This is a genomic window from Shewanella submarina (assembly GCF_042646185.1).
GTDB lineage: Bacteria > Pseudomonadota > Gammaproteobacteria > Enterobacterales > Shewanellaceae > Shewanella > Shewanella corallii.
Genome location: NZ_JBHRTD010000012.1, coordinates 403,282 through 518,624 on the forward strand (window position 1 = coordinate 403,282; position 115,343 = coordinate 518,624).

Genomic DNA, 115,343 nt, shown 5'->3' on the forward strand with positions numbered 1-115,343 from the left:
TATTGTGGCCTGGATGACCAGGCTGCTGCCTGAGTTCATTTACAACACCCGCCGCTGGAAGAAAAAGCAGAAGAAACAGTCAGGCCAATAAGCCAAATTACAGACACAAAAAGGCCGGCTTTCGCCGGCTTAAATTGGCGCACGGGGAACTGTGCGCCAGCTAAAGGCTGGGAACGATTAATTGCCTTTAGAAAACGTAACCTACGCTAACCATGTATACCCATGGGTCGATATCAGTTTCAATGGATACAGGCCCAACGGCTGAATTAAATTTCACATCAGTACTGATATCTGCGTACCAAACTGACGCGTTTACCAGCCAGTTCTTGTTTACCTGATAGTCCAGACCCACCTGAGCAGCAACGCCCCAAGAGTTTTCAAGACTGAGATTTTCCAGACCAAGGCCTAAATCTTTGCCAGCCTGAGTAAATTCGTTATCAAAGAAGTTGGTAAAGTTCACACCCAGACCAACGTATGGACGCAGCTTGGAGTCAGCATTACCGAAATAATACTGGGCAACCAGAGTCGGTGGCAGGTGCTTGGTATCAGCAATATGAACTCCAGCCAAAGTCACTTCATGAGAAAAAGGTGTAGCTGCCAGCAATTCAACGCCGAAGTTATCTGTAATCATATAGCCAAAATTCAGGCCCAGCTGAGTATTGCTGTTTACTGAAAACTCACCGAAATTAGGCAGGTCAAATCCGGTCAAATCTACATCCTGGCTCGACTCATTAGGAGCTACAACCACAGCACCTGCACGCACAATGATATCACCGGCCTGGTGAGCGAAAACCGGAGCAGAAATCAGGGTGGCAGCAATCAAACCGGACAGTACAGACTTTTTCATCATCATTCTCCATAACCACAACGCGCAGCGCTGTCTTATTTACATCCTTAACAAGTTGTGAATACACTGCCAAAGTATGTGTCACAGAGGATTGATCTGAATCAATTTATTCCTGTTACAGCAGCTTACTCCGCCCATAAAGCGATCAAGATCACAAAAACGCCGCAGTTCTCTCTACTTTCTAATCACAAGTCAGCAACAGATCCGGATATTGCTGTAACCAGCCTTTGGATTGCACTCTTTGCAAAAACACACTCCTGTCTCTGGCGGGGTTGTGTTCGAGACGGCCATTGAATAAACAAGCCAGTCCAAAGGCACTGATAAACTCAAGTTCCCCCTCCCCGCCAAGCCGCACTGCCACTGCAGTTTGCTGCTCAGGCCAATAGGAGATGGCATCTTGTAATCCCTGGTATTCAGCGTCGCCATTGCGCAGGTGCATACGAGCCTGATTTTTTACCGACCAGGGAAATTGGGGAGAGAGCTTACTCAGTTGTGCTTCAATGAATTTGTCCTGTTCAGGCAGTGGATTGTGCTGATCATGGAAAATCACATCGATATCATTCAGCGGCGAGTCATAGGTAAGATACAAGCTGTCCCACACCAGATTACGCACAAAGCCTGCCGCCAGCCAAAGCGCCTGCCCGGTAGCCTCACTCACAGACTTTAAGTCCTCCAACGCTTGCATGCGGTCACTGTCATCATGTATCCAGGCGGAGATCTGACGCTCTGCCTGCGACTCATTCAACTCCTTTAACAACCCCTTTTCTCCTCAAAGGCATGAAAAAGGCCCCCGAAGGAGCCTGATTCACATAAGCTGGATTACTGACTTACCGGTTTCATCAGCACTTCAGTGGTGAACTTGCCGTTGTTAATAACCGGGTAGCGGGTGAAGGTTTGAAACAACACCTGATCTTTATAGGTGATCATTGCCACCACACCATAGTTGATACTCTTGTCTATGGTTTCGGCAGGCAAAATAAACTTGAATGGCACCGGCACCCGGGCCACTTCAAAGGTCTTTTGTGCAAATATCGATCCCCGGGTATTCAGATCCACAATGGAGATATTGATTACCGAGCCGGGAGGCAGTGCTATCCGTTCAAGGTAGCCAGCGGCACCGTTTACAATTACCGGCTTTGGCGGTTCGACGGTTACACAGGCTGACACACCAAGCAACAGAGCGCACACAGCCATCATCCGGACCAATTTTGCCAACATATTATTTTCCTCCAGCATATCGCATTAAGCCTTCCTGGGTGGTTGACGCCACCAGCTCTCCGGCCTGGTTGAAAAACTGTCCCCGGACAAAACCACGTCCGCCCACTGCATTGGGGCTATCGATACTATATAGCAACCATTCGTTGAAGTTTACCGGACGGTGGAACCACATCGCATGATCTATGGTGGCAAAGCGCATACCCGGTGTCAGGAAGGACACTCCGTGAGGCTGGGCTGCCGTGACCAGAAAGTTAAAGTCTGAGGCATAAGCCAACAGGTACTCATGTACACTGACATCACTATTCAGCTCACCGTTCAAACGCATCCACACATTACGGGTCGGAGCTGCAGGCTGAGGGGCAATTGGATCCAGAGGTTCCACCAATCGCATCTCAATAGGCGCATCAGCCATAAACGCCTGCAGTATGCGTGGCGGTACTTTATCCCGCATGGTCATCGCCACTTCCTGCTGATTCAGCAGACCGTCAGGACCCGCCACCTGTGGCATCACGGCATGATGGTCAAAGCCGGGTTCAGGCGTCTGGAATGAACAGGTCATATAGAATATCGGCTTGCCCTTCTGAATCGCTTTAACCCTGCGGGCGCTGAAGCTGCCACCATCACGCATGATCTCAACATCATAAACAATCGGCATTTTTTCATCACCGGCACGCAAAAAATAGGCGTGGAAGGAGTGCACCTTACGTCCGGCTTCAACTGTCTGGCGTGCGGCGCTGAGGGCTTGTCCCATCACCTGCCCACCGAATACATGGCCAATTCCAATATCCTGACTCTGGCCACGGAACAGCCCCATCTCTATGGGCTCCAGCGACAGCAGAGAGACTAAATCATTCAATACCTGACTCATGAGTTTCACTTTTTTCGGGCACGTACTGCGTGCCTTGAACTAACACGAGGCGTCAGTATAACCCGATGTGTTTGGGATAAAAGGTTAATTCCCCGATTAGTGTTCAGTATCCGAACTACTGCCAGGTGATCCGACCTGCGCGGAAATCTCAGGTGATTGTATCGTGCCAGAGATCATATCCGGGACTTAAGTGGTATAAATTGACAGGGAAAAACTGTAAAATATGCGCCCTTTGGCAACTCTGGACACTGGCCATTTAACCCAGTTCCCTATGCCCGCCGGACATAAACCGGCACTGTCTGATAACCCGTAACAGAAGCGGAAACACATGAATCCCTGGATTTTAGCCATTCGTCCCCGCACATTGCCAGCCGCTATAGGCCCGCTATTGGTGGGCAACATGTTGGCCCTGAAACTGGACTCTTTCAGTCTCACCATCGCCTTGCTGTCTACAGCCTGTGCGGTTCTGCTGCAGATTGCCGTGAACCTGGCCAACGACTACTTTGACTTTAAAAACGGTATCGACACAGAAGAACGGCTGGGCCCGACCCGCGTAACACAAAGCGGTTTGCTTAAACCTGAAGCCGTGCGCAATGCCATGATAATGTCGTTGGTTTCAGCTGTGGCCGTCGGCCTGTTTTTGATTGCCCACGGTGGCTGGATTATCGCCCTGCTGGCGGTATTTGCCGTACTGGGCGCCCTGGGTTACAGCGGCGGTCCCTACCCTATGGCTTCCCATGGGTTGGGTGAGGTTGCAGCCTTTGTCTTTTTCGGTTTGGTGGCTGTAGTTGGCGCCTACTTCCTGCAGGCTGGCACCACAAGCTCAAGCGCCTGGTTGCTGGGCAGTGCCATTGGTTTCTTCAACGCGGCCATTATGCTGGTAAACAACACCCGCGATATTCAAACCGACACCAAAGCCAACAAACGCACCCTGGCAGTTCGCATCGGAGAGGGTCGTGCCAAGGATCTGTATCAGGCACTGGTTTATCTGCCGTTTGGTTTGATTATCGGTGGCTATTTGATGGGGGCTTTGCCCGGCTGGCCCGTGCTGCTGGCAGGTCCGGCACTATTGATGGCCCGCAGCCTGTGTGCTGCTTTTCAGGAGACCAGTGGTGAAGCGCTGAACCCACTGTTGGGACGAACAGCCAAGCTAACTATGGTGTTCAGCTTCCTGTTCAGCGCGGGCCTGATAATCCCGCAATAACCCACCTTCTTTGAACATAAAAAAGGCTTACCACGGAAACTGGTAAGCCTTTTTTATTAAGGTTTATCTATTGGCTGTCAGCCTATCTTCACCAAATCCCTTGGTGACTGGCTCCAGTTCAGGTGGTACTTATCACCTGCTGGTTTATCGGTACGCTCAAAGGTATGGGCACCGAAATAATCCCTTTGTCCCTGCAGCAGGTTGGCAGGCAATACCGCAGCACGGTAGCTGTCGTAATAACTCAGCGCACTTGAGATACAGGGTACAGGAATCCCCTGCATCACTCCCTGAGCCACAACCTCACGCCAGCCCTGCTGATGCTCAGCCAACATCCCCGCAAAGGACTCAGCTTTCAGCATATGTTCCAGGTTTGGCTCAGCCTCATAGGCAGAGGTGATCTGCTGCAGGAACCCCGCACGGATAATACAACCGGCACGCCAAATACGGGCGATGTCGGCAAAGTTAAGCTGCCAGCCCTGATCCGCCGCATTCATTGCCATCAACTGGAATCCCTGAGCATAACAGGCCACCTTGGCACACAGGAGTGCCGACTCCAGCGCATTAATAAAGTTCTCTTTATCCAGCTGAGGCGGATTGGCCGGTGCTGCCAGTTGCTGGCTTAAGGCTTCACGCAGTGACTTTTGATTACTCACTGCGCGGGCATATACCGCTTCAGCAATAGTCGGAGCAGGACAGCCCAGTTGCAGACTGGAGACCGCAGTCCACAAACCGGTTCCCTTTTGACCAGCCTTATCCAGAATTACCTCAACCAGAGGCGCACCTGTGTCCGGATCATCCTGAGTCAGAATATCTGCGCTGATCTCCATCAGATAGGAGTTCAGCGGACCTTGATTCCAACGACCGAATACCTCACCAATGTCCGCTGCCGACATCCCCAGACCAGAGGACATCAGGTGGTAAGCCTCGCAGATTAGCTGCATGTCGGCGTACTCGATACCGTTATGCACCATCTTCACATAATGGCCAGAGCCCGCCGGGCCAATATAGGCAGTACAGGGCTCTCCCTGAATGTCAGTCTGTCCGGGCGCAGTACGCTCCAGCGGCAATCCGGTTTGCGAGTCCACCTTGGCGGCAATGGCTTCCCACACAGAAGCAAGATGCTGCCAGGCATCGGCGTTGCCACTTGGCATCAGACATGGGCCAAAACGGGCGCCCATTTCACCACCGGAAACTGCTGAGGAGAAAAAGTGGAAATGTTCGCGGTAGCGCTGCTCACGCTCAATGGTGTCTGTCCACAGGCTGTTACCCGTATCCACCACTATGTCTGAAGTTTCAATACCAGCTTCAATAAGGGATTGGCAGACAGCATCCACAGGCTTACCTGCGGGAATAGACAAAACAATAAGTCTTGGAGTGGCCAGGCTGGCCAACAAAGAGGGGAGAGAGTCAAAACCGGTCAGACGGTCCTGAGTACCGAACTCATGCAGAGCTTGCTGTTCGGCAGTGCGGATTTTGGAGACATCCAGGTCGAAGGCGGAGACACGATATCCATTATCGGCGATATTTAACGCCAGATTCTTGCCCATCACGCCCAAGCCAATGACGCCAATTGCCGCAACTGAAGTTGATTCATGTTGCATCAAAAATTGCTTCCAAAGACTGGGGAAAAATCACGGGCGCGATTATAGCGGTAACCTGTGCGCAAATTCCAGTACACAATCCTTTACAACAAAACAACAGGAGGCAAGATTTCTTGCCTCCTGTTGTTTTGTTGGTCACTTCATCGCCATTGGCTGTTAATTAACAGCCCTCTGCTCCAGTCAGTTATATCCCAACTTGGCCAACGCCTCCTTCACCAATTCAAGTGTCATGGGATCTTCAATGGTCGCCGGGATTTTCAGCGGTTGATGAGCCGCAATCTGACGCATGGTACCCCGCAATATTTTACCTGAGCGGGTTTTAGGCAGTTTGGGAATGGCGGTCACCAAACGGAACGCCGCAACCGGACCAATTTCGCTGCGCACCAGAGCGATCAGCTCCTGCTGCAATTCAGCCTCACTGATATTGGTTCCGTTTCTCAGCACCACCAGTCCCAAAGGCAACTGACCTTTGAGTTTATCCTCCACCCCAATCACAGCCGCTTCGGCCACAGCATCATGCTGGCACAACACCTCTTCAAACCGACCAGTCGACAATCTGTGCCCTGCCACATTAATGATGTCGTCGATACGACTCATAATGTACAGGTAGCCATCCTCATCCAGATACCCGGCATCTCCGGTAAGATAGTAGCCTTCATACATAGACAGGTAACTGTCACGATAACGCTGGTCATTACCCCACAAGGTCGTCAGGGTTCCCGGTGGCAATGGCAGCTTGATAACCACATTCCCCGAGGTATTGGCCGCCACCTGCTCACCGGATTCATCCAACACTTCCACCTGATAGCCGGGAACGGCCTGCGCAGGAGAACCTGGCTTGACCGGCACAGGATCTGTCCCCATTAAATTGGCCGCAACCGGCCATCCGGTCTCAGTCTGCCACCAGTGGTCTATCACAGGCTTGCCAAGTTTTTCATGAGCCCAGTTAAGGGTATCCGGGTCACAACGCTCCCCCGCCAGGAACAGGCTGCCAAGACAATCCAGATTGCTCTCTTTAATAAATTCACCGTCAGGATCTTCACGCTTTATCGCCCTGATGGCGGTTGGTGCAGTAAAGAAGCTCTTCACCCCGTATTGATTGATAACGCGCCAGAAAGTCCCGGCATCGGGGGTGCCAACAGGCTTACCTTCAAATAACAAAGAGGTGGCACCGACCAGCAAGGGGCCATAGACAATATAGGAGTGGCCGACCACCCAGCCCACATCTGAGGCAGCCCAGAATACATCACCGGGATTGATGTCATAAACATGCTTCATCGACCAGGCCAGTGCCACTGCATGACCGCCGTTATCGCGAACCACACCTTTTGGCTGACCTGTGGTCCCTGAGGTATAGAGAATATAAAGGGGATCTGTCGCCGCCACGGGGACACAGCCAATCTGTGGAGCCTGCGGGACAACACTGTCCCAATCATGGTCTCTTTCGGTTTGCATCTGCGCCTGACATTGGGGGCGATTGAGAACAAGGCAGTGTTCAACCTTGTGAGAGGCCTGTTCCAGCGCTGCATCCAGCAGAGGTTTGTACTCCACTACGCCTGAGGGCTCGATGCCACAGGAGGCACTGATCACGACTTTGGGTTTGGCGTCGTTAATACGTGTTGCCAGCTCATTGGCCGCGAAGCCACCAAACACCACTGAGTGAATAGCACCGATCCGTGCACAGGCCAGCATGGCGTAGGCGGTCTCAAGGATCATGGGCATATAAATCACGACACGATCGCCCTTTTCCACGCCAATGGAGTGCAGATAGCCCGCCAATTTACTCACATGCAGCTGAAGTTCACGGTAACTGATTGCCAGCTCCGAGTTAGTCACAGGGCTGACATACTGAATCGCGGTTTGCTCCCCCCGCCCGGCAGCTACATGCCTGTCCACCGCGTTGTAACAGGTATTCAGCTCAGCTCCTGCGTACCACTTGTAGAAAGGAGCCTGACTGTCATCCAGCACCCTGTCCCAGGGAGTATGCCAATCAATTGCCGCAGCGGCTCTTGCCCAATAATCGTCCCTGTCTGTCAGCGCCTGAATGCGCATGTCGTTGGCTATCGTGCCCATGACTTCCTCCATAACTCTTTGTAGTACCGCTTGAATGTCTGATTTACAGCTACAGTCATGGCAGGTCTTCAGGCATGCCCGACTTACCCGCTAAATAGGCCATGAAAGGCGATGTTTGAGTATTAGACTTTTGGACGAGAAATGAACAATCCGGCTTCAGGCCATTTTTGGCGACATTTCATTAACAATTTAACTTGCGCAAACTTTACCTTTACGTAAACTTCATATATGGTGCTAAAAAATGATAACCAGAGTCAGCCGATGAATACCAATCAAGCCCTGCAAACAACATATTCGATCAGTGACTTATCGAAAGAGTTCGATATCACCACCCGGAGTATCCGGTTTTACGAAGATCAGGGGCTGCTGAAACCCAAACGCCGTGGCCAAACCCGGATCTACAGCCTGAAAGACAGAGTTCGTCTCAAGCTGATCCTGCGGGGTAAGCGCCTGGGCTTCTCTCTGGCTGAAACCCGCCGCCTGTTTGAAATGTATGACGCAGACAAAACCAGTACCACTCAGCTCAATACCATGCTGGAGCTGATTGAAGAGAAGAAAACCTCACTGCAACAGCAGATGGATGACATCAAAGTGGTGCTGATGGAGCTGAACTCCGCTGAGCAACAGTGCCTTGCCGCGCTGGAGGAAAACAAAGTACAGGGATGATACCCAGTTACCAAATGTAAACGATAAAAAGCAATACCAGCTGTACCCGACCCAAACAATAATAATCATACTGGGTAAACAGCCAGATGGCCGGTTGCCTTGCAGGTCGGGACAGTGTCGAAGGAGCTTTCCTTCGAAAAAACACAAGACCCAACAAGACGCAAGGATACTTGACCATGAGCCAACTCTACACCAGCCTCAACTTCGGATTGGGTGAGGAAATTGACATGCTGCGGGATGCAGTCAGTCAATTTGCCGCCAACGAAATTGCCCCGCTCGCAGCCAAAGTCGATGAACAAAATGCCTTTCCCAATGAACTCTGGCCTGTGCTGGGTGATATGGGTCTGCTGGGCATTACCGTGGATGAAGAGTATGGCGGCGCCAATATGGGCTATCTGGCCCATGTGGTTGCCATGGAAGAGATCTCCCGGGCCTCAGCTTCCATCGGCCTCTCCTACGGCGCTCACTCTAACCTGTGTGTTAACCAGATTGCCCGCAACGGTAACAGTGAACAAAAAGCCAAATACCTGCCCAAGCTGATCACAGGTGAGCACATAGGTGCACTGGCCATGAGTGAGCCCAACGCCGGTTCTGATGTGGTCTCCATGAAGCTTAACGCCCGCAAAGAGGGCGACCGCTATATCCTCAATGGCAACAAGATGTGGATCACCAATGGTCCCGATGCCCACACCTATGTGATTTATGCCAAAACCGATGCCGACAAAGGCCCACACGGCATTACTGCGTTTATCGTTGAGCGTGGCTTTAAAGGTTTCAGCCAGGCCCAGAAGCTGGACAAGCTGGGGATGCGTGGCTCCAATACCTGTGAGCTGGTATTCCAGGATTGTGAAGTGCCGGAAGAGAACATTCTCGGTGGCCTGAACAACGGCGTTAAGGTGCTGATGAGCGGTCTGGATTATGAACGCGTGGTGCTCTCCGGTGGCCCGCTGGGCATTATGACCGCCTGTATGGATATCGTTGTGCCTTATATGCACGAGCGTCAGCAGTTTGGTAAATGCATCGGTGAGTTCCAGCTGGTACAGGGCAAGCTGGCGGATATGTATACCGGCATGAATGCTGCCAAGTCCTACATCTACAATGTGGCTCAGGCCTGTGACCGTGGCGAAACCACCCGCAAAGATGCCGCGGGCGCGATTCTTTACTCTGCCGAGCTGGCCACCAAAATGGCGCTGGATGCCATTCAGCTGCTGGGCGGTAACGGTTATATCAATGAGTACGCCACCGGCCGTCTGCTGCGTGATGCCAAGCTGTATGAAATTGGCGCCGGTACCTCAGAGATCCGCCGAATGCTGATTGGCCGCGAACTGTTTAACGAGTCTCGCTAAGTCCGGGATGCCCAGTCCGCCCCCTGTACTGTGCAGTGAAATGCTGAGTTGAGCGGGGCGGCGTCCAGGAACAAGCAAGAAACTGAGCAACGACCATAGAGGAGCGCCGGCAGCGCCGGCCTCCATTGCAGAAGGATGCTGTTGTGGTGCAATTCAACTCCCGTATTAATCCGGCAAGCAGTGAGTTCAAAGCCAAGGCTGCAGATATGCAGACTCTGGTAGATGACTTACAGCTGCAGGTTCATAAAATCATGCAGGGCGGCGGTCAGGCCGCATGCGAACGTCATCTGGCCAAGGGCAAATTGCTCCCCCGTGAGCGTGTCGAGCGCCTGTTGGACTCAGGTTCCCCCTTTTTGGAAGTGGGTCAGTTTGCCGCCTTTGAGGTGTATGGCGAGGAAGTGCCTGCAGCCGGTGTGATAGCCGGGATCGGCAAGGTCAGTGGCGTCGAGTGCATGATTATCGCCAACGATGCCACGGTTAAGGGCGGCACCTACTATCCGCTGACAGTGAAAAAGCACTTGCGGGCTCAGGAGATCGCCGAGCGTTGTCACCTGCCCTGCATCTATCTGGTGGACTCAGGCGGTGCCAACCTGCCCCGTCAGGATGAAGTGTTCCCCGACAGAGATCATTTCGGCCGTATCTTCTTCAATCAGGCGCGCATGTCCTCTAAAGGCATTCCGCAAATCGCTGTGGTTATGGGGCTGTGTACCGCAGGTGGCGCCTATGTGCCCGCTATGGCCGATGAATCCATTATCGTTAAAGAGCAAGGCACCATCTTCCTGGCCGGTCCACCATTGGTGAAAGCGGCCACAGGTGAAGAGGTCAGCGCCGAAGAGCTGGGCGGTGGCGACGTGCATACCCGCATTTCCGGTGTTGCTGACCATCTGGCCCTGAACGATGAACACGCACTGGAGCTGGCCCGTCAGGCGGTCACCCGGTTGAATCATCAAAAGCCACTCTCGGTTGAGCTGAAACCTGCCAAAGCGCCAAAATACGATATCAATGAACTGTACGGTATTGTCGGCACAGACCTGAAAAAGCCCTTTGACGTCAAAGAGGTGATTGCCCGTTTGGTAGATGATTCAGACTTTGATGAATTCAAAGCCAACTATGGCAACACCCTGGTGTGTGGCTTTGCCCGCATTCACGGTTATCCGGTTGGCATAGTGGCCAACAACGGCATTCTGTTCTCCGAATCCGCCCAGAAAGGCGCGCATTTTATCGAGCTGTGCTGCCAGCGCAAAATCCCTCTGCTGTTCCTGCAAAACATCACCGGCTTTATGGTGGGGAAGAAGTACGAACATGAAGGTATCGCCAAGCACGGCGCCAAGATGGTGACTGCAGTGTCCTGTGCCACTGTGCCCAAATTTACCGTGTTGATCGGTGGCTCCTATGGGGCGGGCAACTATGGCATGTGTGGCCGTGCCTTTGACCCTACCATGATGTGGATGTGGCCCAATGCCCGCATCTCAGTGATGGGTGGCGAGCAGGCGGCTGGGGTACTGGCCACGGTAAAACGTGATGGTCTGGCCCGCAAAGGCGTGGAGTGGAGCGAGCAGGAAGAAACCAACTTCAAACAGCCTATCGTCGAGCAGTACGACAAAGAAGGTCACCCTTACCATGCCAGCGCCCGTTTATGGGATGACGGCATTATCGACCCGGCTCAAACCCGCGAAGTGGTAGGTCTGGCGCTGGCCGCCTCCTTGAATGCACCGATTGAAGACACCAAGTTTGGTGTGTTCCGCATGTAAAGGCAGGAGGTAAAGATGAACTTAAATTTGAACTCCGCCCAGTGTTGGAAGACACCAAGTTTGGCCTATTACCCACGAGCCGCATGTAACAAAGGGAGGCAGTAATGGAATACCAATATATCAAGACCTCCCTGAACAGTGGCGTTGCCACGCTGACGCTGAGCCGCCTTGATAAGCACAACGCCTTCGATGAAGTCATGATAGGCGAGATGATTACGGCACTCGATGCACTCGCAGCCCAAGCCGTTAATACTGGCGATTGCCACCTGTTGGTACTGAAAGCCGAGGGTAAACACTTCAGTGCCGGTGCAGACCTCAACTGGATGCGCAAACAGGCCGCCATGGACTTTGAGCAGAACCTGAGTGACGCCAAAGAGCTTGCCGCATTAATGCATAAGCTGGACACCTTCCCCCGTCCGACCCTGGCAATGGTTAATGGTGCCGCGTTTGGCGGCGCACTGGGCCTTATCTGCGCCTGTGATATCGCTATCGCCGCCCCCAATGCCAGCTTTTGTCTGAGCGAAGTCAAACTGGGATTGATTCCTGCGGCCATCAGCCCCTATGTGCTGCGTGCCATGGGCGAGCGTCAATCCCGTCGCTATATGCTCACGGCTGAACGTTTTGATGCACACGCCGCACTGGAGTTGGGCGTGGTTCATCAACTGGCCGATGATTTGAATGCCGCTGAAGAGGCCATGACAGCGACACTTATCGCCAACAGTCCTCAGGCAATGCAGTGGTGCAAGACCCTGATTGCCGCGCAGCAATCCGGCGAGATAACGCCGGAAGTGATTAACTACACCAGCGAGCAGATAGCCCGCATCCGGGTATCCGAAGAGGGACAGGAAGGGCTTAACGCCTTTTTCGACAAACGCCACCCAGCCTGGACCCAGGTAAACCTTCAGTCATCAGGAGACGGCAAGCATGCTGACTAAAATCATTATCGCCAACCGCGGCGAAATTGCCTGCCGCGTTATTCGCACAGCCAGAGCCATGGGGCTGAAGACAGTTGCCCTATATTCTGACGCCGACGCCAAAGCCCGCCATGTAGAAATGGCAGATGAAGCCTTCTACCTTGGCGGCAGCGCCCCCAGCGAGTCTTATTTAAAAGGCGACCTTATTCTTGAGATTGCCAAAAAGTGCGGCGCCGATGCCGTACACCCGGGTTATGGCTTCCTGTCGGAAAATGCCGAATTTGCCCGCGCCTGTGAGCAGGCCGATATCCGTTTTGTGGGTCCGGGCAGTGATGCCATTGATGCCATGGGCAGCAAGAGTGCCGCCAAAGCCATAATGGAAAAAGCTGGCGTACCGCTGGTGCCGGGCTATCACGGTGATGACCAGAGCGATGAGCTGCTCATCAATGAGTCGAAGCGTGTCGGCTATCCGCAGCTGATCAAAGCCGCCTTCGGGGGCGGTGGTAAAGGCATGAAGGTGGTGGAGTCTGAAGCCGAAATTATGGAGGCCATCGGCTCCGCCCGTCGCGAAGCCCTCTCCTCTTTCGGCAATGACAAGCTGCTGATTGAACGCTATCTGAGAAAACCGCGCCATGTTGAGGTGCAGGTATTTGCCGATACTCATGGCAACTGTGTTTACCTGTCAGACAGAGACTGCTCAGTGCAGCGTCGTCACCAGAAGGTGATTGAAGAAGCTCCTGCGCCAGGACTGTCTGATAAGCTGCGCCGGCAAATGGGTGAAGCCGCTGTCGCCGCAGCCCGTGCCATAGATTATGTGGGTGCCGGTACAGTGGAGTTCCTGCTGGATACTGAAGCCAGTGACGACAGTTTCTTCTTTATGGAGATGAACACCCGTCTTCAGGTTGAGCATCCGGTGACCGAAATGGTGACAGGTCAGGATCTGGTGCGCTGGCAGCTTCTGGTGGCGGCAGGTCAGACACTTCCCCTGGAGCAAGATCAGATCCAGATAAGCGGCCACGCCTTTGAGTCACGCATCTATGCCGAAGATCCGGCCAACAACTTCCTGCCCGCCTCAGGCCTGCTTGAGTTCCTGAGCGAACCGGCTGAAAACCAGCATGTTCGTATCGACTCAGGTATTCGTCAGGGCGACGAGATCAGTAACTTCTATGACCCGATGATCACTAAGTTGATCACCTGGGACAGCGACAGGGAAAGCGCCCTCGTCCGAATGGCCAATGCGCTGGATGAATACCTGATCACCGGGCTCAAACACAATATTCCTTTCCTGGGACGTATTTGTCGTAACCAGGAGTTTAAAGACGCCATTCTGTGTACCGATTTCATCGACCGCCACCAGGATGAACTGCTTGCTGACCCCAGGGCAGATATCAAGTCAGCCCTGCCGGTTGCAGCGCTTTATCGTTTGCTGAAAAACCAGCAGGAGCAGCCAGGCTTTTCCCATGAGCCAGACTCGCCCTGGCAGGGATTCAGTGGCATGCGCCTCGGTGCAGCCAGTCGCTTTGATGTGATGCTGATGGACGATAGCCATGACATTCATGAGCTGAGACTGACCAAAGTGGGCAGCAACTACCTGCTTGAATTTAATGATCAGCAAATCACAATCCAGGGAGAGCTCGCCTGCCTGCACTCTGGAGCCGAGCGCCTCACCTATACCCTGAACGGCCAAAAGCAATCGGTGACTATTGCTCAAAAAGGCAGTGACTTTACCCTGTTCCTGCCCGCGACAGACATGACTAAAGAGTCAGTACAAAGCCTGCATTTCCGTGCGGTCAAAACCCACAATGACGATGCCGATGATGGCCATGATAACCCACTCAATGCCCCAATGAACGGCACTGTGGTGACCCATCTGGTGGACGTTGGCGCACAGGTTGAAAAAGGTCAGGGCCTGATGGTGATGGAAGCCATGAAGATGGAGTACACCATAGCCGCCCCTGCTGCAGGCAGCGTGAAGGAGTTCTTCTTCGCCCCGGGCGAACTGGTCAGCGATGGCGTATTGCTGCTGGATTTTGACTCAGCTTCTGACGCCAATGAAAAACCGGAGGTCGCAGATGCGTCCTGATAAAGTCAGTCTGTTTGAAGTGGGCCCAAGAGACGGCCTGCAAAACGAAAAGAGTGTACCTCTGGCCGACAAAATTCAGCTGGTGAATAACCTGGCTGATGCCGGTGTGAAACGCATCGAAACCGGCAGCTTTGTCTCTCCCAAATGGGTACCACAAATGGCCGACAGCAGCGATGTGTTTGCCAGGGTCGCGCGTCATGCGGATGTCAGCTACAGCGCCCTCACGCCAAATATGCGGGGACTGGAAGCGGCGCTTGACGCCAAAGCCGATGAAGTGGCGGTATTTGCAGCCGCGTCGGAAGGTTTCAGTCAGCGCAATATCAACTGCTCTATCGAAGAGTCGATAGAGCGATTTATCCCATTGATAGAAAAGGCAAAATCACTCAACCTGCCGGTGCGTGGATATGTCTCCTGCACCCTGGGATGCCCCTATGATGGTGATATCCCTGTCAGTGAAGTGGTACGCGTGTCTGAGATCCTTTACAAGCTGGGCGTTTATGAGATCTCTTTGGGTGACACCATAGGCGTTGGCACCCCGGACAAAGCCCGTAATATGGTGCAGGCGGTCTCAGCCAAAGTCCCTATGGAAAAGCTGGCACTGCACTTTCACGATACCTGGGGACAGGCGTTGGCCAATATCCATGCCTGCTTGGATCTGGGGGTGAGCACTATCGATACCTCAGTGGCAGGTTTGGGCGGCTGCCCCTACGCTAAAGGTGCCTCGGGCAATCTGGCTTCAGAAGACCTGGTTTACATGCTGCACGGTATGGGCATAGATACAGGAATAGATCTGCAAAAGCTGGCCGCAGCGGGTCACAAAATCAGCCAGGCTCTGGGGCGACCATCAGGCTCCAAGGTAGCTCAGGCCATGGGCAGCTGAACGGCAGAACCGTTAGCGCATTTGATACAAGAATAACGACAGTGGTAAAGCGCCACTGCAAACAAAGGAGTGAACTATGGCAGGACTCAATAAGGTCGTCGGCAGCTATGAAGAAGCGCTGGCAGGTCTGACTGATGATATGACCATTATGGTCGGAGGATTCGGCCTGTGTGGTATCCCGGAAGGGCTGATTGCCCGTATGGTTGAGCTGAAAGTCAAAGGCCTTACCGCCATCTCCAATAACGCGGGTGTGGATGACTTCGGTCTGGGCCTGCTGCTGCAAAACCGTCAGATCAGCACCATGATCGCCTCCTATGTGGGCGAAAACGCCACCTTTGAGCAGCAGATGCTCAGCGGTGAACTGAACGTTATCCTGACGCCACAGGGCACCCTGGCAGAGAAAATTCGTGCCGGTGGTGCAGGTATCCCCGCCTTCTTTACAGCTACAGGCTATGGCACACCTGTGGCCGAGGGCAAAGAAACCCGTGAAATCAAGGGCCGCCATTATGTACTGGAAGATTCCCTCACGGCTGATTTTGCTCTGGTTCGCGCCTGGAAAGCCGACACCATGGGTAATCTGGTATTCCGTAAAACTGCCGCCAACTTCAACCCCATGATGGCTACTGCAGGCAAAATCACTGTGGTCGAGGCTGAAGAGATAGTGGAGCCGGGTGAACTGGACCCCGACCATATCCATACCCCGGGCATTTATGTTGATCGGGTAATTAAAGGCACCTTTGAGAAGCGCATTGAGCAGCGCACCGTCAAGCAGACAGCTGAGGCATAAGGAGAGGCAATATGGCACTGACAAGAGAACAATTGGCCCAGCGTGTTGCCCAGGAACTGCAGGATGGCTTTTACGTCAATCTGGGGATAGGCATTCCCACCCTGGTAGCCAACTATATTCCCGATGGTATGGAAGTGATGCTGCAATCAGAAAATGGCCTGTTGGGGATGGGCGAGTTTCCCACCGAGGAGACTATAGATCCGGACCTGATTAACGCAGGTAAACAAACCGTTACCGCAGTCAAAGGCGCGTCTTTCTTCTCCTCAGCCGAGAGCTTCGCCATGATACGTGGCGGCCATGTCGACCTGACGGTACTGGGCGCGTTCGAAGTGGACGTCAACGGTTCAATTGCTTCCTGGATGATCCCGGGCAAGCTGGTGAAAGGCATGGGTGGCGCCATGGATCTGGTAGCTGGTGCCGACAATATTATCGTCACCATGATGCACGCCGACAAAAAGGGGAATTCCAAGCTGTTGCCCGAATGCCAACTGCCATTGACTGGCTACGGCTGCATTAAGCGGGTACTGACCGACCTGGCTTTCCTGGAAATCAAGGACGGTGCTTTCCATCTGATTGAACGGGCACCGGGTGTCTCAGTCGAAGAGATTATCGAGAAGACCGCAGGTAAACTTATCGTCCCTGAACATGTACCGGAAATGCAGTTTTAGAAGTATGAGCTGATAGGTTAATCGATACCAAAAACCACCCTTTCGGGTGGTTTTTTTGTTTGGGGTATTAGTAGATTCAGGCGAAATACCACACTTTTCAGTCATTCCAACTCGTAAAGAAGTATGTGATCTTGTAGCACGTTACTTACGTTTTCAGGGCTAAGGATGGATATATGCAAGATGTTGATACTGCAAGTTGGATCACCCGCGCCAGGACCCAGGCAGACATGGAGATTGCCAGTCGACAGGAGCAACTGAAAGACAAAGTCTTCAGTCACATCGTCGATGACGACGGCAATCAGTATGTGGATCTGGTGATGGAAGGGGGTGGCATGTTGGGTATTGCTCTGGTGGGCTTTACCTATGTACTTGAACAGCAGGGGCTAAGATTTCGAAAAGTCGCAGGAACCTCTGCCGGAGCCATCAATGCACTGATGACCGCTGCACTGGACGTGCCGGGAAAACCCAAAAGTCAGAAGGTACTGGAGATTTTGGACAGCACAGCTTTCGATGAGTTTATGGATGGACCTGACTATGTCAAAAAGGTGATCCGCAAAGCGCTGAACAAGGACTCGGGCTGGAGTTATGTTTGGAGTGCCCGCAGCGTCTACAAAACCTTTAAACAGGTTAAATCCACTCTGGGGCTGAATCCTGGAAATAGATTTCTCGAGTGGGCCACAGAGATCCTCAACGAGCATGCGGTTTATACCGTGGCCGATCTGGAGTCGAGAGTAAACAGCTTTCCCCCTCTGTACATCTGTACCTCTGAGGAGGCAGGTAAAATCCCGTCGGCGGATGCCGCCAGTGGCGCAGTCGCCCTGATAGCCACAGATATCACCACGGAAAGCCGGGCGGTATTCCCCAAAGATGCGCCACTCTACTGGCAGGACACAGAAGAGCTACACCCCGCCCACTTTGTCAGAGCATCCATGTCAGTGCCCCTGTTCTTTGAGCCCATGGTGGTTAATCAGATCCCACAAGGGAAAAAGGCGATGCATCTGTTTGAGGATCTTCGCAATATCAAAGCCCATCAGTTTAAATATCAACGACCACCTGAGCAGGTGCGGTTTGTTGACGGTGGCATGGTGTCCAATTTCCCTTTCGACATTTTTCACCTGGCCCGGGCTTCCAGACACGCCCCCAGAGCCCCCACCATAGGGGTCAAGCTTGAGGATGATGTCTATCAGCACAACACGGATACATTTCTGCAGTATCTGGGCGCAGTGGTGAACACTTCACGGCGTATGTTTGATAATCACCTGAGGGTGGTGCACTCTGCGGACTATGATGAACTGGTCAGCAATATTCCCATTAAGCCCGAAATCCAGTGGCTCAACTTTGAAATGCCGCCAGAGCATAAATATGACCTCTTTATGTCGGGGGTCGATACGGCCCTCAACTTCCTGCAACGATTTGAATTTAATGACTATCTACTCAATGTCAGATTGCCTTTGATGCAGCAGCATTGATACAGCCTCTCTGGTTCAGGCCTGTTTTCACAGGGCCTGAACCAAAGCGCAAAATAGCAGCAGACTCATTGCCGCAATCGCTTTTCTGCATTGGATGTACAAGGCCAACATGGGTAACGTGCACGCACCATTTACCAACCCCCATATGTTTTGCAATTTTCCCAGAAAGAAACCGGATTTACCCTGATTGAACTTGTCATCACAGTTACCCTGCTCGCCATCATTGCGGTAATCGCAGCGCCAAAGTTTATCTCCCTGTTCGGTGAAAGCCACAGCGCACAGCTCAAGGGCAACAGCGCCCGAATCGCTGAATTTAACCGCCAAATTCATAGCCTGAGTCAAATCGAAGGCATTGCTGATCTCAGTGAATGCCGTTACGACTGCAATGGTCACCCCAACTGGGATCGGGAAATGGGCTATTTCTACGTCACCATCCAGGGCACGCGTCTCTACGTGGCCAATGGCTATCCTATCGCATCGGCATCCAACCCTGTTATTCAGGACAACTTCCGTAAGCTAACCGGCTTAACAGAGGGTGACTGGCTGATACTCAGCCAGCCCGGGACAGGTGCCAGATTAATGCTCCCCACCTCCCTGGCCTTTGCAAAAGCTCAAATTCAGGCGGGTGAACTCAATTGTCATATTGTCTATCGCTCCCCCACGGCCAGCTTTAACTATCAGCTTTCGGCAGAAACCCGGGACTGCAGTAACCTGCACAGCTGACCTTCCCGTGTCTTTCTGGCAAGTTATGCTTATACCTGAACAGGAATTGAGCTGACCCGGGTCTGATTAATAACCCGAACCGACCGGAGAGATTTATGTTGCCCCAGCACAGCAGTCAGATTTTCAGATTGACCGCGATATTCAGCATGATATTTGCGCTTATCGGCTTCTCATACAATGTATGGCGTATGGAGGTCACTGAAGAGAATGCCACCGTTCGCAACGCCGCCTTTGAAGTCCTTAAAGAAATTGCGGAGCTGGAGCTGATTGTGTATACCGCCCACTATGACAAGGACATAGTCACAGGCAACCCCAGAAAGGGCTGGGTAAAAGTGGGACTAATCCAGGACCTGGCCCTGCTGATGCCTCAGGATGCTCAGCAGGCGGCCACCAATATCAAAATGGTTTGGCAGGACAACTGGGCCGATATGAGTGACGACAATCAGTCAGCCATGGCAATCGTCGACTCATTGGATGAAGCCAGAGTACAAATTCGTCTGGTGGTCGCCTCACTGGAATAAGCGAGGCAAGGTTTGCAACTGTAAAAACCTGTTAAAGCTTAAGCAAGGCAAAAACCGTCTTAAGCGAGATTCTCCTGAGGCTAAATAAATTTTGGTTTTTTATAGATTAAGAATTCTCAAATTCAGCATTTCAGTTGGCAAAACTTCTTAAACTTTTTTCACATCTTATGTCCCGGGAAAGTGTGATCCCCATCCATTGAGCAAACTCCAACATGGTCATAACCTGATAGCGTTGACTCACCAAAGGAATGACTATGAAACTGAAACACCTGTCCTTACCACTGATTGTGGGCCTGACTCTCACCAGTGCCAGCGCGTTGGCTTATGATGCCAATCTGGCTAAAAGCTATCAGCAACAGTTCGCCAATGTAGAGGGCGCTGTTGCCGGTAAAAATCTGGGGCTGATGAGTCCTGCCGCCTTTGTCGAAGCGACCAAGGCAGGTAAAGAGATGGTGGCTTTGGATATTCGTACCCCTGCGGAGATGTCAATCTTCGGCCTGGCTCTGCCTGATAGCCTGAATATCCCTGCCAATCAGGTATTTGAAGCGGAGAATCTGGCCAAACTTCCCACCGATAAACCTATTGTGGTGTTCTGCAAATCCGGCGCCCGGGCTACCGCTCTGGGAACCGCGCTGCGTCACGCAGGCTTTGACAATGTGAAGATTTTAAAAGGTGGCTTCAAGGGACTATCAGCCTACATGGGCCCTAAAGAAGCCAACTGATTGCGTAATTGCTCTTTCTCCAGGTGATCCATTTGGATTTTTCGGCAGCCCTTGTGGCTGCCATTTTTTTGTCCAACACAGCCAGGGCGGGAGAGAATAAAAACGCAGCAATTGCAGCACTGGCAACCAGCTTTGGTTGCAGATACCAAAAATGAAAGCACAAGTTATATCAAGGGGTAATGATCGCCAGATTAACATTCGTTAGTCTGCAGGAGAGGATCTCAGAACCCAAATTTAATCCTTTAATGTAAATTTAACAGGCGTATAGTCAGCCCTGCTCCATTTCTTAGGTTATCAAACCAATCTCTCACCTCGTCGGGTACATACATGATTGATTTAAGATATAAAATCAATGATCTCATCCTGCATACCAGTGAAGGCAAACTCTGCTTCATGGACAGGAAGCTTTGTATCGAGCCCCGACTGGTCAACCTGCTCAGCTTCTTTGCCCGTCACCCTGACACTGTATTTTCCCGTGAAGAGCTGATCCAGGCTGTGTGGGATGGTGCAATTGTCACAGAGCAGGTGGTCACCCAGTCTGTTTTTGAACTGAGAAAACTGCTGGCAGAGTGTAATCAGGCTGGCATCATCACCACTATCCCCAAAAGGGGCTATAAGCTGAGTGCGGATGTTGAAGAGATTCATGTCCACGACCTTTCCTGTGAGTGCGAACATCCAACTACAGAGGCCTGCGTCGCACCACTCCATGAAATGCGGTTTACCGCCGCCGAGCCAGCCCACTCCAATGTGCGCATGCATCAACCCGCTGCAGCACTAAACGCAGATCATCCAGAATCCGACATCGGCGAACAGCAAAATTCCCGGCACACAGGTCATATTGCCCCCTTCCCCGCCGGCCCAATGAGCCGTGCACTCAGCAGTCTGAGCGAAGATGAAGGCAAGCCGCTGCTGCCCAGTATTGCCTCCATGGCCAACACCCTGGTGAATCGTCTTTTCGACACCATTATGCTGCTGGTGTTGGTGGCGATTGTCAGCTATCTGACCATTTATCAATCCAGTCATCAAAATATGCCTGAACTGGATAACCAGCTTATTGCCATCGAAGCTCAATCAGATATCAGGGCACCGGACCAGATGGGTCTGCTAGCCTATGGCATCAGCAAACAGTTACAAACCAGTGTTGAACAGTTCAGTCAGTACCGCACCCGCTACCTCAGTGGCAGCCCACAAACCCCGGGCAAGCGTTTGATAGTGAGTATTAATCACAGAGACGACGGCACCTATCTCACCGTGCGCCTGTACAGCCATGCCACTGAGCGGGATATCTACCACAGCAATGAACTGCTGACCGGCGAGAACCTGGCTCAGGTGATTAAGCATACAGAGTTTGAATTGCTGGATGATTTGCATGTCACCCTGACCGAATCCCAGCGTCAGGCTTTACTTTCGTCGCTGCCGGCAGATGAGACTTCAGCTAAAACTCTGATGCTGGCACGCTATTTCCTGCAGCAACCTGAACCTGTGTTGATGGACAAAGGCATCGCCATGTTGGATGAGCTTATTGCCAAACAGCCTGCCAATGGTAAAGCGATCGCACTGAGATACATCAGCTACGCACAGATGCTGGCCTTGACCAATCAGGCCTCCGAAGACAAAGCAATCGATAACAATGTGCTGCGTAACTACGGCCAGGCGCTGACCGACTATATGCAGCATCATCCGGCGTTGGATACCCCTGAGTACTGGGACGCTATTGCCCTGCAGGCTCTGATACATGGTAAAGACACCACAGTACGTACAGCCCTGGCACACAGCCACCAGCTGCTGGGGGACTACACCTCTCTGGGCTATATCATCCTGGGCAAGTTGTCGGAAAAGACCCACCCTGTGATGGCCAGCGAAGCCTTCAGTCAGGCGTACTATCTGGATCGCAGTGAACGGACCTATTTACTCTGTCAGTCACTGGTTCATCACAGTGAGCTCAGTCAAAGTGCCCCTGTACTCGCGAAGCTGAATTGAGTGCTAGCGAAGCTGAATTGAGGCCAGCTAATCACCTCTTGTGAATGGGTTTGGCAGAGTGGTCAGGTTTAGCGGAATTCCCTGTCCACTGTGTAGAAGGTTTTAAAGCGAAGCTGACGCTATGGCGAGATGAGTTAAACAAGTTTCCCTGCAATAAAAACATTCCAAATGTTTTTTGCTCACCTTTTGGGGGGCAATTTGACCCCCGTTTTTTTGCCTGATTGCGTCAGGCGGTGACGCTTTGTTTTGCCAAGCTTCGCTTGGCTAACGTCGTGGACTTCCAGGCTCACTGTTGGCAAAACCATTTTGATGAATCGCCGTTCCGGCGATGTAAAGTCGTGGGCTTCGCCAACCACAGGCGCTTTCGGAGGGATAATTACCAAGCTGCGCTTGGTCGAAATCGAAGCCTTCCAGGCTTCACCCGGGTCAGGGGTATTGCTTGTCCAATACCCCTAACAACCCCAAGGACAGCCCAACCGAAGTTGTGTTTCCATCGTGAAATGACTTCAATTCACGCAATCGCCACCGATTCCACATCCCTGTCTCAACGGTGGCTGCCCCGTCATCCATGACGGGACTTGCTATTGAAGCCATTACCCTCCGGCAACTTCGGACGGGGACATAGTGTAATCTTCAACCACAGAGTATCTAACTTGGAGACATAAGTTACTTTGGCTCTAAGGGATATAACGCCTCAATAATCTGCGTAGCTTTACTGCGTCCGGCATCTGCATGGCGCGAAGTTTATTGACTTGTTAGCTGCCTAATCGACGTTTCCGTTAGAATTAAGCCTGCCTCAACATTTTTTTATATTCAGTATCCAAGTATTCATCTACGGCCTCAGTATCAATATGGCCCGCGTTATGCCAGGCATAAACCTCTTTTAAAGCAAGAGAGCCAAACCTTGCCCAACCGATGATGTTTGTTCTAAGTAAAAACTGGATTATATCTCCACCAGTTCTAAGGGCTGCATCCCCTGCATCTATCATGCAAAGCGTTCCGTGAGCAACCAAAAGCATTCGCCTCAACTCAGGATTACTAGCCGATGGGATGCACTCTTTCCAGGGGCTTTTGTGATAAAAGCGTTGCTTGCAGGCCCACATTAGTCTGGTTAAAAGCTCTGTAATCAAAACAGGAATTGCCATAGCAACACCGTGTCTCAGATCGTAGCCTTTCTCGAAAACTTGTGTAGCGACCGTTGCAAATGATTGCTTGTGTTGGCCAAACTCGCCAACATCGAGCAATAGCAAAAGATTGTAGAAAGGGATAGGTATCCCAGCTCCACGCCCCGAGGCTCCGGATGATCCCGCCATGTCAGAGAATAGATGGCCTAACCAATTTGCAAAACCTGAGAAAACCTTAGCAATGAAGTTTCCTCCTTTTAACTCATGGGTCTTAGTATCAATGGTGATGATTTGGCCGTTTGAGATAAAAGTAGATGTATCTGTAAACTGGTTTAAGATGGAAAAAAACAAACCTATCAGGTCTGGTGAATGTCCAAGACTCTTTAGGTGGTGATTTTTGGGGGAAAGATTCACCACAGCGCCATCTGTTCCATTCTTCCCAAATGTAGTTGCTTGGTCATAATTTACCTTGAAATTACGCTCTAAGAAGCCAATAGCACTTTTTGTAGAATGACCACCTTCTCTTGCACCTTCCCAGCCGCAAGCTCCAGCAAATTTCTCTACGGCTGAGTCAACTGCACTATCTGTTACTTTTGTTAATATACCTTCATCAGGCATTCCAATAAAAAACACATCTATCAATCCACCAATAACGCCGCATGTGCCAGCAATCAGGTAGTCATACTTATCACACTGGGCATTCTTGATTGTGAACTCTTCTTTAATGCGTTTTTCCAGCTCAATCCGCTGAATTGGAGACATCAACGCTTTAAACGGGTCTGCACTTAAATCGACGTTGTTTCTTGATGCATATTGCTCAACAGACCGTTGATAATCAGTCCAACTCATATCTTCACTGAACTCGAGCATATCAAGCGTGGACACTTGGGCCACCTTCGGTTGAGATTTAGTGAACTCGATAGATTGCGCTAACTCCTGCAATTCAAAAGAGACATCAATCACAGCAGTCCCTTCAGTATCAATTCCTTGAGCTACCAAAATTCCATCTAAGTCTGCCAAAGCTTGATCCAAAGCGTTTCTATTAGACTCCTGACTTTGTTGCAATACATTTAGCGCAGCATCAAGCTCGCTTATTTTGTTTTCGGATTGTTCTAGCTGGTGCCTTTGCACCAGCATGGCCGAAACCTGCTCGTCTCGTTTAGTCACTATGAGAAAAGCCCTGACAATTTACCTTTAATAACATCTGCTGCTTTATAATACCCAATAGCTTCAAAAATTTTTGCCAACTTCTCCAGTTCCAAAGTTGAGTTTCCCTCTTTCAGAGTCAAAATCCTCACAGTTACCGTGTCACCATCTTTTTCTCTTTCAACTATTTTCTCTTCATAGAAAGACATAACTACGGTGTAAATTTGCTGCTTGGTAGCTTCTCGAGTAAGCGACTGGAGTTTTTCGTGATTAAGCTCAGAAGGACACTTCAACTTAAAGCACTTGCTTTGAGTAGCTTCACCTTTCTGCGTCAGTACATTACCCGCAGAGGTTAAAAGCTTAACTTTTTGTAGAAGTAACTTAACTTTTTCATCCTGTGCGCCGTGAGCAACAATGGCATCGTTCAGCTTAATTGTGATGAAATTAATATCCTCCATCAGATAGGAGATGGTTGACTGAGTTTGTTTGATTACCTCATTCAACATCAACTCTCTGCGTTTGGTTTTATCAAGCTCATTAGCACCAGTAAGGTGTTTAATTCCTTTGTATGCACCTACACCTAGTAAGACAGCCACACCAATACCTGTCGCCATACTTGAAAAACCTAAGGCGCCGCCCAAACCAAGAGTCGCTAGACCAGAAGTAAGACCAGCAGCCGACATACCAACAACGGAGCCGGAAAGGTAAACTGCAGCTAGAGGAACACCAACAGCTCCTGCTTTAGCACCTAATTCTTTCATGCCTCGTGTTAAAGCATCATCAGTAAAATCATCATTCAGCATTTTAAAGTCGAGCTTCAATGCCTCAATAATGAGCTCAACTTCTTCATCACTGACATTAAACAAATGATTATTGTCGTTGAAGAAAGTAAAGTTCTCATGATTGCCGTTGTTAACACTCATGAAGACACTAAATAGATCTTTAACTAAGGAGATTTTTAAAGACTTGTTATGGCTTGGAGCGCAGGATTCATCGATCGTTTTAATCAGAGTATTCAGACAATCTAATTCGCCTAAAGATGTTATATACTCTCGAAGCGTGAAGCGTGATTCTGAGCTAAGCTCCAAACGAGTCATCAAAAGAAGTATTTGGGCAAACTCATCCTCGTCAACCTCTCCATCGTCGGCGTAAGTCATATTAACAATCACTTTTAAGTAAGCGACCTTAACCTCCTCTGCCATCTCAGACAGAGCAATAAGCTGTTCTTCTTCCTCGAAAGAGTCAAACTTAGCAGTGATCGTGTTTAAAAAGTCAGCTAGCTTCTCAAGATTACACTCACTAATATTATCAACTCTAAATGAGCTACCATTTTTAAGAGTTATTTCGGTGAACTCTTCAACTTTCTCTTTGCCTTTATCATTTACTGAAATATTACGAACATATTTTGCCAATTCCAACTCATCAAAATTAGCAACCTCAGGAGATAAAAACGCAGGTTTATAAATCATTCTTTTGCCAGTGAAAGCAAGGCCATCTTTTCCACTACCAAAAACCGTACTATCAAGCAAGGCGATGATCGACCCGACATTCTCCTGTAGTTTCATAGAGCTGGCGGCATTATTTAGCTTTTTTTCAGGAATATCTGGTGCTATATGGAGACTTTTGTGAGCAACTTGATTGACGTTATCTTTAATAAAAACATTAATATCTTGCATTATGCATTCCTTTTGCTTACAAGTTTAGTTCGATAATTACTCATGGCAGCTTACATTTTAGTAACGAGAACGCCTGTTTATCTGAATAATAGGTCAGCCTGTTTATCCATTTGTGCACGACCACGCTACCCATCAGTTTTAGTAAAAAACATCTGCTACTTAAAGTCTCTGTGGATAGATAACTTTACCGACAAATCGAGACGTCTCATGATTCCGTACCATCTGTCACGCTTATTGGATAGACGCTATCAGCAATAGACTGAAAAATCTACATTTTTTGGGTGTTCAGTAGATGAGCCTGCGTGTGCCCTGTGCGATAACAGGAGCCGCTTCCTGTTATCTCTGATTTAACGGGATAACCGGCTCGAAAGTAGCTTTGGGGCACTGTGTGATTGAGGGATACACCATTTCCCCATCGGTGCCGCCGAAGAATGTTGGTGAAAATCGCGTGGCTTCGACATGGATGTCGAAGCAGGCTCAGTCGAATCATGGACGAGCGTCTGAGCCGGTAGCTATTTTCATCATAAATTCGAGGAGTCGTCGGCACCGTCTGGGGCGGCAGGGGGTTTGCAAAGGGGGCGAAGCCGCCTAGTCCCCTTTGCCCGGGTGTGGGCTGGAAGCCCGCGACTTTCTGCCAAACGAAGTTTGGCTAAACAATGCCGTAGGCAAATGTCGAGTTGGAGAGCTGGCTTCAGCAGCGAACCAGGTTATGGTGGCGACAACGTAGATTATGTGACTTTGGGTACGTGGAGAGTTAACTGAACCAGGAGTCAGGTAAAAATGAAACCAATAATGAGGAGACGCTAAAGAACAAGAACACGGTAATGTGCAGCCAAAAGCTAATTGGTGTTTCTGTAGCCGAATAGTAACTTCCTTTGAAAGTGAACTCACCGCTGACGATCAAACTGACAGTCCATACAAAAGCGCATACTCCTGCCACGAAACAAAAAACGGCTAACCATTTAGGGAACCTCTTTAGTTCATTGTTTGCCATTTGGATAACTCGCCAGTATAAAATTCAACCGCACATTCATATGACCTTGCCATCAGACAACAACAATGATGGCGAAAGTCTGGATAACCAAGCTAGCAGCCAACCCGGTCGGTATTCAACCTCCAAGGTGGCAAGTTTAACATAGCGAGTCCCTGCCCAACCCCACCTCTGAACACAACAGAAATGCTCCGGTACCACAGTGGTCCCCGCCATTGACCTCAATGGCAGCCTAAAGGCCATAAACCTCCATATAAACCCGGTTTATATCCTTCATCTTTCGACCTTGATATCACCTTGATATTTTTCTCAATAAATATAAACCCATTGTATTTAATGGATTTATTTCAGTCTTTATCAGCTTTGGCTCATCTTTTTGTCATTGACCAAACCATGATTTCACCTCCGCGAAATCCGGGCGTAATCTTGCTCCCGAATCAGGCACTTCCCTCCTCTCACACAAGGCATACGGGGGGATTGCCTAGGCGATTGCCAAGGTGCGAACAGCGCCCTTACCCCGCCCACTATTCATAGATAAGCAGGCGGATGGGCTCACCCGAAACGGGAAAAGCAAGTTGGCAATTCAACCTCCAATTCACATGAATAGCAGAGCGCACCAGACCTCTTACTGCACTCCTGAATAAAGAGATGCAAACGGGCTCCCCCTCACTCTTCTATCCAGGCGGATTGGAATTAGCTGAAAATGGAGACAGTATGTCCGCAAAGAAGATTGGCTTAATTGCCTGTACCGGTGTGGTAGCCGGTAACATGATGGGGAGTGGTATTGCACTGCTGCCATCAACCCTCGCTCAAGTCGGTTCAATTTCAATTTACAGTTGGATTATCTGCCTGGTTGGCGCCCTGAGTTTGGCATTCGTATACGCCAGACTGGGTACCAACAACCCTCAGGAAGGTGGTCCTATTGCTTATGCAGGTGAAATCTCTCCTGCTTTCGGCTTCCAGACCGGTGTGCTTTATTACCACGCCAACTGGATTGGTAACCTGGCAATCGCCATTACCGGTGTATCTTACCTGTCAGTGTTCTTCCCTGTACTGAACGAAACCGTACCAGCCGCTATCGCGACAATTGCATCAGTCTGGGTATTCACCTTTATCAACCTGCTGGGTGGTAGCTGGGTGAGCCGTCTGTGTACTATTGGCCTGGTTCTTATCCTTATTCCTGTTGTTGGTACTGCACTGGGTGGCTGGACTCATTTTGACCCAAGCCTGTACACCCAAAACTGGAACACTTCACACACCTCTGATTCTCACGCCATTGTTAACGCAGTGCTGATCACTCTGTGGGCCTTCGTGGGTGTTGAGTCTGCTGCGGTATCTTCTGGTCTGGTGAAAAACCCACGTCGCACCGTACCTCTGGCAACCATGCTGGGTACTGCGCTGGCCGGTATCATCTACATTCTGTCTACTCAGGTTATCGCCGGTATGTTCCCAGCCTCTGAAGTGGCTGCATCAGGTGCCCCATTCGCCCTGGCAACCTCTGAAGTATTCGGTAAGTGGACTGCGCCATTCGTTGCAGCCTTCACTGCGCTGGCTTGTTTCACCTCTCTGGGTAGCTGGATGATGCTGGTTGGTGAAGCCGGTAAACGTGCTGCCGCTGACGGTAACTTCCCTAAAGTGTTCGGTGAAACCGACGAGAAAGGTGTGCCTAAGAAAGGTCTGCTGCTGGCTTCAACCATGATGACCGTACTGATGATCGCCATCACCTTGCTGAGCTCAGGCGACGGCCATGCTTCTGACCTGTTCAACGTACTGTCTTCTGACGCTGTACTGCTGACCATGCTGCCTTACTTCTACTCTGCCGTGAACATGATCCGCTACGAAGGTATGACTACCCGCAACGGCTTCGTGATGTTGTTCTCCGGTGTTGCCTGTGTGTTCTGCTTCATCGCCCTGATTGGTGCTGACCCACACGCCCTGAGCGCTACCTTCATCGTGTCTCTGGCAGTGTTTATCTTCTACGGCCGCAAACTGGGCCTGAGACAGCACATCGAACGTGCTACCAACAAAATCAAAGGCACTGACAGCAAAGAAGCTGCTGCTCACTAAGCCCTTACAGCATTGAAAGCGCGGGTGACCTTTCACCCGTCTCCCAAGCTAAACAACTGATTTAAAACTCTCAATTTTTATAGGCGCTCTCTTATCTTCCTGTCATTTGCATAGGAGGGCGCCCTCACTCACCCTGGAGAAATTCAGATGAATATTATCGCTATCATGAACCATGTGGAGGCACTGTTTAAGAAAGTGCCTGTTAAAGAACTGCAAGCCCAGCTGGAAAGCAAAGGCTTCCAGGTTGTCTACCCAGAGGATGAGCAGGACCTGATTAAACTGATTGAAAACAATGCCCGTATCTGCGGCGTGATTTTCGACTGGGATACCTACTCAATGGACCTGTGCAAAACAGTCAACAGCCTGAACGAAAAGCTGCCTCTGTTTACCTTCGCCAACGAGCAGTCCACTCTGGACATTTCCCTGACTGATCTGCGTCTGAACATCAGTTACTTTGAATACACTTTAAGCTCAGCGGCTGATATCAGCGTGAAGATCAAACAAGCGGTTGACGCATACAAAGACGCCATCCTGCCTCCACTGACCAAAGCCCTGTTCAAGTACGCTGAAGAAGGCAAATACACCTTCTGTACTCCTGGTCATATGAGTGGTACCGCATTCAACAAGAGCCCTGCAGGTAGTATTTTCTACGACTTCTACGGCGCCAACACTTTCAAGGCTGATATCTCTATCTCTATGCCTGAACTGGGTTCGCTGCTGGACCACTCAGGTCCACACAAAGAGGCCGAAGAGTATATTGCCCGCACTTTCAATGCCGACCGCTCTTACATCGTGACCAATGGTACTTCCACCGCCAACAAGATTGTGGGTATGTACTCAGCGCCAGCCGGCAGCACTGTGCTGGTTGACCGTAACTGTCACAAATCCCTGACTCACCTGATGATGATGTCAGACGTGACCCCAATCTACTTCCGCCCTACCCGTAACGCTTACGGTATTTTGGGTGGTATCCCACAAAGTGAATTCACCAAGTCAGTGATCGCTGAGAAAGTGGCTGCCACACCTGGTGCGACCATGCCTAACTATGCGGTAGTGACCAACTCCACATACGACGGTCTGTTCTACAACACCAAGTTCATCAAAGACACCCTGGAAACCAAGTACATCCACTTTGACTCAGCCTGGGTGCCATACACTAACTTCAACCCTATCTATGAAGGCAAGTGTGGTATGAGCGGTGAAGCCATGCCAGGTCGTGTGTTCTATGAAACTCAGTCCACACACAAACTGCTGGCGGCCTTCTCTCAGGCTTCCATGATCCATGTTAAAGGTGACATCGAAGAAGAATCTTTCAACGAAGCCTTTATGATGCACACCTCTACCTCTCCTCAGTACGGTATCGTGGCCTCCGCCGAGATCTCTGCCGCTATGATGCGTGGTAACAGTGGTAAGCGCCTGATCCAGGAATCAATCGACCGCGCGATTCGCTTCCGTAAAGAGATCAAACGTCTGCGCACTGAAGCTGACTCCTGGTTCTTCGATGTATGGCAGCCAGAAAACATCGACAAGACTGAATGCTGGAAACTGGATCCTAAAGACAACTGGCACGGCTTCAAGGACATCGATGACGAACATATGTACCTTGACCCAATCAAGGTCACCATCCTGACTCCTGGCATGACTGAAAACGGTGAACTGGCTGAAACCGGTATCCCAGCTTCTATCGTATCCAAGTTCCTGGATGAGCACGGCATCGTGGTTGAGAAGACAGGTCCATACAACATGCTGTTCCTGTTCTCTATCGGTATCGACAAGCCAAAAGCGATGCAGCTGCTGCGTGCCCTGACTGAGTTCAAACGTGGTTACGACCTGAACCTGACCATCAAGAACATGCTGCCTTCTTTGTACGCAGAAGATCCTTCCTTCTACAAAGATATGCGTATTCAGGAACTGGCTCTGGGCATCCACAAACTGACTGCCCAGTACAAGCTGCCTGAGCTGATGTTCAAAGCCTTCGACGTACTGCCAGAAATGAAGCTGACTCCTCACGCTGCATGGCAGGAAGAGCTGCGCGGTAACATCGAAGAAGTGCCTTTGAGCGATATGGTTGACCGTATCAGTGCCAACATGATCCTGCCTTACCCACCAGGAGTACCTCTGGTACTGCCAGGTGAAATGGTCACTGACGCGTCCCGTCCGGTTCTGGACTTCCTGGAAATGCTTTGCGAAATCGGCAAGCACTACCCAGGTTTCGAAACCGACATCCACGGCGTTTACCAGCACGAAGATGGCAGCGCCACTGTGAAGGTTATCAAAGCCTGATAGCTAAACCTGATCGTTAGGAATGGCCGGGAAGGCATCGCCACCTTCGCGACCAAACCTTTTCAGGTCAAACAATGTTAGTTCTCAAACCTTTCTAAAATTTCGCCTCGTGTGAAAACCAAAAGGCCCGGCAGCGTCTCCATTGCCGGGCCTTTTTTTATCTCATTTAACTATCGGTAATCCGGTATATTCTTCCCCAACCGAATATCGCGGCTAACATGCCAAACGCCCTGCTCATCCTGCTGCGGATAACTGATACCACAGCCACCCCGACAAGGCTCTTTATCTCTTTCCTCTGTCGTCAGCAAAGGGTCATCATCAAAGGTAATATCGTCAATATAGTAAGTCCCTTTATCCGGCTCTATAACATGCATGTGGATGTGCTGCGGAACATCACGCCCTGCGTAAGCAGCCGGGCGTATGGTCTCGAGCTGATAACGTCCATCTGCATCGGTTTTCGCCCAGCCCCGCAGGCTGCCGTGCTGAGTCGAGCCTTTGGGGTAAGCGCCGCTGGCATCAGTTTGATAGGCATACACTATGATGCCCCGGGCCGGGCTGCCATCGGCCCTGTGTACCCTGCCATTAACGACCAGTGCACTGCCTGGCTCCCCAGCCGATGCGATTATCCCCCGGTTTGTCAGCGAAGTAGGCATATCCACAAACACCAACTCACATCCCTGACACGGACCACCAATAACCGGAACTTGCTCCTGTGCTGAGATACTCCCCCATCCAAATAACAAAACACAAGCCAGCAATTTAATTTCAGCCATAATAATCTCCTGTTGGAATCTTCTATTATTTGTCAAACGTCATCTTATATAAGGTGTTATCTTTTTTGATAAAGTGGTGGTATAGCGCAGCCAATATGTGACCACTAATTAACACCCACAAAATCCACTCTCCCAAAACATAATGAATTAGCTCTGCAGGCTCCTCCAACTGCTCCACTGTTATACCAAGCAGGTTAATTTCCTCGATATTTTTAAAAGCCTCTATATCAAATAGAAAGAAATACTCAATGACACCTCTGCCACTGGACAAATAGCTGGCAATTGATAAGTATCCGGTAACAGGCATAACAATTATGGATATATACAAAATAAAATGCATTGCACGCGCACACACATGCTCAATCGGGCTGCCAGGCTCAGGGATTGGCAAGGGGTTTAACCGACGCCAGATAATACGAAAAGTGACTATCACTAATATGGTGATACCAACAGAAAAATGAATTTGATTAGCCGCCCACTTTTCAGGGTCACTTTCAGCAAACCAATTGCGGTAGTAAATAGATGAATAGGAAGCCAGCAACAATATCGCTGTGGTCCAATGCAGCCACTTGGCAATTGTGCCATAGGACTTATCGGTGTTTTTAATCTGCATGACGCTATGGGACTCAAGTTAGGTTTTGCCCCACAGTCCAGCCTAAGCCCTTGCTGGTCAAGGCTCAGTGGTTTAAGACGATGAGTTTACTGATTAACCTGATGAGATGACTCAAACCTGGTTTTAAATTCGCTGACATAGTTTCTGCTGAGTCGGGTTTCAGACCCATCTTTCAGAAACAGATCATAGTCACCATTTAGCCTCGACTTAACCATCAGCACTTTATCCATGTTTACAATGCTTGATCTATGCACTCTGACAAATCGATCATCCAATTTATTCATGATTGACTTTAAGGTCTCTGTATATAGGTAATCTTTGTCTTCCGTATAGACAGTGACATAGGGCGTTGCAGATTTAATCGAAACAATGTCAGCCAGATTAATCTTGACGTTCAGCTTACCTGATTGGATAACGAGGTATTCAGGAGATAAAGGTGACTCATTGACAACATATTGTTCTTGCCTGTGCAATTCAAAGTACCTCAATAACCATACAAACAAGCCATAGGTTAATATTGCAACAACAAGATCATTAGCGAGACTGTAAGTCAGCACTTTAAAGAATCCATAATTTTGTTCACGAAATATGGATGATAAAAGCCATATGGTCAGTGCCATTAAAAGCAGGTGTATAACTGTTGATACAATGACAGTAAGAGACATTTTCACTAAGGTATTTGCAGGTCTCTTTTGCAGCATAACCTTTAATGCCAGCAGCATTGGAGGAAACAACATCCAGAATACTTTGAACAGCAAAGACTCCAGAATAAAGAAAGAAGAGCCATTGCGGGTGGCATGCAGATAATCCTGGAATATCGCCAGAGCGACGATCAGGACACAGACGACAGCAGATAACCGCCACAATCTGTGTTCTAACAAAGATCTAAGATGCTGCCCAATACTCATCATTATCGTCTTGTCCCGCGACTGAGGCAGGCACGATTAAGTGCAATGATCCCCAGCCAACAGACACATTGCCCGTCCTGTGTTCATGATTATTCGCGGCAGCAAAGTGAGGTTTTCCATCTTATTGCCACAGCTTAATGACCACTATAGCAGACACCAATGTTCAGCAATGAGCCTCAATAAAACCGCTAATAGCCACTCACCTTTCTTCCAGTCCATTGATGAACCTCTGGCGGCCACCTGTCTCTGATGGGATTAAAACGAGTGGCAAACTGGGAAGGTGAAATAAAGGGCAAAAGGCAATAAAACAAAGGAGACAGGAGCCAACCTATTATCTTCGCTTTTGGGCTCCAGTCGGAATGGGGGATCTTTAACACCCAGGCTTTCTGTTCATTGGCGTGTTGCAGGCTATCCGGCCCCTCTTCCATAAAACGCCGGACAAATTCCCAGTAGTCATAGGCACTCTCAGGATCGCCCACACACATGCACAGGTTCAACGCCACCGGCTGAGAGCCACATTTGCCGTTAACGCAATAGTCCGGGTAAAGCCAAAGATTCAGGTTATAGGCATCGGTAAAGGATCCCTGGCCAATATGGTGAGGCGCGTACATCAAGGCGATATGACAATACTTCCAGGGAATACGATACAGCGCCTTCTTGTGGAAGACATAAACCTCCCGGTTGTTATGATGAAAGCGAACCGGGTTTCTGATAGGTCGGCACACATCAATCAAAACCAGCAACAAACAGGCGCCAAACAACCAGGCTTCTGCCGGCGACAAGTACAACCAGGGAGTATCGTCACGGCCCAATCTGATAACCAGATAAACAAATAGCATCATGGGAAACAGAAAGAACTGGGAAAAGCGGGTCAGGGTTTGCCTGCAATGGACACTGTTGACCCTCATATCGATAAAGTCACCGTAGGTCCCGGCAGAGTGCAAATAGTAAGACACCTCACAGGCACCTTCCTCTTGTTCAAGCTCGAGTTTCCTGGGGGGAGGACTGAGAATATCCTCCATCATATGGCTGGTTCCGAAACCTGTGCTGAATCCAACCCCTCTTATTGCTTTGGTATTTCTGAACTGCGGCGCGTAACCGTGTTGCTCAGCCCCAATCCAAAGATCGTCGGACACTTTATTAATCCTGAATGCCATACTTCCGCCACTGCTCCTGTCGGCTCTGCTTCTGCTCAGTTCTAACCTTAGCTGACAAACTGACGCTGAAATCCAGTGACACAGGATATTGAACCCGGCTGCAGCAGGACATAGTGCAAAGCTACTAACTTGATGGTTCAGGCCTCTTAACCGCAAAAGCCCGGCATGACTGCCGGGCCTGAGCCTAGGCAAGGAGATCAATCGCCATAGTAGAAGTTACCCCCCCAGATAAATGGGCTGGAACCCGCAGGCGCTGTGCCTATATAGCAGTTGGCACCATCGTAGCTTCCAGCGGGACAAGTTGGCGCGCCGGTAGGTGTGGTGTAAAAGTTACCATCGTACTCAAAGGCAGTGGTACCTGCCGGTGCTGACGCCAGGTAGCAATTGGCACCATCGTCAGTGCCAGATGTGCAGGCATCATAGGTGGTGTAAAAGTTATTGGCATAAATAAAACCACCGGCTGGCTTGGTCATCACATAGCAGTTGGCGCCATCATAGGTTCCCAGAGGACATACATTACCCGGCAATGCGGTAGTGTAGAAGTTGCCGCCCCACTCAAATGCACTGGTACCGCCAGGTGCCGATGCGATATAGCAGTTGGCTGAATCATCACTGCCCACGGAACAGTCATCGTACTGATGATAGAAGTTGTTGGCATAGATAAACCCTGTCTCCGGCTTGGTCATCACATAGCAGTTTGCACCGTCATAGCTGCCCAGCGGACAATCCATCAACTTGGCTTCGACATAGTAGTTACCCGACCAGATAAAGGGATCGGCACCTGACGGTACTGGCATCACATAACAGTTGGCACCATCAAACCAGGGCATCAGGCTGGAGCCATCGTGCATGGCCACAGGATCGGTACAAGGATTCTTCCAGAACGCCAGCAGATTGGGCGAACCACTGCCAATGCTGGACAGTACCCCAACCGTCGCGTCGGAAATCACTCTCAGCATAATATCAGCCGGTGTGGCAGCGGGATCTTCAGCCCGCATCAGCGCGGCAATGCCTGCTACATGTGGCGCAGCCATAGAGGTACCGCTGATGGAGTTGGTGGCATTGCTGCCTGTATGCCAGGCCGAGGTGATGTCAGAGCCCGGCGCAAACAGATCCACACAGGAGCCCTTGTTGGAGAAGTTGGAACGTTTGTCATTGATGGTGGTTGAACCTACGGTAATGGCATCGTTCACCCGCGCCGGAGAGTATGAGCACGCATTGGCATTGGAGTTACCGGCAGAAACCACATAGGTCACCCCTGAATTAATGGAGTTTTGTACCGCATTGTCCATGGCGGTATTGGCGCCGCCACCCAAACTCATATTGGCCACCCCCTGGCCACCGGCATTGGCCGTTACCCAGTTAACCCCGGCGACAATGGTTGAGGTCGCCGAACTGCCGGTACAGCCAAATACTCTTACGGGGTGCACAGTCGCGCCCTTGGCCAGACCATGTCGGGTGCCCAGTACAGTACCCGCCACATGGGTACCATGGCCGATACAGTCGGTATTGGCACTGCCCCCCACAAAGCTGGCACCGACGCCCACTCTGCCGGTAAAGTCCAGGTGAGCCGCATTAAGCCCTGAGTCAATCACGTACACATCCTGACCTGTTGCTGTTTGCTGGTAGGTAAAACGGTTATCCAGATTGAGGGGACGCTCATCAACTCTGTCCATTCCCCATGACGGCACAGGGTTTTGAATTGTATGGGTATAGGCCAGTCCATCGGCGTAGACATCACTCACCCAGCGTTCCTGCTTTAGCTCCGCCAGCTTGTCTTTGTCTATCTGCAGTGCAAAACCATGGAATACAGACTCGTACACAGCGTCCACACGGGCACCGTAGCGCTCAGCAGTGCCCCTTGCCATTTGCGCCAGCTCATCCGCTGATACCTCTTTGCTGACGGCAATCAGATAACGGTCGGGGACCAACGCCGAGCCCAGACAGACCTGAAGCTCACTGCGACCTGAATATCCGTTCAGGCAGGCGTTCCATTCATATCTGGCTTTGCTTAATTCGCGATTGATGCCACTGAGAGTAAAGTGCCGGCCATCAAAGCTTGCCTGCCCTTCGACCATAGTGCGGCTGTCACGGTCCAGAGTCAGCTCAAGCTGATTGCCATGTATTGGTCCAAACCTCTCCAGTTGGGCCATCAACTCATCTGCCGATATCGCCTTGCCATTGAGGTAAGCGGTATAGGCACGACTCTCACCTGCATAGCTTTCATCAAGGCTGAAACTGATGGGCGTGTCCTGCAGTGATACTGTTGGCTGTTTTTGCTCAGCGGCCTGAGCCTGGGAGGCCAGCAGAGTCAGCAGTGACGCTCCGGCAATTTGTGAATAGATAGATTTCATCATGGGTATCCTTACTGTGAGTGAATCTTTGCGTCTGATGACGCCAAGCGGATACTAAGCACTCACAGGGGCCGGAGTCTGGGACAATGACTGGCGAACAAGGGTAAAAGCGGGAAAGAAAAACAATTAATCAGATAACTATCAATATCTTAAAAATCAGGCAGAGATTCACCTCTGCCTGATTAATAAGCTTTACTGAGATAACATCAACCGGCTCTGGGCAACTCCACCTCAGTGCTACCGTCGAGATATTTGCCAATATCGACTGTGTCAATCTGAGCTTCAGGCAGGAAGGCCCGGGCATAATCCAGATACACACCGCTGGAGAGGAACAGGTTGAATACTTCGATATCCAGATGCTTATCCAGCGCCATTTTGTGCAGAATATCCACCGCCACACTCAGGGGCTTGGCCTTTTTGTAAGGTCGATCTGATGCTGTCAGGGCCTCGAAGATATCCGCCAGTACCAGAATGCGTTCAGGTACTGACAATTGCGCGCCGTTGAGCTTTCTGGGATATCCATCTCCCCTCAGGGTTTCATGGTGAGTGGAGGCGTATCTGGGTACCCTGGCCAGTTCTGGTGGGAAAGGGATCTCCTCCAACATCTTGATACCACTGATCATGTGCTCATTAATCTTAAATCTGTCTTCGGCGGTCAGGGTGCCGCGCTTAATGCACAGGTTATAGAGCTCACCATGGTTATACTGGTGCTCAGGAATATGCATATTGATGCCCAGCACAGGATCCAGCTCCATCGGCCGCTCCCGCTCAATAATATGCTCGGGTTTATCAGCCAGCAGTGGCTCCATCGCAGGCACCTGGGTTTGCGGATATCTTTCCTCCTCCAGCGGGCCGAGCCCCAGTCTGTTGTCAAAATGACGAACCCACTGCTGCGCGCCAATCGTCTTAACTCTGGCGATATCATCATCAGACATAAACTCGCTGCCCACATTGGCCCTGGCGATAAAGGCAAACTCCTGCTGCAACGCCTGCTGCTTCCGGGCCAATTCAGCCGTCACACTTTGCTCATCCTGCCCCTGCAGCTGTTGCTTCAATGCGGCAATCTCGGCATCCCGCCACAGGACTTCAAAACGGGTGCGGATTTCGTGGATACGGTTGTAGTTGGTCTCCAGTTTGCTGCCCTTATCGACAATATATTCCGGCGTGGTGATCTTGCCGCAATCGTGCAGCCAGGCAGCGATTCGAAACTCCCGTCGTTCATCCTCAGAGTTAAACGCAAACGCCCTGAATGCCCCCGTATTGTCGCGCTCAGCGGCTTTCGCCAACATCATGCCCAACTCTGGCACCCGGTTACAGTGCCCGGCGGTGTAGGGAGACTTTTCATCGATGGCGTTGGCGATGATACGGATAATAGTTTCAATAAACTCATCCTGGGCCTGCTGATGAGCAGCAATTGAGTCCGCCATACTGCGAATATCCCGGGACAGCTCAAACACCTCTTTGATATGACTGTCTATCACTTTGACATCAGCATATCTGCGCTCTTCAATCTTGTGGGTCTGGCGCCTGAGGGCATTGATGGGAGTGGAGATGGGGTTACCAAACAGCCAGGACAGCGGCAACAGCATGCCCAGAATCAGCAGGGAAAACACAATAAAGTAAATTATTCGCTGGTTAACCGTCGCCATGATGACAGAGCTGGGCACCAGCACCGCCAGAAACTCTCCCTGCCCCCGGGACAGGGCGGAAACATACAGATACTGAGTCAGGCCGTTAATCTCAACCTTATGCATCTGCGTACCTGCATTTTCTGCCGCGGCGTAATCCAGGATCAGCTCATAGGGAACATGGGTGTAATGGGTAAATCTCTCTGTCGGTCTCAGCCATTTGTCATGGAGCGCAGCGCGCTGCGCCGGGGTTATCGCCTGCAAAGCTCTGTTGATAATCTCTACCAACTCTTGATGCTGCTCTCCCATGGCATACAGGAAATTCCCTGGCAGCAGGTCTTCATCCAACTCGGTGACTTTAAGGCCGGTATAAAACTTCTGCTTGGCCTTGTGAGCCAACACAGGGGTCAGATCCAGCAAGCCATATATCTTGCCAGCCTGCACATCCGCCATGGCCTGATGAATAGAGTCATAAATAACGAGTTCAATATCCGGGTGGTGCGCTTTGAGGGTATCGATAATGCTCCAGCCTTTAAGAATACCGACTTTACGTCCCTCCAACCCGGCCAGGTCAGACGCCTGTTGACTGCCGGACATAGACAACACACCATAGGACACCTGATACAGGGGCTCACCATATATTCCGGGGAAGCGGCGTTCACTCTGCTGGGCGATGGCGTGCAGAATATCCAGTTTCCCGGCCTGGTAATCCTGTGTCAGCTCATTCCAACTGCGGCCATTGGCATAGTCAAACTTCAGCCCGGTCATGTCTGCCACAATTTTGAATACATCCATGGTGTAACCATATGGCGTGCCTGAAATGGAGAAGTCCATCGGCTCGTAATCATCCTGATTGGAGACTCTAAGCGGCGGCGTGCTGTTAACCAGGGCCCATTCGTCAGCCGACAGCGCCATGGGTTCCACCAGCGGCAGATCATCGCTGATATCCACCTCCTGATTGGTCGCAATTAACCTGCCATCGTCAAGAAACAGAAATGCCTCTGTATCCGCATCGACTGAGTCAGACACCACACTGCTCGCCAATCTCGATTCTATGGCAGCAAGGGTTACGTCAACACCCAGTACAAATTCGCTGTTCAGGCGCATGGCGTAGCTCTGCCCAGTGACCTTCAGGTTGTGAAACAGATAGGGGGCAGTTTTATGAATCCTGTCCACCCCGGCTTTAATAAACCAGTTACGCTGGGATGGATAGTAGGTGCTGGCTTCGGTTTGCCGGGTGCGAAGGGAAAAGTCCGCGTCGTAGTAAAAACTGTCTTTGGTGCGCTCGCCCTGCGCCCCCTGATGAACAATCAACAACCATCTGTCAGAGCCATGGGCATGCACCTTATCCCTGATAGCGGGAGAAGCAAGGCTGATAAGCTGAAAGAAGCTGTCATCATCTCCCGCCACATAGATGCTGTAGAGACCATCATTGGTTTGCAGCGCCTGAGCGAAGGATTCCAGCAGGGGTTTTCCCGGCTCAACATCGCCCAACACCTTAATGATTTGGGCAGCCTGGCGGGTAGTATGCATGGCGATAAAGTCGAGTTGAGCCAGCTGCTCTGTTACCGTACCAGCTATCTGGCGATACTTGTTCAGAGCATGGTCCAACTCACTTTCCCGGGCAAAGTAATATTGCAGGGATACCGCTATCAGCGCTGTCAGACTGGTCACTATGACAAACATGGCCCCGACTGCGACCCTGATGGTGACTCGTTTCTTCCCTTTTTGCTGCACGTCAAAGTCCCTTTTGAGCTGCTTTAATTCAGGGGAATCATACCTTTAGTTCCATTATGCCACCAGCCAATAAGAGTAAATTTCATACTAAGGTGTTTTCATTAAGGGGCAGCCTCATAAAGCTGCTGAATGCATTTTCTTCGTAGTCCGCGAAGGGCCCGCAGAATTGAAAGCCTTCGCTGAGGTACAGGGACTTAGCCGCATCGAACAAAGGCGCATTACCTGTCTCCAGATACAGATCTGTCATACCTCCGGCCCGGGCGTCCTGAATTAAAAATCTGAGTAGTTTGCGGCCATACCCTTTGCCGCGAAATCCATTGGCACTGCGCATTGATTTGAGCTCCCCTCTATCCCCATCCAGACGTTTCAGGGCACCACAGGCGGCGAGCTTTCCACCACACCATAAAGAGAAGAAACGCACATCGGCGGACTGCAAACGGCTGACATTCAATGCATGTACGGCATCAGGAGGCGAGTTGGAGTGCATATCCTGCAGATGTTCGTTCAGTAAGGCGATGACTTCAGGATGAGTGACGTTGTCCAATACAATTTTCACAGGGGGCTCCGATATCAAAATCAGAGCTGTCGCAATTATCATGCCCGCCCGACAAGCCACTGAAACGGCAGATTAGCGCCTGAAGTAAGGTGCCATTGCACCAAGATAATGAGCCCCTGCCCTGCTTTGGTTCTGTCTCTGTCTCTGCAATGAATCGACTTACTGAGGTGAGGTTTGCTCTCCAATCAACTGAGGTCTGCGATCAGCTGAACTCAACCCCCAGCAGTTCGCGATAGGATTGATACTCTCGGTATTGCTCTGTCAGGCCAAACCTGGCGGCCAGACATTCCAGCTCTGACGTCAGTGCAGGAGCCAGGGTCTCGTCATCCGTCATCACGGCGAACTCAGCAAACCAGCCGATGTTATCCAGTCGGTCCAGGGTAATATGGAACTTATCGACGAAATACACGCTTCTGTGCTTGGTTGAGCGAGCAACTTCACTGTACCCCATACTCAACAACATGGCTTTGGCGGCGCCTGCATCATTGATATTGGTTGATTCGCAACGTTCCGGTTCAGGCCCTTTGAGAAACCAGATCATCACACCTGAAGGTTGCAGTTCCCTGATACAAAGCAGTTTCCCTGCACGGGCCAATTGGCGATCGGCTGTATCATAGAAGGTGTCCAGCTCAAGGTTATCTTCAAACATCACCTCAAAGGCCTGTTGATTCAGGTACTCAAGAAATGTCTTTTTATCGTCTAATCTGTACTTTAGCTCGACTTCAAAGCTGCCTTTAAAATGTTCTGTGTTCAATGCGTTATCCAACCCGGAAAATCCCACTCTATTGGGTGATTCTGACATCAGGGAGTATACTGTGCCTCCTGAAAAATCTCGCGAGTGATTCACATGATTATCTTTTCCACTAACTTCGGCGATATTGAAATTGAGCTGGATATGGAAACCACCCCGGTAACGGCCAAAAACTTCCTTAAGTACTGTGAAGATGGCTTCTACGACAACACCATTTTCCACCGTGTTATCGATGGCTTTATGATCCAGGGCGGCGGCTTTACCCCGGAAATGCGCGAAAAGGACACCCGCGAGCCTATCGTCAACGAAGCCAACCGTGGTCTGAAAAATGTCACAGGCTCTATCGCCATGGCCCGCACCGATGCGCCACACTCAGCCACTGCTCAGTTCTTTATCAACCTGGAAGACAATGACTTTCTGGATCACTTTGCCACCACCAACCGTGGTTGGGGCTATTGTGTATTCGGTAAGGTCACTGCGGGGATGGATGTGGTAAACGCTATTGCCAGGGTAAAAACCGGCTCTAAGTTTGGCCATGACGATGTACCCAAAGACGCGGTTATCGTCGAGAAAGTGACTATCAAATAGTCCACACAGTAAAAGGCAGGTTACCCCGCCTTTTTCGTGATTATTCAGTCCTCTTTATCTTTCAGCGCATCCGTATAACCTTTGGGTGGTGGCGTCCAGCCGCGGTCAGAGAGTGAATGCCTGTCGACACGGTCGGTATTCATGGCGGTTTTAATCTGCTCTTCCAACTGCATAAACAGATCCCTGTAATGGGTATCGAACCTTTCGCCCTCTTCAGTGTCCGCCAGCCATGCCTGATACAAGGCATCTGATTGTTCGGCATCAATGCGCTTGAAACTGTTTTTCTGCTGCTCTGCCAGAAACGGATGGCAACCCAGTTTGCGCATGGCAGCAGTGCCAATTTCAAGGGCGCTGCAATAGGTCTCAGACTGGATAACATCAGCCCCTGCCTGCCTGAGCCGATAACCGTGGCCACGGTCGAATGCCCGCGCCAGAACAGCTACATTGGGGTAGGTGTGTTTCACATACTCTACCAGCTCCACGGCAGCATCCTGATTGTCGATGGCCACCACCAATAACTCACACTCAGCAATGCCAGCGGTGTGCAGCAGATCTGGCTTGGTTGCATCACCAAAATAGGCCCGGGTATTGATTTTGCGCAGGTTATCTACCTGCCCCGCCTGATAATCAAGTACCACAGTGTTTACCCCTATGCCCACCAGCATACGGTTAACTATCTGACCAAAGCGGCCCATACCGGCAATGATGACGGTTCCCATCTCCTCAATCTCATCCGGCTGTCCCTCATTCGACCTGTCTTCAAATCTGGGCAATATCACCTTGTCATACAGAATAAACAGAGCCGGTGTCAGCAACATGGACAACGCGACCACCAGTGACAGGGTTTGCGCCAGCTGTGTGGGCAGCACATGGTTTTGTACCGAGAAGCTCAGCAGCACAAAGCCAAATTCACCGGCCTGGGCCAGACTCAGGGTAAACAGCCAGCGGTCACTGCCACTGATTTTGAACAGTCGCGCCAAAAAGTAGAGCACCACTCCCTTGAGGGCCATCACTCCCAGCGTCAGTCCGAGGATGACCCACAGGTTATCGGACAGAATGCCAAAGTTAATGCCAGCGCCAACTGTGATAAAGAAGAGACCGAGTAACAAACCTTTGAAAGGCTCAATGTTGGATTCAAGCTCGTGTCTGAACTCACTATTGGCCAGTACCACACCAGCCAGGAAGGTTCCCAGTGCCGGTGAAAGCCCTACCAGACTCATTAAGGCTGCAATACCTACCACCAGCATCAGCGCCGTTGCCGTAAATATCTCCCTGAGACCCGAGCTGGCAACAAACGTCAGCAAAGGACGGGTAAGGAAGTGACCGCCCACCACCAATCCGGTAATGGCACCAATAATCACCAGGGCATACGCCCATCCCGGCAATCCAGCCACCAGACTCATACTTTCATGATGGTCGGCGGATTGAGCCAATGCCTGAGCCGCCTCAACCAGCTCCGGCAGTGCCAGCAAAGGAATAAAGGCGAGCATGGGGATCACTGCGATATCCTGAAACAGCAGTACCGAGAAGGCATTCTGGGCCCCTTCTGTTTTGGATACCCCTTTCTCACTGAAGGTTTGCAGCACAATGGCAGTGGATGACAAAGCAAAGATAAGACCGATAGCCAGGCTCACAGACCACACTTGTCCCAGAGCCAATGCAATAGCGCCAATAGCAACCGTAGTAATAGATACCTGTAACCCACCCAGGCCTATCAGTCGGTTGCGCATCTCCCATAACACCTTGGGCTCCAGCTCCAGCCCCACCAGAAACAGCATCATCACCACACCAAATTCGGCGAAGTGTTGAATAGTATTGGTTTCATCGCCCACCAAACCGGTGACCGGCCCAATAACAACACCGGCAATCAGATATCCCAATACAGAACCGAGGCCAAGACGTTTGGCAATGGGCACTGTGATAACGGCGGCAACCAGATAGATAAACGCCTGTAAAAAGTACTCAGTCATAGCACCTCCCCTCCGGTACTTTGGGTCCCTTCCAGATATTGATTCAAGGTACAAAACTCACCCAGATCCCCGGGGGCCAGCGAACCACTGGTCAATTGTTCCAGCAGGCTCTGCCACTGGCTGCGATGGACATCCAATCGGCCATCATCGGCTGCGGTTCGGGCACCGAACAGTACGAAGGGAGGCAACCATTCCATTCCGGTAAGATTGGCGGTCTGCTCAAGAGGTCTGAGTAACTCGTTGAGGGGAAAATGATTGTAACCGTCGGTGTGATAGGCTTCCTCGCCAGCGCCCGCGGTCAGGGCGCACAGAAAGCGTTTGCCATGAAGCGCCGTGCCTTCAGAGCCGTAGGCAAAATTGTATTCAAGCACCAGATCCTGCCACTCCTTCAAAATTGACGGAGTGGAGTACCAGTAAAGCGGAAACTGAAAGATCACCACATCATGGTCAACCAGCCTTTGCTGCTCCCGGTCAATGTCGATATTCAACCTGGGGTATTCCCCATACAGGTCTATTGCGGTGACACCATTAACACGGCACGCAGCCTCAAACATGGGCTGATTAATTTCACTCCTGTGGGGAGAAGGATGGGCGTATAGCAAGAGTACGGATTTTTCTGCCATGGAATTCCGGCTTCCTTATTGTTTTGTTCTGAATTTCAAAACCAAACTAATATGCTGCAGGATAATCTTCAAGCGGTTGATTTTTGGTTACCACTTTATAAAAACGCAATACCTTAGATGTGATGGCCTGAATACTGGCTCTTGCCGCGTCGGCAATACAGCCCAGGACTGACCATCACTTCAACCAGTGTGATGCTGACAAGATAAATGGGAGGCAATATGAGCAAAGTAATACTGTTAACCGGTGCGACAGATGGTATAGGTTTGGCGACAGCCAGGCTGCTGGCCGCTCAGGGGCACCAACTACTTATCCATGGTCGCAATCCGAATAAGTTGGCCAGTGTTACACAAGCGCTGGCGGAAGCTTATCCTGACACCAATGTTACCGCCCTGGAGGCTGACCTTTCCTCACTTGATGAGGTCAGCAAACTGGCAGACGCGGTAAAGGCTCAGGTTGCCCACCTGGATGTGATTATCAACAACGCAGGTGTCTTTAAAACGCCTGCAGCAATCAACCAGGCAGGTTTAGATGTGCGCTTTGTGGTGAACACGCTGGCACCCTGGTTGTTAACCCGGGCACTGCTGCCTTTAATGTCGGCTGACGGCCGGGTTGTTAACCTATCCTCCGCCGCTCAGGCACCGGTGCAGTTGGACGCGTTGCAGGGCAAGGTGCACCTTGCTGATGATTTTGCCACCTATGCCCAAAGTAAGCTGGCAATTACCGCCTGGAGTCGTGTTTTGGCCAGGCAACTGGGCGACCGAGGACCTGCCATTATCGCAGTCAACCCCGGCTCCCTGCTGGCCAGCAAAATGGTCAAAGATGGCTTTGGTGTGGCCGGTAACGACATCAGCATAGGTGCCAATATCCTGATTAAAGCCGGTCTGGATGCCAGCTTTGCCGATGCCAGTGGCAAATACTTTGACAATGATTCAGGCAAGTTTACCCCGCCTCACCCGGCAGCGCTGGATGAAGCTCAAACGGAAAGCCTGATCCAGACGATGGATAAGATGCTGGGATTACAGCCCTTTAGTAGCTGAACTGGAACAAACATAAAAAAGCTGAGGCAAACCTCAGCTTTTCTATGTTTTAAAGTAGCGATTTAGCCGCCATTATTGGCCTTGTAGTCAGCTTCCCAAACAGGAACCACCTCCTCCATAAATATAGCTTTGTCGGCATTCATCTTGTCCATATCCATTCCCAGTACCGCCTGAGCCTTGGCTTTGGTCGATATATCCGGCAAGGCGACCGTTTGTGTCACCCCATTTTCAGCGAGAATACGCACCAGTTTCACCCTGGCATCCGCCGCTTTATTGATCGCCGTACCAAGGATGCGCAAGGCTTCCTGAGGGGCATGTGCCGCCACACCGTGGGAGGCGATAGCGAAATCCCAGCGCCATTGGGCGTGTCTAATATCTTTGAGTGCAGGGGCCATTTGCGCCTCGGTGGCACCGGCTTCCCATGCCGCAGCAGCTTCAAAGTGCGCGTTAACCAGCTGAGCTTCAGCTTCTTTCTTCAGCTCGGCAACACGGGCTTTTTGCGTTTTCATCTGCTCCACAAAGTACTCTTTACTCTGGGTATGGCATCGTTCACAGGTATCAGAGAATTGGTCCAGAGGGTTACCGACTTTATGGCTGGTAAACCATTTGCCCTTTTCATTCTGCACTCTGGGCATGTGGCAGTAGGTGCAGGAAACACCATTGCGGCCATGGGCACCCAGCTTGGTGGTTTCATACCCCGGGTGCTGAGCCTTCAGCATAGGCGCACGAGACAGTTTGTGCGTCCAGTCGCTGAAGTTAATACTGTCAAAATAGACTTCAATCTCATCAACCGAGGTACCCATATCCCACGGGAACTTCACCCAATTGGGACGATCTGCGGTTTTCTCAAAATAGTACTCAACATGGCACTGGCCACAGACCATATTTTGCTGTTCCGTTCTGTCAGCTTCAGCAAAAGGCGTGCCTATGGTTTCAAAAGCTCGTTCGGCAAAAGGACGACTGACCCTCAGCTTAGCTGTGCCCGCCACGTGGCAGTCGGTACAACCGATACTGTTGGTGATCTCAGGTCCACCTTTGGCCCACTTACCCTGGAAATATTCAGCCTCGCCCTCACCTTTAATCAAACGGGCTACATCCGGGCTTTTACAGCTCCAGCAAGCCATGGGCATCGGGCCTTCATCTTCCTTCATGGGCGCACCGGTTCTTAATGTGGTGCGGACATCTGTTACTGCATAAAGGTGGCCACGGGGCGCATTGTAATCTTTGGCAAAACCATACCCCGCCCACAGGATCACCAAATTGGGATCGCCTCCCAGCGCATCGTCAAGAGCTTCACTCTCACCGGTTTGTTTCCAGGTCTTGTACTGATTGGGGAATTTACTTTCATATTGGACGTTATTTGCAGGGTTATCTTTGGCAAAGACAGGCAGGCTAACGCCAAGTGCCAGCACAGCTGTCAGCAATTGCGTTGCGGGTCGCATAGTGATTTCCTCATCAGAAATAAGCAGACTCTGCACCACAACTGCCCCCGGGATAGTTAGCTCCCAGGAGTCGGTGCAACTGATACCAATTTCATTTGGCAGTTGGTATTACATTTTGAACAACTAATATAGAAACTAACCAATCGCTGGCGGGATGCCAAGGGAAATACACACATTTTTAATGCGTTTTATAAAATCATTAAAAACAGTGAATTAGAGATAAAACCTGAGTAAATCAAAAGTCGCAGAAAATTCAGTTCAATCCAAGTTCACGGCGAAATGCCGAGCTCAGTGAAAGCTCTACCGCCTGCTGCGACCAGTCAGGATTGGACTCCAGCCAGCTGCGTAACAGCGGCATCACCTTACTGCCTTCCATCCCGGCGGATATCTCGGGCAGATACAACAAACGCAATAAGGTCACATCCAGAGGGGTCAACAGATTATTTTTGGAGGCATCGTTAAAGATGGAGGGAAACACCTGCTCAGAGTCATTGGGTAAGCCCATCGCCTGAGAGAACTCTTCCACTACGCAGGACAGGAGTTTACCGTGCATGCGAGCCTGATCCACCGGGATGACTATCAGAGCATGGCGGATCTCCGATTGCCTTGTCATCCACAGATGACCCATGCACACAGTGCCGTAAAAAGGCAGGCTGCCACCTGAGGGTCCAATAAGCTCACGGGTTTCCGCTTGCCAGGTGGCCTGTCTGGTGAAAAGCACCCTGACATTGGCACTCTGCTCACTGTCTGCCATTCCTATGTCATGGCCGGTAATATCTCCCAGATGCATCATCTGCATCTGCACCAGCTTGGTATGCAGCTCCTCATCCCCGACTCTGTGGTCCAGCCAGACACGAATGGGCCTGTGCCATTTGCGGACCGGATACTCGTGGTCATCATATTCATTATTCAGGGCAATAAGATTGAACGCCTTGGATACATAGGCATTATCGCTCCACTCGGCAGAAACCGGCATAGCCAGCATGATCAACAACAAGCCAGCGGCAAGATAACCAAGGAGGTGGTAGGCCCCAGAGGAATGACAGCTGACAGCCTGAGCCGCCCCGCTATCCGCTGGATAAGCGCGAGCTAGATTGTCCTTTAATCTGTCTGCTTCAGGCTTCATGTTTTGTTCCTTCGGTATCAGCCCTGTTGTCCAGGAACCAAGGCTCCATTTCGAATGATTCCGATTGCTTTAACTGTAGCATGCACAGACCTGGGGATTAACACTCTCCAAAAAGAAGTCTGGAAAGTGTCAACTGTATTCAGGACGGGTCACGAAAAACAAAAAGGAACCCAATTGGGTTCCTTTTCTGCTCAGAGCCGATTAGCCCTTTTTATTTTTGATGTGTGCCATCATACGCTTACGACGACGTTCCTGACTCAGGGTCAGTTTCTCCGTCTTACCTTCAAACGGGTTATCACCCTCCTGGAAGCGCAGCTGAATTGGCGTACCGACAACCTTCAGAGACTTACGGAAGTAGTTCATCATATAACGCTTGTAGGAGTCTGGCAGTTTGCTCACCTGGTTACCATGTACCACCACGATTGGTGGGTTATAACCACCGGCGTGAGCGTACTTCAGCTTCACTCGACGACCATTGATCAGCGGGGGCTGGTGATCATCCTGCGCCATCTGCATGATACGGGTCAGCATAGAGGTGCCCACACGACGGGTGGCACTTTCGTAAGCTTCTTCGATGGACTCGAACAGGTGACCAACACCTGTGCCATGCAGCGCAGAGATAAAGTGAATACGGGCAAAATCGATAAAGCCCAGACGACGGTCCAGTTCGCTCTTAACGCGATCTTTCACACCCTGATCAATACCATCCCACTTGTTGACGGCGATAACCAGTGCACGACCTGCGTTCAGCACAAACCCAAGCAGGCCCAGGTCCTGCTCAGCAATACCTTCACGGGCGTCGATAACCAGCAGTACCACGTTGGCATCTTCTACCGCTTTCAGGGTTTTAATCACGGAGAATTTCTCTACCGCTTCATACACCTTGGAGCGACGACGCACACCGGCAGTATCGATAATCACATAGTCCTGACCGTCACGCTCCATTGGGATATAGATGGAGTCACGAGTCGTCCCCGGCGCATCGTATACCACCACACGCTCTTCACCCAGAATACGGTTGGTCAATGTGGATTTACCCACGTTTGGCTTACCGATAATGGCCAGCTTAATAGGTTGCGCCTGCAGACGCGCCTGTTCAGCTTCGGCCTCTTCTTCAGTGTACTCACGCAGGTCGGTAGCTTCTTCTTCCTCGCCGTCGCGATTGACACCCAGCGCCTCGGCATAAGGTGCCAACGCGTATTCAATCATGTTGGTGACACCACGGCCCTGAGCCGCAGCCATCTGGTACACTTCGCCCAGGCCCAGAGACCAGAATTCAGCACAGGCAGAGTCAGCGTCGATACCATCAACCTTGTTGGCGACCACAAAAGTGGTCTTTTCACGGCTGCGCAGGTGCTGGGCAATCGCCATATCAGCGGCGGTCAGACCGGCGCGGGCGTCACACAGAAACAGCACTACGTCCGCTTCTTCAATCGCAGCCAAAGACTGCTCAGCCATTTTGGTTTCGATACCCTCTTCAGTACCGTCAATACCACCTGTGTCAACTACGATAAACTCGTAACCTGACAAAAATGCCCGGCCGTATTTACGGTCCCGGGTCAGACCAGGGTAGTCAGCCACCAGCGCATCACGGGTGCGGGTGAGTCGGTTAAACAGGGTAGATTTCCCCACGTTGGGGCGACCCACCAGGGCCACTACTGGGATCATGTTTTGCCTCTTTTCAATAAAAAGCCCCCGGAAGCACTTCCAGGGGCTCTATAAGGTTTTAGCCTTACTTAAGGAAGTGTCACTGCCACAACTTCACCGCTGCGGCCTTGCACATAAAGCTTGCCATCCGCCACTATCGGCGCGCTGAACAAGCCCTTGCTGTCAATCTGTAAACGACCGGCAATTTGACCATTGCTGCGGTCGATAAAGTGCAGGTAACCTTCATAGTCACCCACGACGATGTAATCGTTGAACACCACGGGTGCAGTCAGACTGCGATTGGTCAGTTCACTGTTGCTCCACTGCTCCAGGCCGTTGCGACGATCCACAGAGTAAATTCGGCTGTGGTCATCCACCAGAAACAGGCTGAAGCCTGAAGACGCCAAATCGTTAAAGCTGGAGTATTTGCGGGACCACATAATACGGCCAGTGCGGAGTTCCATCGCCACCAGATTGCCGTTATAGCTCACCGCGTACAGGGTATCACCGATAATCAGTGGGGTCATATCCACATCAGCCATACGGGCGAACTCATTACCGCCTTTTGGTGTGTAGATAGCCTGCTCCCATGCCGGTTGACCATTATCCTTGATGATAACCGCCACCTTGCCATCCGGAGTCCCCACAAAGAAACCACCGGCTTCAAACGCTGCACTGCCTGTACCACGCAGGGTCAGACTTGGCATCAGGGCTTCGTAAGTCCACAGGGACTCACCCGTCTCGACGTCAAAAGCTTCCAGCTGACCGGAACCTGTATTTACCACCACTATGTCATCAGCCACAGTGGGGGCAGACAGCAACTCACCTTTAGTCAGCGCATGCCACTCAAGTTCACCGGTTTCTACGTTCAGCGCCGCCAGCACACCACTTTCACTGCCAACAAACAGCTTGTTACGGGCTGCAGTCAGACCACCAGCGAGACGGGCACCTTTGTTTTTAGCCAGTACGCCGTCACGGAATGCTTCACTGAAGTCCCGCTCCCAAACCTTTTCACCGGTTTTCTCGTCGAATGCTTCAATCACACCGTCGCGATCAGCGGCAAAAATTTTGCCATAACGTACCGCGGGTTGCAGTTGGGAATAGTATTCACCTACCCCATCGCCAACCTGAGCCTGCCAACTGATTTCAGGGAATACAGTGGCGTTGATTTCCTGCAGCTCTGCGATAGGTTCTTCGATGCTGTCAGACGATGAGCAGGCCGACAACAGGGCCATGCTCAGGCTCGCCGCCAGCAGGGATTTACACCAGGACTTCATTGGCTGTTCCTTATGCCTTGTTCAGATTATCTATCTTCATCTGCAGTGCAGGGCTTTCCATCTGACCTTCTGCAGCCAACGCGTCTTTAGCCGCCAGGTATGCAGTACGAGCTTTGTCAGTTTCCCCCTGGCGCACCAGGAAATCACCTTTCAATTCATCACGCTGAGCAGCAAAGGCTGCATCAGTTACTGTGTCCAGAGTAGACAGAGCGGTACCAATCTGACCTTCCTGAGCCTGGATACGAGCCAGACGCAGTGTGGCAATTTCACCCAGGCCAGAGCCTGGCTTGGCTGCAATCACCTGGGTCAGGGCATCAGCGGCCTTGGTCAGGTCACCGGCTTCCACCGCCTGCTTGGCCAGCATCAGATCCAACAGCGCCTGATAACCTTTCTGGTCATGGGCTTTGTCGAAGTTGGCAATTTGACCCGCCAGTGTCGCCGCATCAGGGTTCTGATTACGGATCTGCTGGAAAGCAACGGAAGCTGATTCCGCATTTTCCACTTTTTGAGCTGAGAAGTAGTTCCAGCCATACAGGCCGCCCAAACCTACTACTGCACCTACCAGGATTGAGGTGCCATAATCCTTCCAGAACTGTTTGATAGCATCAACTTGTTGTTCTTCTGTGCTATAGATTTCCACTCGCACGTCCCCTTCTTACGATCACTCTTAGATCAGTTCTGCCAATACAGTTGCCAGCGCTTCACGGGCAACCAGTTGTTGTTCGTCATTGTTGCGCAGTGGCTTAACGGCGATCTGATTGGTAGCCAACTCGTTCTCACCGATAATCAAGGCAACTGCAGCACCGCTTTTGTCGGCGCGCTTCATCTGTTTTTTGAAATTACCACCACCACAGTGGCTCATCACCTTAAGGCCTGGCACTGCGTTGCGCAACTCCTCGGCGATTTTAATCGCTTCGATACGACAGTTGTCGCCCATGGCAGTCACATAGACATCGACAGCACCGGCAACATTTGCAGTCAGCTCAAGGGTTTCTACCAGCAGCACGATACGCTCGATACCCATGGCAAAACCGACTGCTGGGGTGTCTTTACCACCCAATTGTCCTACCAGACCATCGTAACGACCACCGGCCAGTACCGTACCCTGAGCACCCAGACTGTCGGTTACCCACTCAAATACGGTGCGGTTGTAATAGTCCAGACCGCGAACCAGGCGTGGGTTGATACGGTATTGGATGCCTGCGGCCTCCAATAGTTCACATAATTGATTAAAATGATTTTTTGACTCTTCACCCAGGAAGGACATCAGCTCTGGCGCATCGGCCAGAATCGCCTGAACCTGAGGGTCTTTGCTGTCCAGTACACGCAGTGGATTGGTGTACATGCGACGCTGAGAATCTTCATCCAGCTTGTCTTTGTGCTGCTCCAGAAATGCCACCAGGGCATCACGGTATTCGGCACGCTCGTGGTTATCACCCAGAGTGTTCAGCTCCAGCGTGACGTGTTCGGTCAGGCCCAGCTCTTTCCACAAACGGTTGGACAGCATCAGGACTTCAGCATCAGCGTCAGCAGTACCAATACCATAAACTTCCACACCAAACTGGTGGAACTGGCGATAGCGGCCTTTTTGCGGACGCTCGTGGCGGAACATAGGGCCCATGTACCACAGACGCTGTTCCTGGTTGTACAGCAAGCCGTGCTCATTACCGGCACGAACAGTAGACGCTGTACCTTCAGGACGCAGACTCAGGCTGTCACCATTGCGATCTTCAAAGGTGTACATCTCTTTTTCAACGATATCGGTGACATCACCAATAGAACGCTTGAAAAGGTCTGTACTTTCCACGATTGGCGTACGGATCTCGCTGTAACCGTAGGCGCTTACTGCACTGCGGACTACCGCTTCTACTTTTTGCCACACTGGACTTTGGGTCGGCAGAATGTCATTCATTCCGCGAATCGCTTGGATCTGTTTTGCCACTGTATCGACTCGATTGTTCGGTAAATAAGAAAAAACGCCCGGTATTATAGGCGTTTCCATACTAAACGTAAAACCCGCGCAATCCTTGAGCAACGGGTATGAAAAGCCGGGGAAAGACCCCGGCTCAATATACTGAATTAAGACTTGTCTTCCACCGGAATTCGCTGGGCAACAATGGCGGCCTGAGCCCGGATTTTCGCTTCCAGCTGCTCCACCAGATTGTCGTTGTCCATACGCTCTTTCTGACGTTCACCGTCTACATAGAAACCACTCTTGCGGTTACCACCGGTTAACCCCAGATCGGACACCAGAGCCTCACCCGGGCCATTCACCACACAACCGATAATGGATACATCCATCGGGGTGACGATATCTTCCAGTCTGCGCTCCAGCTCATTGACAGTACCAATCACATCAAACTCCTGACGGGAGCAGGATGGGCAGGCAATAAAGTTAATGCCGCGGGAACGAATGCGCAGGGACTTGAGGATATCAAAGCCCACTTTAATCTCTTCAACCGGATCGGCGGCCAGAGAGATACGCAGGGTATCGCCAATGCCTTCAGCCAACAGCATCCCCAGACCGACAGCGGACTTCACTGAACCGGAGCGGAAACCACCGGCTTCTGTAATGCCCAGGTGCAGAGGCTGCTGAATCTGTCTTGCCAGCTGACGGTAGGACTCCACAGCCAGAAAGACGTCAGAAGCCTTCACGCTCACTTTAAACTGGTCGAAGTTCAGACGGTCAAGAATGTCTACATGACGCATGGCGGACTCAACCAGAGCTTCAGGCGTCGGCTCTTTGTACTTATCCATCAGATCTTTTTCCAAAGACCCGCCGTTAACACCGATACGGATTGGGATATTCAGGTCGCGGGCACAATCCACCACGCTGCGAATACGCTCTTCGTTACCAATGTTGCCCGGGTTGATACGCAGACAGTCGGCACCGTACTCAGCCACCTTAAGGGCGATACGGTAGTCGAAATGAATGTCTGCCACCAAAGGCACCTTGCTCTGTTGCTTAATCAGCTTAAAAGCTTCTGCGGCATCCATGGTGGGTACAGAGACCCGAACGATATCGGCACCCACGTTTTCCAACGCACGGATCTGCGCCACTGTGGCATCAACATCGGTTGTACGAGTGTTGGTCATGGACTGAACGGCAATGGGTGCACCGTCACCAATAGGAACATTGCCCACATAGATGCGGGTAGAGGGACGACGTTTAATAGGGGATTCGTTGTACATCTTGGCTTAGCTCTGTTTAGGCTCAGTAAGGGCTCTGCCCGGTTATCTTACACAGGGTAAGAGCTTATTCGCGCGGCAAGCTGAAGCGGGCGACTTTACCGGCAGGATAATCTTCCAGGCTGATATTCTCGCCATTAAATTGCAGGGATACAACCTGCGGCGCACCAATTACCAGACTAAATGGCGCCACACCTGTTACATCCATAGAACGACCAGCCTCTTTCACACCACTGATCAATACTTTGCCAGTGGCATCTTCAACTTTCATCCAGCAGTCACCGGCAAGGGATACATTCAGACTTGCGGTTACGGCATCATCAGATTGAGGTTGGCTTTGTTCAGGCGAAGTAGTTGTGGCGCTGCTTTCGGTTTCTGTTTCAATGGGAGCCTGCTCTGGCGCTGGAGTGCTATCTGCTGCATCAGGGGTTTCAGTCTGGACAGGCTCAGATTGCTCTTCATCTGTCAGAGGAAGGCTCACCACAGAGGCGGTGCTGATAACCGGCTCACCAGCTTCAGTTGCGCCCAGCTCTACGGCAGCCGCGACCTCTTCAGCACTTGGCTGCGAGAGATCCATACCTGTATTCATATTGGATTTCTGGAACCACCAGAGTACCACCAGGGCGGCCAGCACAATCACGATAAGCCAGGTCACCATCATTAAACGGCTGTCACGGGCCTGATGGGTGGTTTTGCGGGAAAAGCTCTGCATGGCAGGCTCAGCCTCACTGGGTACCTGCTGTTCAAGACAGGCCATCACTTCGGCTTCATCCACCCCCAGAATTCGGGCGTAGTTACGTACATAGCCACGAGCATAGGTGGCAGAGGAGATTCCATCGAACTTGTCCGCTTCGATATCCCGAACCAAAGAGGGGCGCAAGTGCAGCCGTCCGGAAATATCTTCAATGGTCAGCCCACTGGCTTCTCTGGCATGTTTAAGAATCTCGCCAACAGTGGCGGTGATATCCTTTGATTCTTCAGCTACTGTTTCTTCCTTGAGTAACTCTTGTTGGTTGTCTGTCATCAATTCAAACTAGCCCGGTATTGCCTGGCCTGCTCTGAGGCGGGGAACTTAGCCAGTAGGCGAATGCCATACCGCTTAACCGCCTCAGGATCATTCAGGCCCTGCTCAATTTTTATTCCAAGCGCCAGACTCTGTGCCGACTCGGGTACCACTCTGTGATAACGCGCCAATTCCTGACGCGCGTCACTGAAATCATTTTGCTCCAGCGACAACAGAATCAATTCCATCATGGTGGAAGCCCGACGCGGCTCATACTTCAGCGCCGACTCGAAATATTGTTTCGCTTTCTCTATATGACCCGCTTTTCTGCTACAAATTCCCAGATTTTCATAACTGGAACCTGTGCGGGTATATTCCTGGGTATCAATGGCGGCCAGAAACATCTTCTCTGCCTGCTCATATTTCTCCTGCTGACACAGGAAAACCCCGAAGTTATTCAATGCATCACCAGAAGGATTGCGGGTATTTACTGCCCCCTGATAAGCAGATTCTGCCCGGCGCAGATCCCCGACCGTCTGGTAGTAGTAAGCCATGGCAATATGGGCATCTTCCAAATCTGGCGCATGGGACAAGGCCCGGTCCAGATTGTACTTTGCCTGTTCGCTGTTGCCACGCTGCAAATAGGTCAACCCCAGCTGAATACGCTCTCTGGCGGCGGACACTTTATCGAATTTGCGTTCCTGAACCTGAATATCGGTTCCACTGTAGGTACGCTCTGTGACACACCCTGCTGTCAAACCTGACAACAGAAGTGCACACACAATTGGCAATCCCTGCTTCATGGTATTTACCTGTTAATGGTTGTGCATTGCCGGCCGTCTTACCGCGACCGGTCACTGAATCTGGATTCAATACAGCACACTCTCATCAGAGTAAATCTATGCTGCTAATTATCAAGCCATTTTTACTGAAATTTGTTGATCTTGCATACGTTTTTTTGCAAGGCGCTTGGTACGGTCACGAACATCACCGGCCAACTGACCACAGGCGGCATCAATATCATCGCCACGAGTCTTACGTACAATCACAGTTAAACCGTACTCCATCAATACTTTGGAGAAGCGATCAATACGGGAATTGGATGAACGGCCGTAAGGAGAACCCGGGTATGGGTTGAACGGGATCAGGTTCACCTTGCATGGGGTATCTTTCATCAGTTTGGCCAGCTCGTGCGCCTGATCTGTGGAATCATTAACATGATCCAGCATCACATACTCCAGGGTCACACGACCACGGTTGGCGTTGGAGCGACTGATGTAGTCACGAATTGCAGCCAGGAACTGCTCCAGCGGATACTTTTTGTTGATAGGTACCAGCTCATTACGCAGTTCATCATTGGAAGCGTGAATACTGACCGCCAGGGCGACGTCCAGTTCGTCCGCCAATTTAGGCAGCGCTGGCACCACGCCTGAGGTAGAAACAGTCACACGGCGCTTGGACAGACCAAAACCAAAGTCATCCAGCATGATCTTAATCGCCGGAATCACATTGGACAGATTCAGCAGCGGCTCACCCATGCCCATCATGACCACGTTGGTCACCGGACGCTCACCGGTTTCCTTGGCAAAGCCCAGGAACTCAGACACACGCCAGATCTGACCCACAATCTCAGATACGCTCAGGTTACGGTTAAAACCTTGCTGCGCGGTGGAGCAGAATGAACATTCCAGGGCACAACCCACCTGAGAAGATACACACAGAGTTGCTCTGTCATCTTCAGGGATATAAACGGTTTCCACTTCCTGGCCATTGCCCACATTGATGGCAAACTTAATGGTGCCATCAGAGGATTTCTGGAAGGTTGAGATTTCCGGAGCAACAATCTCGCAGCGCGCCTTCAGCTTGGCACGCATCGCCTTGTTGATGTTGTTCATTTCATCGAAGTCACTGACGCCGAAGTGATAGATCCATTTCATCAGCTGATCGGCACGAAATGGCTTCTCACCAATCTCCACCAGCATTTCCCGCATCGCATTGCGATCCAGGTCCAACAAATTGATCTTTTTCTCACTCATTCTGGCTAACCTCAAAAAACCGAAAACCTGCAAACAGGGCGGCGAATTATACAGAGAGACATGAAAATTAGCCAGTACGCAAACACCCTGTAAATTTCAGAGGAGTGCGAAGCTCCGTGGCACAATTAAGTCTGGGCTATCACAGTGGTTTTTTCCCGGATGTGATTTCAGGCACAGATAATTATCCGTCATGGCAAAAGAGTGTGGTAAAATCGCGCCCGGGTCAATGTTGGCCTTTACCTCGGAGTTGTAATTCCACCCCCTATGTTAACCCTTATCCTAATTATCGTTGTCGCTGTCGGTGTGTCCTTCCTGTGCAGCGTTTTTGAAGCCGTTCTGTTGTCTGTTACCCCCAGCTATATTGCCAACCTGGAGCAATCCAACCCGGGGGCTGCTGCACGTCTGGCCAAACAAAAAGAAAATGTTGAATCACCTCTGGTGTCTATTCTGACTCTGAACACCATCGCCCACACAGTCGGTGCGGCAGTAGCCGGTGCTCAGGCAGCCAAGGTTTTCGGCGATGAAATGCTGGGTGTGTTCTCCGGGGTGCTGACGTTTATCATCCTGTTCTTCTCGGAAATTATTCCGAAGACTATCGGTGCCAACTACTGGCGAGCTCTGGCTCCAGTAGTCACTCACGCACTGTACTGGATGGAACGTATTACACTGCCTTTGATCTGGATGTCTCAACAGGTCACCAAATTGATGGGTAAAGGCGATGATGGTCAGTATATCCGTCAGGAGATGAGCGCCATGGCCCGTATTGGTCATGAGTCCGGCGAACTGGACGAGCAGGAATCCAAGATTCTGACTCAAATGCTGACCGTGCGTGATATGCCAGTTACCGCGATTATGACGCCACGTACTGTGATGTTCTCTCTGCCGGTATCCCTGACGCAGCACGAGTTTGTTGAAAAATACATGAACAAGCCGTTCACCCGTATTCCTGTGTATGCCAAAGACCACGATGATATTATCGGCTATGTAAACCGTACCGATATTCTGCTGGCTGAGCGTGATACGCCTGAGGCAACCCTGAACCCGCTGAAGAAGAGCCTGCTGGCTGTGCCTGAAACTGCGAAAATCCTGCCTCTGTTTGAGCTGATGATTAAGCGCAATACTCAAATCGCCATGGTAGTGGATGAGTATGGTTCCAGTCAGGGTATTGTGACTCAGGAAGATATCATCGAGTCCATGCTGGGTCTGGAGATTGTCGACCTGAACGATCCGGCAACCGATATGCAGCAGTTGGCCCGCAAACTGTGGAAGCGACGCATGAAGCATAAAGGTATCCGCCTGTCCGATGACGGTGACTTCGAGCCGGTTGCAGAGCAGTAACCGCCATACACCATAATAAAGGGAGCCCAGGCTCCCTTTTTTGTGCCTCTCGTTCGTCCCCCGGCGCGTCATAGGTGCTACAATCTGCGGCCCGAGAGAGGAAGATTATGACCCAAAGACTGTTACTCAAACTGGCTCACATCAATGATACCCATTCCCACTTTGAGCCAAGCCGGGTGCGGTTCACCCTGCAATCCCCAAACAAGCCACTTGCGATAAGCGCCAATACCGGCGGTTACGCCAGAATTAAAAGTCAGCTGGACAAAGCCAAAGCTGACGCAGATGCACACGACCAGCACTTTGTATTTCTGCACGGCGGCGACAGCTTCCAGGGCACACTCTATTTTCGCGAGTTTAAAGGTGCCGCCAACGCCGATCTGCTGAATCAACTTAAGCCCGACGCCATGGTGCTGGGCAATCATGAAATTGATGGCGGCAACGCCCCGGTACGCCGTTTTCTGGACGCCATCGAGTTTCCGCTGATGGCCGGCAATATGGAACTCACCGAGGAGCAGCTTGGTAATAAGGGGCTGAGGGGACATCCACGCATGTTGGATTATGACCCGCAAAGCCAATGTGCCCGGGTACATTTTATTGCCATGGGCAATACCCAGCTGGCTGTATTTGGCATCACCCTGGATCAAATGAAGTCAATTGCTCATCCTGATCCCGGCACTGAGTTTCACAGTGCAATCGACGTCACCCGCAATACAGTGCAAATGCTGCATAGACAGGGAGTACCGCATATTCTGGTGCTCAGCCACCTGGGTATAGATGGTGACAGAGTGTTGGCCGACGCTGTCGATGGCATCAGTCTTATCGTCGGTGGTCACAGCCATACTCAACAGGGCGATTGTCAGGAGCTGGGGATTCCCGCCCTGCCCTACGGCGAAGTGGTTAATCACACCCCAATCGTCCACGCGGGTAAGTATGCCGAGACTCTGGGACTGGCCGATATTGAATTTAACACCGATGGCAAGGTAACCGCCCTGAGCGGCCGTAACCTGTTTATGCTGGATACGGATCTGATGGATCATTCAGGCAAGCCGTTGCCAGAGGATGACTATCAAGAGGCCCTGAGCCTGCTGCAGGCCCACCCTGCCATCGCCTGGGAGCCAGGAGATCAACAGGTCGATAACCTGCTGGCACAAAAATACCGTCCACGGATTGATGAGCTTGAACGTCAGATAGTCGCTCTGGTGCCCCAGAACATGGTGCATACCCGCCTTCCAAGCAAAACCCTGCCCCACGGCAGTGAACTGGCTCCCTGGGTCAGTCGTGCCATGTACAGCCGCGCCAAACTGCAGGATAAACGTATCGACTTTGCCCTGCATAACGCAGGTGGCGTGCGTGACTCCCTGGATCCGGGAGAACTTTCTCTGGCTGATGTACTGGGCAAAGTACTGCCATTCGATATTCCACTGGTGAGCTATCAGATCCGCGGCCGGTATATCTGCCAGGCACTGGAGTCAGCCATTGATACCGCGACCAATAACGGCATTCAGGGAACAGGCACCGGCAGTTTCCCCTACACCTATGGATTAAGATACCAGTACGATGGCCGACGCCCTCGTGGCGAAAGAATTGTCTCGCTGGAAGTGATGCAGCAGAAACAGTGGCGTCCATTAAATAGTGATGAGCTGTATACAGGCGTCTCCAGTCAGTACACCATCTCAGGAAAAGAGGGATATCACCCTCTGCTGAATAATGAGTGGCAACAACAGATGGATGCACTTACTCTGCCCGGAGCCTTTATTGAATTTATTCGCTCCGGAGATGTGTGGGCCGACCCGGTTGGGCCAAACGTGCATTACACCAGTCACCTGAAACAGGATTGAGTAAATACCAAAGCCGGCATTCAGCCGGCTTTATTCTGCTTAAGCCGCAGCAACCTCAGGTTTGTTTTCGGACGACAGGAATTTTTGCAGCCAGCTATCCACCCCAAAGCGTCCCGCACCCGACACCGCCAATGACACAGATATGGCCAGCAACGCCAATCCGAATTCATAACCGTTATTACTCATAAACAAGCCGTTATCCAGATGCACAGTCACAATCGCCACCAGCATGGTAAAGGCAAGTACCACAGCCATCGGCCGGGTAAGCAGCCCAAGTACGATAAACAGACCACCAAAGAATTCAGCACTTCCCGCCAGTAATGCCATCAGATAACCGGGAGCCAGACCTATAGATGCCATCCACTGTCCTGTTGCCTCAAGACCATAACCACCAAACACGCCAAAGAGTTTCTGGGCGCCGTGTGCGGCGAAGATAATGCCAGCTGGCACACGCAGTGCCAAAGGTGCCAGGCTGCTTTCAGATTTAAGAAGTGAGTGAAGGAGTGCTGTCATTTTACTGTCCTCGATTGGGTTCATCCCGCCGGTATGGCGTCCTTGATTTGATGAACCCAGTCTATATTCACAAATAAAGATTAAAATTTGTGAATTAAGGACGGACGGTTCCTTTTATGAGAATGTAAAACTCAGATGTTCAGCGGCAAGCGCATATGAAAACCCGGTAGCATCTGCCCGGATTTGGGTTGATAAGATTTATATTCGAGCACAAACCCCTCCCGTTCAAACAGAGGGCGGGAGTAATAGGAAGCATCGACAGTCAACTCCGGAAATCCTTGCTCGCAGGCCCAATCCCGCGCTGTGCTGAACAATAACGCCGCAAAGCCCTGCCCCTGATAGGCGGGATGAACGTACAAACTGTCTATATAACCCCGTTGAAAATACTGGGTTTCAATGTTGATGAAGCCACAGCACAGTGGCGCAGCCAGAGGTTTAGGCGGATTAAAGTCCAAAATGACCCAGGATTGTGTACGGGTGAGCCTTTGGTGCCAATATCTGTCAGACCTGGGTTGATTGGACCAGGCATGAAGCTGGGCGTCAGAGTAGTGCCTTCCTGCAATACCATGCACTGCCAGATGAAAAATCATGCTGACCTGATTGGCGAATGCCCGGCTGTAAGGCTGAACCTGAAATCGGTCCAGCACGGGAGAGACTGATATACGAGTGTGCATAATCGCTAATTTGGCGTTAAGACACAAAAAAAGCAAACCCCGGTTGCCCGGGGTATGCTTATGTCTATTAAGACAATTACTCTTTTACGATTTTGCTGACGAACAGCAGATCAGCAAAAGTGCGGTTCAGAGTCTTGCTGTGGAAGTCTTTCATCCAACCAGCGCTGGTTACAGACACAGTGTCACCCTTTTCAAGGTTAACCTGGGGACCTGCAGCCCAAAGGGTTTTATCGCCTTCCTGGATCTGAACATAGGTGTAACCACCTGAGTTCATGGTTTCCAGAACAGTTCCCTGATGCATGCCGGTTTGTGCCCATGTCAGCATGCTGGCCATTGCCAAAGAAGCGGCCGCCAACAGTTTCAGTCCGATCTTCTTCATTGATTTTCCTGTTAACTTACTAAATTAGTTAGGACATTTAAGCACGTCCTAAAATCCAATTCCGCTACCCAGTTTGCAATTTTGCCAATCAATCTTTGAGTAAAGGAGCAAAAGTCGACTCCAGCCCATTGAGCTTAATCTCATAAACCAATGCCAATTGCTTGCCCAGCTTGCCTTCAGGAAATCCTTTGCTGTGAAACCACACCAGGTAAGGCTCAGGCAGCATCAGCAGCCTTCTACCGGCATATTTGCCAAAGGGCATAATTTGATTAATGGCTTCCACCAACTCCTGTTGCATATATTTTCCACCCGCATTGAATAAGCGGCCATTTTATGTCGCTCTATCCATGGTGCAAAGCGCTCACGAATCAATATTAAGCAAGACGACGGAGTTCTACCCGGTTTGAACGCCGCCAAAGTTAGCTGCTAACAGTAATTTTTTGCTGTTTTTATAGAACTTAATCAAATAAGAAACTTCAGAAACATTACCTGCAGCAATTAAAATGAGTCGCAAATATCTACAACCAGAGAAAGCCCGCCTCATCTACAGCCAGCGTCAATATTCAAACTCCAGGTAATCAACTGTATTCATTGAATTTATCTGACAAACGCACAAAATGTTACGCATTTGTCAAATGACTGTCATTTGCCACAACAAGTCAATATTACGTCCTACCGTCAATTTGCTGAAACTGTCATAAATCAGACAGTTGAATACGTGCTGGCAGACATCTAGATTCAAACCATGGATTTTAATTCAGTCTCATCTGATTCAGCTGGGCTGACCTGTGTTTGGAGAGGACACAATATGATTATTTTAGTAGGTGGAGAAAAAGGTGGCAGCGGTAAAAGCTGTCTGGCGCAGAATCTGGCGGTCTTTATGACCAAGGAAGCCGGGGCTTCAGTCATCATGGTTGACTGTGATCCTCAAAGAACAACTTCTGATTGGATTCAGGCACGTAATAACAATGAAGATTTGCCGGGCATCAACTGCGTTCAGCTTTACGGAAAGATACGCAATGACCTGCTGAGTCTCGAACAGCATTACGACTGCGTGATTGTCGATTGCGGCGGCCAGGATAACCTGGCGCTCAGAGCAACGATGTCAGTAGCATCTCACGTGCTGATGCCATTGCGACCAAAACGCCGGGATTTGAAAACTGTTTCCCACATGGATGACGTCATTGCCACCTGCTTAATGATTAATCCAAAGATGAAAGCGTCTTTTGTGATTACTCAGTGCCCTAACCTGCCAAGCCAGGCGAACCGCATTCTTGAGGCCAAAGAGGTGTGCCGCACCTACGACATCAACGTACTTGATGCCATCACCTATGCTCGAAACATTTATGACGACAGCGAAGAGTCTGGAATGTCAGTGATGGAGATCGACCCGAAAGGCAAAGCTGCAGCAGAAATCCGCGCGATTGCCTGCGAAGCAATGGGGGTCGATAACGCCGAAGCTCTGAAGTCCAAGCTTGGTAAGGTGAAACTGGAAGAAGCGGGAGGTCAACATGGGTCTGGCAGATCTCAAGAAAAACGCTTCGCCAGCTAAGCTGTCGCAGCAACTGAGCCTGGAGGAGTTCATTGATGGCGCTACTCTGTACGCCATGGGCATGCAACGTCATACCTCTCAGGCTGCCAATGACTGCTGTAAACATAAAGGTCGCAGGTTCAGAAATGCCACCTTTACGCTGAGCGAAACCAGCATACAGCAGCTGACAGAGATGACGGGCGATGGCCATATTGCCAAATCAAAGCTCCTCAGAATCTTGATTAATGAGCACTTCAACCACACTAAGGAGACTCAGGCGCAGATAGAATCTGCCAGCTCAACCGAATAACAATAAGTGAGGTATTCAGGGTGTCAGCAAACGACCTGAAACCTTCAATATAATCGCCACTCCGGATTATGCCGGCAGATCCTCCCTCTCCCGCTATGGGGAGGAACTGATACAGAGTTCAGGCTCCGTATCTGTCCCTTCCCGGGGTCTTGCCGGCCCCTTTTCTTGATTTCCATCACATTTGTCCCCATCTCTTTAACATCATCCATTCACAGGCTCGAACTATGTTTGCAATCCTGCTGGTTTCACTGCTCGGTCTGGCAGCTATTGTGTGGCTTGCCTCGGGACCGGCCCGGGTTAGACTCAGGCGACAACAGGTAAGACGTCAGCCTTTTCCGAAAGCCTGGCGCGAGATAATCAAGCGCAGAATACCGATATTCAAAACTCTGCCCACCCACCTGCAATTGCAACTGAAAGACCATATCAAAGTCTTTTTGTCAGAAAAGCAGTTTGTGGGTTGTGATGGCCTGAGCATTACCGATGAAATCCGGGTGACCATTGCGGCTCAGGCCTGTCTGCTGTTGCTTAACCGAAACACAGACTACTACCCAAAGCTCCGGCAAATTCTGGTCTATCCAGCCGCCTTTATCGTCGACAAAGAACAGCGGGATGGTAATGGCCTGCATTTTCAACACAGGGCGGTATTACTTGGGGAGTCATGGGAAGAGGGGCAGGTTATCCTGAGCTGGCAGGATACCCTCAAAGGCGCAGCCGATCCGCGGGATGGATCCAACGTAGTGATCCATGAGTTTGCCCATCAGCTTGATCAGGAGGATGGTAGCGCCAATGGTGCACCACCTTTGGCCCATCCTGCAGATTACAAGAGCTGGTCCGATACCCTGGGCAGAGAGTTTTCAGCGCTGCAGTACTGTGCCCATAATGGCCTGCCATCTCTGTTCAGCTATTACGGGGCAACCAATCCGGCCGAGTTTTTTGCCGTGATTACTGAAGTGTTTTTTGAGCAACCCGATGAGTTTCTGAACCTGCATCCTCAACTGTACCGGGAGTTGAGTCACTACTACAGACTGGACCCATTGCAGTGGTAAACAAGCTTCACTCCGGCAGATAACAACCAGCAGTCATCGACGGGACAGTGCAAAACAGAGGTTGGCCTGACGGGTAAAGTGCAAAAATGCGCCATATTGCTCATCATTAATAACTGTTTGTTTGTCCCGGTTAGCGCCGTAAAAGATGCCAATTACCTTGCTTTCGACTACCAGAGGCGCGGCGATTAAGCCTCCGGCCACCAATCCCTTCACAGGGTCAGGAATCCCGGTATCCCCCCTTAGCGGTTGTTTCAGCTTTATAACAGGCTCAAATACGCTGGCTGAATCGAGCGGTAACTCCTGCAGCAGCTGTTGGCCCCTGTCGTCCAATCCCAGCACGATTCTGAGCAGCAGCCGATTCCGATCCCGACTCAACAGAAATACGCCGCAATGATTGAGGCCAACGCCATCTTTAAGGCCAGTCAATGTGGTCATCACCACTTCATTGAAATCACCGCCTGACTCTGCCAGGGCGCTGAGTTTTCTCAGTTGCATGAGTTGGGTAGCATCATCGCCGATACTTTGCTGCTGATCCTCATTGCCATGAGCCACCTCCAGCGGTTTATCTGTGGTTTCCCTCAGATAATCAGCCATCCCTTTTGCACCATAGGCTTCCGCCAGCTTCATGGTGGCGTGGGTACAACGCTGGACCTTGGCTCTGAATTCCCGTTCCGGCATATCCAACACTGAAGCGGCTTTAGTCACAAAACTTGCCAGCTGCTCTTCATCCCCCCTGGTCATGGCATCGCTGATGGCATTGGCCAGATAGATACACTGCACTTCTCCGGTTCTCTGCAGAGGATCCTTCAATGAGCTGGTCAGTAACTCTCCCAGACCCCATTGACTGGCCAGCCCCTGAGTTAATTGGTTGAAACTGGTCCCCAGTCGCCGCCGGACGATGGTATTGACGTCTTCAGGGTTGGCTAGATCCAGCTCGTTAACCAGAAACAGGGCATCCTCCGCCCCTGTGCTGAGAAATGCACTTTCGCCCAGGTGGTAAAGCAAAGCCGCAATAAACACCTCTTCCTGACTTTGCTCATCCAGCTCAGGCTGCATCATTCGAGCCAGCATAGCCGCCTGAAATGAGCCTGCCATACGGGCCAGCAAGCGGCGATGAACTCTGGGATCCAACTCCCGTGATTCCAGCAAGCTGCTGATAAGCCGGGCTGTCAGGCAAATATTTCGCAAAGAGTTAAATCCCAGTACCACGGCTGCCCGGCTGACTGTGGTGATCTGATTTCGGCCCTTGTTGTAAATAACGCTGTTGGCAACGCGCAATATGCGGCTGGTGAGGCCGTTGTCATGCATTACGCTGCGGCCTAATTTGGACAGTGACGATATGTCATCCTCGCTGAGTGACTCCAGGCTTTTCACCATAGAGCAAAGCGCGGGCATCTCCTCATCGCTGATGCGGTGAACCCAATAACCCAGTCCCTTATTTTCCTGTTTGGCCAGAGCCACTATGCCGTCCTCCATATCCCGAATATCACAAGTATAGATATAAAAAAGGCGGCCTGACGGCCGCCAAAAAACACAAGCAATACAATCACTGGAAGGGAAACCGAACGGGGAGTTGTTCGATTATCCTTGGTTTTCCCTCAAAAGAGGGTCAACCATGTCAGAGAAAGCCTCTGACGTGTCGGCCGCCAATAGGGCAACGACCGACTTTTGAAATCCCGACTGCGGCCAGGCCCTGGGAAAACAAACCGGGAAGTGAGTTCACCGGGAACTCACCCGGGCGACACAAGACGCCCGGATAGCATTACAGCAAGTTAGAACTGCTCCTCTTCAGTGGAGCCGGTCAGTGCTGTCACTGAGGACTGACCGCCCTGAATCACATTGGTCACCTTATCGAAGTAGCCTGTGCCCACTTCCTGCTGGTGAGCCACAAAGGTATATCCCTTCTCGGCCGCTGCGAATTCAGCCTCCTGGACCTTCTCAACATAGTGCTTCATACCTTCACCACGAGCGTAGTCGTATGCCAGGTCGAACATGTTGAACCACATATTGTGGATACCGGCCAGAGTGATGAACTGATACTTGTAGCCCATATCGGACAGCTCCTGCTGGAACTTGGCGATGGTGGCGTCGTCCAGATTCTTCTTCCAGTTGAAAGAAGGTGAGCAGTTGTAAGCCAGCAACTGATCCGGGTACTGGGCATGAATCGCCTCAGCAAAGCGGCGGGCCTCTTCCAGATCCGGCTTGGCAGTTTCACACCAGATAAGGTCAGCATATGGCGCATAAGCCAGACCACGGGAAATCGCCTGATCCAAACCGGCATTCACGCGGAAGAAACCTTCACTGGTGCGCTCACCGGTCAGGAAGTCGCGGTCATATGCATCGCAGTCAGATGTCAGCAGATCCGCAGCATTGGCGTCTGTACGGGCAATCACCAAGGTTTCCACGCCGCTGACATCGGCTGCCAGACGGGCAGCAACCAGCTTTTGCACGGCTTCCTGAGTGGGTACCAGAACCTTGCCACCCATGTGACCACATTTCTTCACCGAGGCCAGCTGATCTTCAAAGTGCACACCAGCGGCACCGGCATCAATCATGCCTTTCATCAGTTCATAAGCATTCAGTACGCCACCAAAGCCCGCTTCAGCATCAGCCACAATCGGCAGGAAATAATCGGTAAAGTTCTCATCACCCGGATTCACACCATTGCCCCACTGGATCTGGTCGGCACGGCGGAAAGAGTTATTGATACGGCCAACGACGGCTGGCACTGAGTTAGCAGGATACAGGGACTGATCCGGATACATGGTGCCCGCCAGGTTGGCATCTGCTGCGACCTGCCAACCTGACAGATAAATCGCTTCAATACCGGCTTTAGCCTGCTGGACAGCCTGACCACCCGTCAGTGCCCCCAGAGAGTTAACATAGCCTTTCTTGGCACCACCGTTTACCAGTTCCCACAGCTTGGCAGCACCCTTGGCTGCAATCGTGTTTTCAGGTACCACAGAGCCGCGCAGTGCAACCACTTCTTCGGCAGTGTATGGACGGCGTACGCCAGCCCAGCGTGGGTTCTCGGCCCAGTCTTTTTTCAGGGCATCAATCTGTTGTTGTCTGGTCAGTGTTTCAGTCGCCTTGGTCATGGTCTTTCTCCTTCCTTATATTCGCTCACGCTGCTGGGCAGCTATTGTTTGTTTGAGTTATTCCGTTAACATCCGGTAGCCCGGCAGGGTTAAAAAGTCCACCAGCTCATCTGCTGTCGTAATCTGCTCCAGCAGCACTGCGGCCTGGGTAAACTTGCCATGGGTAAAGGCCTCTGCCCCCACTTCCTCTTTCACGTTGGCCAGTTCCTGCACCAACATATCTTTGAATAGTTGCTTGGTGACCAACTTGCCGTTGGACAGGTATTGCTCATGCTGGATCCACTGCCAGATTGAAGCCCGGGAAATCTCGGCAGTGGCGGCATCTTCCATCAAGCCGTATATGGGCACACAACCATTGCCACTGATCCAGGCTTCGATATACCTCAGGGCAATTCGGATATTCAGCCGCATCCCCTCTTCGGTGCGCTCGCCATCACAGGGGGCCAGGAGTTCGGCAGCCAGAATCGGTGCATCAACATCCCGGGTGATATGCAGCTGGTTAGCATGACCTTCACCTATATACTCGTTAAAAATGCCCATGGCGGTGTCGGCCAGCCCTGGGTGTGCCACCCAGGTGCCATCGTGACCATTGCGGGCCTCCAGCTCTTTGTCGCCTCTGACTTTTGCCAACACCTGAGCATTGCCAGCTTCATCTTTGGCAGGAATAAAGGCCGCCATTCCGCCCATTGCCAGTGCACCGCGCTTGTGACAGGTTTTCACCAGCAGTCGCGAGTAGGCACTGAGAAACGGCTTATCCATGGTTACCTGCTGACGGTCAGGCAAAATACGGTCCGGATGATTCTTAAGGGTCTTGATATAGCTAAAGATGTAGTCCCAGCGGCCACAATTCAGCGCCACTATGTTGTCTTTGAGTTCAAACAGGATTTCATCCATTTCGAACACTGCCGGTAAAGTCTCAATCAAACAGGTACACTTGATAGTCCCCGACGCCAGACAGAACCTCTCTTCAACCATTCTGAATACTTTGGCCCACCAGCGGGCTTCGAGATGGCTTTCCAACTTGGGAATATAGAAGTAAGGCCCACTGCCTTTGGCCAGTAACTGGTGATAGTTGTGGTAGAAGTACAGAGCAAAGTCACACAGGGCACCCGGGATAGGCTTACCAGCGAACTCTATGTGCTTCTCCTTAAGATGCAGACCTCGCACTCTGGCTATCAGTACTGCAGGATCTTCCTTCAATTGGTAATGCTTGCCGGTCTGCTCATTGGTAAATGAGATATCACCGCGCACCGCGTCCATCAGGTTTATCTGCCCCTGAACCACTTTCTCCCAGGTTGGTGACAGTGAGTCCTCAAAATCAGCCATAAATACTTTTACGTTCGCATTCAGGGCATTAATGATCATCTTACGGTCAACGGGTCCGGTAATCTCAACCCTGCGATCCTGCAGATCTGCAGGAATCCCACGAACTTGCCAATTGCCCTCACGAACTTCTCTGGTGTGAGGCAGAAAATCCGGCAGCTCGCCCTGGTCAAACTTACGTTGCCGCTCACCGCGGGCCTCCAACAAAGACTCAAGCTCATCCATGTAGTTGGCACACAGTACACTGAGCAGGTTCAATGCACCTTCAGTGAATACCTGCTGCTGTCCCTCAACATACGCGCCAACAATATTAAGTTGCCCCTGAGTTTGCGCCTTTTGTTCGTTGGTCATATCTGCCTGTGTCATGTCCGTCCCCCCTACTCGTCTGGATGCTGTTATGAGCGCTGCAAGTCTGGGTTACCCCAGTCTCTGCTTTGCTAGCTCAGTGCGTTAAATCCCCAGTTGAGCTTTCATTTGTTTGTTTCCCACAAAACCTAATAACAAAAACTTTCGAAGGCAACAGTTCACGCATTGACCGAAAGAGAATAAATATCATCGAAAACTGAATATAAATTGGTAAGACCAAGCACAACAAAATCACATTAACCATTGTTTTAAATGAATTTATTTTGGCAATAAAAATCCACAGATCCAGCTCACAAAAAGTTGTCTTACAAATTGACCAAGGCACACGCTAGTTATTTTTTTACGACATTTAAATACATTACGGAACATATTAATTACACCTTAAATTAGACCAAAGTCGCTCCTCCTTTTGCAGGAGCGTTTATTTCCACCTATTGACCGATAAAAATTTAATCATAAAAATCAGCACCTTAATCAAGGCTCACTGACATATGAGTTTAAACGGTCGTTTGAATTTGACGTTAACGTCAACGAAAGCGAGGTCGGATACAGTGAATAGGCTGCAAGAAAGTATGTCAGGTGACTACCTGAGAGATTTATTTTGGTTTTTCTCAAAAAAAGTTCAAAAAATTGCCAAATTTGCGCCCGAATGGGGCGCAGATTTGGTGCAGGCACTGAAAAGTGATTAACAAGAGATTCAGGAGCTGTTCGATGGCCAAGGGAGTTGGCAGTTAGTATCCTAATGGGAGCAATGGCGCATAGGGAATAATGGTGCAGCCAGCCTGATATCTTTAGAGGGTTTAAAAGGCCTCAACTGCTGTCCACAGCGCCTGAGCGCCGCAAGATAGACTTGACTGTGACCTCTTGTCTGTACAGTCAGTTGTTGTTGAACAATCGAGGCCGTCAGACCTGAGGCTTCAGTCGTGACAGAAATAGAAAATGTGTTGTACCTGGGAGGCGATAACTGACTGAATTGGGAATGGCCACTTCAAAGCGTTAGACGTTAAATCACTCGACAGCTGTTGATGCACCAGAATGTCGCAATAAGGATAAGAAATCGTGAAAACAGGAGCGCAGCTTATACTTCCTGGTTGTGCCTGCCATAAACCACAACCTGATTACCTCCGGACTCCTTGGCCTGATGCAAAGCGATATCGGCTCTGGCCAGAATAGGATCCAGACTCAGGTCCCCTTCATTGGAAACACTCACGCCCAAACTGGCTGTGAGTTTAAATGCTTCCTCTGCATACCTGGGCTCCATCTCCATCACCAATAGCCTGATTGACTCAGCCACACTTTCAGCGTCTGTCGCAGGCATATCCGGCAGGAATATCGCAAACTCTTCACCACTCAGGCGAACCAGAATATCCATACGCCTTAGTTTGGCTTTGATACCATCAACCAGCATCCTCAACGCCCAGTCTCCGGTGCTATGGCCATGTTGATCATTAACGGCTTTGAAGGCGTCCAGATCAACCATAATGGCAGACATCACCGAATGACGGGCCATCACTGAAACATAGGTATTCTCAGCCTTGGTAAAGCCAGTACTACGATTCATTACGCCGGTCAGGCTGTCATATTGCGCCATACGCTTGTACCGCCCACGCTGGGTATAGCCAAGAATGATAACGATAAGGCAGATCATCAAGCCCGCTGCTGCCACCAGCAACAACAAGGTCAGATTGGATTGCTTCTGATGTTCAGTAGCCCTTTGCTCAACATAAACCCCTCTCTCCTGCTCAAGCAGGTGGATATGTCGGTCCTTCTCATCGCTGTCGAATTTAGCCATTTGATAAGCGAGAGATTTTGCAGATGTATCTGTCATCAGACGCTCTGCATACTCTATATATTCCTGCTGATGCTGATAGGCCTGTTTGTAGTTGCCTGCATCGTAATGAAGTTGTGCGAGAACTTGTGAAGCTTTTTTTAACGCATGCAGATATTCGGGTTTATCCCCTTTCCTGATCACCCTCAGGGCATATTTTTCCGCTTCAACGGGCTGCTTCAGTGCCAAATAAGTTTCGGCAAGAATTGAATTAACATCTGTAATCTCCAATTCATAACCAGTCTCAAGGTACCCTTGCTCTGCTCGCTTAAGGTAAACCAGAGCATCCTTAAGTTCGCCTTGTTTGATCAGGCTTTCGGCTTTACCCTTCTGGGACATGGCGACCATCAGCGAGAGGTCATGTTCACCGCAAAACACTATGCTTTGATCCAACCATGATGTGGCCTTTTCTAACTCTCCCAGAGAGAAAAAGCTCAGGCCAATAAAAAGCATAGAGGTACATTGATTAACTGGATCGCGACCATCGTTTAACTGGTACGCCAAAATTGCATACTCCGCAGCTTCCTTATATGCACCAAACTGATAATAGACATTTAGAATCCTGTTGTATCCCTTTACCTGCAGTTCAACGTCATCAATTTCATCAATCCGACTAAGTACCTTCCGGATATGAATCAAACTCAGAGGATAGTCTTTTCGCGAAATCGCCACAGTAGAGAGAAGGTAATGAATCGAGACAATTTCGTCAGGCGATTGAGCGGTTTTCAGTGACTCTTTCAAAATCGCAACTGCGTCATCGTAGCGGCCGTCTAACATAGCCTGAATGCTGAGCTGAAAATAAAAACGTGTTTGCTGGGCAGGAGTGAGCTCAACACCACTTTCTTTTATGTCTTGAATAATGGATTCGCCCCGAGCAGGCTGAGTCAACATAACCTGCTCGAGCTCGGCCAACAGACGTTCAATATCTTCCGTTGAGGCCAACACCTCAACAGATAAGACAAAGAAAACAATCCAGCCGTGAATCCACTTCATTCGGTTAACTTGCTACTTGGATGGAGTCTGAATGTGCACGTAGTTACCGTAAATACTCTCGTCTCCACTAAGCGTTTTTATTTTTTCCTGATCACCGGACATCACGGCCAGGATCTCTTCATCAGTCAATCCATATGATTTCATCACGCCCTTAGGATCCTGCTTATAGGCTTCCATTAACTTGGCATCACTGGCCAGCTGTTCAAAAAACTCATTAAACTTACTCATGGGTACTCTCCTTAGTTTTTAGTGTTATAAAGCCCTGCTAACTAACCAAAATCCTCAGGAGTAATGCCCAACTGCTGAAGTAAATCATAGTTGTATTCCTGAGGTCTGGATGGCGGTATCAGCAATGTACTGGCCGCCGTCAGTCTTGTCCCTGGCAATGCCTGCAATTCCAGCCAATCAATTCTTGGCTGCTGAACAGGTAAATTGGCAGCTTCATAAATCGCTACCTGATGATCTGCGGGATACCATTGCTGCAGATATCTCACCAAAATGTCCAACCGTTCCGATGTCGTGCTGAACTGGGTCAGGGTATGCTCGCCTGCCAGCGCGATTTGCCACAGTAACAGGTGCGCGGCCGGGTCCGGTGTCCGCTTAAAAAACATAAATTGACTGGCTTCAAAGCTCTGGTGACCATAATCACCGGGATCGATCCCCATATCAGCCCATAAACAGGCTTCTGCGGAGATCCCCGGCTCCATATGAGCCTCAAACCCTTCTTCACGAGCCTGTGCTATTGCCATATGTGGTACACAGGCAAACACCCCTGGATGACCATAAAATGCGCCAACAACCTTTTCTCCAGCTCTGATCGCCTGCATCATGGCATTCACCATCTGCTGATAGGTATCCCGTCTATTCTTGACTTCTCCAGGCCGGGCATAAAACTGCTGCAGATTCACCAGGCTGGGGTTCAACCGTGCTATCCACTGCTGAGTATGCGCATCTGGCATCAGCGTGAAGATTTTATCTGCATGCTCAATATAGCTGCGACTGATCACACTAATATGGCCAGCCATCTTGAGGCCGGTACCGACACAAACCAAAGACCCCTTTGACATAATCCCTCACATCACAAATTGTGTTATCCACCAAAACCCTGGTCAAACAAAGTTTGAAATCAGGCATCATTTTGTTAACTCAACAAAACCAATGCAACCTTTTTAAAACCAGCCGCTTACTTTTCACTCCGCCTTACATAGCCCAGTTTGTATCCGCAAAGAAAAAGGCGGAGTAATTACTCCGCCTGAATGCTTAAATATTGTTGAATACTTAATCTGCCATGAGTGGATCACAATCCATAAAAAAGATTTTGTAACAAACTCCTACAAGGGGGTAGTTATGCCCGAATTCCGGCCCGGCCAATGAACAAAGACGTAAACCCCAAACGTCTCATCATCTCCATCTTTGTCATCTGCCTGCTGGTCACTGAACGCAGTTAGCGCAGAGATCTCAGCCTCACAGATCCCGAACTGCTTGATGGTACTTTCAGGATAGAGGTGATACGCCTGCATCAATGGTGCATTAGTGGCCAGAGCTTCCATAAACTGATTTAGTTTACTCATACCAGCTCCTTAATTTTATTACTGAATTTCAAGTGCTGAATAAATACCTGGTCAGAGAAGCGAATATTCACTGCATCACCAAAAACAGCGATCCCAGCGAAACTATTTACGTTTGGATGGGTCAATATCACTGCCATTTGGGCAAAAATCAACCTTGGCGGAGCAATAGAATGACCCGCTGGAGTCAAGCAACCTTGTCACTGGCCTCAGCCCTTGGGTATGATGTGGCCAGATTTTCAATCGAACAGTAAAAACAATGATAAATAAGAAGCAAAGTGTCACCCTGCTCGGCGCCGCCCTGTTGTCAGTCTCTTTGAGCGCATGCAGTGTTTTTGACTGGCTGGTGTATAAGCCAGATGTGCCTCAGGGCAACTACATGGAACCTCAGCAGGTTGAAAAACTACGCATCAACATGACCAAAGCTCAGGCAGAGTATGTGCTGGGCCGTCCGGTATTGCGTGACAGCTTCGCAGATGATACCTGGTACTATGTTTACCACTTCAAAAGTGGCCGGGATGCCAGTATTACCCACAAAGAGTTGGTACTGCACTTCGATGATGACAAGCTGGTGAAAGTAGACGGTGACTATGAACTCAGCGCTGAGTTTGATACCCCGCTGGAACAAAGCAGCTTGCCTACCGGTGTTGCTGAACCCTCAGAGCCTTTGCTGCCTAAGCAACGTGGCGATGCCAAACCTTTGGTAGAAGAGAAGAAGCCTTTGTCACAGCAGCAGGAGCTGGATCAGGATAAAGCCTGATGGTATTAAGCTTGTGCTTGAACTAATAAAGCCCGCACTGAATGCGGGCTTTTTGATGGGTTTGCTCAGTGTCAGGCGCGGCCACCGGTAACCTTATTTGCCCGGCCTTCCTCTTTCGCTTTTTCTGCACGCTTTCGGCGTACGTCCTTGGGGTCGGCAATCAGAGGACGATAGATTTCCACTCTCATCCCGGGTTGCAGCTCTTCATTATGTTTCGCAGAGCGACTGAAAGTCCCCAGCTTAACCTTATCCAGATCAATCTCAGGGAAGAACTCTGCCATTCGGCTTTGACGAACTGCCTCAATAAAGGTGGTGCCTGGCGTCACTTTGACCGGGATAATTTTCTGTTTGTCCGCAAGCGCATATATCACGTCTACTGCGAACTTATCGGCTTCATTTGGCATATATCACCTTCGCCCTCTCTGTAAATGCGCTCACCATAGAGCCCACTAATTCCTGGAACACTTTACCAAAAGCCATGGCAACCAAAGTACTGGAAAACTCAAAGTCCAGCTCAAACTCAACCTTACAGGCATCTTCAGTCAGCTCAGTAAACACCCATTCTCCCTTAAGATGTTTAAAAGGCCCATTCTCCAGGTTCAGTTCAATGCGTTTTCCCGGGACTAATTGATTACGTGTGGTAAATGTCTTGGAAATACCGGCTTTACTGACATCCACAGACGCCAGCATGCTGGTACCATCAAACTCCAGCACCTTGCCACCGACACACCCGGGTAAAAATTCCTTGTAAGACTCAACATCATTGACCAGATCGTACATCTGGCGTGCGCTGAAACGCACCAACACACTTCGACTGATTTTCGGCATGGAACCAGAGATTTAACTGTAAGATAAAAGAGGCATTCTAACACCTGACCATGAAAACGCACCCGCCCTTGTCTTTGCTTTTCACAGTGTGTCGAAAAAAACGGCACAGATGCAGTAAGGCGTTAAAAAGTGATGCCAAGGCAATTCCAAATTCCCCTTGCCTGCGTATAATAGCCCGCCTATGGCTAAGAAAAACTCCAAAAAATCCGCAAAAAACACCACGGCTACTATCGCCCGTAATAAACGTGCGACCTTCGAATATCGTTTTGAAGAGAAAGTCGAAGCGGGCCTGTCCCTGATGGGATGGGAAGTAAAATCCATCCGGGCTGGTAAAGTGAACCTGTCCGAGAGCTTCGTCATGATTAAAAATGGCGAAGCCCATATGTACAACTGCAACATAGTGCCGCTCAATGCAGCATCCACCCATGTTGTGGCTGACCCAACCCGACCGCGGAAGCTGCTGCTTAACCGCCGCGAGCTGGACAGGCTGGCTGGTCTGGTTGAGCGCCAGGGTTACGCCCTGGTTGCCATCTCCATGTATTGGGGTAAAGGCTCCTGGGTCAAGCTGGAAATAGGTTTGGGTAAAGGTAAGAAAGATCACGACAAGCGTGCTGACACCAAAGAGCGCGAGTGGGCCATTGAAAAAGCCCGGGTGATGAAGAACAAATAACTGCACGAATAACGGGCAGTTAGTCAGGGCAGATGCAAATCCTGCTTGAGTAATGCAAAAACAAAGTATTACAATGACAAAACTAACGGGGGCGATTCAGGATTCGACAGGGTTCACGAAACTCCGGGAGCATGCCGAGGGGCGGTTGGCCTCGTAAAAAGCCGCACAGTTATAGTTGCAAACGACGATAACTACGCTCTAGCCGCTTAATGCCGCTAGCCATCACCCACATGTTTCGCACATGGGCAGTGGATTTGATGGTCACCCTACATAGTGCTAGCGAGGGAACCTTGTTCGGGGGTGAACCGCGAAACAGTACCGGACTCACCGTGAGTAATCCTGTCTTTCGGAGTGCGAACGGTTAAATAAAAGAGAGACTAAGCATGTAGCGCCTTGAGCGTAGGTGCCTTGGACGCGGGTTCAAATCCCGCCGCCTCCACCAACTCTTGAAAAGGGCCACCCATCGGGTGGCCCTTTTTATTGCGCTCCTACAGCGAGCTGTATTAGCGACATCAAGCGCTCCTATTCGGTCGGGCCCACCATCAACCATAGCCCTGTATATAAAAAAGCAGGCAAACAGGCTACTCACCCATTTACCTGCTACTTATTGTCTCTATACCATCTAGAAAAACGCGTTCAACATCGCACCGATAGAATAGACACCTTCAGAATAGCTGTAGGTTTGAATACGATTAGGCGCACCATCTCCATCATTGTCTACCTTGTAGTGAGTGACATAACCTTCAACCGAATATTCCCGTGTTGCCACAAATTCAGGCACACCATCAGCATCAGTATCATTAGCAAAGGTCAGCTGATTGCCATTTTCGTCAAAGGAATACGAATAGATATTATCGACGGTACCATCTCCGTCAGAATCATAATGGTCGAAAATAAGATTATGGCTTTCATCATAAGTCCAGGTGCGTTTAAACGCTAAGCTGTCATCATAGTGAAATTGAGCTTCTGTTAACCTGTTACCGTAATCGTCATAGGTATAAATACGATGATTGGACTGTGTATCGTCAACCAGCGACTCAAATCTCTCTGACAGAATCTTACCTTCAGCGTCATGGTTGAATTGAATTCTAAACTCTATTGCGCCATCGCCATTTTCATCCACCTCGGCCAGTAGCGGATAACCATTTTGATCATAAGCCTGGGTAAATTCCCGATCCCAGACGCCGTCACCATCCAAGTCCGTTCGCCCCGCAGTCATACGACTTCCATTTTCATACTCCCAGGCATGGCTCTCATCAATCACGCCATCATTCTCTCTGTCATACTCGTACAGGATGCGGTTACCTCTATCGTCATAGCCATAATCCTGACGTGCATCATACTGGCCGTCATTGTCATAATCTCTCAATTCAGTAACCTGATTGCCTAAGTCGTCATAGATGGTACTGGTCACCGAAACATTATTGCCATATTCTGAGACTTCTTTAACCCTGTTTCCGTTACTGTCGTAGTTGTATGTCCAGATGTTCACGTTTGTGCCTGACTGTTGTCTATTTTCCAGCGCTGAGCCATCGCTGTCATATGTAACCGTCCTAATATAATCGGTAGTGCCGTCGTTACCCGTGTCCTCTTCATCGGTAATCTGTCTGCCAAATGAATTGTAATCATACCGTCTGACCGTTTCAGCACTCCCATCGGCGTCGTTATCTGCCTCTACCAATGTCCTTAACCTGAAATCAGTCACAAGGCCAAGTTGCTCATATAAGTGGTCCAATGCCAGACCATCATATTTCATAAATGCGCGATTAAGAAAACCGGCATTAAAAGCTTTATACAGTAGATACCGGACCTCTTTGTCCTCACGAAAGTCAGTAAGTTCCTTGTCAAGATCCAGTTGTTTTCCATCAAGAAGTTGGGCAATACCTGCATCAATCTCGATGCCATTGTCCAGATTGTTGTCAACATCCAGCGCCTGCAACAAGGCGACAATATTATGCACCTTGCTGAATGCAGCCATGCCGGACTTATTTGAACGATTGAACAGAGCTAACAGCTCGATGTTATTGGTGGGCAACGTGGCCCCTTCCACCAAATCCAGCGGAGTCATATCCGCTTTAGCCGCAACCACCTCACCTAACTGGGTATCACCAATAGAGAAGCTGATTGTCTCGCCTTCACGGTACAGGTACATACCATCGGCATCAGTCACGCCAGATTCAGTGGCTGTGCTATAAGCCAGTCCCTCTACCGGGCCATAGCTGAAGTAACCCTGTAAGGTGACATTCACAATAGTCACTGTAATTACCTGCATCACAGAGGCACCACTGCTGTCGGTGACCGTCACTTCCACAACGTAATTGTTGTCACCATCACTGTCTGCTGCCGCTTCCCAGGTGGGGGCAGCTGTAAAGCTCAATTCACCAAGTTCATTGATACTGAACGCTGCACTGTCCGCGCCACCACTGATGCTGTAGGTAAAGCCTGTGTTGCCCACATCAACATCGCTGGCAAGAATGATGGTCACTTGCTCAAGATTTTCATCCAGTGAAATATTGGCGCTCGCCCCGCCACCATTACTGGTTATCACAGGGCTTTCATTCACATCTGTCACTGTCACTGTGATTGACTGACTGACGCTGGCGCCCACACTGTCACTCACCGTTACTTGCAGTTCATAGTTGTTGTCTTTATTGCTGTCTGTCGGCGCTTCAAAATTAGGGGCAGCAACAAAGCTCAAGGTACCATCTGCAGCAATACTGAAAGCCGCTTTATCCAATCCGTCACTGAGACTGTAGGTAAATCCTGTATTACTGACATCAGAGTCACTGGCCGACACTCTGGTCACCTGCACCTGATTCTCCGGCAAACTAATCTTCGCTTCGAGGCCACCACCATCACTGGTCAATACCGGCGCGGTATCATTCACATCGGTCACTGTCACAGTAATAAGCTGGCTGACACTGCCTCCGGCACTGTCAGAGACTGTCACTTCCAGCTCATAACTGTTGTCTTTGTCGCTGTCTGTTGGCGCTTCAAAATCCGGGGCTGTGACAAAGCTCAAGGCTCCATCCGCAGTGATACTGAACATATCCTTATCCGAACCACCACTGATACTGTAACTAAAACCTGTGTTACTGACGTCACTGTCGCTGGCTTCTACCTGAGTAACCTGTAGCTGATTCTCCTTGATAGACAGGGTTGCACTGGCACCTCCACCATTGCTGGTAATCAATGGTGCTGTGTTGCTGATGACCTCAGGTAACGGACTCACGTCATCGTCACTACAGGCGCTCAATCCCGCCATCAACATCAAACTAAAAGCACCGCGGCCCAACTGGCGTGAAAAACTGTAATTTACGTGATTATTATTCATCTTATTCTCACTCTCTCACTGGAATGCCCCTACCAAACGCCGAAAACATTTAAGGTGGTCCACAAGTCAACCTTCACCGAAAGGCTGGCTATATTGTCTCTGCCCTTTCGTTACCTGTTATTCGTCGTAAACTCGTCAGCTTTTGGTGCATAAAATCAAGAAAACAGGCAACAGTATTTATTCGCCTGTGATGCAGTAAAAATCCGGCTTCAGTTACCAATCCCTCTAAAGTTCTAGCTGATAACCGCAAGATGAAATTATAACATATTGATAACATAGGAAATGTTCAAAATAACACCAAAGAAAAGCATGAATTCACCAAATTTAACGCAGCAAGCATTATTTAAAACCAAATAAAGAGTTGCGGAAGTAATACTCCAGAATGGACTAAGATACTCAACACTAATTAAGCAACATTCTGCTTAACCGCATTAGTGGCAACAGATAGCCGATCTCAGAATCTGTTGAGGACCTCTTGTAAAGATTCCCGCACCGGAAATACATTCAAAACAGCTGTTGGAATTGAGCAATTTACAATTCCGCTCCAAAGAACACATATTAACAATGACTTAAGCTTGACTTATGCCCCCCATCAACAGACTATTTTTAATCTCACCTGGCTTTACCAGTGCAGAATACACAACAGAAGGAGCGAATAATGGCACAAGTCGCGATAGTCACAGGTGGAGCCAAGGGGATTGGCCTTGCCATAGTCAATGAACTGCTGGAGCAGGAGTACCAGGTCTACAATCTGGATATTCAGCCTGGCCCAGGGCAGTTTATTGAGTGTGATATGACGGATAAGGCATCAGTGGATTCAGCCATTGCGCAGGTAGTCAAAGAGGCTGGCCGAATCGACACCCTTATCTGTAATGCCGGGGTACATTTCAGTGCCAATATTGAAAATACCTCGATGGCGCAACTTGAGCGCATTCTATCCATTAATGTCTACGGGGCTATTACCGCCATCCAGGCGTGCCTGCCAACCATGAAAGCCCAGCAGCATGGCAGCATAGTGCTGATGGGCTCAGATCAGTGTCATATCGCCAAACCCAACTCCTTTGCTTACAACCTGAGTAAGCATGCCCTCGCCTCTGTGGGTAAAACTACTGCCATCGACTATGCCGAATATAATATCCGCGCCAATGTGATCTGCGCGGGTACCACAGATACGCCTCTGTATCAGGCCGCTATTGATAACTACTGTGAACGCACCGGGGCAGATAAGGAGCAGGTACATCAGGAAGAGGCTGAGTTGCAGCCTTTGGGTCGTATAGCCAAGCCAGAGGAGATTGCCGATCTGGCCGCCTTCCTCGCCAGTGACAAGGCCAGTTTTATTACCGGTAGCCTTTACGATATCGATGGTGGATACACGGCGCGCTGATGCAAATTATCGACCCTCACCTGCATCTGTTTGACCTCGGACTTGGTCGCTATGACTGGTTGAAGCCCAACTTTCCGCCAAGCTGGCCGGACAAACACCGTATCTGTCGGGACTTTTCGAGTGAAGATCTAACCCTGCCCTCACCTTTGCAACTGGCTGGCTTTGTGCATTTGGAGGCGGGATTTGATAACTCCCACCCCTGGCGTGAAATTGAGTGGTTGGAAAGTACAGTGAATCAGCCTTTTCGCTCAGTGGCCTTTGCCGATTTAACCCTGCCAGCTGCCGAGTTTGATACGCTGCTTCAAACACTTACACAATACTCATCGGTCGTGGGCATTCGCCATATTCTGGATGAGCAGGGGCAAGCGCTGCTCAGTAATCCTCAGGTTATCCTTAATCTTAAGCAGCTTGCAGCGAAGGGACTACATTTTGAGGTTCAGCTCACTGGCGGAGACTTGCAAGCTATAAATCACCTTGTGCAGATAGCGGATGAAAATCCCTCCCTGGTATTGGTGATTAACCACGCCGCCTTCCCTTCTCCGGATAACTGCCAACACTGGCTTCAGGCTACGGAACTGATGGCTGGTTGCAGCAGTATAGTGATTAAGGCATCCGGCTGGGAGATGACCGACAGGCAGTACGAATTGGCATTTGCGGTGCAGGTGATAAATCAGCTGATAGCCTGTTTTGGTAAGCAAAGAGTCATGCTTGCCAGTAACTTTCCTCTTTGCCTGCTTAGCAAGGGCTATGATCAATTGTGGCAAGAATACACCGCGCTTTCTCTGGACGCCGACACTCTGGCGGCGCTGGTTCACGATAACGCCAGGCGTATCTACAGATTTGATTGAGCCTTATACCAATCCGATAAAACATCAGTTAACACCATCCCAAAACAATCACCATAGCGATAGACGGTGGCTTTAAGATGACAACAAAAAACCGGCTCAGAGTATTTCTGGCCGGTTTTCCCTGTTGTACTTTAAGCTGATAAAGCGCTATTTGATTAGGATATTTGGCGAGCGACTCACCACCTCATCATTCAGTTCAATACCAATTCCCGGCGCATCTGACACCTTGAACTTGCCGTTAACCGGCTGAGGGTCCTGAATACACAACTCACGGTTCCATGACTTGATGGCATAGGTATGGTGTTCGTGGATCAGGAAGTTGGGAATCGCAGTTTCCAGATGCAAAGATGCCGCCGTCGCGACCGGGCCACCACATACATGAGCCTGAATGCGAACATCAAAAATATCGGCGTAATCGCACACCTTTTTGGTCTCGGTAAAGCCACCACACAGACCGATATCCGGCTGCAACACATCCACACTCTGATCTTCCAGATAAGGACGCACTCCCCAGCGATTATATAAACGCTCACCACCGGCGATAGGCACCGCCACTTTATCGGCGACCTTGGCATGCAGTGAGTGGTTAAGATAGTTCACCGGCTCTTCGTAGTACATGCAGTCAAATTCTTCGGCAATCGCTCCCAGCTGTATCGCTGTGGTCGCTCCGGGCAGGCTGTGGCATTCAAATATAATATCCACTTCATCACCCACGGCATCGCGGATAGCCTGCATGCGGGCGCGATACAGCTTCATCTCCGCGCGGGAGATAATCTTGGTGCGCTCGTAATAGGTGTTGCCATCTTTGTCATACATGATGGGGTCAACCTTAACCGCATCATAACCTTCAGCCACCGCTTTAAGTGCGGCCTCGGCATACTCTTCTGGACGATACAGTGCCTTGAACTCTTTATCCCAGTCGAACTGCAATTGCGATGCATAGGTGCGCAGCTCATCATTTACTTTACCGCCCAGCAACTGATAGACAGGCTGATTAAGCGCTTTACCCTTAATATCCCACAAGGCAGTATCAATGGCGCTCATGGCAGCATAGACCACAGGTCCGCCTCCCAGGCCCCAGAAGCTTTCCCTGAGCATGCGTGCCCACAGCTTCTCGGTTTGAAACGGATCATGGCCAATCAAGAATGCCTCGGCCATCTCTTTAATCATGTTGGCAGCAGCACTGTGCCCCAAATCATAAGCCAATCCGGCCTCACCCACTCCGCTGATACCTTCATCGGTATGAATGCGCACAAACACCGGATTCCAGGGTGGACGCTCCGGGCAATGGATATCAAAGACCTCTACCGATACAACTTTCATCTCTTCTCCTTGAATTTGGGATGCCTGCAATCAAGCAGCTAGTCCATAAAGCCCGGATCCAGGCGGTAAGCTTTACGCAGTAATGATGGCCAGGCTTTCTGCCCACCGGTGGAGCCTGAGTGCACTACATTGGCCTGGGCATAGATATTGTCCTGAATGGACTGGGCAACAGGTATGGCTTGCTGACCACTGGATTGGATCAGCAGCTGCACCTCACAGGCACGCTGCAGGTCATACATACGCATAAACGCATCTGCCACGCTTGGGCCCACGGTTAATGCACCGTGGTTAACCAGCAGCATATGATTCCGGTCACCCAAATCCTGTTGCAGACGCTGCTGCTCAGCCATATTGACCGCCAGACCTTCATATTGGTGATAAGCCAGTGATGGCAGCGAAAACATAGAGTATTGGCTCAGTGGCAACAAGCCCTGCTGTTGACTGGCTACCGCTATGGTTTCAGGGGTGTGCAGATGAATCACACAAATAGCATCATGGCGAACCTGGTGTATTGCACTGTGAATAGTGAATCCAGCCGGATTGATAGCAAAAGGCGAGTCATCAAGCACATTTCCATCCAGATCTACCTTCACCAGATTGGATGCAGTGACCTCATCAAACGCCACGCCAAAAGCATTAACCAGATAGGTGTCAGAGTCCGGCACTCTGGCTGAAATATGGGTGTAAATAAGGTCGCCCCAGCCCATATCAGCAACCAGACGATAACAGGCTGCCAAATCCACTCTTTGCTGCCATTCAGCCTCGCTGACCTTGTCCTTCACATTTAACTTTTCCAACTCCATCCAGGGCAGCTGTTCCACGACTTTCTCCTTAAAGCAACAAAGCGTTACGCGGGTTTAATTCATGTTAAATTTTAACAGTGAGCAGAGCAACCGACATGATGATTATTCATCCTGCAGCGGACATAAAAAAGGCCACACAAAGGTGGCCTTTTCTCAATTTAAATCAGGAGTATCAATTTACGCAAAGGGCATCATTTAGCCCCATGAGCATCAAACCTGTCGTTATTCATCACCTTGTTCCAGGCATCAGCAAATTCAGTCACAAACAGCTCGTTACCGTCATTGGACGCATAAGCCTCAGAAACAGCGCGCAGCTCAGAGTTAGCGCCAAAAATCAGGTCCACAGAGGTCGCCGTCCACCTGGGCTTGCCGGTTTTACGGTCTACGCCCTTATACACTCCGGGCTTATCCGTCTTCTGCCACTCGGTGGACATATCCAACAGATTGACAAAGAAATCATTGGACAAAGTACCGGGCCTGGATGTCAGCACACCGTCCTGACTCTTGCCGGTGTTGGCATTCAAAGCTCGCATACCGCCCAGCAAAGCTGCCATTTCCGGCACACTCAACCCCAGAGTTGAAGCTTTTTCCACCAAGGCCTCTGTCGGTGGCAACAGGCTTTGCTCGACAAAGTAGTTTCTGAAACCATCAGCCTTAGGCTCCAGTACGGCAAAGGAGGCGACATCAGTTTGTGCCTGTGATGCATCGGCACGACCTGGAGTAAATGGTATCTTCAAAGAAATGCCACCATCTTTAGCGGCTTTCTCGATCGCGGCATTGCCTCCAAGCACAATCACATCAGCCAGCGACACCTGCTTACCGCCTTTGGCCTTTTTGTTGAACTGTTTTTGAACCTTCTCAAGCTTCTTCAGCACCTTTGAAAGTTGTTTTGGGTCGTTTACCGGCCAGTCTTTCTGTGGTTCGAGAGCCAAACGGCCTCCATTGGCACCACCACGCATGTCAGTATTGCGGAAGCTGGCTGCCGCCGCCCAGGCAGTTTCCACCAGCTCAGGCACAGTCAAACCGGTTTTCAATATATCCGCTTTCAACCTGGCCTGATCTTTGGCATCGATCAGCTTATAACTCACGCTCGGGATTGGGTCTTGCCAGATCATCACATCAGCAGGAACATCACTGCCCAGATAGCGGGCTTTTGGCCCCATATCTCTGTGGGTCAGTTTAAACCAGGCTCTGGCAAAAGCCTGTTCAAATTCAGCTGGGTTATTCAGGAAGCGAGTGGTGATTTCACGGTATGCAGGATCTTCTTTCAGCGCGATATCAGTGGTAAACATAATCGGCGCATGACGTTTGTTTGGCAGGTGGGCGTCAGGCACCAGGTTTGCCGCCTTGCCATCAGCCGGGATCCACTGAGTATGGCCTGCCGGGCTCTTGGTTTTCACCCAGTCAAAGGTGTACAGCCAGGTCAGATACTCCATGGTCCACTTGGTAGGGTTGGATGACCAGGCACCTTCAAAGCCACTGCTGACTGTATCTTCAGAATGGCCCTTACCACATTTGTTTTTCCAGCCAAGTCCTTGCTGCTGTTCAGGTGCGGCGGCCGGATCAGCCCCGACACATTTATTGGGATTATGGGCACCGTGCGCTTTACCAAAGGTATGGCCGCCGGCAATCAGAGCAACAGTCTCTTCATCATTCATTGCCATTCTGCCAAAGGTATCGCGTATCTCCTGAGCTGAAGCCAAAGGATCCGGGTTACCATTTGGACCTTCAGGATTAACATAGATAAGCCCCATTTGGGTTGCCCCCAGCGGCTTGGCCAGCTCACCTTTTTTATTGTGGCGTTTATTGTCCAGCCACTGTTTCTCTACGCCCCAATTTACCTTTTCAGCTTCCCAGTCATCGGTACGGCCACCGGCGAAGCCCAGGGTTTTAAAACCCATGGACTCCATGGACACATTACCCGCCAATACCATCAAATCCGCCCATGACAGGTCCGCGCCATACTTTTGCTTTACCGGCCACAGCAGTCTGCGGGCCTTGTCCAGGTTGACGTTATCCGGCCAGCTGTTCAGTGGCTCGAATCTTTGCTGACCGCCATTGGCGCCGCCACGTCCGTCGAATATCCGGTATACCCCAGCACTGTGCCAGGCCATACGAACAAAGAAAGGCCCATAATGACCATAGTCTGCCGGCCACCAATCCTGTGATGTTGTCAGTACTTTTTCTATGTCCGCTTTAACCGCATTGAGGTCAAGAGAATTAAAGCGGGCGGCATAATCATAGTTTTCGCCATACGGATTGGATGCTGCGCTGTGTTGGCGCAATGGGGACAAATCAAGCTGCTCAGGCCACCAGTATTCATTGGTTGTTGGCTCAGACGCCAAAGATTGAGCCGAGCCCAATATCAGACAGGAAGACAACCCCGCTGCCAGCGCCGTCTTAATTGTAGATTTCATCTTAACTTTCCTCTTCCGTGGTGAAGGGGGTCTGTAGCCCCAAACAGAGTCAGGTCTTAATTCCGGACTCAACCAGGCAAGGACGATCTGCAGCACGTCATTACCTCATCTTTTAGTTAAGCTACGACTGAAATACCCACATCGCCAATGGGTATTCCAGATTGAACACATCTATAAAGCAGATGAAAGATAACCAGCAGATATCACCAACAATCAATGCACCACAGAACCATCAACTGAGATTAAGCAATAAGACAGACCTAACCCACCAAGACGTCAGTTGCATAAATGCAACAGGCTTTGAGATTAACTATCCACGACTCTGACCGTTTCACTTGTTAGCTTAACCACATTAAATACAGCCCAACCTGGAGACTACAATGCTCAAAATACAATCACTGCTGATTGCCATTCTATTTACTTGCGTTAGCGCTTATTCCCATGCAGAAACACCAGATAACAAGAGCGATACCGGTCAAATTCAAGCTATGTTCACCACCTATATGGCCAAATACAATGGCTACCTTCAAACCGGAAAGTTCGATTCAACCAATGATCTGTACAACCAAGAATTTGTGTATATGTCCAACAGTCAGGCAGCAAGAACTATGACACCTGTTGAGTTTATGCAACAAGCCAAAGGTTTCCTTGATACACTGAAAACAAGGGGCGTCAGCGCTGTAAAATGGGAAAGCGTCAATATCAAACCGCTTGATGAAAACGTTGCTATCGCCAGCAATGTAGCCCTGCGATTGAGGGCTAATGGCAAAGTTTACAATCGGGTCGGGGCGACTTACCTGCTTAAAAACACTGAGCAGGGTTGGCGGATAGCCGCATTTACCATTCACAACGCAGATAACAGCATGACCTTTAACTGACAGTAATATTCAGACAGAGGCAGGAATGGAAAACTGGGACGACTACAGGGTGATTCTGGCCCTGTACAGGGGGAAGTCACTGCGCCAGGCAGGCCGGGAATTGAATATGAACCATTCAACCGTTTGCCGGCGGGTGGCACAGCTTAATCGCAAATATGCAGCGCCAGTTTTTGAAGGCTCCCCGCAGGGTTATATCTTGACTTTGTTTGGCCAGTCACTGCTTGAGTCTGCTGAAAAAATTGAAGCTTTTGCACAAAAAGATCTCAGGCTTAAGCGCGGAACACAAATTGATATTTCCGGCAGCATAACCCTCTCCATACCGCCACCGATAGTCCAATATCTCTTGCTTGATGATCTGCTTGAGTTTGGACAAATGTACCCTCAGATATCCCTCAATGTGCACACCAGCTACCAATTGGTTGACCTGGATAGAAGCGAAGCAGATATAGTCGTCAGGGCATCGAACACGCCACCCGAGCATTTAGTGGGCAGAAGGCTGTTTCCCATTACGGTGGCTTACTACGCCAGCACCCAATATTTGGAAACGACCACAAGTCAGAACTTCAGCTGGATAACCGCTAATTGTGCCACCAGCAAACCTGACTGGTTGTCTGAAACGCCCTGGCCCGATGCCGGGGTGGCACTGAAAATAGATGATTTGGTACTGCGCCACCATGCCGCAGCGGCGGGAAAAGGGCTGATAAGAGGCGCCTGTTATATCGCGAACGCCTTTCCTGAACTGGTGAGGGTAGACAATAATCGCCCTTTTCCCTTTCAGGAGCTTTGGATTCTGACCCACCCGGATTTACGTCACGTGGCCCGAATAAAGCTGCTGATGAATTTTCTAACCGATAAATTAAGAGAGCGAGAAGCACTGGTGACTGGCCTTCAACTCTCTTGAAGTGGGAGAGACTGGTTGCAATCAGGTTACCCGCCAGCCTTTTTCAGACACCACCAACACATGATGTTGTATTATCGCGCCACAATGTGGGCATTCAGAGCGGCTATTCTCCTCAACGTCCTGTTCAGTTATGTCTCCCAACATCAGATTTATCGATCCTCTGACAAAATCTGTAAAGCGCTTCCCACGATCCGGGCAGGTTAATAACACCTCTTCTGGTGGCGTAGTCATAGCATTCTCCTTATGCAGTGTTTGCAGCAGATTGCCACCCCCTTCCCCCGGAAACCCTGAACCAGGTCAGATATCGTCACTGTTCACTCAACACTCAGCGTCACAGTCTCCCCCTCCCCCTCCCCCCTGGGCAGGAACAACGACTGGAGCAAACGGACACTGTTGCTCAATTTAGCTACAGCAGCTAGTTTGAGCTTAGTTACCGTTTTCAACCGTAAACAGGGAGATACCATGGCTCTGACCATCGACTTTTACTCTGACACCCTATGCATCTGGGGCTGGATTGGCCAATATCACAACCGTAAACTGCTGAAGCGTTGGGACCATACTCAGGTTGAGTGGCGATTCCGCTATCTGGAACTCTATGGTGACGTCAGAGCCAGGGTTGAAAAGAACTTCAAGGGTGAAGAGGCATGGGACAAATATGCTTCAGCCGCAGAGCGATTGGTGAGTAAGTTTGAAGGCTTGTCTGTACACCCGGATATCTGGCGCAAAACCCGGCCAACCACCTCTTTAATGGCCCATCAAACCATTAAGGCGGTGGAGCAAACCCATGGCGAACTGGCCGCCATAGAGTATGGCAACAGAGTCAGGGAGGCATTTTTTGCTGAGGCCAGAGACGTCAGCCAGGCCTCAGTGTTAACTGAACTGTTGAAAGAGCAATCCATCGCCCACCATGACCTGACCACTCATCTGCAGGATGGCTCTGCACTGGCCCAAACCATTACCGAATTTCGCCAGGCCGAAAAAGATAAGATCCCCGGCAGCCCAACCTGGGTAATGGACAACAACCGCTATCGCCTGTTTGGCAATGTAAAACCTGAGATCATCATTGCCACGGTCGACAGCCTGATTGCCAGATAACTGTCACCTAATTGCCTTAGAGTTGTGATGTTTTCGTGATGATTTGACCGCTGTGAGCTTGTTAGCGTAACTCCTGCTGACACCATACTTTCACAGCGAGGATACTATGAAAAAATCACTTTCGGCTTTGCTTGTTGTATCAGCAATGACTGCAGCACCAGCAATAGCGAATGACTATTATCACGGTAATAAGCAGTATCAGGTCACTGTCACCAATCTCACCAAAGGCATCAGCTTTACCCCTTTGTTTGCCGCGACGCACAGGAGTGGCGTTAGCCTGTTTACTCTGGGTGAACCGGCTTCTTACGAAATATCGCGTGTGGCTGAGGGCGGCGATATTTCCGGGTTGATGAGCCAGTGGAATGCAAACCGCAGAGTTCATATGACCACCAATACCGAGGGTCTGTTGGGCCCGGGGGAATCTGTCACCTTCACTATTTCAGGCAAGAGTAGATTCAATCGCCTGTCCATGGCCTCCATGCTGCTACCCACCAATGACACCCTCGCCGCCCTTCGTGGTGTAGAGATGCCCAAATGGGGCAGTAAAACATACAGATTCAAAGCATTTGACGGTGGCAGTGAGACCAATGATGAGTTGTGTGCAAATATCCCGGGACCACAATGCGGCGGCGAGCCCTTTTCAGATGATGATCCCGGTGAGGGTTATGTCTATCCCAGCCCGGGAATTCATGGCGAAGCCGATCTAAGTCGCGCGGCGTATCAATGGCAGGGCGCCATAGGTAAGGTCAAAATTACCCGTATTCGTTGATAGGCATAGATGGGTTAACGCCTGACACCAAAGGCAACCGGTGTGATGAAGTGGCCCAAAGAGGCTATGAAGTGCAGGATGCACACCTCCTGGCATTACAGCCATTCCGGACGGGTGGCTGTTTTTTTACAAAGAAAAGCCGGGATATTCCCGGCTTTTATTCGATACAACCTAGGCTTGTCTGCGACGCCAGAATGCCAGAGGTAACAACAGAGTCAGCAAAGTCCCCATAGCCCCACCTTCCGGCTCTTCCCAGCCTGCACTCGCCTGATTTTTCACTGTGACGGTCAGAGTTTTGTGAGCATGGTGACGACCATCAAAGGCCTCAAGCGAAAACACAAGTTCAGTATCCAGCTCAACTGCTGGTGCAGTAAAGCCAAGCTGTGCACCATTTGGCTTAAACTCAACGGCAGTGCCGGAAACCTGAGTCCAGGTATACTGAATTGCATCGCCAGCTTCTGTTTGAGCAGGAGTGGCTTCAATGCTGACCACACCACCTTCATCAACCGAGGTTTCACCAACAAATTGGATATCTGCATCAAGCGGCTTGTCTTGGATGGTTATCTCGATTATATGGGTTGCACTCAACTCTCCGTCGGTTACGGTCAGCTCAAGCTCTACCGTTTCGTTTTGAGCTACAGGGTCTGAAACGGCACGCACTAATGAGCCTTCCTGAGACATGTTCAACTCAATTCCGGAGGCATGACTCCACTCAAAAGTCAGTGGTTTACCATTGGCAGCCGTGGTTTTGGCGGCATCCAGAACAAAGCCAACACCTTCAACCACTGTCGTAGGGCCTTCAATCACGAAAGTAACATCAAGTTCAGGACCACAAGCAGCACCATACACCTGCTGTACCCACTCAGGGTTATCGATATATGGGTTACGATTACCCTGGTATTCATAGACTGCGTCGTTACGTTGGCGGTCAGCGTCACCAACAGGGTCTTGCATGTGCCACTGATACAATGCACACAGCTTTCCGGCTTCATGCTTATCAGCGTCAGTGCCTGTCTTATCAACCAACACCAAATCCGGCATGCTGCCGTTACCACCGGTTTCATAACGGGTGTCCATGTAGAACATCATACGGGCCACATCACCTTTGACTTCGTCTCTTGGTTCAAAGGCGCTCATACCAGCGTTAACATAGTTACCCGGAGCTCCAGTCAACTCTGTCGAACCTTCCAGAGTGGCGATGTTGTCAAAGTCATAAGCGGCTCGGGCACCGTTGACTGAAACATCAGTTGGCCGCAAGTGGTGTGCATCTGTATAGCCCCACTGGCTCTCACTTGGGAAGCCATGACTCTTTGGCCACACATGTTCACGGTTCCAATCGCCTGTGTTACCGCCATTGTCGTACTTGGAGATAGATTTCCCCGAGTACAGTTCAATCACATTCTTTGGATTGGCAGAATCTTCATCTGAATAAGTCAGTACCGTCCAGACACCTTTATACGAGAGAGGCTTTTGCCCTTGCTGAGCAACCTCTGACAGCGCTGCTTTCCACTCCTGAGGAGTGTTCAGTTCGGCAGTCAACACATCATTGTAGTAAAGGTCAAAGTTGTACTTGGTAGCATCAGCAACTTTTTCCAGATTTTCGCAATTGGTACATGGAACATCGGGATCAGGATCGGGTCCTGGTGGTGTCGTGTCACAAGCACCTTCACCGGGGCAGCCCAAGCCGTCAGCAGTGTCTTTGGCAAATACCATCCAGGCATGGTCTGCCTCAGGGAAAACGGCGTCCGCCACTGTATCTCCAGAAGTTGTACCAGCCTTACGACGTAAAGTCTTATCTGCTGTGGAAAACTCAGGGTTGTTTGGATCTGTCCATGCTTTCCCCGGGTCTTCACCAAGACGCCCCACACGGTCGATAACCACACCATCTTTATACAGCACCAGAGCATCATCACCGTTGAAATAAGTCACAGTAGATGCGGTGCCAACTTTAAATGCCTCATCCGCACTGCTGTTATGGAAGACGCGGCTTTCATTTGGTGCCAATATGCCGGTTAGAATTTCGGTATTTCCCGGCTCTGTCCCGCCATTGGAGAAGAGTACCAACTTGTACTCTGCAGCACTCAAGTCCAGAGGTGCCCCCCCTACATTGGACAGTTCAACCGCCTTATTACTTCCACCACCTTCAACGTACTCAGTGATCAATAAGGCACCTTCAGCGCCACCGCAAGCATTTATCCCCGGGCAACCCAGGCCATCCGCGGTATTAATATCAAATACAGTCCACTGATTATCGGTTCCTGGAAAGGCTGCGGTCGCATCGGTATCACCGACGGTTACATCGACATTGCGTCTGAGGGTTTTATTGGCTGTTGAGAAATCTGGGTTGGCAGGATCAGTCCAAGCACTACCCGGGTCAACTCCCAGTACCCCGATCCGGTCAATCACCAGATCATTTTTATAGAGCACCAAGGCATCGTCGCCATTGTAATATGTCACAGTAGAGGGCGTGCCGATTTTAAACTGTTCGTCTGCGCTACTATTATGGAATACCGTACTTTCTCCGGGCGCCAAATTTCCGGTTAACAGTGCAGTATTACCAGCTTCCGTCGACCCGTTGGAGAACAAGACTAACTTGTACTGCTCAGCATCCAAATTGATTGTAGAAGTACCGAGGTTGGAAATCTCTACCGCTTTATTGCTGCCACCACCTTCAACATACTCAGTTATCACCAGATTGGCGCTGGCCTGCGCCGAAAAGCCGCCCAGCGCCATCAGCGCCAGTGCGATTTTTGTAGGATGGGTTTTCATTTCTTATCCTTAAGACTTTATTTTGATTCGACGTCATGCCTCCGCTGGCGACAACCAGCGGAGGCAACAAACAATTAAGCCTTGAACCAACGACGGCGCAGACCGGTCAAACCCAGCAGGGTCAACAGACCGAACAGGCCTGTGGCACCACCTGTACTATCGTGTGGCTCTGTCACCAAAGAAGGCACCAGGGTGTCGCGCTTCTTAACTTCCACCAGCACAGACTGCTCTGAGCCAGGCACGACTTCGCCATTGCGACGCAGCGAGAAATCGGCGTAATAGGCCGCTTCCGGTGCACCGAATACCTCAAATTGCACCAGCTGCTGACCGTCCTGCTTAATCACCACGCTCGGTAATACCAACTGGGTCAGATCCAGACGCTCTTCATCATCCTCAGGAGTCAAATTGATATGGGCAATATCGCCAGCCATCACTTCGACAGACTCAGGGATTTGATAAGGGGCCGTCATCAGCTTGTCCCAAAGTGGCAAGCGCAGCTCTTTACCCGGATCAGATTCACCCGGTTTATAGCTCAGGGAGATAATGGCCGGATCATGGTCGGAGGAGCGGAACTGATCTGGCTGATAGAAATGATCCACCGAATCGCCTTTATACTCTTGGTTGTAGTCGTACAGAGCTGATTCCGGTGCATTGATGTGCCAATCAGTTGCATCAAGCAAGCGGTCAGACAAGGATGGGGAGATAAGAATATAATCCAGAGAGCCTACTTCATCGTTGTATGAGTAACTCCATGCTGTTTCGCCACGCTCTGCACTCTTGAGCGCCACTGAGTCTATGTAGCCATAACTCTTGGTGATATTGACCGGAGACCCATCGGTATTGAACTGAGGCTTCTTGTCGATATAGGTGTAGCTGGCGGTGGTCAGCGTCTTGTTTCTTGGGTTATCGGTCAACACCAGCATGGCGTCTTCCTGAGCATAGGAGTTTAGGTCACCCAGGATGATCTTGTCGCCAGGCAGCTTTTCCATCTCTTTACCCAGGTGATAAGCCGCTGCAACACGGAAATGTTCACATGAGCCCTGAGCATCCAAATCTTCAGGGTCATCTTCCCAGACCGTGGCATCACCAAACTCTACACCCTGCCAGTCTTCCCAGCAGGTTGAACCTTTGGACTTGAAGTGGTTCACCGCCATCGACAGGCGCTTGCCTGTGCCGTTCACGATAAAGGTTACGACAAGCGCATCACGGTTGTAGTTTTGACCATTCTCCAGCGCTTCGCCGCGATCATCTTTAATCACTTCATTGAAGTCGTTAACGATACTCGGGGCCTTCTGCTGTGGCATAGCAATAACCCGGGTACGCTCGATGCTGACCTTACTCGGACGATAGATAATACCTGTGGCAATCGCATCTGACCCAATGGAATCCAACTCATCGAGGATCTGGTTACCATTGTGATCAAAGCCTACAAATACATAGCGATTCTCTGTGGAGTATGGCTTGTCATAGTCCTCAGGCCATTCACTGTTGTAGAAGGTGTTAACTTCGTTCACCAAATCGGCAATGGCACTGTCCAGACCAAAGCCGTTATTCTCCATCTCCATCAGGCCCAGGATATCTGCGTCCAGTCCACGAATCGCCTCAACCAACTTGGTTTTCTGCTGAACGTACTCTTCATAGTTGTCAGCACCGCGGTTTTGGCCAAAGTTGTTCTGATCGCCACCAAAAGGTGAGTTGAAGTAGTTGAACAGGTTCTGAGCTGCCACCGTGATATCAAAGTGATCTTTCGGCACTTCAGTTGACAGTTCTGGTGCATCGGTCCGCTTGAGGTTGTGAACAAAATTCTGACTGCTTAAGGTGTTGGTAACCGTCAGGGAGTAATCACCATAGCTGTAGTTGATCACACCTTCCATACCAACAACGCTGTCATCAATGCGGATGTAATTACGCTCAGGTTCACTGTAGAAGTTTGGATAGTAGGGAATTTTACCATTCGGTGCCTTTTCAGCACTTTCAATGATCAGGCGGTAATCATCATTCTGCTCGCGTGCAGCAATAGATTCTGGACTACCTGCAACATTCAGCTGGTTAGGCTGGAAGTTGGGGCGCAGGTAAGACAGGGTCATATTGTTACGGAAACTGTCGTAGTTGAAGCCAAAGGTCTTGGTGACCCGCATATCCTGCTTGCCTTCCTGCTGAAAGTCCATATCTTCAGGCAAACGCACCAACATGCCTTCGTAGCGCTCCAGCGTATTGGCAAACACTCCCTGGTCAGACTCAAGTACTTCAATATCGACAGCATCGGTGGCTGTATAGTTTTCGTCTGTAATTTCCCAGGAGGTTGGAGAGAGCTGGGTTAAACCATAAAACTCCTTAACCTCACTCTGCAGACAGACTGTCTTGCCCTTCAGCCCTACGGTGTCGCCTTTGGTGTAGACGAAAATACCATCAGAAGTCAGCGGATTTCCGTCTGACAACAGATCCCGCATATAGAAGCCCTGAGTTGGGTATTTGGCCACAGCCGTCACAACACCCTGCACCACCACAGTTTCACCTTTTAATGGAGAAACATGGCCATCGCCCTGAATAACAGAGATGTTGGTCAGATTCTCACAAACAAAGATCTCAGCTTTAGGCGCCAACTCTGGAGAACCCATGCCCCCCAGATCTGCCGGATTGAGCTCCAGCCACTGAACAGGGTCAAAATCTTTGGCTTGCTCAGGGGCTTCTCCCAGGTCATTAACACGACGACGCAGCGTACTGTCTGCCGCCCAGACACCGCCGTCCCCTTTAGCACCAACACGGTCAATCACGGTACCGTTATGCTCAAGTACAAAGCCATCATTACCACTGAAGTAGATGTCAGAGTAGCTTCCGTTACCCTCACCTACCATAGGAATGCCGCCAGCCTTGGTAATCTCATCTTTATAACTATCTGATGCGCCCTTATTCAGTAGCACCAGAGACTTACCGGCAGGAATTGTTACTCCGGTCAACAACAGGCTGCCATCAGCCTTTTTCATGTCGTTGTCATATTTTCCGTTACTGTGGATCACCGCGCGGGTTTCATCAGTAAAGGTAAAATCTTCAGTGGCATGGGTATTGGTGATCTCTACAGAACCAATACCGGCATCCCCCTCTTTTTGGACCATTTCAGTGATCAGCAGATCCTGTACACCGGCATGGGCGCCTGCGGAAACAATACTGGCAACCGCCAGGGATAAAATACTTTTCTTCATATCAAACACTACCTGTATTTTGATAAATGGATTATCCGGGAATTAGAAGTACATACGGACGTATGCATAGGCGGCTTCCGGCGCTTCGCCTACCCGACCTTCAACTGACAAAACGATGTTCTGGCCGGGACGGTAGTTAAAGCCCAGACTGCCCCAGGTTCTCTCCTTGCCAAACACAGGAGGCAGTTCTTCATAGTCATAGTTGGGGCTTTCAATATCCCAGTTTTCGTACTCTTCGTAGTTGGCTGACGCAATAACCTCCAGAGCTTCGTTCCAGTCATATTTAGCTGACAAGGTGGCGCCATAGTTGCGGAAAGTTTCATATTCCATGTAGGTATCACCGGAGCGGTGAGTCGCCATATCTTCATCTTCGATAAAGCCGTTAAATCCAATTTGCAGATCGGGAAGCACTTTCAGACGGGCGCCAAGGCCAAGCAGCTGCTGCTCACCATATTTGCTGATACCGTCTGAACCTCCGCGACCTTCCAGGCCCACGACAAAGGAGAAGATATCGGTGAATACACCGGCGTAAGCATTAACGATATCTCCCTGAAAAGTACCGTTCTTATGCTCGCCCTCGTAGGAATAAGATGCACCTACTCTGATGTACTCGAACTCACCTTGGTATTTGATGGTGTTTTCCTGATCGCCAGCTTCTCCGGTTTCGACAGCCTTGTTAAAAGTGAAATCACCATAGTGGTCATAGTCATCAAAAGCTGTATCGGTTAAACCCAGCTCAATCCACTGGTTTTCTGTAATGGCATATCCCACGTATAGTTTGTCGATATCCAACGCAAACTCACCGCTGCCCCCCAACCAGTTCTCTCTTTGGTAATCCAGTTCCAGTCGATACAGAAATTTGGATTCCTGGCCCGCGATCCCAAGGGTTGCAAAGCTGTCGTCTACATATGATTTAGTGTCATAAAATTCATCATGGTTGTAATCACTATTGGTACCAATATGGCCACCAACACCTACCTCACCATAGAGATTTAAATAGTCACCATTATCCTTGTCGTAGATTGTTGCCGCCTGTACAAGACAGGGAAGAAACGAAGACGACAGTGCTAATGCAATAGTTGTTTTTCTCAGCATTGCTACTACTTCCATATAAGTTGAAAATTCGACCAAACGGACGAATGTAGGGTTCAGATAGATTGATAAAGCGGTTTATTTCGTTAGGAATTAGTCGCGCAAGGAAACGAGCCCGCAAAGGAAACTCAGCGAGTGAAATACTAATGGCTGGTAGATAACTCATACATTGTGTCCACAGGCATAAAGGCTTAACGCCCAATTTTGCGACAATAAAATGTGGACAAGTAATCAATACGCATGCGCGTATTAAGGGCTTGTAATCCACTCGTCTTGATTCCCTACGACGACCTCAGTGGTCAATAACAAGCATTCAACATTAATTCTAATCACTGCATAAAGAAGGGGTTATTGTGACACCACCTTCACCAACGATTATAGACAACAGAACAATGCTGGCAACACAAGCGCAACCTTAATTACCACAAAAACACATTTAAGTAATAAATAAACCTCTTATCCTCTCACATTTAAAAAACCACAATGTTTTACATCAAGATATTGATTTGCAATAGAATAAATATCAAACCAGAATTAACAGAAACATTTTAAGAACAGTGAAGAAGCTGTATAACCGCTCAAAACAGATGCGTTTGTGATCGACTTAAAATATTTAAAGATATTTACTTAAGCAATAAAAAGGTTAAATTTCACCCAAACCAATCAAGCAGTGAGCAATAAATAAACAGCGAATGAAAATGTGTTTTAGAAGCCTCTTTAATGCCAGATTTAAAAATGTACTTCACATTATTAATCTGGCCACTGGGCATAAATGGCTTTAACTTTCGCTAAAGTATCCGGGCGCAGAAATACTTCGACCAGCTCAGGGTCAAAATGAGTGCCGGCATCATCTTTCAACCTCTTGCAGGTATCATCCAAAGACCAGCCCTCTTTGTAAGGGCGTCTGCTGGCCAGCGCATCAAAGACATCCGCTATCGCAACGATCCGGCCGAACAGAGGGATCTCTTCCCCCTTCAGTCCATGTGGATAGCCACTGCCATCCCATTTTTCATGGTGAGTCAAAGCGATTTCACGGGCGGACTGCAGCAGTGGGATAGGATGGTCGCCAATAATATCCGCGCCGATGGCCGGGTGTTGCTTCATGATTTCCCACTCTTCGGGACTGAGTTTGTCCTGTTTCAACAAGATATAGTCTGGGGTGCCAATCTTGCCCACATCATGCATGGGAGCAGCATGGAACAGCAGATCAGCCTGGCATTCAGGCAGGCCCAACGCCAACGCCAGAATACGGGAGTAATGGCTCATCCGGATAACATGAAAGCCTGTCTCATTATCCTTATATTCAGCCGCCCGTCCCAGCTTCTCCACTATCAGTCTCTGAGTTTTCTCCAGTAACTCCATTCTCACCAGCGACAACTGATTACGAACCCGGGCCAGCAATCGGGGGGCTGAAATGGGTTTCAGGATATAATCGACAGCACCGACAGCAAAGCCTTCGGTTTCATCACTTTCATCCTCCAGAGCAGTAAGGAAGACCACAGGAATATGCCGGGTCTGTACATCATTTTTCAGGATGCGGCAAACTTCGTATCCATCCATTCCCGGCATCATCACATCCAACAGAATAAGGTCAGGACTTTCAGCTTTGGTACGCTCCAAAGCCTCATGGCCGGATTGGGCAAAACAGGTGCGATAACCAGCCTGGCTGAGAATCTTTTTGCAGAGTGTCAAATTGGTTGGAATATCATCTACCACCAAGATAAGACTCGACATATCTTATCCCCCGTGTCTTCTGGGCAGTTTAACTGTCACCACAGTTTCCAGCGCTTTGGAAACACAACTGATACTTCCGCCATGCTTATCGGCAATCACTGCAGCATTGGCCAATGCCAGGTTATGGGCGAAATCACCAGACTCATCAATTTCAAGCGGGTCAAACAGAGCTTGAATTTGGCTGGAAGGAATCTCCTCTCCCATATCAGTCAGTGTCATCAACGCCATATCAGCCTGCACGAACACTTCAACCACCAGCTCATTGCTCTCCCGCCTGGTCGCGGTGAACGCAAATACAGCCCTGAACATCTTCTCCAGCAAGTTGGTATCCCCGGCAATGCTGAGGTCCTGCTTGGCTTTAAAATGAACATCGACGTTGTAAGTTGGATGGACTTCCTGACAGAGGGCGTCGAAATAACGCTTCAACATCACCGCATTCAGGCGTAAATCGATTTTTTTCAGATGATAATAAAGTAACAACTGGCTGATACGACGCTCAGCTGCGCTCAAGAGCTTGGCTGTGTCCTGAGGAGCCTTGGTCAGACTCTGGGTAGCCTCCTTAATGTGTCCCAACTCCATAGTGAGCATCTTGATAGAAACGCCTACGGTTTCCAGCATAGTGGGTTGGGAGAGTCTCGCCTCGATACGGGACAGCAGCTCATTTTTATTGAAAGGTTTGGTCACATAGTCAACAGCGCCAAGTTCAAAGGCTCTGAGCTTGTCTTCGACATCATCCAGTGCAGACAAGACTATTACCCGGGTTCGCCAGATCCTGTCCCACTTCCTCAGCCTGTCCAGTACACGGTAACCATCCATATCCGGCATCATGATATCCAGCAGAACGATATCATATACTTCTGTTTCCAAACGCTTAACGGCATCTTTGCCATTCACGGCAAAAGCCACATCATAGTCACTGTGGCCCAATATGCTCTTCAGCAGCTTCAAGTTGGCCAGTTCATCGTCAACGGCGAGTATTCGTGCTTTTTTATCCATGCATGCCTTCCGCAGTCTCACTCAAGCCTACCGCAATGCGATCTATGATCCCGATTGCCCCCTCAAAATCGAAGTCATCCACTGACTCTGCCAACAGGCTTATTTCGGCATCCGCCGTTATCCCTTTCAATCCGCTGAGCACTTGCTCCAACTGCTCATCATCAGGCATTCCCCGCTCAAGCATCTCCCTGAGTGACAGCATATTTTCCATCACTTCATCCAGGCTGTAGGTGGTCACCAATGCTTCATCCAACATTTGCTGACTGCTTCCCACTGGCATGGCATCAATGACCAGCATCAGCTCACTCAGATGATCATCAAGTTCACTGTTAAGCCCCAGAATTTTTGCTTCCTGCTCATTAGCTCTGACAGCGGTTTCCAGATCCTGAGCAGCATGGAAAACCCCTGTCATCCCCAGACCACCAGATACCCCCCGCAGCTTATGCACTGCACTGTGAGCCTCTTCCAGCTGATGCTTTTGCACCATCTCAGCCAAATCCCGGCAGAAGTGAGTCCACTGCTCTGGGAATTGCCTGACCATCTTGGTATACAGGGCTTCATCGCCCCAGTTTTCCAGTGCGCCTTCGATGTCCACCAGATTCCGCAAACTGTCCAGTGGTGAAGGGGTAGATTCAGAGTGTTCTATCCCTTCGACTTCAGTGATGCCCGAAACAGGGTCTGCTTTCTCAAAATCACCCGGCAGTAACCTGGCCATTTCAGCCCGCAGTAACATAAAGTCCACAGGTTTAATCACGAAGCCGTCCATTCCCGCCTCACGACACTTTTCCATATCCTGGCCCATGCCACTGGCGGTCAATGCAATCACCGGAGTGTTCACTCCATATCTTTCATTGTATGTGCGAATTGCCTCGGCTGCCTGATAGCCATTCATATTGGGCATATGAATATCCATAAACACCAGGTCAAACTTGCCCTGTTCCTCTTCGTAAGCCTCAACCGCCAACGCCCCGTCCTCTGCCCACACTATCTGGTGTCCCTCACGACCCAGCCGGGTTTGGATAAGCTCAGCATTAACAGCCACATCCTCCGCCAACAGCACTTTAAGAGGACGCTTACTTTGGTAGTGCATCACCTCTGTTTGAGCTTGATAATCGCTGACAGCATCCTCATCTGCCGGAGGCAAATACAGGGTAAAGTGGAATTTAGACCCCTTACCAAGTTCACTTTCAACCCAGATTTCGCCCCCCATTTTCTCCACCAACTGCCTCGAAATGGTTGTCCCCAGACCGGTACCACCATAGCGACGGGAGATAGACCCATCAGACTGCACAAAAGGTTTGAATATCTGTTCGATACGGGACTCTTCGATACCTATGCCGGTATCTTCCACCACAAAGTGCAGGTAATCCTGTTTGCCCGGCTCTGCCATGACCTTTACCGTCACCTCTCCCTCTTCGGTAAACTTGATGGCATTGCCTACCAGATTAATCAGCACCTGACGCAGACGCGCGGGGTCTCCCACGACCAGATTGGAGACAGATGATGACATTTCACAGCTCATTGCCAGACCTTTCTTTTTAGCCTGTAACTCGACCATGGAGATAGCCGCCTGAACAGCCTGACGCATTTCAAAGGTCAGCAGCTCAATCTCCATAGAGCCGCGTTCAAGCTTGGTCAGATCAAGGATTTCATTCAACAGAGACAAGAGTGAATGAGCAGACTTGGACACAATAGACAGGTGGTGGCGCTGCTCCCGGTTAAGATCAGAATCCAATACCAGATCAGTCATGCCAATAACCGCATTCATTGGTGTTCTGAGCTCGTGACTCATGTTGCCAAGAAACTCCGACTTGATTCTGTTTGCCTGTTCCGCTTCATCCCTGGCATTGCGAAGCCTGACTTCATTGGCCTTACGTTCACTGATGTCACGCATCACCACTGTGTATTCCCGCTGATTGGCGATTCTCATCCCCGTCACCGAGAGCTCGATAGGGAACACCTTACCCATCTTGCTGATCCCGGAGGATTCAGCCAGTGCACCCATCTTTTTGGTGGTTCCCACCAGCAGGCCGCTGAACCAATGTTCTACATCACCTATGGTATCTACCTTCGCCAAAAGTATTGCCAGATCCCGCCCCAGCAACTCCTCAGTTTTATAGCCAAAAATCGCTGTGGTGGTGCGGTTTGCCTGCTGAATAATGCCCGCCTCATCCACCACCACCAGAGCATCTGTCATGGTATCGAAAGTGGCTCTGAGTTGGCTTTCAGCTTGCTGCAGTTCCATGGTGCGTGACTGCACCCGTTTCTCCAGATAAAGGTTCAATTCTCTGACTTTTTTCTCATACGCTTTGAGGGTGGTGACGTCTGTTTCTATCCCCACAAAGTGAGTCACCTGCTCCTCTTCATTTCGTACCGGAGATATATAGAGACGATTCCAGAACATCTCACCATTTTTGCGATAGTTGCGCAGAATGACGTCTGCAGCTTCCCCTTTGGCCAGTGCATCTTTGAGTTTTTTAATGGCAGGTTGGTCCCTGTCCTCCCCCTGCAGAAAACGGCAATTGCGGCCTATTACCTCTGATTCTGTGTAGCCCGTGGTGCGGTAAAAAGCTTTGTTGGCGTAGATTATGGGAATGTCTTGTTGCTGGGCGTCAGCGACCACTATGCCCGTGGTAGCCGCTTCAATGGCCGCATCCTTGAGCAGTAGCTGAAAGCTTTGCTCATCATTTTTGTTTTCCAGGTTTTTCTGATGGATCAGCTGCAGCCTCAACACTTCCAGCGAATCGAGTACGCCCTGCACTTCTCTGCTGACGGTCTTGGCATAAAGATCAGGCTGTACTGTTTTATCCAGATCAGACAGGGAGTGCACAGCACGGGACAGTACCTTGATATTGCGGGACAAAGTGCGCCCCAGTACCACAGTGCCAATAAACATCAGGCTGATGATTGAAAACAGTACCCAGAGGACATCCCGGTAGAAGGCGTCGATAAACAGGGGGTCATCCGCTGCGGGCCTGTTGCTGATCAGGGTCCATCCCATATCGGCACCGCCCTCAATAGTCCCAAGATGCGAAAAACCAAATAGACCATGGGTATTAAGCCCGGGCAGCAGAGCCTCACCTGCGCCGCTTTGCGCCCCTTTTACAAGCTGTCGCAAATCGCCTTGCTCCAGCCAGTTCACCCCGACAGTACTTTGTCGGATGTCCCGGCCCGTATCCAGCAGCACAATCCCTTCGGTGCTGAGCAACAGCAAACTGTGATCGTCTTGTTGCTCCTGGCTCATCTGCATTTGCAAATCTCTGAGGCTCTGTTCAATCACCCGGAAATCCATCAGGTTGACCAACACCCCGGTCAGGTTGCCTCTGTCATCCATTACAGGTACGGCGAACAATATATCGAACTGTTGTTTGTTGTCTGCGCCATGGCCAACCCCGAGCAGGTTCATTGAGGGGCCAGTCATCACAGCGCCCGCGCCATTACCGTAATGCCAGATGTCCTTGGCGGCAGTGAACCAGGGAGAGGTAGAAACGTGGAATGCATCTACCTGCAGAGATTCAAGAGATGAACCATCCTGTGAAATATCACTGGATGCCAACAGCCGGCCCTCAGGCGACAACAGAAATATCCTGTGGTAATCACGATACATGGGCACCAGATCGTTGAAGTAATAAACCAGCGATAATCTGTCATCTTCAGGAAGTGGCCAGGGGTAATACTGACCATTTAAATTCAGGCCCAGCGTCTGTATATCTGAGTATCTATGAGATAAAAACCGTGTAAGGGAAGCAGCAATAGTGTCAGCCTCCGCCTGAAGCTCTCCCAGCAAATGGCGCTGGACAGCCTGGCTGTGTTTATCATATTGGAAGTACAAAAAGGCCGTGGGCAAAATTGCCACGACCAACAGCAGCATGCTCAGCTTGGCTTTGAATGACATCAATCTGATCCCGGAACCTTCTATTCGTTTGCACACTTATCCCCTACAGATATAAGGATAGGATAAATTTGAATCTTCACATGGGATTGGAGGTATTGAATGATAAGGAAAAGCACACGGGTAACGGGTTCTCATCGAAACGCGGTTTGTAAAGGGGTATCAGTAGTCTGTAAGAAGCGTTGCTGAAGGGGAAATCAGAGATAATTCACTTAATCCAGTGACTGAAACACTAGCTGAAAACGGGATCTCACCGACAAATTTGCACTCCTTTACAAAGATGCAAATAAAAACAGTTATCAATTGCGTTAACTTTAATTAAACTGTGTGCCAACTTATCCCCGGGGACTCAGGATCAGATGCACACCCAGTCGGCCATCTCTCTTACATCTTTGCGCCAAAAACATGGCCACACCTTTACTGTTATCAACCGCACTCTGGCTGCACTTGTCGGCGGCTATTTAGCCACAGCAAGCTGCGCTGCCCTGTTTGCACTTATCCTGCCGATGAACACAGCCGACAGCACCTTGCTTGCTATGATGCTGTCATTCGCCCTGTGGGCATCGCTGGCTATCTATGCTTTTGCGGCCAAATCCGGTGCCAGAGTCTGGATACTCCTTGCCACCCTGATTGCGATCAGTCTGGCGGGAGTGGGGGCAGCACAATGAAAGAGTCCTTTTTCCGCACCATGACCTGGCTGCACACCTGGACAGGGTTGCTGGTGTGCTGGCTACTGATGCTGATTTTCTTTGCCGGTACCCTGAGCTACTACCGATACGAAATTAACCTTTGGATGAAACCTGAGCTGCACACCAATGTGCTGCAGGAATACCGGGATCTGAATCTTGCCCAAACCCTGGATCAGGGCCAGACATATCTTGCTAACACAGCCCCTGATGCCAAAACCTGGATGCTGCGCCTGCCGACTCATCGTCTGCCATTCGTAGGCTATGCGTGGATGGATGCACCAAAGGAGGGGGAACGTCGAGGTAAATTCCGCGAGCATATTGTGACCACCGAAGGTGAGATGATCTCAGATGTACGTGCCACCAAGGGTGGCCATTTCTTCTATCGTCTGCACTTTGATCTGCACTATCTGCCAGTACCTCTGGCCCGATATCTGGTAGGCTTTGCCACCATGTTTATGCTGCTGGCCATCATTACAGGCATAGTGATCCACAAGCGCATATTCAAAGACTTTTTCGCCCTGCGTCTGAAAAAAGGTCCCCGTTCCTGGCTCGACAGCCATACTCTGTCCAGCGTATTGGCCCTGCCTTACCATCTGATGATCATCTACACGGGTTTGATCACCCTGATGTTTATGTATATGCCATCGGCAATGGAAGCGACCTATGACGGCAACCGCAAAGCCCTGCAAAAGGAGATTGCTCCTGTAACTACCCCGGCTAAACCCTCTGGTACTGCAGGCGAACTGGTCTCGCTCAGCACCATACTACCCAGTGTTCTGGAACAGGCTCAGGGCATACCGATCCGTGACATACGCATCCAGAATCCGCTGGATGCCAACAGCCAGATCCAGGTAGTACTGCGCAATGATTCAAGAGTGGCAGATCATGAATACCAACTGCTTTACCAGGGTACTTCTGGCGAATTCATTGGCAAAGTCGGTGATTCCCCATCCAGCATGGGTAAAGCCTATGACACCATGATAGGCCTGCATGCCGGCCGCTTTGCTGAGCCAGCGCTGAGATTCGCCCTGTTCCTGAGTGGTGTACTGGGGTGCGTGATGATCGCCTCAGGCACCCTGCTGTGGAGCAAGAAACTGCGTCAGAAACAGCAAAAACAGATTACTCAAGGCGCCCGGCCGTCACTGGGACTGTATATCACCGAAAGCCTGAACCTGGGAGTGATTGCCGGTCTGCCAATTGCAGCAGCCAGTTATCTGTGGGCCAACCGCCTGCTGAGCGCAGATTATGCCGGTCGTTATGATGCCGAGATCAATCTGTTCTTTGCCGGGCTGGGCGTCACTTTACTGCTGGCGTTCCTCGGCCGGATTAACTGGCGTGGCGCACTGCTAACTGGTGGCCTGATGTGGCTGGGGGTGCCTGTGCTCAATGCCCTGACCTCTTCGGAAAACCTCCTCACCAATATTATCAAAGGACAGTGGTTTATCGCCTGGATTGACCTGCTGGCAATGATGATCGGCGGTCTGATGCTGTTGGCGGCCAGCCACAGCAAACGCAAAGCCACCAATAAGGTCAGCAACCAAAACGGCAGCAAAGTGAAAGGCACAACCGCCAAGGTTAAGACGGCTGAAAACCCAACGGTATTTAAGGAGCAAGTTTAATGGTATCCATACTCTTACCCCTGACAGCGTTGAATCTGTCCGCCTTCGTCATATTCGCCCTGAGCAGCTTCAGCACCTATCGCGAACTCCTGGGTCGCGCGCCGGCAGACAATACAGGCAAACTGCTCAAGATAGCCGCAGGCCTGCTGCTTAGCGCGTCCCTGTGGCTTTGTGTCGCCAGCAAAAGCTGGGGGCTGGGGCTGTTGCTCTGGTTTGGCAATATGACCATGACAGCTCTGTTGGTTGCGCTGTTACTGACCTTAAAAGATGAACTAAAGCGCAAAAAGCCCAAACGTCGATAAGGAAATTGATATAAAAAAACCGGCCAATGGCCGGTTTTTCAGTGACAGGGATAAATTAACGGCAGTTTCTGCCCTTACATGGCTTACCGCCACCATCACCACCGCCATCACCACCACCGGCACAGCCGTTGGCAGTAATATGGTCCACAGCACTCTTGGCCTGAACCAGACCATAGCCATAGAGGTCATCCCGACCGGCATCACCCAGGTCTTCCGCAGTTACACGAAGAATATTACGGATTTCTGAGTTGGAACACTGAGGATGGTGACTCCACACCAGAGCAGCTACACCGGCAACATGAGGTGTTGCCATGGAAGTGCCGTCAAAGTATGCGTAGTTACCTGCGCCAATATCAACCGATGCATTACCACCGACATTGGCCAGCATGGCTGCACCATCAGTGTCGCTGACACCAACTGAAGGGATACTGGTAGCCACTTCACCCAAAGTACCGTTCAAAGCGCCCGGCTCATTGTTGTAGATAATGGCTGCAACACCGCCGCCATTTTCACAGGCCAGCACCTTATCAGAGAAGGAGATATTACCACGCTGGATCAGACATACCTGACCGGCCGCGTTGCACTGGGCTTCCCCGGTACCACAATCCATCAGAGCGCCTGATGCACTGCCGGTTGGAGAACCTTCCATGCCGATCGCTTCATAGCCTGTTCCTGCGACATTGGCGGAAGCAACCAAAGCAGTCCCGGTTGGCACAGAGGAGAGCACACCCACACCCGGACCAGCCAATTCAACCTGGCTGGTACGCTGAGAGAACGAAGCATGCTGCTTATTGCTGTCAATTGCGGCAACTGAAACCACTGAGCTGTATGAAGCAGGGTAAGAGTGACGGGTATTACCATCGTTACCGGCAGCAGCGATACTCAGTACGCCACGGCCATCAGCAGCGGCAAACGCTCTGTCTTCGGTACGGCTTTTAACACTGCCACCCAGACTCATATTGATTACCTTGGAGCCAGCCTGTTCACAAGCATCCAAAGCTGCTACCAGACTGGAAGAGTATCCCCAACCATCGGCATTAAATACTTTAATGATGTGCAGGTTCAGGTTGCCGTTAGGGTTAACACCAACCACACCAACATCATTGTTCAGAGCAGCAATAGTACCCGCTACGTGAGTACCATGGCTGTTTTCATCTGTGTACCAGTTGCCTGTACCAGGATCATTGGTCCCGGATACCTGATTACCGGACAGATCTTCGTGGGCCAGCTCATAACCAGAGTCGATGATACATACCGTCATGTTTGAGGTAGCTGCATCGCTTAACTGGTCAGCCTGAACCATAGGAATGCCATAAGGAACCGTCTGTGCCAGCGGATAACGCTTTACATCCCGCTCGATATATTCAACGTTCGGGTTGTTTGCCAGGCCTTTGAGTGCCTGAGCAGGAAGGGTAAATGCGGCTGCATCATGACGGCTCAGATCCAGCTCCATCTTACCGCCTTTGCTCTTGAGCAAAGCCTTGGCCTGAGGCCCTTTACCCTCTTTGAATTTTACGATATAGCGTTCCGTGTCAGCGGCCTGTGCACCACAGCAGACTCCCAGAGTGACTGCCAGGGTTAGAGGTTTAATGCCAAATTGCATGTTGATCTCCTTCATAAGTGGCACAGCATCTGCCAGTCCTGTCCGCAGATATCCACTTTTTAATATTGTAGTTTTGTTAACACCTGATAAACAGGTGTAACAATTCGTAACACGAATAGTCTTAATACTACAAGACGTAAGCTATACTTTCGAATTAAACACTGGTGCCCGCCTGTACCTTTAGATTTCCACACCAAAATAAACCCATGAATCAGAACAACAACTCAACCAAAATAAAAAAGCCGACAGATTTGTCGGCCTTTCGCATTCTAACGTCCCCTTCAGCGACTGATATCGTCCGCCATCTGACCTGAGATAGGTAAAGGCTTCAGTTCTGGTATGGGCTCCTGCTTCAACGTTTGCTTAAGCACCTCAATGGCTTTATCCAACTGAGCATCTTCGCCCATAAAGGTGGCATGTGGCAGGTTCTCCACTTCAATGTCAGGGCTGACGCCCCGGCCTTCCAGCACCCAGCGCCCATCCATAGCGTATTGAGGATACTCAGCAACACGGGCCATACCTTTATCTGTCAGCGAATTGCGACCAGACAACCAAACACCGGCACCGGCTGTTTGCTTACCGATCAGCGGAGCCAGTTCCAGTGCCTTAATACCAGCGGAGAAAGTTTCACCGTCTGAGTAGGTCAACTGATCTGTCAGCACCACCAGATGGCCGCGGAAGGTCTGCTGCATATTGGTGTTGGGCGTGCCACGGGTCGGTGCCCAGAACGCCCATGCCCGGCGTAGCAGCTTCTCTATCACCCAGGAATCGATATTACCGCCGCGGTTGCGGCGCACATCAATAATCAGACCCGGTTTGTCATAATTGGTGTAGAACTCACGGGCGAAGCTGGCGATATCATTGCCGCCCATGGCATACAGGTGTAGATAACCGAACTCGTCGTTACTGGCCTCATTGACCTTTTCACGGTTACTGTTGACCCAGTCCAGATATCTGAGCTTGCCGTCCACTGCTGGGTTAACCGGCTCAACAATGGTTTTAAAGCGATTACCTTTGCGTTTCAGTTCAAGCAGTACCTGCACATCCCTTTGATTACGCAGTAAACGGTTGATATCTGCCACTGTGTTTACCGGCTTGCCATTGATGGCGACCAACTCGTCTCCCTCTTTGGCATCCACACCGGGACGGGCGAGAGGCGAGGCCTGCTCGGGCAACTCAGCATCATGACGATAGATCTGAGAAATAATGACGCCATCAGAAGTTTGCTTAAAGCGGGCCCCCAGGCTGGCAGCTTTGGGTTGCTCGGGATCTTTGGGCAATTCCCCTCCGCGAACCTGGCTGTGCAGCGCGTCCAGCTCCGCCATCATCTGAACAAACACATCATTCAGTTCATGTCTGTCAGTCACTCTGTCTACCAGCGGCTGATATTTATCTTTCAGTGCGTTCCAGTCCAGGCCACGCATCTTCTTGTCGAAGAACTGCTCTCTGTGCATCAGCCAGGCATCTTCAAACATCTGCTGGAACTCCTGCTCAGGTTCCACCAGCAGTTGCCACTGAGAGGTATTCACTTTGGCACTGGACAGGTCTCCCGGCATGGCATCACCGGCATCCACAATCAACAGTTCCGTTGGCTTGGACTGTTTGCCAAGCAGCAGTTTTTTACCATCGGCTGACAAACGGTAGCCAGCAATATCCTCGGCAAACACCTTGGCATTGGCTTTGCCAGCCTCAACAGGCACCACTTTAAGTGCGCGCTTGCCACCCTGGCTATCCATCAGGTAAAGCTTGCCATCCAGCACAGAAAGGCTTGAGTAATTACCAGGTGCCAGTGGCACTTGCCACAGGCGTTCATTCAGCCCTTGCCAATCCACCTTAACTTTGACGTCACCCTCGTCCTTTTCAGCAGCATCGGTCAGCAGCTCATTGGGTTTCTGGAACGGGAACCGGGCGTCTTTATCCAGCGCCAGTGCAAACACCTGGGTACGGCGGTCAAACACCGGGCCCATATTGCGATCGCCCCAGGGTGAGGAAGGTGTCGCCTTGAAGTGACGGTTTGACAGGAAATAGAGCCACTGGCCATCGGGACTGAACGCCGGAGAGAAGGATTCATATTTGTCAGAGGTCAGGAACTGACTCTTGCCGCTGTCGACACCATAGAGCAGAATTTGTGGTCTTTGCTGTCCCAGATGAGACTTGGTCAGGGCAATCACACCACTGTCCGGTCCCCAGACGATGTCGGCATAGGGGCCAAGTCCCTCGCCATCTTTAACAATCAGCTTGTTGCTGCCCTTGTTCAGATCCAGCAGCCAGACATTGCCCTGATAATCATCGTGGGCAATATAGCGACCATCGGGAGATGAATGCAGATTCATGCGCAGGCTGGCACCATCTTTAGTCAGCTGTTTGGCACCTTCACTGCCATCGGCGGCAAAACGCCAGATTTCCTGCTCACCACTGGCATCTGAAATAGCGTATACCCAGTTGCCATCCTTACTCAGCACGGCATTGCGCAGGCGGCTGTTGTCCGGTGACGCTACCTCCACCACACGGGAACCATCGCTACCTGCAATCACCACCTTGCTGCGGGCCGTAACCACAGCCTTATCGCCATCATGGCTGAAGCTGGCTGCCGTCATATAATCCATTGGATTGTTGACCCAATTGCCCCTCAGGTAAGGGTAATCTGAAGTCAGCTTAAGTTCGGCGACAGTGTCTTTACCCGAGGCGATATCAAACACCTGTACATCGGCACCCAACTGATAAGCAATTCGCCCTTCATTCATACGTGCACCGCGAATGGCGAAATCTTTATGCCTGGTGTGCTGGCGAATATCACCGCCATTCACATCCATTGACCAGATATTCTCTACGCCACTGGCATCGGAGATAAAGTAAAGCCGGTCCTGCCACAGCATAGGCTGACGCAGTGAACCTTGATGATCAGCAGCCAGACGTAAGGCTTCTTTGCCGCTGCCCAGCTGATAACGCCATAGTTGTCCCATTGCCCCACCACGGTAAACCCGGGTGTTATCTCCGGTGGCCTGCAGACCAAAACGAGTGAAGAAAACCTGCTCACCTTTACTGTCAACCACGCCTTCAATAGCATCACTCAGAGGGATATCCCGGGTAATCAGGGTCTCAGGAGATACACTGCGAAGTACCCAGGCGCTGGATGCACCGGCCGCATTGTCTGTGGCGTACAACACCTGACCATCTGGTGTCCACCCCTGAACCCTGACGCGACTGTTTTCAAAGCTGACCCGTTTGGCCTGACCGCCCTTCAAGGGAATAACATAGGCTTCTGTGGTGCCATCATAGTTGGCTTCAAATGCCACCCATTGACCATCGGCAGAAATAGCGGCACCGGTTTCCAGTGCTGGCAGGCTGGTCAGCCGGGACGCCTGCTCCTGGCCCAGTTTTTGAGTCCAGAGATCGCCTTCGGCGGTGAATACCAGAGTGTTATCGTGCAGTGCAGGGGCGCGAAAATAGCCCCTGTCACTGTCGTTGGCGGGCGCGGCCTGGGCATAAGTGCCCAACGCCATCAAACAGGCCAGGCTACAGAGTTTAAGTTTCATAGTGTTGTGACTTCCTGATGATTGTCTTGCCAGAAACACAGTGCCCCGCCTCAGGCTTTGCGCTGTATTTTGGCTAAGTTTTTATTTTGGTTTTGCAGCAAGTTATCAAACAATTGCTAACCATACAGCCCATTTCTCCCCTTTGATGTAAAAGAGTGTGACACTTCTGCCATTGCGGACACCGAGGTTTGCATATTTGTCAGCAACAAAAAGGGCGAACCCAGTGGTTCGCCCTTTGCTTATTATTGTGCGCGGTTAGCTGCTGAGATTATTTGAAGTTGCCTTCATCATCGAATGGCCACTCAATACCCAGCCATGCCTTGAGGAAGTCCTTTTGCTGCTCGCTGGCTCCCTTAATACCGCGGATCTGAGCCTTACCTACCGGCGCTTCGCCCAGAGTAACCTTGAAGGTTTTCAGTTGATCATTGCTGAATACCGTCACCTTGACCTCATCACCGACATTGAAGTCAGCAATTCGCTTGTCGAAACCGCCAGCCGTCACTTTAAGATCATTAATAGCAAGGATCTCATCGCCTTCATGCAGACCTGCGCTCCAGGCCGGGCCATCACGCTTAACATGGGACAGCACCAGCGACCCTGAACGCAAAGCAACACCCAGGTTGGATTTCACCTTGTCGTTGTCGCCATAGCTGAGAACCAGACCCGCCTGCTCCAGCAGTGAGGTGTAATCCAGCGAGATTGGGCTGTCGATATTGGCCTGCCACCAAGGCTCATAGGACTTGCCGGTAAGGTCAGCCAAAATGTCCTTTACATCATCTACGTTGAAACTCTTTGGCAGTCTGAAGTCGCGGTACAGTGCGCGGTGCACATCCCGATAGGAGTGCTTGAGCTGAGTATCTTCCAGCAGCGCAAAGTCCAGCGCCAGCGACGTCAGGTAACCCTCAGAGTAGATATTAACGCTGTGGTTGATGCCATAATCACCACCACCGCCAATCCAGGCGGTTTCACTGGCTTCACGGATTGACTGCTGCTCACGACCCGGGTTGTTGATATTGCGGTCGATTCGCTTGGCCAGATCGGCAAAGAACTCTTTCGGGCTGGCAATACCGGCACGCAGCAGCAACTGATACTGGAAGTAGCTGGTTGAGCCTTCCGCCAACCACAACAGCTTGGTCATGTTTTCATTCTGATAGTCGTAAGGCACCAGACCTTCAGGACGGTAGGCTTTGACATTCCAGGTATGAATAAACTCGTGAGATGCGGTGGCGATAAATCTCAGGTAATCGGCGCGCTCACGGAAGTTAAAGCGGGGCAGTTGAATAATGGTTGAGTTCAAATGCTCAGTCGCGCCACGCTCACCGCCGGTAGCATGAACCATATAGACATAACGCTCATAGGGGTAGTCGTCCCAAATGACCGAGGCGGTACCGCTTAACGCTTTAAGGTCACGCTCCATCTGCTCAAGGTCGTAGTTGCCCTCGCCCCAGACCACCAGTTCATAATCTTTGTCATCGGCGGAGAATTCACGGAAGTAGTTAATACCGGTTTCAATGGGAGAATCCAGAAACACATCATAATTGGGTGCTTTGAAGGCGTGGCGGCCGTCGGACTCCATGCCTGAATGACTCTTCCAACCTCTTGGCACATCCAATTCAACAGTCAAAGGGTCATTACGATATTGCGGGCTGTACATAAAGACGCCACTGGCATCCAGATAGGCATGGGTGCTGTCGATATGACGAACCCGGGTGCCCAGCATATCACCATGGATCTGGTAGCTCACATTCACTTCAGTGGCCTGAGGAAGATGAATTTTCCACTCACCACTGGCCACACGTTCCCAGCTCAGCGGCTTGCCATCTTCATCAGTGGCAGCGAACATGCGCACGCCATCGGCCAGGGGTAAAACCTGATATTTTCCAGTACGCCAAACAGGCAGGTTTACCGTCAGCTCACCTGTGGTTTCAGGAAAGTTAATACTCACCTGTGCCAGCTGATGCCCGGGAGAAGTTAAGTCAATTTCATATTCAATATCAGCAACTACCGGAAAGGTCGCGGCTGTCGTCAGGGCAAAAAACACACTCAAACCGGGTTTCACTTGCAATTCCTTCTGTTATCATTCTTTTAATAAAGTTGGCCGAGTATATCAAACAGCTAGGGCCTGTTGACCTTTGAAGATGGTTTTTGCAGCTTTTTGTCGTTGTTTTATACAAAGCAACGCGATTGATGTGTAGTTGTTCTACATAAATGAGCGTTAATGCAGTAGAAAGCGACGACAAACGCTGCCCGAAGGGCTCGGCTAGACGCGCTTTACTCTTTGTTGCAAGGTATTTGCTTAGGCCCCTAGGCGGCACACCTTGCGTCGCGATTAAAGCGCGTCCAGCACGAGCAAAATTCAACCATGAAAGGTCAACAGGCCCTAGACACTACTCAGCAACACGAACAAAAACATACAAATTAATGGCCTGCGATTGGGCTGGTAATCAAATAGATGAAAATCCCTGCACTCCTGCTTGCTCCTCTACTCCTGCTGGTCTCCCTGCCCTCAGTGGCGATAGATCTGATTAATGATGAAGTCCGAAGCCGTGAAAACCCCAGACTTCTATACAGTGAGGTCAATACCAATCTGCACCACCTTACCGGCAAGGAATCCAAAGCCGAGCTCAGCACCCTGGCCATGGAACTGGGTCTGAGTCAGGCAGAGATGTTCCATAAGCTTCAATTAACCCTGCGACTCAATATGGAGCCTGGAGTAGATGTCAGCGATCGCCATCCTGACAATGATGCCCTGCTTAATTTGCTGGATACCTACGCCAACTCCCGCTACCAGCAAGCCGTTACTCTGATGCTCAAAGGCCGCTTGCAGGGGCGCAATAAAATCCAATATCAAAAAGCGATAGCCTTTTACACTCAGGCTCAGGATCTGGCTCGCCATGAACCCGGCGTGCAAGGCCTGGTGCTGAAATATATTATCTACGACCATCTCGGCTCGCTTAACCAGCTTATCCGCCAATACGCTACGGCACTGAGTCACCTCAAAGAACTGCAGGAAGTCTCCATCAAGCTGAACAACAACTATTTGCGAGCCCACGCCGAGGCATCGTTGGGAGG

Annotated in this window: 90 protein-coding genes and 1 other RNA gene (2 of these 91 only partly in view); 37 read left to right on the forward strand and 54 right to left on the reverse strand. The window is 50.4% G+C overall.

Annotated elements, in window-relative coordinates:
- A protein-coding gene (locus tag ACFOE0_RS10765; protein ID WP_248935862.1) for an SDR family NAD(P)-dependent oxidoreductase crosses the window boundary here: on the forward strand, window positions 1-91 show its 3' end. The gene continues 662 nt to the left of window position 1, outside the view; the window shows 91 of its 753 coding nt (coding positions 663-753); its start codon lies beyond the left edge, outside the window; it ends in the stop codon at window positions 89-91.
- Between the two features lie 96 nt (window positions 92-187).
- Here ACFOE0_RS10765 and ompW read toward each other — a convergent pair whose 3' ends face one another.
- The 4 genes from ompW to tesB all read right to left on the reverse strand — a co-directional run bounded on the left by ompW (window position 188) and on the right by tesB (window position 2,933).
- Entirely contained in the window at window positions 188-850 is a 663-nt protein-coding gene (ompW, locus tag ACFOE0_RS10770; RefSeq protein ID WP_248935974.1) for an outer membrane protein OmpW, read from the reverse strand.
- Window positions 851-1,028: 178 nt separating this feature from the next.
- A complete protein-coding gene (locus ACFOE0_RS10775; RefSeq protein WP_248935863.1) occupies window positions 1,029-1,604 on the reverse strand; it encodes a nucleotidyltransferase family protein in 576 nt (191 codons plus the stop codon).
- A 62-nt stretch (window positions 1,605-1,666) separates the two neighbouring features.
- On the reverse strand, window positions 1,667-2,065 hold the full coding sequence (locus ACFOE0_RS10780) for a YbaY family lipoprotein (RefSeq protein ID WP_248935864.1): 399 nt from the start codon (window positions 2,063-2,065) through the stop codon (window positions 1,667-1,669).
- Window position 2,066: 1 nt separating this feature from the next.
- On the reverse strand, window positions 2,067-2,933 hold the full coding sequence (gene tesB / locus ACFOE0_RS10785; protein ID WP_248935865.1) for an acyl-CoA thioesterase II: 867 nt from the start codon (window positions 2,931-2,933) through the stop codon (window positions 2,067-2,069).
- Between the two features lie 328 nt (window positions 2,934-3,261).
- On the opposite strand from tesB, the gene ACFOE0_RS10790 reads away from it, so the two are divergent.
- Window positions 3,262-4,137: a 1,4-dihydroxy-2-naphthoate polyprenyltransferase gene (locus ACFOE0_RS10790; RefSeq protein WP_248935866.1), complete on the forward strand. Its 876-nt coding sequence runs from the start codon at window positions 3,262-3,264 to the stop codon at window positions 4,135-4,137.
- Window positions 4,138-4,214: 77 nt separating this feature from the next.
- Here ACFOE0_RS10790 and gndA read toward each other — a convergent pair whose 3' ends face one another.
- Together gndA and ACFOE0_RS10800 are read right to left on the reverse strand one after the other, a co-directional pair.
- Complete coding sequence (gndA, locus tag ACFOE0_RS10795) at window positions 4,215-5,738, reverse strand: NADP-dependent phosphogluconate dehydrogenase (RefSeq protein WP_248935867.1); 1,524 nt, start codon at window positions 5,736-5,738, stop codon at window positions 4,215-4,217.
- 180 nt (window positions 5,739-5,918) lie between these two features.
- On the reverse strand, window positions 5,919-7,811 hold the full coding sequence (locus ACFOE0_RS10800; RefSeq protein ID WP_248935868.1) for a propionyl-CoA synthetase: 1,893 nt from the start codon (window positions 7,809-7,811) through the stop codon (window positions 5,919-5,921).
- 261 nt (window positions 7,812-8,072) lie between these two features.
- On the opposite strand from ACFOE0_RS10800, the gene ACFOE0_RS10805 reads away from it, so the two are divergent.
- The 13 genes from ACFOE0_RS10805 (at window position 8,073) to ACFOE0_RS10865 (ending at window position 22,321) form a co-directional block, all read left to right on the forward strand.
- Window positions 8,073-8,477 carry a MerR family transcriptional regulator gene (locus ACFOE0_RS10805; RefSeq protein WP_115137882.1) on the forward strand — a complete coding sequence of 135 codons (405 nt, stop codon included), beginning with the start codon at window positions 8,073-8,075 and terminating at the stop codon, window positions 8,475-8,477.
- Window positions 8,478-8,653: 176 nt separating this feature from the next.
- Entirely contained in the window at window positions 8,654-9,823 is a 1,170-nt protein-coding gene (locus ACFOE0_RS10810; protein ID WP_248935869.1) for an isovaleryl-CoA dehydrogenase, read from the forward strand.
- A 143-nt stretch (window positions 9,824-9,966) separates the two neighbouring features.
- Window positions 9,967-11,574, forward strand: coding sequence for a carboxyl transferase domain-containing protein (locus ACFOE0_RS10815; protein WP_248935870.1), 1,608 nt, complete (start codon window positions 9,967-9,969; stop codon window positions 11,572-11,574).
- A 104-nt stretch (window positions 11,575-11,678) separates the two neighbouring features.
- The gene (locus ACFOE0_RS10820; RefSeq protein WP_248935871.1) at window positions 11,679-12,509 is read left to right on the forward strand and encodes an enoyl-CoA hydratase-related protein; all 831 of its coding nucleotides are present in this window, start codon (window positions 11,679-11,681) and stop codon (window positions 12,507-12,509) included.
- Window positions 12,499-14,571 (forward strand): acetyl-CoA carboxylase biotin carboxylase subunit, encoded by a 2,073-nt coding sequence (locus tag ACFOE0_RS10825; RefSeq protein ID WP_248935872.1) that lies wholly within the window; start codon window positions 12,499-12,501, stop codon window positions 14,569-14,571. Before ACFOE0_RS10820 ends, ACFOE0_RS10825 begins: the two co-directional genes overlap by 11 nt.
- A complete protein-coding gene (locus ACFOE0_RS10830; protein ID WP_248935873.1) occupies window positions 14,561-15,451 on the forward strand; it encodes a hydroxymethylglutaryl-CoA lyase in 891 nt (296 codons plus the stop codon). Before ACFOE0_RS10825 ends, ACFOE0_RS10830 begins: the two co-directional genes overlap by 11 nt.
- A 76-nt stretch (window positions 15,452-15,527) precedes the next feature.
- Window positions 15,528-16,238: a CoA transferase subunit A gene (locus ACFOE0_RS10835; protein ID WP_115137877.1), complete on the forward strand. Its 711-nt coding sequence runs from the start codon at window positions 15,528-15,530 to the stop codon at window positions 16,236-16,238.
- Between the two features lie 11 nt (window positions 16,239-16,249).
- Complete coding sequence (locus ACFOE0_RS10840) at window positions 16,250-16,906, forward strand: CoA transferase subunit B (protein WP_115137876.1); 657 nt, start codon at window positions 16,250-16,252, stop codon at window positions 16,904-16,906.
- Between the two features lie 173 nt (window positions 16,907-17,079).
- Entirely contained in the window at window positions 17,080-18,375 is a 1,296-nt protein-coding gene (locus tag ACFOE0_RS10845; protein ID WP_248935874.1) for a patatin-like phospholipase family protein, read from the forward strand.
- 150 nt (window positions 18,376-18,525) lie between these two features.
- Window positions 18,526-19,098 (forward strand): type II secretion system protein, encoded by a 573-nt coding sequence (locus tag ACFOE0_RS10850; RefSeq protein WP_248935875.1) that lies wholly within the window; start codon window positions 18,526-18,528, stop codon window positions 19,096-19,098.
- Window positions 19,099-19,193: 95 nt separating this feature from the next.
- Window positions 19,194-19,619, forward strand: a complete 426-nt coding sequence (locus ACFOE0_RS10855) for a hypothetical protein (protein WP_248935876.1) — start codon at window positions 19,194-19,196, stop codon at window positions 19,617-19,619.
- 254 nt (window positions 19,620-19,873) lie between these two features.
- Window positions 19,874-20,341 (forward strand): rhodanese-like domain-containing protein, encoded by a 468-nt coding sequence (locus ACFOE0_RS10860; RefSeq protein ID WP_248935877.1) that lies wholly within the window; start codon window positions 19,874-19,876, stop codon window positions 20,339-20,341.
- Between the two features lie 327 nt (window positions 20,342-20,668).
- A complete protein-coding gene (locus ACFOE0_RS10865) occupies window positions 20,669-22,321 on the forward strand; it encodes a winged helix-turn-helix domain-containing protein (protein WP_248935878.1) in 1,653 nt (550 codons plus the stop codon).
- Window positions 22,322-23,106: 785 nt separating this feature from the next.
- On the opposite strand, the gene ACFOE0_RS10870 is transcribed toward ACFOE0_RS10865, so the two are convergent.
- Together ACFOE0_RS10870 and ACFOE0_RS10875 are read right to left on the reverse strand one after the other, a co-directional pair.
- Window positions 23,107-24,612: a hypothetical protein gene (locus tag ACFOE0_RS10870; RefSeq protein ID WP_248935879.1), complete on the reverse strand. Its 1,506-nt coding sequence runs from the start codon at window positions 24,610-24,612 to the stop codon at window positions 23,107-23,109.
- Window positions 24,612-26,267 carry a hypothetical protein gene (locus ACFOE0_RS10875; protein ID WP_248935880.1) on the reverse strand — a complete coding sequence of 552 codons (1,656 nt, stop codon included), beginning with the start codon at window positions 26,265-26,267 and terminating at the stop codon, window positions 24,612-24,614. The genes ACFOE0_RS10870 and ACFOE0_RS10875 overlap by 1 nt, the downstream gene beginning before the upstream one ends.
- 1,705 nt (window positions 26,268-27,972) lie before the next feature.
- On the opposite strand from ACFOE0_RS10875, the gene cadB reads away from it, so the two are divergent.
- Window positions 27,973-29,325 (forward strand): cadaverine/lysine antiporter, encoded by a 1,353-nt coding sequence (gene cadB / locus ACFOE0_RS10880; protein ID WP_115137866.1) that lies wholly within the window; start codon window positions 27,973-27,975, stop codon window positions 29,323-29,325.
- Window positions 29,326-29,472: 147 nt separating this feature from the next.
- On the forward strand, window positions 29,473-31,608 hold the full coding sequence (cadA, locus tag ACFOE0_RS10885; protein ID WP_248935881.1) for a lysine decarboxylase: 2,136 nt from the start codon (window positions 29,473-29,475) through the stop codon (window positions 31,606-31,608).
- Between the two features lie 170 nt (window positions 31,609-31,778).
- Here the strand turns inward: cadA and ACFOE0_RS10890 are convergent, their stop codons facing one another.
- From ACFOE0_RS10890 to cyaB, 8 genes are all read right to left on the reverse strand, one after another.
- Window positions 31,779-32,381, reverse strand: a complete 603-nt coding sequence (locus ACFOE0_RS10890; protein ID WP_248935882.1) for a dioxygenase family protein — start codon at window positions 32,379-32,381, stop codon at window positions 31,779-31,781.
- A 25-nt stretch (window positions 32,382-32,406) separates the two neighbouring features.
- Window positions 32,407-32,994 (reverse strand): cytochrome b, encoded by a 588-nt coding sequence (locus ACFOE0_RS10895; RefSeq protein ID WP_248935883.1) that lies wholly within the window; start codon window positions 32,992-32,994, stop codon window positions 32,407-32,409.
- Window positions 32,995-33,080: 86 nt separating this feature from the next.
- Window positions 33,081-33,905 carry a LytTR family DNA-binding domain-containing protein gene (locus ACFOE0_RS10900; RefSeq protein ID WP_248935885.1) on the reverse strand — a complete coding sequence of 275 codons (825 nt, stop codon included), beginning with the start codon at window positions 33,903-33,905 and terminating at the stop codon, window positions 33,081-33,083.
- A gap of 185 nt (window positions 33,906-34,090) precedes the next feature.
- Window positions 34,091-35,038: a DUF6708 domain-containing protein gene (locus ACFOE0_RS10905; protein ID WP_248935886.1), complete on the reverse strand. Its 948-nt coding sequence runs from the start codon at window positions 35,036-35,038 to the stop codon at window positions 34,091-34,093.
- 218 nt (window positions 35,039-35,256) lie between these two features.
- Window positions 35,257-37,416, reverse strand: a complete 2,160-nt coding sequence (locus tag ACFOE0_RS10910) for a S8 family peptidase (protein ID WP_248935887.1) — start codon at window positions 37,414-37,416, stop codon at window positions 35,257-35,259.
- Window positions 37,417-37,619: 203 nt separating this feature from the next.
- A complete protein-coding gene (locus ACFOE0_RS10915) occupies window positions 37,620-40,778 on the reverse strand; it encodes an HD domain-containing phosphohydrolase (protein ID WP_248935888.1) in 3,159 nt (1,052 codons plus the stop codon).
- A gap of 82 nt (window positions 40,779-40,860) precedes the next feature.
- Window positions 40,861-41,334: a GNAT family N-acetyltransferase gene (locus ACFOE0_RS10920; protein ID WP_248935889.1), complete on the reverse strand. Its 474-nt coding sequence runs from the start codon at window positions 41,332-41,334 to the stop codon at window positions 40,861-40,863.
- A gap of 202 nt (window positions 41,335-41,536) precedes the next feature.
- Window positions 41,537-42,088, reverse strand: coding sequence for a class IV adenylate cyclase (cyaB, locus tag ACFOE0_RS10925; protein WP_248935890.1), 552 nt, complete (start codon window positions 42,086-42,088; stop codon window positions 41,537-41,539).
- Between the two features lie 93 nt (window positions 42,089-42,181).
- On the opposite strand from cyaB, the gene ACFOE0_RS10930 reads away from it, so the two are divergent.
- Entirely contained in the window at window positions 42,182-42,673 is a 492-nt protein-coding gene (locus ACFOE0_RS10930; RefSeq protein ID WP_115137969.1) for a peptidylprolyl isomerase, read from the forward strand.
- 44 nt (window positions 42,674-42,717) lie between these two features.
- On the opposite strand, the gene ACFOE0_RS10935 is transcribed toward ACFOE0_RS10930, so the two are convergent.
- Window positions 42,718-44,643 carry a monovalent cation:proton antiporter-2 (CPA2) family protein gene (locus ACFOE0_RS10935; protein ID WP_248935891.1) on the reverse strand — a complete coding sequence of 642 codons (1,926 nt, stop codon included), beginning with the start codon at window positions 44,641-44,643 and terminating at the stop codon, window positions 42,718-42,720.
- Entirely contained in the window at window positions 44,640-45,266 is a 627-nt protein-coding gene (locus ACFOE0_RS10940) for an NAD(P)H-dependent oxidoreductase (RefSeq protein ID WP_248935892.1), read from the reverse strand. The genes ACFOE0_RS10935 and ACFOE0_RS10940 overlap by 4 nt, the downstream gene beginning before the upstream one ends.
- Before the next feature lie 219 nt (window positions 45,267-45,485).
- Between ACFOE0_RS10940 and ACFOE0_RS10945 the strand changes: the two genes are divergently transcribed.
- Window positions 45,486-46,304: an SDR family NAD(P)-dependent oxidoreductase gene (locus tag ACFOE0_RS10945; protein WP_248935893.1), complete on the forward strand. Its 819-nt coding sequence runs from the start codon at window positions 45,486-45,488 to the stop codon at window positions 46,302-46,304.
- Between the two features lie 62 nt (window positions 46,305-46,366).
- Here the strand turns inward: ACFOE0_RS10945 and nrfA are convergent, their stop codons facing one another.
- The 10 genes from nrfA to ACFOE0_RS10995 form a co-directional block, all read right to left on the reverse strand.
- On the reverse strand, window positions 46,367-47,746 hold the full coding sequence (gene nrfA, locus ACFOE0_RS10950) for an ammonia-forming cytochrome c nitrite reductase (RefSeq protein ID WP_248935894.1): 1,380 nt from the start codon (window positions 47,744-47,746) through the stop codon (window positions 46,367-46,369).
- A gap of 253 nt (window positions 47,747-47,999) precedes the next feature.
- Window positions 48,000-48,872 (reverse strand): DUF2927 domain-containing protein, encoded by an 873-nt coding sequence (locus ACFOE0_RS10955; protein ID WP_248935895.1) that lies wholly within the window; start codon window positions 48,870-48,872, stop codon window positions 48,000-48,002.
- Between the two features lie 201 nt (window positions 48,873-49,073).
- On the reverse strand, window positions 49,074-50,540 hold the full coding sequence (gene der / locus ACFOE0_RS10960) for a ribosome biogenesis GTPase Der (RefSeq protein ID WP_248935896.1): 1,467 nt from the start codon (window positions 50,538-50,540) through the stop codon (window positions 49,074-49,076).
- Between the two features lie 68 nt (window positions 50,541-50,608).
- Window positions 50,609-51,796, reverse strand: coding sequence for an outer membrane protein assembly factor BamB (bamB, locus tag ACFOE0_RS10965; RefSeq protein ID WP_248935897.1), 1,188 nt, complete (start codon window positions 51,794-51,796; stop codon window positions 50,609-50,611).
- A 10-nt stretch (window positions 51,797-51,806) separates the two neighbouring features.
- Complete coding sequence (locus ACFOE0_RS10970) at window positions 51,807-52,436, reverse strand: tetratricopeptide repeat protein (protein ID WP_115137847.1); 630 nt, start codon at window positions 52,434-52,436, stop codon at window positions 51,807-51,809.
- Window positions 52,437-52,463: 27 nt separating this feature from the next.
- Complete coding sequence (hisS, locus tag ACFOE0_RS10975; RefSeq protein ID WP_115137968.1) at window positions 52,464-53,738, reverse strand: histidine--tRNA ligase; 1,275 nt, start codon at window positions 53,736-53,738, stop codon at window positions 52,464-52,466.
- 137 nt (window positions 53,739-53,875) lie between these two features.
- Window positions 53,876-54,988, reverse strand: a complete 1,113-nt coding sequence (gene ispG / locus ACFOE0_RS10980) for a flavodoxin-dependent (E)-4-hydroxy-3-methylbut-2-enyl-diphosphate synthase (protein WP_115137846.1) — start codon at window positions 54,986-54,988, stop codon at window positions 53,876-53,878.
- 64 nt (window positions 54,989-55,052) lie between these two features.
- A complete protein-coding gene (locus tag ACFOE0_RS10985) occupies window positions 55,053-56,009 on the reverse strand; it encodes a RodZ domain-containing protein (RefSeq protein WP_248935898.1) in 957 nt (318 codons plus the stop codon).
- Window positions 56,009-56,791: a type IV pilus biogenesis/stability protein PilW gene (gene pilW / locus ACFOE0_RS10990; RefSeq protein ID WP_248935899.1), complete on the reverse strand. Its 783-nt coding sequence runs from the start codon at window positions 56,789-56,791 to the stop codon at window positions 56,009-56,011. Before pilW ends, ACFOE0_RS10985 begins: the two co-directional genes overlap by 1 nt.
- 111 nt (window positions 56,792-56,902) lie before the next feature.
- The gene (locus ACFOE0_RS10995) at window positions 56,903-58,024 is read right to left on the reverse strand and encodes a bifunctional tRNA (adenosine(37)-C2)-methyltransferase TrmG/ribosomal RNA large subunit methyltransferase RlmN (RefSeq protein ID WP_115137843.1); all 1,122 of its coding nucleotides are present in this window, start codon (window positions 58,022-58,024) and stop codon (window positions 56,903-56,905) included.
- Window positions 58,025-58,288: 264 nt separating this feature from the next.
- On the opposite strand from ACFOE0_RS10995, the gene ACFOE0_RS11000 reads away from it, so the two are divergent.
- Both ACFOE0_RS11000 and ACFOE0_RS11005 read left to right on the forward strand, forming a co-directional pair.
- Complete coding sequence (locus tag ACFOE0_RS11000; protein WP_248935900.1) at window positions 58,289-59,362, forward strand: CNNM domain-containing protein; 1,074 nt, start codon at window positions 58,289-58,291, stop codon at window positions 59,360-59,362.
- Between the two features lie 107 nt (window positions 59,363-59,469).
- A complete protein-coding gene (locus ACFOE0_RS11005; RefSeq protein WP_248935902.1) occupies window positions 59,470-61,200 on the forward strand; it encodes a bifunctional metallophosphatase/5'-nucleotidase in 1,731 nt (576 codons plus the stop codon).
- 39 nt (window positions 61,201-61,239) lie between these two features.
- Here the strand turns inward: ACFOE0_RS11005 and ACFOE0_RS11010 are convergent, their stop codons facing one another.
- From ACFOE0_RS11010 to ACFOE0_RS11025, 4 genes are all read right to left on the reverse strand, one after another.
- Window positions 61,240-61,713 carry a DoxX family protein gene (locus ACFOE0_RS11010; RefSeq protein ID WP_248935903.1) on the reverse strand — a complete coding sequence of 158 codons (474 nt, stop codon included), beginning with the start codon at window positions 61,711-61,713 and terminating at the stop codon, window positions 61,240-61,242.
- 131 nt (window positions 61,714-61,844) lie between these two features.
- The gene (locus ACFOE0_RS11015) at window positions 61,845-62,387 is read right to left on the reverse strand and encodes a GNAT family N-acetyltransferase (protein ID WP_248935904.1); all 543 of its coding nucleotides are present in this window, start codon (window positions 62,385-62,387) and stop codon (window positions 61,845-61,847) included.
- 76 nt (window positions 62,388-62,463) lie between these two features.
- On the reverse strand, window positions 62,464-62,766 hold the full coding sequence (locus ACFOE0_RS11020; RefSeq protein ID WP_115137839.1) for an NrfJ: 303 nt from the start codon (window positions 62,764-62,766) through the stop codon (window positions 62,464-62,466).
- A gap of 88 nt (window positions 62,767-62,854) precedes the next feature.
- The gene (locus ACFOE0_RS11025; RefSeq protein ID WP_248935905.1) at window positions 62,855-63,064 is read right to left on the reverse strand and encodes a DUF3820 family protein; all 210 of its coding nucleotides are present in this window, start codon (window positions 63,062-63,064) and stop codon (window positions 62,855-62,857) included.
- Window positions 63,065-63,574: 510 nt separating this feature from the next.
- Here ACFOE0_RS11025 and ACFOE0_RS11030 point away from each other — a divergent pair.
- The 3 genes from ACFOE0_RS11030 (at window position 63,575) to ACFOE0_RS11040 (ending at window position 65,653) form a co-directional block, all read left to right on the forward strand.
- Window positions 63,575-64,318 carry an AAA family ATPase gene (locus ACFOE0_RS11030; protein ID WP_248935906.1) on the forward strand — a complete coding sequence of 248 codons (744 nt, stop codon included), beginning with the start codon at window positions 63,575-63,577 and terminating at the stop codon, window positions 64,316-64,318.
- Window positions 64,278-64,607, forward strand: coding sequence for a hypothetical protein (locus ACFOE0_RS11035; RefSeq protein ID WP_248935907.1), 330 nt, complete (start codon window positions 64,278-64,280; stop codon window positions 64,605-64,607). The genes ACFOE0_RS11030 and ACFOE0_RS11035 overlap by 41 nt, the downstream gene beginning before the upstream one ends.
- 224 nt (window positions 64,608-64,831) lie before the next feature.
- Window positions 64,832-65,653 (forward strand): M90 family metallopeptidase, encoded by an 822-nt coding sequence (locus ACFOE0_RS11040; protein WP_248935909.1) that lies wholly within the window; start codon window positions 64,832-64,834, stop codon window positions 65,651-65,653.
- A gap of 33 nt (window positions 65,654-65,686) precedes the next feature.
- Here the strand turns inward: ACFOE0_RS11040 and ACFOE0_RS11045 are convergent, their stop codons facing one another.
- The 7 genes from ACFOE0_RS11045 to ACFOE0_RS11075 all read right to left on the reverse strand — a co-directional run bounded on the left by ACFOE0_RS11045 (window position 65,687) and on the right by ACFOE0_RS11075 (window position 74,832).
- Window positions 65,687-67,129 carry an HDOD domain-containing protein gene (locus tag ACFOE0_RS11045; RefSeq protein WP_248935910.1) on the reverse strand — a complete coding sequence of 481 codons (1,443 nt, stop codon included), beginning with the start codon at window positions 67,127-67,129 and terminating at the stop codon, window positions 65,687-65,689.
- Between the two features lie 296 nt (window positions 67,130-67,425).
- Complete coding sequence (gene aceA / locus ACFOE0_RS11050; protein ID WP_248935911.1) at window positions 67,426-68,751, reverse strand: isocitrate lyase; 1,326 nt, start codon at window positions 68,749-68,751, stop codon at window positions 67,426-67,428.
- Between the two features lie 57 nt (window positions 68,752-68,808).
- On the reverse strand, window positions 68,809-70,440 hold the full coding sequence (gene aceB, locus ACFOE0_RS11055; RefSeq protein WP_248935912.1) for a malate synthase A: 1,632 nt from the start codon (window positions 70,438-70,440) through the stop codon (window positions 68,809-68,811).
- 1,078 nt (window positions 70,441-71,518) lie between these two features.
- Window positions 71,519-73,261, reverse strand: coding sequence for a tetratricopeptide repeat-containing diguanylate cyclase (locus ACFOE0_RS11060; protein ID WP_248935913.1), 1,743 nt, complete (start codon window positions 73,259-73,261; stop codon window positions 71,519-71,521).
- A 12-nt stretch (window positions 73,262-73,273) separates the two neighbouring features.
- Complete coding sequence (locus ACFOE0_RS11065) at window positions 73,274-73,489, reverse strand: hypothetical protein (protein ID WP_248935914.1); 216 nt, start codon at window positions 73,487-73,489, stop codon at window positions 73,274-73,276.
- Between the two features lie 41 nt (window positions 73,490-73,530).
- Complete coding sequence (locus ACFOE0_RS11070) at window positions 73,531-74,328, reverse strand: SAM-dependent methyltransferase (RefSeq protein ID WP_248935915.1); 798 nt, start codon at window positions 74,326-74,328, stop codon at window positions 73,531-73,533.
- Window positions 74,329-74,592: 264 nt separating this feature from the next.
- Window positions 74,593-74,832 carry a hypothetical protein gene (locus ACFOE0_RS11075; RefSeq protein ID WP_248935916.1) on the reverse strand — a complete coding sequence of 80 codons (240 nt, stop codon included), beginning with the start codon at window positions 74,830-74,832 and terminating at the stop codon, window positions 74,593-74,595.
- Window positions 74,833-75,088: 256 nt separating this feature from the next.
- Between ACFOE0_RS11075 and ACFOE0_RS11080 the strand changes: the two genes are divergently transcribed.
- Complete coding sequence (locus ACFOE0_RS11080; RefSeq protein ID WP_248935917.1) at window positions 75,089-75,589, forward strand: outer membrane protein assembly factor BamE; 501 nt, start codon at window positions 75,089-75,091, stop codon at window positions 75,587-75,589.
- 71 nt (window positions 75,590-75,660) lie between these two features.
- Here the strand turns inward: ACFOE0_RS11080 and ACFOE0_RS11085 are convergent, their stop codons facing one another.
- Together ACFOE0_RS11085 and ACFOE0_RS11090 are read right to left on the reverse strand one after the other, a co-directional pair.
- Window positions 75,661-75,993 (reverse strand): RnfH family protein, encoded by a 333-nt coding sequence (locus tag ACFOE0_RS11085; protein WP_248935918.1) that lies wholly within the window; start codon window positions 75,991-75,993, stop codon window positions 75,661-75,663.
- Window positions 75,983-76,417, reverse strand: coding sequence for an SRPBCC family protein (locus ACFOE0_RS11090; protein ID WP_115137825.1), 435 nt, complete (start codon window positions 76,415-76,417; stop codon window positions 75,983-75,985). Before ACFOE0_RS11090 ends, ACFOE0_RS11085 begins: the two co-directional genes overlap by 11 nt.
- A gap of 181 nt (window positions 76,418-76,598) precedes the next feature.
- Between ACFOE0_RS11090 and smpB the strand changes: the two genes are divergently transcribed.
- Both smpB and ssrA read left to right on the forward strand, forming a co-directional pair.
- Window positions 76,599-77,087 carry an SsrA-binding protein SmpB gene (gene smpB, locus ACFOE0_RS11095; protein ID WP_248935919.1) on the forward strand — a complete coding sequence of 163 codons (489 nt, stop codon included), beginning with the start codon at window positions 76,599-76,601 and terminating at the stop codon, window positions 77,085-77,087.
- Between the two features lie 87 nt (window positions 77,088-77,174).
- Window positions 77,175-77,529: a transfer-messenger RNA gene (gene ssrA / locus ACFOE0_RS11100) on the forward strand.
- 180 nt (window positions 77,530-77,709) lie between these two features.
- Here the strand turns inward: ssrA and ACFOE0_RS11105 are convergent.
- Window positions 77,710-80,421, reverse strand: a complete 2,712-nt coding sequence (locus ACFOE0_RS11105; RefSeq protein ID WP_248935920.1) for a cadherin domain-containing protein — start codon at window positions 80,419-80,421, stop codon at window positions 77,710-77,712.
- A gap of 658 nt (window positions 80,422-81,079) precedes the next feature.
- Between ACFOE0_RS11105 and ACFOE0_RS11110 the strand changes: the two genes are divergently transcribed.
- Both ACFOE0_RS11110 and ACFOE0_RS11115 read left to right on the forward strand, forming a co-directional pair.
- Window positions 81,080-81,805: an SDR family NAD(P)-dependent oxidoreductase gene (locus tag ACFOE0_RS11110; protein WP_248935921.1), complete on the forward strand. Its 726-nt coding sequence runs from the start codon at window positions 81,080-81,082 to the stop codon at window positions 81,803-81,805.
- Window positions 81,805-82,653: an amidohydrolase family protein gene (locus ACFOE0_RS11115; RefSeq protein WP_248935922.1), complete on the forward strand. Its 849-nt coding sequence runs from the start codon at window positions 81,805-81,807 to the stop codon at window positions 82,651-82,653. Before ACFOE0_RS11110 ends, ACFOE0_RS11115 begins: the two co-directional genes overlap by 1 nt.
- A 147-nt stretch (window positions 82,654-82,800) precedes the next feature.
- Here ACFOE0_RS11115 and ACFOE0_RS11120 read toward each other — a convergent pair whose 3' ends face one another.
- From ACFOE0_RS11120 to katG, 3 genes are all read right to left on the reverse strand, one after another.
- A complete protein-coding gene (locus ACFOE0_RS11120; RefSeq protein ID WP_248935923.1) occupies window positions 82,801-83,976 on the reverse strand; it encodes a mandelate racemase/muconate lactonizing enzyme family protein in 1,176 nt (391 codons plus the stop codon).
- 38 nt (window positions 83,977-84,014) lie between these two features.
- Window positions 84,015-84,779 carry a class II aldolase/adducin family protein gene (locus ACFOE0_RS11125; protein WP_248935975.1) on the reverse strand — a complete coding sequence of 255 codons (765 nt, stop codon included), beginning with the start codon at window positions 84,777-84,779 and terminating at the stop codon, window positions 84,015-84,017.
- Between the two features lie 191 nt (window positions 84,780-84,970).
- Entirely contained in the window at window positions 84,971-87,196 is a 2,226-nt protein-coding gene (gene katG, locus ACFOE0_RS11130) for a catalase/peroxidase HPI (RefSeq protein WP_248935925.1), read from the reverse strand.
- A gap of 380 nt (window positions 87,197-87,576) precedes the next feature.
- Between katG and ACFOE0_RS11135 the strand changes: the two genes are divergently transcribed.
- The 4 genes from ACFOE0_RS11135 to ACFOE0_RS11150 all read left to right on the forward strand — a co-directional run bounded on the left by ACFOE0_RS11135 (window position 87,577) and on the right by ACFOE0_RS11150 (window position 90,839).
- Entirely contained in the window at window positions 87,577-88,074 is a 498-nt protein-coding gene (locus ACFOE0_RS11135) for a nuclear transport factor 2 family protein (RefSeq protein ID WP_248935926.1), read from the forward strand.
- Window positions 88,075-88,099: 25 nt separating this feature from the next.
- Entirely contained in the window at window positions 88,100-88,975 is an 876-nt protein-coding gene (locus ACFOE0_RS11140) for a LysR family transcriptional regulator (RefSeq protein ID WP_248935928.1), read from the forward strand.
- 462 nt (window positions 88,976-89,437) lie between these two features.
- Window positions 89,438-90,070: a DsbA family oxidoreductase gene (locus ACFOE0_RS11145; protein ID WP_248935929.1), complete on the forward strand. Its 633-nt coding sequence runs from the start codon at window positions 89,438-89,440 to the stop codon at window positions 90,068-90,070.
- A gap of 106 nt (window positions 90,071-90,176) precedes the next feature.
- Window positions 90,177-90,839 (forward strand): spondin domain-containing protein, encoded by a 663-nt coding sequence (locus ACFOE0_RS11150; protein ID WP_248935931.1) that lies wholly within the window; start codon window positions 90,177-90,179, stop codon window positions 90,837-90,839.
- A 171-nt stretch (window positions 90,840-91,010) separates the two neighbouring features.
- Here ACFOE0_RS11150 and ACFOE0_RS11155 read toward each other — a convergent pair whose 3' ends face one another.
- The 6 genes from ACFOE0_RS11155 to ACFOE0_RS11180 all read right to left on the reverse strand — a co-directional run bounded on the left by ACFOE0_RS11155 (window position 91,011) and on the right by ACFOE0_RS11180 (window position 104,525).
- Window positions 91,011-93,608: an endonuclease gene (locus tag ACFOE0_RS11155; protein ID WP_248935932.1), complete on the reverse strand. Its 2,598-nt coding sequence runs from the start codon at window positions 93,606-93,608 to the stop codon at window positions 91,011-91,013.
- Window positions 93,609-93,682: 74 nt separating this feature from the next.
- A complete protein-coding gene (locus ACFOE0_RS11160) occupies window positions 93,683-96,808 on the reverse strand; it encodes an ExeM/NucH family extracellular endonuclease (RefSeq protein WP_248935933.1) in 3,126 nt (1,041 codons plus the stop codon).
- A 42-nt stretch (window positions 96,809-96,850) separates the two neighbouring features.
- Window positions 96,851-97,903, reverse strand: a complete 1,053-nt coding sequence (locus ACFOE0_RS11165) for a porin (protein ID WP_248935934.1) — start codon at window positions 97,901-97,903, stop codon at window positions 96,851-96,853.
- A 747-nt stretch (window positions 97,904-98,650) separates the two neighbouring features.
- Window positions 98,651-99,634, reverse strand: a complete 984-nt coding sequence (locus ACFOE0_RS11170) for an HD domain-containing phosphohydrolase (RefSeq protein WP_248935935.1) — start codon at window positions 99,632-99,634, stop codon at window positions 98,651-98,653.
- Window positions 99,635-99,637: 3 nt separating this feature from the next.
- Window positions 99,638-100,630 carry an ATP-binding response regulator gene (locus tag ACFOE0_RS11175; protein WP_248935936.1) on the reverse strand — a complete coding sequence of 331 codons (993 nt, stop codon included), beginning with the start codon at window positions 100,628-100,630 and terminating at the stop codon, window positions 99,638-99,640.
- Entirely contained in the window at window positions 100,623-104,525 is a 3,903-nt protein-coding gene (locus ACFOE0_RS11180) for a PAS domain S-box protein (RefSeq protein ID WP_248935937.1), read from the reverse strand. The genes ACFOE0_RS11175 and ACFOE0_RS11180 overlap by 8 nt, the downstream gene beginning before the upstream one ends.
- A 356-nt stretch (window positions 104,526-104,881) precedes the next feature.
- On the opposite strand from ACFOE0_RS11180, the gene ACFOE0_RS11185 reads away from it, so the two are divergent.
- From ACFOE0_RS11185 to ACFOE0_RS11195, 3 genes are read left to right on the forward strand one after another with little or no spacing between them, the layout of a single operon-like run.
- Window positions 104,882-105,190, forward strand: coding sequence for a hypothetical protein (locus tag ACFOE0_RS11185; RefSeq protein ID WP_248935938.1), 309 nt, complete (start codon window positions 104,882-104,884; stop codon window positions 105,188-105,190).
- A complete protein-coding gene (locus ACFOE0_RS11190) occupies window positions 105,187-106,830 on the forward strand; it encodes a PepSY-associated TM helix domain-containing protein (RefSeq protein WP_248935939.1) in 1,644 nt (547 codons plus the stop codon). The genes ACFOE0_RS11185 and ACFOE0_RS11190 overlap by 4 nt, the downstream gene beginning before the upstream one ends.
- Window positions 106,830-107,132: a DUF3325 domain-containing protein gene (locus tag ACFOE0_RS11195; protein WP_248935941.1), complete on the forward strand. Its 303-nt coding sequence runs from the start codon at window positions 106,830-106,832 to the stop codon at window positions 107,130-107,132. Before ACFOE0_RS11190 ends, ACFOE0_RS11195 begins: the two co-directional genes overlap by 1 nt.
- 55 nt (window positions 107,133-107,187) lie before the next feature.
- Here the strand turns inward: ACFOE0_RS11195 and ACFOE0_RS11200 are convergent, their stop codons facing one another.
- The 3 genes from ACFOE0_RS11200 to ACFOE0_RS11210 all read right to left on the reverse strand — a co-directional run bounded on the left by ACFOE0_RS11200 (window position 107,188) and on the right by ACFOE0_RS11210 (window position 114,330).
- A complete protein-coding gene (locus ACFOE0_RS11200; RefSeq protein ID WP_248935942.1) occupies window positions 107,188-108,735 on the reverse strand; it encodes a S8 family serine peptidase in 1,548 nt (515 codons plus the stop codon).
- Between the two features lie 281 nt (window positions 108,736-109,016).
- Window positions 109,017-112,271, reverse strand: coding sequence for a S41 family peptidase (locus tag ACFOE0_RS11205; protein WP_248935943.1), 3,255 nt, complete (start codon window positions 112,269-112,271; stop codon window positions 109,017-109,019).
- Between the two features lie 268 nt (window positions 112,272-112,539).
- A complete protein-coding gene (locus ACFOE0_RS11210) occupies window positions 112,540-114,330 on the reverse strand; it encodes a M61 family metallopeptidase (protein ID WP_248935944.1) in 1,791 nt (596 codons plus the stop codon).
- A 393-nt stretch (window positions 114,331-114,723) separates the two neighbouring features.
- Here ACFOE0_RS11210 and ACFOE0_RS11215 point away from each other — a divergent pair, with 393 nt between their 5' ends.
- Window positions 114,724-115,343, forward strand: the 5' portion of a protein-coding gene (locus tag ACFOE0_RS11215) for a tetratricopeptide repeat protein (RefSeq protein ID WP_248935946.1). 1,513 nt of this gene lie beyond the right edge of the window; the window shows 620 of its 2,133 coding nt (coding positions 1-620); it begins with the start codon at window positions 114,724-114,726; the stop codon falls past the right edge of the window.

Excerpts from the sequence above, each read along its gene's own strand:
- ompW (WP_248935974.1), bottom strand. The coding sequence starts at position 850 with ATGATGAAAAAGTCTGTACTGTCCGGTTTGATTGCTGCCACCCTGATT.
- ACFOE0_RS10780 (WP_248935864.1), bottom strand. The coding sequence starts at position 2,065 with ATGTTGGCAAAATTGGTCCGGATGATGGCTGTGTGCGCTCTGTTGCTT.
- tesB (WP_248935865.1), bottom strand. The coding sequence starts at position 2,933 with ATGAGTCAGGTATTGAATGATTTAGTCTCTCTGCTGTCGCTGGAGCCC.
- ACFOE0_RS10790 (WP_248935866.1), top strand. The coding sequence starts at position 3,262 with ATGAATCCCTGGATTTTAGCCATTCGTCCCCGCACATTGCCAGCCGCT.
- gndA (WP_248935867.1), bottom strand. The coding sequence starts at position 5,738 with ATGCAACATGAATCAACTTCAGTTGCGGCAATTGGCGTCATTGGCTTG.
- ACFOE0_RS10800 (WP_248935868.1), bottom strand. The coding sequence starts at position 7,811 with ATGGGCACGATAGCCAACGACATGCGCATTCAGGCGCTGACAGACAGG.
- ACFOE0_RS10805 (WP_115137882.1), top strand. The coding sequence starts at position 8,073 with ATGAATACCAATCAAGCCCTGCAAACAACATATTCGATCAGTGACTTA.
- ACFOE0_RS10810 (WP_248935869.1), top strand. The coding sequence starts at position 8,654 with ATGAGCCAACTCTACACCAGCCTCAACTTCGGATTGGGTGAGGAAATT.
- ACFOE0_RS10820 (WP_248935871.1), top strand. The coding sequence starts at position 11,679 with ATGGAATACCAATATATCAAGACCTCCCTGAACAGTGGCGTTGCCACG.
- ACFOE0_RS10825 (WP_248935872.1), top strand. The coding sequence starts at position 12,499 with ATGCTGACTAAAATCATTATCGCCAACCGCGGCGAAATTGCCTGCCGC.
- ACFOE0_RS10830 (WP_248935873.1), top strand. The coding sequence starts at position 14,561 with ATGCGTCCTGATAAAGTCAGTCTGTTTGAAGTGGGCCCAAGAGACGGC.
- ACFOE0_RS10835 (WP_115137877.1), top strand. The coding sequence starts at position 15,528 with ATGGCAGGACTCAATAAGGTCGTCGGCAGCTATGAAGAAGCGCTGGCA.
- ACFOE0_RS10840 (WP_115137876.1), top strand. The coding sequence starts at position 16,250 with ATGGCACTGACAAGAGAACAATTGGCCCAGCGTGTTGCCCAGGAACTG.
- ACFOE0_RS10845 (WP_248935874.1), top strand. The coding sequence starts at position 17,080 with ATGCAAGATGTTGATACTGCAAGTTGGATCACCCGCGCCAGGACCCAG.
- ACFOE0_RS10855 (WP_248935876.1), top strand. The coding sequence starts at position 19,194 with ATGTTGCCCCAGCACAGCAGTCAGATTTTCAGATTGACCGCGATATTC.
- ACFOE0_RS10860 (WP_248935877.1), top strand. The coding sequence starts at position 19,874 with ATGAAACTGAAACACCTGTCCTTACCACTGATTGTGGGCCTGACTCTC.
- ACFOE0_RS10865 (WP_248935878.1), top strand. The coding sequence starts at position 20,669 with ATGATTGATTTAAGATATAAAATCAATGATCTCATCCTGCATACCAGT.
- ACFOE0_RS10875 (WP_248935880.1), bottom strand. The coding sequence starts at position 26,267 with ATGCAAGATATTAATGTTTTTATTAAAGATAACGTCAATCAAGTTGCT.
- cadB (WP_115137866.1), top strand. The coding sequence starts at position 27,973 with ATGTCCGCAAAGAAGATTGGCTTAATTGCCTGTACCGGTGTGGTAGCC.
- cadA (WP_248935881.1), top strand. The coding sequence starts at position 29,473 with ATGAATATTATCGCTATCATGAACCATGTGGAGGCACTGTTTAAGAAA.
- ACFOE0_RS10890 (WP_248935882.1), bottom strand. The coding sequence starts at position 32,381 with ATGGCTGAAATTAAATTGCTGGCTTGTGTTTTGTTATTTGGATGGGGG.
- ACFOE0_RS10895 (WP_248935883.1), bottom strand. The coding sequence starts at position 32,994 with ATGCAGATTAAAAACACCGATAAGTCCTATGGCACAATTGCCAAGTGG.
- ACFOE0_RS10900 (WP_248935885.1), bottom strand. The coding sequence starts at position 33,905 with ATGATGAGTATTGGGCAGCATCTTAGATCTTTGTTAGAACACAGATTG.
- ACFOE0_RS10910 (WP_248935887.1), bottom strand. The coding sequence starts at position 37,416 with ATGATGAAATCTATCTATTCACAAATTGCCGGAGCGTCACTGCTGACT.
- ACFOE0_RS10930 (WP_115137969.1), top strand. The coding sequence starts at position 42,182 with ATGATTATCTTTTCCACTAACTTCGGCGATATTGAAATTGAGCTGGAT.
- ACFOE0_RS10935 (WP_248935891.1), bottom strand. The coding sequence starts at position 44,643 with ATGACTGAGTACTTTTTACAGGCGTTTATCTATCTGGTTGCCGCCGTT.
- ACFOE0_RS10940 (WP_248935892.1), bottom strand. The coding sequence starts at position 45,266 with ATGGCAGAAAAATCCGTACTCTTGCTATACGCCCATCCTTCTCCCCAC.
- ACFOE0_RS10945 (WP_248935893.1), top strand. The coding sequence starts at position 45,486 with ATGAGCAAAGTAATACTGTTAACCGGTGCGACAGATGGTATAGGTTTG.
- nrfA (WP_248935894.1), bottom strand. The coding sequence starts at position 47,746 with ATGCGACCCGCAACGCAATTGCTGACAGCTGTGCTGGCACTTGGCGTT.
- ACFOE0_RS10955 (WP_248935895.1), bottom strand. The coding sequence starts at position 48,872 with ATGAAGCCTGAAGCAGACAGATTAAAGGACAATCTAGCTCGCGCTTAT.
- der (WP_248935896.1), bottom strand. The coding sequence starts at position 50,540 with ATGATCCCAGTAGTGGCCCTGGTGGGTCGCCCCAACGTGGGGAAATCT.
- bamB (WP_248935897.1), bottom strand. The coding sequence starts at position 51,796 with ATGAAGTCCTGGTGTAAATCCCTGCTGGCGGCGAGCCTGAGCATGGCC.
- ispG (WP_115137846.1), bottom strand. The coding sequence starts at position 54,988 with ATGTACAACGAATCCCCTATTAAACGTCGTCCCTCTACCCGCATCTAT.
- ACFOE0_RS10985 (WP_248935898.1), bottom strand. The coding sequence starts at position 56,009 with ATGACAGACAACCAACAAGAGTTACTCAAGGAAGAAACAGTAGCTGAA.
- pilW (WP_248935899.1), bottom strand. The coding sequence starts at position 56,791 with ATGAAGCAGGGATTGCCAATTGTGTGTGCACTTCTGTTGTCAGGTTTG.
- ACFOE0_RS10995 (WP_115137843.1), bottom strand. The coding sequence starts at position 58,024 with ATGAGTGAGAAAAAGATCAATTTGTTGGACCTGGATCGCAATGCGATG.
- ACFOE0_RS11000 (WP_248935900.1), top strand. The coding sequence starts at position 58,289 with ATGTTAACCCTTATCCTAATTATCGTTGTCGCTGTCGGTGTGTCCTTC.
- ACFOE0_RS11005 (WP_248935902.1), top strand. The coding sequence starts at position 59,470 with ATGACCCAAAGACTGTTACTCAAACTGGCTCACATCAATGATACCCAT.
- ACFOE0_RS11010 (WP_248935903.1), bottom strand. The coding sequence starts at position 61,713 with ATGACAGCACTCCTTCACTCACTTCTTAAATCTGAAAGCAGCCTGGCA.
- ACFOE0_RS11015 (WP_248935904.1), bottom strand. The coding sequence starts at position 62,387 with ATGCACACTCGTATATCAGTCTCTCCCGTGCTGGACCGATTTCAGGTT.
- ACFOE0_RS11020 (WP_115137839.1), bottom strand. The coding sequence starts at position 62,766 with ATGAAGAAGATCGGACTGAAACTGTTGGCGGCCGCTTCTTTGGCAATG.
- ACFOE0_RS11025 (WP_248935905.1), bottom strand. The coding sequence starts at position 63,064 with ATGCAACAGGAGTTGGTGGAAGCCATTAATCAAATTATGCCCTTTGGC.
- ACFOE0_RS11030 (WP_248935906.1), top strand. The coding sequence starts at position 63,575 with ATGATTATTTTAGTAGGTGGAGAAAAAGGTGGCAGCGGTAAAAGCTGT.
- ACFOE0_RS11035 (WP_248935907.1), top strand. The coding sequence starts at position 64,278 with ATGGGTCTGGCAGATCTCAAGAAAAACGCTTCGCCAGCTAAGCTGTCG.
- ACFOE0_RS11040 (WP_248935909.1), top strand. The coding sequence starts at position 64,832 with ATGTTTGCAATCCTGCTGGTTTCACTGCTCGGTCTGGCAGCTATTGTG.
- ACFOE0_RS11045 (WP_248935910.1), bottom strand. The coding sequence starts at position 67,129 with ATGGAGGACGGCATAGTGGCTCTGGCCAAACAGGAAAATAAGGGACTG.
- aceA (WP_248935911.1), bottom strand. The coding sequence starts at position 68,751 with ATGACCAAGGCGACTGAAACACTGACCAGACAACAACAGATTGATGCC.
- aceB (WP_248935912.1), bottom strand. The coding sequence starts at position 70,440 with ATGACACAGGCAGATATGACCAACGAACAAAAGGCGCAAACTCAGGGG.
- ACFOE0_RS11060 (WP_248935913.1), bottom strand. The coding sequence starts at position 73,261 with ATGAAGTGGATTCACGGCTGGATTGTTTTCTTTGTCTTATCTGTTGAG.
- ACFOE0_RS11065 (WP_248935914.1), bottom strand. The coding sequence starts at position 73,489 with ATGAGTAAGTTTAATGAGTTTTTTGAACAGCTGGCCAGTGATGCCAAG.
- ACFOE0_RS11070 (WP_248935915.1), bottom strand. The coding sequence starts at position 74,328 with ATGTCAAAGGGGTCTTTGGTTTGTGTCGGTACCGGCCTCAAGATGGCT.
- ACFOE0_RS11075 (WP_248935916.1), bottom strand. The coding sequence starts at position 74,832 with ATGAGTAAACTAAATCAGTTTATGGAAGCTCTGGCCACTAATGCACCA.
- ACFOE0_RS11080 (WP_248935917.1), top strand. The coding sequence starts at position 75,089 with ATGATAAATAAGAAGCAAAGTGTCACCCTGCTCGGCGCCGCCCTGTTG.
- ACFOE0_RS11085 (WP_248935918.1), bottom strand. The coding sequence starts at position 75,993 with ATGCCAAATGAAGCCGATAAGTTCGCAGTAGACGTGATATATGCGCTT.
- ACFOE0_RS11090 (WP_115137825.1), bottom strand. The coding sequence starts at position 76,417 with ATGCCGAAAATCAGTCGAAGTGTGTTGGTGCGTTTCAGCGCACGCCAG.
- smpB (WP_248935919.1), top strand. The coding sequence starts at position 76,599 with ATGGCTAAGAAAAACTCCAAAAAATCCGCAAAAAACACCACGGCTACT.
- ACFOE0_RS11105 (WP_248935920.1), bottom strand. The coding sequence starts at position 80,421 with ATGAATAATAATCACGTAAATTACAGTTTTTCACGCCAGTTGGGCCGC.
- ACFOE0_RS11110 (WP_248935921.1), top strand. The coding sequence starts at position 81,080 with ATGGCACAAGTCGCGATAGTCACAGGTGGAGCCAAGGGGATTGGCCTT.
- ACFOE0_RS11115 (WP_248935922.1), top strand. The coding sequence starts at position 81,805 with ATGCAAATTATCGACCCTCACCTGCATCTGTTTGACCTCGGACTTGGT.
- ACFOE0_RS11120 (WP_248935923.1), bottom strand. The coding sequence starts at position 83,976 with ATGAAAGTTGTATCGGTAGAGGTCTTTGATATCCATTGCCCGGAGCGT.
- ACFOE0_RS11125 (WP_248935975.1), bottom strand. The coding sequence starts at position 84,779 with ATGGAGTTGGAAAAGTTAAATGTGAAGGACAAGGTCAGCGAGGCTGAA.
- katG (WP_248935925.1), bottom strand. The coding sequence starts at position 87,196 with ATGAAATCTACAATTAAGACGGCGCTGGCAGCGGGGTTGTCTTCCTGT.
- ACFOE0_RS11135 (WP_248935926.1), top strand. The coding sequence starts at position 87,577 with ATGCTCAAAATACAATCACTGCTGATTGCCATTCTATTTACTTGCGTT.
- ACFOE0_RS11140 (WP_248935928.1), top strand. The coding sequence starts at position 88,100 with ATGGAAAACTGGGACGACTACAGGGTGATTCTGGCCCTGTACAGGGGG.
- ACFOE0_RS11145 (WP_248935929.1), top strand. The coding sequence starts at position 89,438 with ATGGCTCTGACCATCGACTTTTACTCTGACACCCTATGCATCTGGGGC.
- ACFOE0_RS11150 (WP_248935931.1), top strand. The coding sequence starts at position 90,177 with ATGAAAAAATCACTTTCGGCTTTGCTTGTTGTATCAGCAATGACTGCA.
- ACFOE0_RS11155 (WP_248935932.1), bottom strand. The coding sequence starts at position 93,608 with ATGAAAACCCATCCTACAAAAATCGCACTGGCGCTGATGGCGCTGGGC.
- ACFOE0_RS11160 (WP_248935933.1), bottom strand. The coding sequence starts at position 96,808 with ATGAAGAAAAGTATTTTATCCCTGGCGGTTGCCAGTATTGTTTCCGCA.
- ACFOE0_RS11165 (WP_248935934.1), bottom strand. The coding sequence starts at position 97,903 with ATGCTGAGAAAAACAACTATTGCATTAGCACTGTCGTCTTCGTTTCTT.
- ACFOE0_RS11170 (WP_248935935.1), bottom strand. The coding sequence starts at position 99,634 with ATGTCGAGTCTTATCTTGGTGGTAGATGATATTCCAACCAATTTGACA.
- ACFOE0_RS11175 (WP_248935936.1), bottom strand. The coding sequence starts at position 100,630 with ATGGATAAAAAAGCACGAATACTCGCCGTTGACGATGAACTGGCCAAC.
- ACFOE0_RS11180 (WP_248935937.1), bottom strand. The coding sequence starts at position 104,525 with ATGTCATTCAAAGCCAAGCTGAGCATGCTGCTGTTGGTCGTGGCAATT.
- ACFOE0_RS11185 (WP_248935938.1), top strand. The coding sequence starts at position 104,882 with ATGCACACCCAGTCGGCCATCTCTCTTACATCTTTGCGCCAAAAACAT.
- ACFOE0_RS11190 (WP_248935939.1), top strand. The coding sequence starts at position 105,187 with ATGAAAGAGTCCTTTTTCCGCACCATGACCTGGCTGCACACCTGGACA.
- ACFOE0_RS11195 (WP_248935941.1), top strand. The coding sequence starts at position 106,830 with ATGGTATCCATACTCTTACCCCTGACAGCGTTGAATCTGTCCGCCTTC.
- ACFOE0_RS11200 (WP_248935942.1), bottom strand. The coding sequence starts at position 108,735 with ATGCAATTTGGCATTAAACCTCTAACCCTGGCAGTCACTCTGGGAGTC.
- ACFOE0_RS11205 (WP_248935943.1), bottom strand. The coding sequence starts at position 112,271 with ATGAAACTTAAACTCTGTAGCCTGGCCTGTTTGATGGCGTTGGGCACT.